Raw genomic sequence first — 115343 nt, 5'->3', positions numbered from 1 at the left:
GCCGATCACCAACAGGCGGCGCACCGTCTCTGGGGTCTCGTTGATCACGGAGAGCATGCCCCGGGAACCGGTGCCATAGAGGCGGCCGTCCAAGTAAGGGGTCGGGGCCTTCTCGCCGAGCTCATGGTTGATCCAGAGGCAGGTCTGGCGGGTGCGCATGGCGTCCGAGCAGAGGGTGGCATCCGGCTGGATCTGCGCCTCCACCATCCGCCGCCCCACGGTGCGCGCCTGCTCGGCGCCGTGCTCGGTCAACGTGCGGCCGTGGTCGTCCTCGGAGAAGGCGTGCCCCGCCTGCGCGTGACGGAGGACGAGCAGTTCGATGGTGTCGCTCATGATCTCCTCCCGAAGGCTCCTCCCGAAGCGCTGTGCGCCGATCAGAAGCCGATCAGATGCTGTACTCGGGGGCAGCCCAGACGGTGACCTCGGGGTGCTCGTAGAAGCGGTACCCCTGGCCACGCACGGTGCGCACCGTGTTGGCAAGCCGGCCCAGCTTCGAGCGCAGCCGCCGAATGTGGACGTCGATGGTGCGCTCGTTGGGCATCTGCTCCGCGTCGATGTTGCGCCACAGCGCCTGCAGCAGCTCTTCCCGGCCGACGGTGCGGGTGCCGTTCTCCACCAGGTAGTTCAGCAGCTCGAACTCCTTGTAGGTGAGGTTCAGGCCCTCCCCGTCGAGCTTGACCTCACGCCGGGAGAGGTCGATCAGCACTCCGGAGTTCGTCGGAGCCTGCGGCGCGGCGATGGGCGCCTCCATGGTCCGATGCGTGACGGTGGGGTCTCCGAGGGCCTGCCGGACGACGTCGAGATCGCTGCCTTCGGCCGCGGCCGAGGCCATCGCCATGGCGATATGGACCTGGGACTCCGGCGCGATGGACTCGACGTAGTCACGCAGCTCGGTGGCGATCTTGTGCAGAGAGGTCCCTGCCGCCGTGGCGGTGTCTTCGTCAAGTCCCACGTAGACGACGAAACCTCGGGCGACGACGTCGGGCTGCACGAGCTGAGGCCCTCCTCCATTCTGAGCCACCACGGGCACCGGAGCGGTGCGGGGCTGCTCGGAGGACCTGCCCCGGCCGGACTTGCCGCGCGTCGTCTGCTGGTCGCCGACGTCGCGCATTCGACGCGCAATCTCCGCACGGCGTGCCGCGTTGCGCACGGACACGTGGACATACCCGGGGGTGTGGGCCTGACTCGGATGTGCGGACATGTGCTGTTTCTCCCTGGCTGCCGGCCGGTGGATTCGCACTCCAGACTCCCCGTCACATAAGAAAAAAGCAAGTAACAAAGCCTGAGATATTCCACATGGTGAGACTCAGCGGCGTGTCTGTGAGCAGGCTCACACTTTTCGTGGGTGGCTGCCCGCTGTCCATGCCATGGACGCCGACCCTCAGGCGGCTCCGACGCCACCGGCGGAGACTCGCGTCTTCATCCGGCAGGATGCCCGCCGCCCGTGGTCCGGCACGCGCCCCCTCGCCCCAGCACAGGCACCACCTCAGGCGCCCTCAGGGGGCGAATCCTAGCGGTTGAGATCTGCCGGGAGCTGGACATGCCTCGTCAGACGGCCAGAGATCATTCAGCCAGGCCGTAGAGGCGATCGCCGGCATCGCCCAGCCCCGGGACGATGTAGGCGTTCTCGTCGAGCTTCTCGTCGATGGCCGCCAGGTACAGGTCCACGTCGAGATCACCGACCTCCTTCTCCAGCCGCTCTATACCCTCCGGGGCGGCGAGCAGACAGATGCAGGTGACCTCCTTAGCGTTGCGGCGCTTGAGGAATCCGATGGCTTCGGCCAGCGTGCCGCCGGTGGCCAACATCGGATCCAGCACGAAGACGTGACGGCCGGTGAGGTCATCAGGAAGCCGCTCGGCATAGGTGATGATGTCGAGGGTCTCCTCATTGCGGGCCATCCCCAGGAACCCGACTTCCGCCGTGGGAATCATCGACGTCATGCCGTCGAGCATGCCGAGGCCGGCGCGCAGGATCGGGACCACCAGAGGCGTCGGGCCGGCCAGCTGGGTGCCCTCGGTCTCGGTGACCGGGGTGGTGATGGTGATCGGCTCGGTGGCGATCGAATCACTCGCCTCGTAGGACAGCAGCATCACCAGCTCCTTGGTGAGCTGCCGGAAGTGGTTGGAGCTGGTCTCCGCCCGCCGGAGCTGGGTGAGCTTGTGGGCGATGAGCGGGTGTTCCACGACCTGTACACGCATGCGTCCAAACTACCAGCACCCTCGGACGCCAGTAGGCTGGTCTCATGCCGTCCGCCCCGCGCCGCGATGCTCCCAGTGATCTGCGCCGCCATGCCCGACGTGACGAGCCTCTCGACCCCCCGGACCCCCGAGACGCCGCCGTCCAGCACCGGTTGCTCGACCGGTGCCTGGAGCTGGCCGAGCAGGCCGCCGTCGCCGGGGACGTGCCGGTGGGCGCCGTCGTGGTGGACCCGGACGGCCAGATCATCGGGCAGGGCCACAACACCCGGGAGGCCGACGCTGATCCGGCCGGCCACGCGGAGCTGATCGCCCTGCGCGAGGCTGCACGACGCCGCGGCACCTGGCGTCTGGAGGACTGCACGCTGGCCGTCACCCTGGAGCCCTGCCCCATGTGCGCCGGGGCGATCGTCCTGGCCCGGATCCGCCGAGTGATCTTCGGAGCCTGGGACGAGAAGGCCGGCGGGGCCGGGTCGGTGTTCGACATCCTGCGGGAGCCGCGGCTCAACCACTGGGTGGAGGTGCACCCCGGTGTACGCGCCGAAGAGTGCTCCGCCCAGCTCAGCGAGTTCTTCGCCACGCGGCTGCGCGACGGCGGACCGGGTTCCGAGCCCGGGGACTGATGCCGGGATCGAGGCCGCCTCATGGGGTGGCTGCAGGCGCATGCTGCCGGAACAGGGCGGTTGCTAGAGTTGCGCGGTGCTCTCCGCAGACCTCTCCCCCGATCTCACGGCCGCCCTGACGCGTGCCGAGTCCCTGATCGCGCTGACTCCCGACTACCCCGAGCCGGGCGTGCTGTTCCGTGACATCTCATCGCTGCTGGTGGACGCCGCCGCGCTGGAGGCTGTGACGGAGGCGCTCATCCACCCGTTCCGTGGAGGCTTCGACGTCGTCGCCGGCATCGAAGCCCGTGGTTTCCTCCTGGCAGGAACCATCGCGAGCGTCACCAGGGTGGGGATGCTACCGATCCGCAAGGCGGGCAAGCTGCCGAACCCGGCCGCGAGCGTCGAGTATCACCTGGAGTACGGTTCCGCAGCGATCGAGGCCCCCGGAGTGCTGGAGCCCGGCGCCCGGGTGCTGCTGGTCGACGACGTGCTGGCCACCGGCGGCACACTGGCCGCCTCCCGGCAGATCATCGCCGCACTGGGCGGCGAGGTCGTCGGCGCCGCCGTCGTCCTGGAGCTGGAGGAGCTGGGCGGGCGCGCGACCGCCGGCGCGGTGCACGCCCTGTTCCGCGCCGGGGACTGAGCAGGTGCGTTTGGAACCCGGGGGCCTTCTTCGGTAGCATCGTCAGGTCTGAGGTGACGTGTCCGAGCGGCCGAAGGTGCGACACTCGAAATGTCGTGTACGGTAACCCCGTACCGTGGGTTCAAATCCCACCGTCACCGCCAGTTTCGAAGGCCCCGGATCCTTGATATTTCAGGGATTTGGGGCCTTCTTCATGCTCGAGACAGGCCCCGGGTAAGCGGCAGAAATGTGTGTACAGCGTGACCTGGGATCGTTGATGTGACGCCGATGTAGAGGGTTACACATGCTTTGAAAGCATGTGGAGTGACTCCTCCGACGAATCAGCCGCTCTGTGGTGTAGGATCCTGACCCCTGATCTGGGACACGCTGATTCCAGCACGCTGCTGGAGAAGCGAGAATCTAAGAGATGGCAAGGAAGATTATACGGACGAGTTCCGTCGCCGAGCGGTCGATCTGTACGAGTCGACGCCCGGCGCGACGCTCAAGGGCATGGCGCGAGACCTCGGGATCTCGCGGGGCGCGTTGAAAGAGTGGGTCGACAAACTCGGCTCCGGGAGCACGGCGGCGTCGCTTGCGACGCCTCCTTCGACGGGCCGGCCCGAGTCACCTTCGGCGAGGATCACGCGGCTCGAAAGCGAACTGGCCGCCTCACGAGCCGAGTCCCGCAAGCTCGCCGAGGAGCGCGACGTCCTCCGCCAGGCGGCCAAGTATTTCGCCGGGGAGACGAGCTGGTGAATCTCTTCCAGTTCGTCGAGGACCACAAGGACGCCTGGGGCGTGAAGCGGTTGTGTCAGGTGCTCGAGATCGCGAGGTCCTCGTTCTACGCCTGGCTTTCCGGGGCCCCGGGGCGCGCCGCGCGGGCGCAGGCCGACACGGCCCTGGCAGAACGAATCCGGGTGCTGCAGGACCCACGGCAGGGCGGCGACCGGGCGTTGGGCGCGCCGCGGATCACGGACGACCTCAACGAGGGCGTCGCCACGGAGGCGCGGATCAATCACAAGCGCGTCGCCCGGGTGATGCGCGAACACCAGCTTGCCGGGATCCGGTTGCGCAAGCGCGTGAAGACCACCATCCCCGCCCAGTCGGAGCGTCGATTCCAGGACCTGATCGGTCGTGACTTCGCCATCGGCGAGCCGGGCCGCCGCTACGTCGGCGACATCACCTGCTTGCCCGTCGCTGACGGCACGACCCTCTCCTTCGCGTCCTGCATCGATCTCGGCTCCCGCAAGCTCGCCGGTTGGGCGATGGCCGACCACATGCGCACAGAGCTCGTCGAGGACGCGCTGAAGGTCGCCTGGCGGGAGCGCGGCAGCCTGCGCGGCGCGATCTTCCACTCGGACCACGGGTCCGGTCTACACCTCGAAGTCGTACGCCGCTCTCTGCGAGGGTCTCGGCGTGGTCCAGTCGATGGGCGCGATCGGCTCGTCGGCCGACAACGCCCTCGCGGAAAGCGTGAACGCGACCCTCAAGCGCGAACTCCTCGAGGGTGCTCCGACGTTCCCTGACCAGGCGACGGCCTACCGGGCCGTGTTCCGGTGGGCGAACCGCTACAACACCGCCCGCCGGCACTCCGCGATCGGCAACATCCCGCCGAACCGCTACGAGGTCGCCGCGTCCGAGACGGACACCTGCGTTACGCTCGCGGAAGCGGCATAACTCAACCGACACCGTGTCCACGATCCGGGGTCAAGGCCCCTGGAGATCGGCACCCGCAGCGATCCCGAGCTCGAACGCCAGGCCCTGACGATTCTCCAACAGCTCACGTGCCCACAACCCGCTTGACAGCAATAGGAGCATCCACTCCACCGGACTTGACCTGCGGTGAAACCACCTACGCACAGCGCGTACCCGGCACGTAGCGTCCATACTTGGATAGGCCCCAAGGGAGGTGAGACACCCATGTCACACCGCATCCGGGCGGAGGCCCTACGTGGCGGCACAGCGCTTGTCATCTCGAAGGTGTCGTGCACACAGTGTGAGCACCAGTGACACCGCGACCGCACTGACCAGCATTGGTGTGTTCAGAAGACTCTGCCACCAACCGAGTAGATCACCCACCACGGAAACTGTGACGATCAGCGCCAACAGAGTCGAAACCCCGAACAGTACATGTGACAGGAGACGACTGCTCATGGTTCCTCCTTGATCAGCGGGGCCAGCAGACGACAGGGCCTATGTGAGGCTTCCGGATAGAAATACCGTTATCGTTCCAGTTGCAGAGGTTAGCGACACCTGCCCCAGCGGCAAAGGCGCCGGCAATGACTCCAGCGACAGCCCCACCGACACCCGTCCAAGACATAATAGCGGCGGTCAGTGCGGAGACGCCGGCTCCGGCCCCCAAAAGCTTGTTGAGGTTGGCAGTGGCCGAACCGTTCAGCCACATCTGAACACCCCACCATTCAATGCTATGGCCACCCCAAGACGTTGCTGACGTGGTGACCGCCCTCTGGTCAATGACGAGCTCATCAGCCGCAGCCCGTTCTGTAACTGACTGTTCCGCCGCAACCTGGTTGCTCTCCGCGATAGAGGCCTCAACAAGACGCACTTCTTCGGCGTCAGCGTCATAGCCTTCAGGAAGCTTGAGGACAAACTCTCCACTGTCGGTCACGTCGACGAATTCATCATATCTTTCAATGACATCCTCAGTGATTCCTTCATTGGCCCCGACCAATTCGGATGCACCGTCGACCGAAGAAGACTCAGCCACATTGGCTGAGCTTACGCTTCTATCGACCTCGCTGGCCCCGGCGGGCACCGCATGCCCGGCCACCAGGGCCCCGCAGGCGAACAGGCCGATAGTCGAGAAGGCCGATTTTTTGGCATGCCTATACATATTCTCCCCTCCTGCTGATATCGAGTGCATGTCAAGGTGCTCGCCATCGTGGACACATGGCGTGAACGCATGACAGCGCCGAAGATAGAGATCTGCGTCACGGATGTCAATGATGTAGACGAAAGTAGAGCCTGACCACTGTGCGCTATACGCGTCCTCTCCGATCGATGGTCTGAACGCTGGGCGGAGTGATCCACCAGTCGGGGCGACACCGCCCGTCGTGTCCTCACCGCCCGCCCGTGGGTCGCGCCTCTCGGTCCAGGCGCGGCAGGTCTCTGATAAGGGCCTTTATCACGGCATGGAAAGCCCCCCCGTTAGCTTCTAAGGGCACCGTTTCTCCGGCAGGATGAGTGGTGTTGTCCGGTCCGGCTCCTGGGCATGATCGTTTGCCCCCAGTCAGGTGATGATCCGGGGGAGGTGTTGTCACCCAGGAGCTGGTCTCGTGCGGATCGTGGATCGCTGATAGAGGCCCCCCCGTCGCGTGACCCGGAACTGCCGAGCAGGCCGCCGCGAGAACCCTCCGAAGAGCGGCGGCCCTGAAGCTGTGGTTGCTTCGCGCCAGGAAGTGCCTGCACTCTCCGACCCTGTCAGACCTCCCAGCTGGTGTCGGTAGTGGCAGATATCAACAGTCTTGGCGCAGGAGGAGCGGGGCGCTCCGCCACACCGGAGGCCTGCAGCCAAAGGGGACGGAGAGAGACCATGGCAAGCCCGAAGTTCGACGCGGCGAATGACCTCATCGCCGCCACCAGACGGTTCGAGGAGGCCGAGGCCAGCTACACCGGCAGACCCCTGAGGGCAACGATTCCCAGGCCACCCTCCAGGACCTCCTGGAGGTCCATCGCGACGTCGTCAGAGCCGCGGTGATTCTGAGGAACGCGCCGGCCGACCCAAAGGTTGGAGAGGCGGCAGGAGAGCTTCTGCTGCAGCGCATCGATTGGGCCGTTGATGTGAAGACTCCTCAGGCATGGGAGGCCTCGGCGGCCGCAGCCATCGAGATGCTGCGCAACCAGAGCCCCGCAGCGAACCAGGTCAAGGCCGAGTGGATGGAGGCAGCGAAGCCCCTCCTCGATCTCGGTCGAGAGCTGAAGTATCGCGCAGAGGAACGGAGCAGGAAGGCCTGGCTGGATGGAGCACGTATGGCCGGTCAGCAGGGTGCCGGTGCCGACATCCGCGTCGGCCAGGGCCGCTCATTCGGGGACGGCACCCGCACCGCAGGGTCCGCGGGCCTCAGCCCGGCCGGGGACCGCGGCGGCCGGTGACGACGGCGACGGGTCACTCCTCATCCCGCCAGGACAGTCCGTTCTCCGCGAGCGCCTCGGTGAGCAGGCGGATGACCTTGGGCCCGACACCGTGGATGGCCAGCAGCTCCTTCGGCGTGTGTGCGGCCGCCTGTGCCAGTGACCGGATGCCATGGTGGGAGAGCTCGCGTACGGCAGTCCTGCCGATGGAGTCCGGAAGATCACCGACGGGTCTGATGTCAGGTGAGCCCATGGAGCTCAGTCCTCTCTCCGGCGTGGTGTAGAACTCTGTGGTTCGCCGGGCGGCCGCCTCCGCCTGGTCCACCGGGGTCCCGGCGGCGTGGGACGCACGGCCCCAGGCTGCGCTGCTGCCGGCGATGAACTCTGCGGCCGCCGGGGTGGTCACCCAAAGGGTCTGTTCCCCCGGCACTGTGCTGCCGGTGCGCAGGTGATGCCCCAGCCCCAGCAGAGCCAGGTCCCAGCCCACTCCCCCGGCCCCCGGCCCGTAGGTGACCCAGAAGGCCTGCGGCACCATCCCCCGGTGTTCCACCCTCAGCTTCGTCGCATGCCCCACCGCATGGGGGAACTTAGGTTCCGCAGGTTCACTGTGGAGCAGCACCTGCGAGACGTCCTCGCCGAACTCCCAGCTGAGCTGCATCTCCCCCGATCCGCCTCCCTGGGGAGGCACACAGCGTTCCACTGCCCCTGAGGCGTTGTCCTGCACGGCGAACCGCCCACCCAGGTGCAGCTCCCCGGTGACCGAGCCGAACCATTGCGCCAGGCGGTCTGCCCGCGTGACGCACTCCCAGAGCTCTTCGGGGCCCACTGGGAACGTCTGAGAGAGCCGCGTGGTGACGGTGACGCCGTCGTCGCCAGGGTGGACCTCCAGCTCCCGGCGGACGGCGTCCAGCTGTCCCTCAGCCGTGATGATCCGCTCCCCGGAGCGGTCAGAGGGGCCGGAGGCGCTGCGGCGGGGCGGGTACATGAGGGACATTCACCCAGATCCGGTGCCTTGCCGACAACTCGTCCAGGCTGAGAGTTCCCCACCGTTCATCCCAGGGTCTGGTCCAGTTCTCCCTGACCTGTTTGGATGGACAACGAAAGACGCCGCACCCGCAAGGTGCCTGCGGCGCGCCGACACTCCGATCGCTGGTGGCCGCACCACACACAGTGCGGACCGCACGACACGATGAGGACACCACTGCCCCATGCGCACATCAGGCGAAGGAACGCTCCGCCCCGTCACGGCTCGTGCTCTGGCCGGCCTCGCCGCCGCCGGGCTCGCCGTCTCCCTGGTCGGACCCGCCCCGGCCCCCGCGGACTCCACCGGCACCGACGACGGGGCGCCGGTCGTCATCAGCGAGGTCTACACCACCGGGGCCGGTCAGGACGCCGCCTTCGACGAACGGTTCATCGAGCTCCACAACCCCGGCGACGAACCCGTCGAACTGGACGGCTGGTCGGTCTCCTACCGCCCCGCATCCCGCGGCGAGGACAACCTGACGCCCTCCGGTCACGTGACACTGACCGGGACCATCGAGGCCGGCGGCCACTATCTGATCGCCAACCCCGGGTTGAGCGCCGCCGACGGCGAGCCCCTCCCCGAGCCCGACACGCGGCTCAGCGGCGGCACCGCCATCCGCGACGGCGTCATCTGGCTGTCCTCCACCCCCGAACGTGTGGACGTCCCTCTCGGCGATGTGCAGGACCATGAGGACGTCGTCGACCTGATCGGCTACGGCGGAGCGAACACCTACGAGACGGCAGCCGCGCCGTCGCCGTCGGACGGGTCCGATGTGCGCTCCATCGCCCGGGTGGACGAGGCCGTGGACACCGATGACAACTCCGCCGACTTCGCCCTCTCCGAGGCCATCACCCCCACGAACAGCGCCGGGGAGCAGTCGGTCCATGTGCCGGAGGAGGCCGAGCGCCAGGACCCGACGGAACTGGAGATCAACGAGATCCCGCGCAGCCTGGACCCGGCGGAGAACGAGCTGCTGGAACAGCCGGTGACCGTGCGCGGCGTGGTCACGGCCGCCTACCCCACCGGCGGCTTCGACGGGTTCACCCTGCAGACCGAGGGCACCGGCGGAGATCTGGACCTGGACTCCCACGAGGCCTCAGACGGGATCTTCGTCTACTCTCCGTGGCGCGCGGAGGAGGTCGAGGTCGGTGACTTCGTGGAGATCACCGCCGACGTCACCACCTACTCCGGCCAGGTGCAGCTCTCCCTCTATCCGGGCTCCGCGCAGACGCCCGAGCATGAGCTCGCGCTGATCGCCGATGAGCCGCACGAGGAGGTCAAGCCGGCGGTCGTCGAGATCCCAGAGACCGACGCTGAGCGGGAAGCCCTGCTGGGCATGCTGATCGACCCGCAGGGCACCTACACCGTCACCGACCACTACACGCTGAACCAGTACGGTGAGATCGGCATCGTGCTCGACGACGAGCCGCTGATCAACCCGACCTCCGCGCACCGTCCGGGCCCTGAGGCCGACGCGCTGGCCGAGGAGAACGCCCAGCGGGTCATCTACCTCGACGACGCCGCGACCACGACGTACCACCGCTCCCCCGGCTGGGACCAGGAACTGCCGTACCTGAGCGCTGACGAGCCGGTCCGGATCGGCGCCGAGGTCGAGTGGCAGAACACCGTCGTGATGGATCGCCGCTTCGATCAGTGGCGGCTGCAGCCCACCGGGCACCTCACCCCGGAGACCGCCGACGCCGTCCAGCCGGCCAGCTTCGAGGACACCCGAGCAGGCCGGGAGACTCCGGTGGCGCGCGACGGCGACCTACGCATCGCCGGGTTCAACGTGCTGAACTACTTCGTGACCCTCGGTGAGGACGAGGAGGGCTGCGAGTACCACGCCGACCGGGACGGCGAGCCCACCACGGCCGACTGGTGCGAGGTGCGTGGCGCCTGGTCCGCCGAGTCCTTCGAACGCCAGCAGGCCAAGATCGTCGACGCGATCAACGCCATGGACGCCGACGTCGTTGCGCTGCAGGAGATGGAGAACTCCGCGCGCTTCACCGACGACGTCGACCGCGACCTCGCCCATGAGCGTCTGGTGGAGGCCCTCAACGAGGACCTCGGCACGCAGACCTGGGAGTTCGTGGCCAGCCCCGAGGCCACTCCAGCCCCGGAGGACGAGGATGTGATCCGCAACGGCTTCATCTACCGGGCTGACGCCGTGGAGCCGGTGGGCGAGTCGGTGATCCTCTTCGAGGAAGGGGTCGCCGAGATCATGACTCCTGAACTGCAGTCCTTCGACCTGGCCGAGGTCTACTCCAACGCCCGGGAGCCGCTGGCCCAGCAGTTCCAGCCGGTGGACGGTGACGCCGAGGACCGTTTCATCGCCATCGTCAACCACTTCAAGTCCAAGGGCTCAGCCCCCGACGGTGGGCCCAACGCGGACTCCGGCGACGGCCAGGGAGCCTGGAACGCCGACAGGGTAGAGCAGGCGCGCGCCCTGGTGGCCTTCGCCGACGCGCTGGAGGAGGACACCGGCACCGACCGCGTCTTCCTGATGGGTGACTTCAACTCCTATGAGCGGGAAGACCCGCTGCAGGAGATCCTTGAGGCCGGGTACACCAACGTGTCCGCCGAGACCGGTCAGCACAGCTACATGTTCGACGGCCGTGTCGGATCCCTGGACCACCTCTTCGCCTCGGAGGCCGCCGCCGAGTCCGTCTCCCAGGCCGAGATCTGGAACATCAACGCCGTGGAGCCGATCGCGCTGGAGTACAGCCAGTACAACGGCAACGCCTCCGATCTGTTCCGAGCCGACCTGTGGCGCGCCTCCGACCACGACCCGATCGTCGCTGACCTGCGTCTCAGTGCCGCCGAAGACCCCGGCGACGACGAGGACGAGGGCGGCGAGGACGGCTCCGGGGAAGACGGCGAGGCTTGGCCTCCACGCGGTCCGGGCAACAACAACGGCCGTGGCCCGGGTGCAGGAGACGCACCCGGTGAAGGCCGCGGCCCGGGCGAGGGCCGGGGGCACGAGCGGGAGGACCACCCCGGCAACGGCCCTGGGCAGAACAACGGGAACGGCCGCACGGACTGACACCGCCCGCATCCCACGTTGAGCTGGTGCGTTTCCGCCGGAACAAGGCCTCCAGCGGCCTCATTTCGGCCGAAACACACCAGCTCAACGCGGGCGGGGTCGTGCCTCAGCGGGACTGCTGACCCAGCGGGGAGACGATCGCGTCCACCCGTTGGAAGGACTTCAGATCCGAGTAGCCGGTGGCGGCCATCGCCCGGCGCAGACCGCCCATCAGATTCGAGGAGCCGTCGGTGTGGTGGGCGGGCCCCCAGAGGACCTCCTCCAGCGGCGCCACCGTGCCCACCCGAGTGCGGTGGCCCCGCGGGAAGTCGGGGTGCACAGCCTCCGGGCCCCAGTGCCAGCCGCGCCCCGGGGCCTCTTCGGCACGGGCCAGAGTGGTGCCCAGCATGACGGCGTCGGCCCCCATGGCCAGCGCCTTGACGATGTCCCCGGAGGATCCCAGCCCGCCGTCGGCGATGACATGGACGTAGCGTCCCCCGGACTCGTCCAGGTAGTCCCGTCGGGCGGCGGCGACGTCAGAGATCGCGGTGGCCATCGGCACACGGATGCCCATCGCCCGGCGGGTGGTGGTGGAGGAGCCGCCGCCGAAGCCGACCAGGACCCCGGCCGCACCGGTACGCATCAGATGCAGCGCCGGGGTGTAGCCGGCCGCCCCGCCCACGATCACCGGGACATCGAGCTCGTAGATGAACTCCTTGAGGTTCAGCGGATCGCCGTTCTGCGCGACATGCTCGGCCGAAACGGTGGTGCCGCGGATGACGAACATGTCAACCCCGGCCTCGACCACGGTCTGGTAGAACTCCTGGGTGCGCTGCGGGGTCAGCGAGCCGGACACCACGACGCCTGCCTCTCGGATCTCCGCCAGCCGCGCCTTGATCAGCTCGGCCTTGATCGGCTCCGCATAGAGCTGCTGCAACCGCCGGGTGTTCTCCGGCGAGATCTCATCGTCGGAGAGATGCTCGATCTCCTCCAGCACCGGGGCCGGGTCCTCGTACCGAGTCCACAGGCCCTCCAGGTTGAGCACCCCGAGCCCGCCCTGGCGCCCCAGAGCGATCGCCGTCTCCGGAGACATCACCGAGTCCATCGGCGCCCCGATGACCGGGGTCTGGAACGTGTACGCATCGATCTGCCAGTCCAGGCTCACATCCTGGGGACTGCGGGTCCGCCGGCTCGGGACGACGGCGACGTCGTCCAGCGCCCAGGCGCGGCGACCGCTCTTGGCCAGGCCGATGGGGATCTCGTTGCTCAACTGGTGCTCCTTGCTCTCGCAGGGGTTGTCTTCACGTGGTCAGCGGGACCTGGCCGGCCCCCGATCGTCTCCTCCGCACGGGCCGTTCAGCCGCCCGGAGCCGTCTCCCAGGACTCCCGGACATGCGCGGCAGCCCAGAAGCGGTGCTCGTAGGCGCAGCCTCGCTCGAAGGCGGCCAGCATGCGGGCGCGCAGGGCCGCGTCGGCGGCCTCGTAGAGCTGCTCGAAGATGTCGATCGCCTCCTCCACCGCCCGGTCGAACTCGGGGTCCGAATACACCTCGACCCAGCTGCGGTACGGGTGATCCGACATGGACTCGCCGATGCTCTCCACCAAGTGGCGGCCCACCTCGGCGTAGACCCAGAAGCAGGGAAGCACTGCGGCCACGGCCACCTCATGGTCGTCGACGGCCGCGCTGGCCACCAACCAGCTGGTATACCCCTGCGTCGTCGGCGAGGGGCGCGGGGAGCCGTCGTCGTCGGCCATCTCGACGGCCAGGGCGGAGAACTCCTCCGAGCTCATCAGCTCGGCCTGCATGGCCTGCTCCTCGGCGATCGTGTCCGAGGTGGCCCGCGCCCAGAACCGACGATGCGCGGACGACGGCGCCCGGGCCGCCAGCAGGGTCATCGCCTGCCCGTAGCCGGAGAGGTAGGCCGAGTCCTGCAGCAGGTAGTGCACGAAGATCTCCGCCGGCAGGGTCCCGTCCGCCAGCGCGGCGAGGAACTCCAGCTCAGAGATCCGCGCCAGCACCTGTCGGGAGTGCCGCCAGGCGGTGAGCCCGTGCTCCCCGGCACGAAGCGCCGGAGAGTCCACATACGGCGCCGAGGCTGCGTCCCGCGCAGTGGTGTCACGTCCGGTGGTGTCGCTTCCGGTGGTGTCGCTTCCGGTGGTGTTCATGCCGGCCCGCCGTCAGCGACGCCGGTAGTTGGGCGATTCGACGGTCATCATCACGTCATGCGGGTGGGACTCCTTCAGTCCTGCCGAGGTGATGCGGACGAACTTGCCCTTGATCTTCAGCTGGTCGATGGTGTGCGCCCCGACGTAGAACATCGTCTGACGCAGCCCGCCGGTGAGCTGGTGGACCACGGCCGAGAGCGGGCCGCGGTACGGCACCTGGCCCTCGATCCCCTCGGGGATGAGCTTCTCGTCGTCCGGGACGTCCGCCTGGAAGTAGCGGTCCTTCGAGTAGGAGGTGTTCTTCCCGCGGGTCTGCATCGCACCCAGCGAGCCCATGCCCCGGTAGGCCTTGAACTGCTTGCCGTTGTAGAACACGAGGTCACCGGGGGACTCGGCGGCCCCGGCCAGCAGCGACCCCAGCATCACCGAGTTCGCACCGGCCACCAGGGCCTTGCCGATGTCTCCGGAGTGCTGCAACCCGCCGTCGGCGATCAGCGGCACCCCGGCCGGGATGGCGGCCTTGGCCGCCTCGTGGATCGCTGTGACCTGCGGCACGCCTACCCCGGCGACCACCCGGGTGGTGCAGATGGACCCGGGGCCCACTCCGACCTTGATGGCGTCCGCACCGGCGTCGATGAGCGCCTGGGCACCCTCACGGGTGGCGGCCTGACCGCCGATGACATCGACTCCGGCGGCGTGCGGCTCGGCCTTGAGCTTGGCGATCATGTCCAGCACGCCGCGGGTGTGACCGTTCGCGGTGTCGACCACCAGGACGTCCACCCCGGCATCGATGAGCGTCATGGCGCGCTCGAATCCCTCACCGAAGAATCCGACGGCGGCACCGACACGCAGCCGGCCCTCGGAGTCCTTGGTGGCCTGCGGGTACTTGTCGGCCTTGTCGAAGTCTTTGATGGTGATCAGACCGGTGAGGCGGCCGTCGTCGTCGACCAGCGGCAGCTTCTCCACCCGGTGCTCCGAGAACAGTGCGATGACCTCCTCGCGGGAGATGCCCTCCTGCGCCGTGACGAGCGGCTGGGGCGTCATCTTCTCGTAGACCTTGGTGGTCAGGTAGTCCTCGGAGGCGACGAAGCGGATGTCCCGGTTGGTGATGATGCCCAGCAGCTTCTTCTCGCCGTCGACCACCGGCAGTCCGGAGACCCGGTAGTGGGCGCAGAGGGCGTCGAGGTCCTCCAGCGTGGCGTCCGGGGTGATGGTCACCGGGTCCGAGATCATGCCCGACTCGGAGCGCTTGACCTGGTCGACCTGCTGGGCCTGGTCCGCGATGGAGAGATTCCGATGCAGGATCCCGATGCCGCCGAGGCGGGCCAGGGCGATCGCCATCGGCGCTTCGGTGACGGTGTCCATGGCCGCGGAGGCCACCGGGGTGTTCAGCGTGATGTTCCGGCTGAACGTCGTGGAGGTGTCAGCGTCGGACGGAATCACGTCGGTGGCGCCGGGCAGGAGGAGGACGTCGTCGTAGGTCAGGCCCACGAAGCCGAAGGGGTCGTGTTCCTCTGCGGTGGTCTCAGTCACGGGGTGTCGCCTCTTCATTGGTCACAGGTGCTGGCGGGGTCGCGGCGGCGGACGCGCCGTCGTCGATGTCAGGGCCACAACAAGTCTACTGCCGCCGAGATTCCTGCGCCTCCGGCTGACGACGGGGTCGCCGCGAGGCTCCCGGCCGGGGCGGAGCCACCGGTGCGGCGGCCAATGTGACAGCATATGAACTTAACTGTTCATATTTCTGAAGATATCGCTCATAGTGGTGTGCAGACAGTTGCGCACCACTGCCGCATCACACACCTGCAGCGAAAGGCACCATCGCATCATGAGCACCGAAGAGGCATCCACGCCTGAAGAGAACACAAGTCCCGCACGGCGCTCCAGCGGCAAGCTGGCCGTGGCCTTCGTCGCCGTGGCGGCCCTGGCGGCCACCGCCGGCGTCGTCGTCTCCCAGAGCATCAGCGACGACGACGCCTCGCCCGCAGCCGCTCCCGGCAGCTCCGGCGAGCAGGCCGCCACCGTGGCGAATGTTCAGGTCACCGGCGAGCACCGCGGATACGACGAGGTCCACCAGGGCGGCGACGACGACCTGGAGAACGTGCTGGTCTCCACCGAGTGGCTGGCCGACCGGCTCGACGAGGGCGACCTCGCCGAGCAGGGCATCGTCCTGATCGACGTCTCCGAGGAGCTGCCCACCTCCGAGCTGACCTCCTACTCCGAGGCGCACATCCCCCAGGCCCAGTACGTGAACTGGTCCACCGAGTTCACCCAGCCCAACACCCGCGAGTTCATCTCCCAGGACGAGTTCACCGAGCTGGCCCAGTCGCTGGGCATCGACGACGGCGACACGGTCGTCCTCTACGGCGACTCCAACAACTGGTTCGCCGCCTACGCCGCCTGGGTCTTCAAGCTCTACGGCGCCGAAGACGTCCGCCTGCTCGACGGCGGCCTGCACAAATGGGAGGTCTACGACGAGCGCGAGCTGACCGAGGAGGTCCCCGACGTCGCCGAGGGCACCTGGGAGGCCCAGCCGCAGAACCTCGACATCCGCGCCCTGCAGCCGGAGGTCCTCGAGGTCGCCGAGGAGAACGTCGACGGCGCGTCGGACACCACTCTGGTGGACATCCGCTCCGCCGACGAGCACGACGGCGCCATCGGCGTGGACCCGGAGATCTTCGAAGGCGAGTCCACCTCCATCTGGGGCCACATCCCCGGTTCGGTGAACGTCTCCTGGGGTGAGATCGTCGACCCCGAGACCGGTCAGTTCCTGCCGGCCGACGAGATCCGCGCCATCTACGAGGACGCCGGCGTGGACCTCGACAGCCCGATCATCACCTACTGCCGCATCGGCGAGCGCGCCTCGCACACCTGGTTCGCCCTGAGCCAGATCCTCGGCGCCGACGCTCAGGTCTACGACGGCTCCTGGACCGAGTGGGGCAACTCGGTGGGCGTGCCGGTGGCCAACAACACCGACGAGCGGGCCGGCCTGTGGGGCAGCGGCAGCGGCTCGTGAGCACCGCCACGGAATCCTCGACGGAGCCCGCTCGCCGCACCGGCGGGGCGGGCTCCGTCTCGGTCTCGGCCGATCGGCCGCTGGGCTGGACCCCGGCGGACACGGTGCGCACGTCCGTCGCGCTGGGCGTGGCGGCACTGCTGCTGGGGCTGGCCGCCTGGCTGGCGGTCACCGGCGGGGAAGGCCTCGGCGGTTCGAACGCCGCCTTCGCGCTGCTGATCGGTGCCGGGCTGGGCATCCTGTTCGAGCGCGGCCGGTACTGCTTCTTCTGCGTGTTCCGTGACTTCTTCGAGAAGGGCAGCTCCCGCGGACTGTACGCCGTGCTGGTCTCGATCGCCGTGGGGATGATCGGCTATGCCGTGGTCTTCTCCCTGCGGGTGTCCAACCCCACCGGCGGCACCGTCCCCTCCGACGCCCACATCGCACCGGTCTCGCTGGCTCTGGTGATCGCCGGTCTCGCCTTCGGGCTGGGCATGGTGATCTCCGGGGGCTGCATCGCCGGCCACCTCTACCGGCTGCCTGAAGGTCATCTGCGCTCGATCCCGGCGCTGGTCGGCGTCGTCATCGGCTTCGGCGCAGGCTTCCTCTCCTGGGAGTTCATGTACTCCGGCTTCATCGCCGGCGCCCCGACGCCCTGGTTGCCGGCCGGAGGCGGGTACACCGTCGCCGTCGTGCTGCAGCTGGCCGTGCTGACCGGCCTGGGCATCTGGCTGCTGCGTTGGAACCCGCCGGTGCAGGGCCGCGGCGATCGCGTCGTCGACGCCACCGAGGTCCGTCGGCTGCTGTTCTTCAAGCGCTGGCCTGCACTGGCCACCGGTGCCGGCGTCGGCGTCCTGGCCGTTCTGGCCTACTACAAGGACCAGCCGCTGGGCGTGACCAGCCAGATCTCCTCGCTGACCCGCACCGGCATGGACTCCGCCGGGCTGCTGCCGAACTTCATGCCCGGGCTGGACGAGCGGCTGGCCGGCTGCGTGGCGGTGGTGGTGCACACCATCACCACCAACGGCTGGCTGATCCTCGGGATCGTGCTCGCCTCGTTGGCCGCCGCACTGCCCGGGCGGCGGATCCGTGTGGAACGGATGACCGGCTGGAACTCGCTGACCGCGACGATCGGCGGGGTGCTGCTGGGCTGGGGGGCGATGATCGGGCTGGGCTGCACCATCGGCGTGCTGCTCTCCGGGACCCAGGCCATGGCGCTCTCCGGCTGGGTCTTCGGGGTGGCGGTCTTCGTCGCCGCCGGCGTCGGATTCAAGCTCCAGCTGCACCGCCGGGCGAACCCCGGGGTCTATCGCTGAGCGGCCTTCCCAGAGAAGGCCACGGACCCGCTGTCTGAGATGTCACAGGGATGGCCTTAGCACTCTGCTTGACCGAGTGCTAAGGCCGTCCTAAAGTTTGTGTTGGCACTCGAGGTCATCGAGTGCTGAATCGGCGCCGGCGTCACCGGCGTCGGAGCCTGAAGGGGCGCCGTCCGGCACCGCGACGACGGATCGGTCACTCCCAAGGCGCACAACAACACTGCCTGAGGCATGACGTCGGCGTCACACGACTCGCTGCCCGGGCTGAGCACAGACCCGATTCGACTTCACGCAAAGGAGAGAGCTGACGTGTCAGTCTCCATCAAGCCCCTCGAGGATCGCATTGTTGTCCGCCCCCTGGAAGCTGAGCAGACCACCGCTTCCGGTCTGGTGATCCCGGACACCGCCAAGGAGAAGCCGCAGGAGGGCGAGGTCGTGGCCGTGGGCCCGGGCCGCGTCGACGACAAGGGCAACCGCGTCCCGGTCGACGTCGCCGAGGGCGACGTCGTCATCTACTCCAAGTTCGGCGGCACCGAGGTCAAGGTCGGCGGCGACGAGTTCCTCGTCCTGAACGCTCGCGACGTCCTGGCTGTCGTCGAGAAGTGATCGCGGATCTCCCGCACACTTCTCGAGACCCCCACCTGAGACGCAAAGGAAGCAACTCATATGGCAAAGCAGCTTGAGTTCGACGATGTCGCCCGGAAGGCACTCGAGGCCGGCATCGACAAACTCGCCGACACCGTCAAGGTGACGCTGGGCCCCAAGGGCCGCAACGTCGTCCTCGACAAGTCCTGGGGCGCACCGACCATCACCAATGACGGCGTGACCATCGCCCGCGAGATCGAGGTCGAGGACTCCTACGAGAACCTCGGCGCGCAGCTCGCCAAGGAAGTCGCCACCAAGACCAACGACGTCGCCGGTGACGGCACCACCACCGCCACTGTGCTCGCCCAGGCCCTGGTCAAGGAGGGCCTGCGCAACGTGGCCGCCGGCGCCGCGCCGAGCGAGATCAAGCGCGGCATCGAGACGGCCGTCACCGCGGTGACCGATCGCCTGAAGAAGAACGCGCGCGACGTCGAGGGCGCTCAGGTGGCCCACGTCGCCGCGATCTCCGCCCAGAACGACGAGGTCGGCGAGCTCATCGCCCGCGCCTTCGACGCGGTGGGCACCGAGGGCGTCATCACCATCGAGGAGTCCTCCACGACGTCGACCGAGCTCGACATCACCGAGGGCATGCAGTTCGACAAGGGCTACCTCTCCCCGCACTTCGTCACTGACGCAGACCGTCAGGAGGCCGTGCTGGAGGACGCCCAGATCCTCATCCACCAGGGCAAGATCTCCAACATGCAGGAGTTCCTGCCGCTGTTGGAGAAGGTCCTGCAGTCCAAGAAGCCGCTGTTCATCATCGCCGAGGACGTCGAGGGCGAGGCCCTCTCCACGCTGGTGGTGAACAAGATCCGCGGCACCCTGAACGCCGTCGCGGTGAAGGCTCCGGGCTTCGGCGACCGCCGCAAGGCCATGCTGGAGGACATCGCGATCCTCACCGGCGCCCAGGTGGTCTCCCCCGACCTCGGGCTGAAGCTCGACCAGGTGGGCACCGAGGTGCTCGGCTCCGCGCGCCGCGTGACCGTCACCAAGGACAGCACCACCATCGTCGACGGCGCCGGCTCGACGGAGGACGTCGAGGCCCGCGCCGCCACGATCAAGGCGCAGGCCGAGGCGACCGACTCCGAGTGGGACCGTGAGAAGCTGCAGGAGCGGCTGGCCAAGCTGGCCGGCGGCATCGGCGTCATCAAGGTCGGCGCGGCCACCGAGGTGGAGCTCAAGGAGCGCAAGCACCGCATCGAGGACGCAGTGTCCTCCACGCGTGCCGCGCTCGAGGAGGGCATCGTCGCCGGTGGCGGCACCGCGCTGATCAACGCACTGTCCGCTCTGGACGAGGACTCCACCGTCCAGGCGCTCGAGGGCGACGCCGCCGCCGCGGTGGGCATCGTCCGCCGTGCGCTGGTGCAGCCGCTGCGCTGGATCGCCCAGAACGCCGGCGAGGACGGCTTCGTCGTCGCCTCCAAGGTCGCGGACCTGGAGCCGAACCACGGCTTCAACGCCAAGACCGGCGTCTACGGCGACCTGATCGCTGACGGCGTCATCGACCCGGTGAAGGTGACCCGTTCTGCGCTGCAGAACGCGGCCTCCATCGCGGCGCTGGTGCTGACCACCGAGACGCTGATCGTGGAGAAGAAGGACGACGAGGACGAGCACTCCCACTGATCCTCTGATTCGTCTCAGAGGAGGGGCCCCGGCACGTCACCCGACGCGCTGGGGCCCTTTCTCTGTGACGGCACCTCCCCATGCGTTGAGATGGTGGGTTTCAGCCGGAATCCCGCCGTCGACGGCCTCTTTCCGGCAGAAACTCACCACGTCAATTGATCAGGAGGGCACCGATCCGGGCAACGACGTGGATGAACCCCTCCCTGAGATCGACCCGATTGGCTCGCGCCACATGCCAGCCGTCCCGCTGGAACGCTCCGTCACGCCACTCGTCCCCTGCCTGCTGCTCGGCGGAGAAGTGATGGGCCCCCTCGTACTGGATCGCCACCCGCCACCGGCGGTACGCCAGGTCCGTGACCGGGCTGAAAGGATCCTCCGGGTGAAGCCGCGCCTGCAGCTCAGGCTCCGGACATCCTGCCTCCACGAGTCGCAGCCGCAGCAGCGTCTCCGGCGGAGAGTCCGCTCCGACCCGCACGCGTCCAAGGGCCTCTCGAGCCGGCACGATCCCCCGCGTATGACCGTGTCGGGAGAGGCATGACCAGAGCTGATCACGGGTCGACCACGGGTGCGAACGGCTCTCGAACACCGCACGCGGCTGCCGCACGAGGGCATCTCCCAGGACGACCAGTTCGTCATGCTGGAGCAGAGGCATGAGATCGATCAGCACCCGTTCGGGAGAGGCGATCCGCAGCCCCTGATGCTCGACGACTTCCCCGGTCAGACACTTGACCGGGCCGTGCTGGCGCACAGGCCCGAGTTCTGCTGCCGTCCGACTGCGGAAGGCGCCACTGACATGGAGACAAGGGTCCGCAGCCAGCCGCGGAGGAAGGGGAAGCCCGTAGAGACGGGCCGCTGTGGTGTGACTCAGCCAGGCCTCAGGCGCCCGCTCGCACAGCGCGGTCAGCAGACCCACGTCCAGCGCGGCGGTCGACTCCGGCTCACCTGTTCCCCCAAGACTCTGCGGCCCCGGCACGTGGCGATAGATGCCACACGCGACTCGCTCGATGTCACGCGCCCGAAGTCGCTTCTCCGGCACGCCTGCGCACAAGGCCTGACGACGGGTGAAGATCTGACCGTGCAACGAGGGCGGCAGCGGGGCAGGATGACGCATGACCATCAGCCTGCCGGAACCGTCGCACGGGCACAGCCCTCAGGAGGCACCTGTGGAAAACGCCCCATAGACGAGTTGAGCTGGTGAGTATCCGTCCGAATCGACCACATCATGGCCGCTTTCCGGCAGATACTCACCAGCTCAACGGGGGGGCGGGTGGGCCTCAGCGCACCGGCACCGGGGCCGACTCGCCGCCGTCGCCGGGCTGCGGACCGGCATCCGGGTCGGTGCCGTTGGCGATGGCGTCGGCCCGCTCCTCCCAGAACTCGGCATTGCGCACGCCGACGGTCCGCGGGTCGAACTGCGGGTCCTTGCCGGCCTTCATCTGCGCCCGATAGTCCTTCAGCGCCTTGAACGCCGGCTGCTGGATGAGCAGGATGCCCACGATGTTCAGCCAGGCCATGATGCCGACCCCGATGTCACCGATCGACCAGGCACGGCCCTCGGCACCCATCGCCCCGTAGAACACGACGATGAGGATGATCACCTGCAGCGCCGACAGCAGCGCCCGCTGGACGCTGACGCTGCGCACCTTCCGCATCGCATAGGTCAGGTTCGTCTCCGCCATGTAGTAGTAGTACACGAGCGTGGAGAAGGCGAAGAACGTCAGCGCGACGGCCACGAAGATCGACCCCGCCCCGGCGAAGACCGTGTCCAGGGCCTGCTGGGTGTACGGAGCACCGGATTCGACGCCGTCCGGCAGGTTCGTGGCATGGTCGATGATGCCGTCGTCGGTCTCCACCTGGAACATCCCGGTGGAGAGGATCAGGAACGCCGTCGCCGAGCAGACGATCAGCGTGTCGATGTAGACGGCGAAGGCCTGGACCAGACCCTGCTTGGCCGGGTGGGAGACCTCGGTGGCGGCCGCCGCGTGCGGCCCGGTGCCCTGGCCGGCCTCGTTGGAGTAGATGCCGCGGCGCACACCTTGGTCGACGGCGTATCCCAGGATCCCGCCGAAGACGGCGTGGGCGCCGAAGGCCGAATCGACGATCAGGCGCAGCATGGCCGGGACCTCAGACGCGTTGGCCAGCAGCACGATCAGCGCGATGATGATGTAGCCGATCGCCATGATCGGCACCACCGTGGCGGTGAAGTGCGCGATGCGCTTGACCCCTCCGATGATGATGATGCCCAGCACGATCGCCAGGAAGACGCCGATCATCCACCGGTCCAGGGCCGGGAACGCGCTGGTCAGCGCGCCGGACATGGTGTCGGTCTGAATGCCGGGCAGGAAGACGCCCAGCGCCACCACGGAGACCACGGCGAAGATCCACGCGTAGATCTTCAGCGGGATCCGCGCCCAGGTATGCCGGTAGGAGCGTTCGAAGTAGAAGGCCGGCCCGCCCCGGTACTCCCCGGTGCGGGGGTCGCGTTCCTTGAAGATCTGTCCGAGGGTGGACTCCACGAAGGAGGTCGCCGCACCCAGCAGCGCCACGATCCACATCCACATCACCGCACCGGGTCCCCCGGAGGCGATCGCCACGGCCACACCGGCGATGTTGCCCGCGCCCACACGGCCGGACAGTGACATGGTCAGCGCCTGGAAGGAGGAGATTCCGTCCTTCGAGCTGCCGCCCTGAACCAGGTTCCGGATCATGTTGGGGATCTGGCTGAACTGCACCAGTTTGGCGCGGATGGTGAACAGCAGCCCGGCACCGAGACACAGCCACACCAGGCCGGCGCTCCAGACCCATCCGTCCACCCAGTCGATGAAAGCGTCCATGGGTTTCCTTCCCTCATCAGCACACTCGTCTCCACAGCGCACGGGGTGGTGTGGCGCGGAGCAGGCCGCCGGCGCGGACGAGGATCACGTTCGGCGCGGACGACCTTGGGAGTGTCAGAGCTCACGTCGAGCTCCGATCGCAAAGGGTAGCACCGTCGTGAGTCGGTGGTGTGACATGGGCGACGGCGCGGCGTGACACCCTCACGTCACGGTGCGGCAGAATCGCCGGATCGCCTCGAGCCCGCAACTATGCTGTGCTCCGTGACCAGCCCGCCGTCGTCGGTCCCGGACCGTCCCCGCTCAGTGCCCTCGCGCCGCTTCCTCGCCTGGGAGGTCGTCCTGGTGCTGGGGCTCTCTCTGGGGCGCTCCGCAGTGTATGCGGTGCTGCAGCTGGCGGAGCGGCTCTCCCTGGCGCCGTTGTCCGAGCAGTCGGCCACAGTGCACTCCAGCAGGTCACGCCATGAGCTCTTCGACCTGACCTACCAGGTGCTCGACAGCGTCTTCGCGCTGGTTCCGGTGGCCTTGGTGATCTACCTGTTCCTGCTCCACGGAGTGAACCCGTTCCGCCGGTTCGGCCTGGACCTGCGGCGTCCGCTCCGGGACCTCTCGATCGGTGTCGGACTGTTCGTGCTCATCGGGGCCGGGACCCTGGTGGTCTACCTGGCCGGACGCTCCGCCGGGCTCACCATGGAGATCATCCCGGCTGACGTCACCGAGCACTGGTGGACGACGCCGACCCTGCTGCTGGCCGCCGTCCGCCACGCCCTGGTGGAGGAGATCATCATGGTCGCCTACCTCGTCGACCGGGCCCGACGCCTGTGGCCCTCCCTGGCGCCCGCGTCCTCCCACACATCGCCGTCCTCCCACACATCGCCGTCCTCCCGGGTGTCCGGCATGTGGTGGGTGATCATCGGCACCGCCCTGCTGCGCGGCGCCTACCATCTCTACCAGGGCTTCGGGCCGGGGATCGGCAACGCCCTGATGGGAGTGGTCTTCGGCGCGGTCTACGTCCGATACGGCCGGGTGATGCCGCTGGTGATCGCCCACTTCCTGCTGGACGCCGTGGCGTTTCTGGCGTTCCCGGTGGTGCTGCGGCTCATCGGGGCCTGAAGGGATCATCGGCGGATGACGGAGGTCAGCGCCTGGATCGGCTCGTTGATCTGCCGGAACGATTCCTCATAGACGGCCCGGGGCAGCATGTAAGGGTCGACGACGTCGTCATCGGGCCCCGGAGGTCCGTCCTGGCGGCGCGCCTGGTCCAGCACGTCGACGACGGCGGCGAGCCGGTCCCGCAGAGTGTCGGCCTCCGCCGGGCTCTCTCGCAGCCGCTGCTTCAGCGCGCCCTGCTGGTGGGCGAGCAGTCGGCCGATCTCCCGGACGGTGAAAGTCCGGGCGCGGGCGTCGGGGACCTCGGCGACGACGTCGTCGACGTGCTCCCGCGTGGCGGTGAGGATCAGATCCGATTCCTCGATCATGGCGGCGGTGACCTGACGGGCGGTGAAGCCGCCGGTCTCGGCGCCGTGGTCCTCGAGGCGGCGTCTCATGGGCGGCTGCATGTCTTCGCCGTCGTGGGCGTAGGTGCCCGCAGAGTGCACGCGTAGGCCCTCGACGTCGGCGAGCTCCTGGGCGAGGAGCCGTTCCATCGCCGGTGAGCGGCAGATGTTGCCGGTGCACACAGCGAGCACGGTGTAGTCCTCGGTATAGTCCTCAGTGCGGTCCTCAGTCATGGAGTCTTCTCCTGCGAATCCGTCGCGTCCGTTCGTCCGTTCGTCCTGGCAGGATCCTCTCACAGGCCTCCAGAGTGGGCCGGGCATAGCCCTGGCCGAAGAGGACCCAGTGGCCCAGCAGCGGGAACAGCTGGTGGACCGGGACGCGGTCCCGCCAGCCGGGGGCCAGTGGGGCTTCAGCGTCGTAGGCCCGCAGGATCGTCTCCAGGTGGGGCATGCCGAACAGCTGCAGCATCGCCAGGTCAGTCTCCCGGTGCCCCGCATGCGCGAAGGGGTCGATCAGCACCGCCTCCACGGCGGCGGCAGGGTCTGCCGGTGCGGCGCGCCAAAGCAGATTCCCCGCCCAGAGGTCGCCGTGCAGCCGTGACGGCGGCTCCGCCCCGCGTGCCGGCTCGCCTCGATCCGCGCCGGGAGAGGCGCCGTCGAAGTCTCCTGCGGCGATGCGGTCGCGGGCGGCGCGGAGCTGTGCCGGCACCTCGCCGAGACGCTCCAGGAGCGGGTCGAGCCGTTCCTGGGCGTAGAAGGCGCCCCAGCTGGCATGTGCGCCGGCTCCCAGGGGCAGCAGCTGCTCGGCGGGGCCGAACAGCGGCGGCGCCCCGGCAGGATGTGCCGGCGGCAGCTCCCCGAAGCTGACACCGGCCGGCAGGCTCCGGTGCGTCCGTGCCAGAGAAGTGCCGAATGCGGCGGCCGCCGCAGGGTCCGGCCGCGCCTCCGCCACTGTCTCGAGCTGCAGCACGCCGTCGACGACGCCATGCACCTCCACCACGTCCACACCGCCGCAGAGCCGGGCTTCCGCGAGCCAGCGCAGGCCGGCCGCCTCGATCTCGGCGGCCTGCGGATGGGCGGTGGGACTGGGCTTGCGAAAGATCATCACATCCAGGGTAACGAGCGACGATCTGCGGAGGACGGGGAAGGCGTCCGGGCACGAGGAAGCCCGGGCGGTCTGCACATCCCCTCGACGTCCGGCCCGCCCGGGCTCCTCAGCTCAGCGCGTCACCGCCTCAGTCGCGGTGCTTCTCGAATGATGTGCCGTACGGCTTGTCCTGCAGGAACTCCAGGATGGCCATCTCTCGAGTGTCGGAGGGCAGCTCGTTGGGATCCTCGAAGAGGCGTCCGGCGGCCCGGTCGGCGAGGTACTGCTTCATCTCCTCCTTGACCTTCGGAGCCAGGATCACACAGCCCACGACGTTGATGAAGATGCACAGGAACAGCGCGGAGTCGGCGAAGTCGATGATGTTGCCGAAGGACACCATGCAGCCGATCACGATCATCACACAGATGATGCTCCGGAAGATGAGGTCCTTGGTCTTCGACATGCCCACCAGATAGCGCCAGGCCTGGATGCCGTAGTAGCTCCAGGTGATCAGGGTGGAGAACGCGAAGAGCGCCACACAGATCGCGAGGATCACGGAGAATCCGGGCAGGAAGGTCTCGAAGGAGGCGGCCGTGAGACCCACCGGGTTCTCGTGGCCGACGCCGATGGACTCCTCATAGTCGGCGGGCCAGGCGAAGATGATCACCAGCGCGGTCATGGTGCAGACCACCACAGTGTCGATGAACGGCTCCAGGATGGCGTTGAAACCCTCCGAGACCGGGCGACGGGTCTTCACCGCGGAGTGGGCGATCGGAGCCGAGCCGATGCCGGCCTCGTTGGAGAACGCCGCACGCTGGACACCAATGATGATCACACCGATGACACCACCGGTGATGCCCTCGGCGGTGAAGGCCCCGGAGAGGATCGCACCGAACGCCTCACCGATGTTGGTGATGTTCACTGCGATGACGATGAGGCAGGCCAGCACGTAGATCCCGGCCATCGTGGGCACGATCTTCGCCGTGGCGGAGCCGATCCGACGGATGCCGCCGATGATGACCAGAGCCACCAGTGCCGCGAAGATCAGGCCGAAGATGAACGCCGAGGTGTCCGTGCCCAGGAAGGCGAAGGTCGAAGTGCCGGTCATCTCGTCCAGCGTGCTGCCGGCGGACTCGATGGCGCCGTAGGTCTGGTTGGCCTGGAACATGCCGCCGCCGATGATGCCGAACAGCATGATCGAGATCGCGAAGATGCCGGTGATGATGAGCACCGGCAGCCTGCCCAGCTTCCGGAACGCCACCGGCAGATACTTGAACGGTCCGCCGTGGACGATGCCGTCATCATCGATGTGGCGGTACTTGACCCCCAGAGTGCACTCCACGAATTTGGTGCACATGCCGAACAGTCCGGCGAGGATCATCCAGAACGTGGCACCAGGGCCACCGAGCGAAACAGCGGCCGCCACACCGGCGATGTTGCCCAGCCCGACCGTGCCGGAGACCGCGGCGGTCAGCGCTTGGAAGTGCGTGACCTCCCCGGGGTCGTCCTCCGTGGTCCATTTGCCCCGCACGATCTCGAAGGTCACCGGCGCGGTGCGGAACTGCACGAAGCCGAAGTAGATGGTGAACCCGATGGCCGCGACGATGGCCCAGAGGACCACCAGCGGGCCGTCCCAGAGGGTGGTGCCCTCCGGGAACGGGGCACCGAGCGGAATCTCCACATTGGTGCCGAAGATCAGGTTGACGAAGAATCCGGTGATCTCACCGAACGTCTCATCGATGGTGTCAGCGATGCCCTGCAGACCGTTGGCCGGTTCCTCGGCCTCGGCCGCCACAAGGACGGGGCTTCCTATAGTCATGAGTCATCCCCTCATGGGTGGTGGAGTGATGCAGATCACAAGGATCACGTGTGACTGAGAGTACTACCCAGTACCCGCAACAATCTATAAGCAGGAGATGACACGCCTAGTGCGGAGCGCAACGCTGATGTGTCGACGATGTTTCACCGTCGGAGATTCTTGCCGATCCCGGCCTGTTCCGGGGATGTTCCCGGGATGCCCCAGGGCCGTTCCGGACCGGGACACGACGACGGCCCCGCGCCGCACCTCAGCGGGTGCGACACGGGGCCGTCGAAGCATGTCGCGGCGGGGAGCCTCAGGATGTGCCGGTGAGCTGCACCGGCGCCGGGGCGGAGTTCTCCGATCCGTACTCCCCCACGTACTCAGTGCGGACTTCCCGGATCAGGAAGAACAGGAAGACGAAGACCACGATGCAGACCACCAGGATCACCGGATGGAGTCCCCGACGGGACTCATCCGGCTGGTCCTGTGCCTCCCGATCCGGATCGTTCATCCCTCGACGCCCAGCTTCGCCAGCACGATCTCCCGGACCTTGCCGGCGTCGGCCTGCCCGCGGGTCTCCTTCATCACCGGGCCGATCAGCGCCCCGATCGCCTTCAGCTTGCCGGCGGAGATCTTCTCCACCACGTCGGGGTTCTCCTCCATGGCCTTCTCGACGGCGGCGGTCAGCGCGCCGTCGTCGGAGACCACCTCCAGGCCGCGGTCGGCGACGATCTGCTGCGGCGACCCTTCACCGTCGACATGGTGCTCCAGCACCTGGCGGGCGATCTTGTCGTTGATCCGCCCCTGGTCGATGAGCCCGGCCAGCTCGATGATCGTGGCCGGCTCCACGCCCAGGGCACTGGGGTCGACGTCGCGGGCGTTGGCCAGGCGAGAGATCTCGCCCATCCACCACTTCCGCGCCACCGCGGGGCTGGCCCCGGAGTCCACGGTCTCCTCGATCTCGTCCAGCAGACCGGCGGCGACGACGTCGCGGAACTCCGCGTCCGCATAGCCCCAGGCCTCGCGCAGACGGCGGCGGCGCTCCGCCGGAGGCTCCGGCAGCTCGGCGCGCAGCTTCTCGATCCACGCCCCCGTGGTGACGATCGGCAGCAGGTCCGGCTCGGGGAAGTACCGGTAGTCATCGGCGTCGGACTTCGGACGCCCGGAGCTGGTGGTGCGGGTGTCCTCCTTCCAGTGACGCGTCTCCTGGACGATGCTCCCGCCGGCACTGAGCACGCCGGCGTGGCGCCGGATCTCATAGGTCACCGCATGTTCCACCGCGCGCAGGGAGTTGACGTTCTTCGTCTCCGAGCGGGTGCCGAACTCGGTGGCGCCCTTGGGCATCAGCGAGACGTTGGCGTCGCAGCGGACGTTGCCCCGCTCCATGCGGGCGTCCGAGATGTCCAGGGCCTTGACGATGTCCCGGATCGCCGAGACATAGGCCCGCGCGATCTCCGGGGCGCGCTCCCCGGCCCCGACGATCGGCTTGGTGACGATCTCGATCAGCGGAACCCCGGAACGGTTGTAGTCCACCAGGGAGTAGTCCGCGCCCTGGATGCGGCCGGAGCCCCCGGCATGGGTGAGCTTGCCGGCGTCCTCCTCCATGTGGGCGCGCTCGATCTCCACACGGAAGATCTCGCCGTCGTCGAGCTCCACATCCAGGTGGCCGTCGAAGGCGATGGGCTCATCGTACTGGGAGGTCTGCCAGTTCTTCGGGGTGTCCGGGTAGAAGTACTGCTTCCGGGCGAAGCGGCAGGTCTCGGCGATCTGACAGTTCAGCGCGAGTCCGAGCTTGATCGCGTCCTCCACCGCCTGCCGGTTGACCACGGGCAGGGTCCCGGGCAGGCCCAGGCAGACGGGGTTGACGTTGGTGTTCGGCTCATCGCCGAAGGCGTTCGGCGCCGAGGAGAACATCTTGGTCTTCGTGTTGAGCTCGACGTGGACCTCGAAGCCGAGAACCGGGTCGAAACGGTCCATCGCCTCCTGGTAGGGCAGCGGCGTTGCTTCTGTCAGCGTCTCAGTCATGGCAGTCCTTCACTCTCCTGCAGTCTGGGCCGCGGCGGTCTCGAGGGCGGGCACCCGGGCCCACAGGGGCTCGGCGTCAGCGGTGAGCAGCCGCTCCAAAGCGGCCCCGGCGTGGTAGACCCGGGCGTCCTGCCGGGCAGGAGCCAGGAACTGGATGCCCACCGGCAGCTGCCCGCCGGCGCCGTCGTCGGCCAGCCCGCCGGGCACCGAGATGCCCGGGATCCCCGCCAGGTTCGCCGGGATGGTGGCGACGTCATTGAGGTACATGGCCATGGGGTCGTCGAGCTTCTCCCCCAGCGGGAACGCCACAGTCGGCGAGGTCGGAGAGATGAGCACGTCGGCCTGCTCGAAGGCGGCGTCGAAGTCCCGCTGGATGAGCGTGCGGACCTTCTGCGCGGAGCCGTAGTAGGCGTCGTAGTAGCCCGCCGACAGCGCGTAGGTGCCCAGCACGATGCGCCGCTTGACCTCCTCGCCGAAGCCCGCGGCACGGGTGGCGCCCATGACCCGCTCGATGGTCAGCGGCCCGTCCTCGGGCAGTACGCGCCGCCCGTAGCGGACGCCGTCATAGCGGGCCAGGTTGGAGGAGGCCTCCGAGGGCATGATCAGGTAGTAGGCGCCCAGGGCGTAGTCGAAGCTGGGGCAGTCGACCTCGACGATCTCGGCGCCGGCCGCGCGCAGCTTCTCCAGGGACTCCTGGAAGCGGGCGAGCACGCCCTCTTGGTAGCCCTCGCCCTGCAGCTGCCGGATCACGCCGACCTTCAGGCCCGTCACGTCGTCACGGCCGGCGGCCTGCACGAAGGCCGGGACCTCGTCGACCAGGGACGTGGAGTCCTTGGGGTCGTGGCCGGCGATGAGCTCGTGCAGCAGGGCGGCATCCTCGGTGGTGCGGGCCACCGGGCCGATCTGGTCCAGGGACGAGGCCATCGCGATGGCGCCGTAGCGCGAGACCGAGCCGTAGGTGGGCTTGGTGCCCACCGTGCCGGTGACCGCACCGGGCTGGCGGATGGAGCCGCCGGTGTCGGTGCCCAGCGCCAACGGTGCCTCGAAGGCGGCGACGGCGGCCGCGGAGCCTCCTCCGGAGCCGCCGGGGATACGGTCGAGATCCCAGGGGTTGCGGGTCACACCGTAGGCGGAGTGCTCTGTGGAGGACCCCATGGCGAACTCGTCGAGATTGGTCTTGCCCAGGATCGGCAGCTTCGCCGCACGGATCTTCTCGACCACAGTCGCGTCATAGGGGCTCATCCACCCCTCGAGCATCTTCGAGCCCGCCGTGGTGGGCTGACCGATGGTGACGATCAGGTCCTTGATCGCGATGGGCACTCCGGCCAACGGGTGGAGCGCCTCGGCGTCGGTTCCTCCGGCGGCTCGGATCGAGTCCACCTCCGCCGCGGTGGCCAGCGCCTCCTCCGCAGAGACGTGGAGGTAGGCGTGGATGCCGCGGTCCCCGCCGTCGACGGCGGCGATGCGGTCCAGGTGGGCCTGCACCAGCTCGGTGGAGGTGATCTCCCCGGCGCGCAGCTTCGCCGCCATCTGGGCGGCGGTCAGTCGGATCATCTCAGTCATGCGGGCCTCACTCCTCGTCCAGGATCGCCGGAACCTTGAATCGCCCGTCCTGGGCGTCAGGGGCGTTGAGCAGCGACTGCTCCTCGGTGAAGACCTCGCCGACGACGTCCTCACGGAAGACGTTGTGCAGCGGCAGCGGGTGGCTGGTGGCCGGCACGTCGGCGGAGACCGCCTCGGACACCGTCTTCACGGAGTCGACGATGACGTCCAGCTCCCCGGCCATCGTCGTCAGCTCCTCCTCGGTCATGCTGATATGCGCAAGTTTCGCCAGATGCTCGACGTCGGCACGCGAGATCTCAGACATGCAGCTCCTACGGGATAGTGGCGTGGTCACAGGGACATCGAAGTCCGACCCAGTCTAGTCGAGCCGGCCCGGGCGCCGGTGCGCCGGCCGGACGTCGGCCGTGGCCCGACCGGGCGCCGACTCAGCCTCGCACAGGCCGCACGAAGGTCGGAAAACGAGCGTCCTTGCCGTGCTCCTCACGGGTGATCACCAAGTCTCGGGAGGGGACCGGGACGAACCCCTCGGAGCGATAGAGGGCATGGGCGGCGGTCATCGAGTCCAGACTGCACAGCACCAGGGCAGTGGCGCCGTCCTCCTCAGCGCGGCCGATCAGATGGCGCAGCATCGTCCGGGCGATCCCCCGGCCCTGGAACTCCGGGGCGACGGCGAGCATACGGAACTCCACCTCCCCAGGCCTGGCCAGCTCCGCGAGCTGATCACCGGCGCGGACGATGACCGTCGAGGCGGCGACGACACCGTCGACCTCGGCGACGATGAGCTCCCCGTACGCCGCGCGGAAGGCGACATCGGTCAGCTGGGCCACGTAGAGGTCATCGGCCGCGAGGTGACCGCCGGTGAGATAGGCCTCGACGGTGACCTCGGCGATGCGCCCATGATCCTCCTGGCGGGCCGAGCGGATCATCACGCCGGCCCCGCCTCCTGCTCCTCCGCGAGGGCCAGCGGCATCGGGCGCAGCTGACCGTGCGGCATGCCGATCTCCCCCACCACGCACCAGTCGCCGGTCACCGAGCTGTCGGCCACCGTCGGGCGCCGCACCGGCACCCCGGCCTCCTCCGCGATCAGCGCCCCCGCGGACCAGTCATGCTCCTGGATGCCGAACTCCGCATAGGCGTCCACCGTCCCGTCAGCGACCATGCAGATGTCCAGGGCGGCAGCCCCCAGCCGGCGGAGGTTCCCGAAGCTGCCGAGCATCGCCGAGACGGCGGCTGTCTGCTGGGCCCTGCGCTCCGGGTCGTAACCGAAACCTGTGGAGAGCAGGCCCGCCGCGAGGCTGCCCTGCGGGCCGCGCAGGCGCACCGGCTCACCCGTGGGCTGCCCGGCGCCGTCTCCGACGAGCCGGGCAGTGTGGGCGCCGGCGTCGCGGGCGGCCCACCAGACCCGCCGCAGGGCCGGCGCGTGGACCACACCGGCCAGCCACCGGCCCTGGGAGTCCTGCACGGCCACCGAGGTGCCGTAGTAGACGATCCCCCGCACGAAGTTCGTCGTGCCGTCCAGGGGGTCGATGGACCAGCGGTATCCGGTGGCGCGCTCCGGCGCCACGGTCCCGTACTCCTCACCGGTGACGACGTCGTCAGGACGGTGACGATGCAACACGGCCCGCACCGCCTGCTCGGCCCTCCGGTCGAAGTCGGTCACGAGATCGGAGGCGGAGCTCTTGGTCTCCACCGCTCCGGCGCCCAGCGCCAGCCCGGCCGGTGCGACGTCGTCGCGTCCGGCCAGGACCCCCGCACCGGCCGTCGCGGCCTCGCGGGCGATGTGCAGCAGCTCGTCCACTATGCTCATTCGTCAGTCTCCAGACCTTCGTCGCGCGGCAGGCCGTCAGGCCCCTTCTCCAACAGCACCTCGAACTGCTCCTCGTCGAGCACCGGAACTCCCCACGACTCGGCCTTGTCCCGTTTGGACCCGGCGTTGGCCCCGGCGACCAGGTATGAGGTCCTCTTCGACACCGACCCGGCGGCCCGGCCCCCACGGGCGATGATCGCCTCCTTGGACTCGTCCCGGGACCAGTTCTCCAGACTGCCGGTGACCACCACCGTCAGGCCCTCGAGCGTGCGCGGCGTCTCCTCGTCGACGTCGTCGACCATGCGCACCCCGGCCTGAGCCCAGCGCTCCACGATCCGCCGGTGCCAGTCCAGGGAGAACCACTCATGCACCGCCGCAGCGATGGTGGGGCCGACCCCGTCGATGCCGGCGAGCTCCTCCTCGTCAGCGGCCCGGATCTTCTCCAAAGACCCGTAGGCCGCAGCCAGCGCCCGGGAGGCGGTGGGGCCCACGTGCCGGATGGACAGCGCCACCAGCACCCGCCACAACGGCTGCTCCTTGGCCTTCTCCAGCTCGGCGAAGAGCCTGCGGCACCGGTCGTTGGGCTCCCCGTCCTGTTTGGCGAAGTACCGTTCCACGGTCCACAGACCCGTGCGGGTCCATGACCGGGACTCTGCGTCGTAGTGGCGCTCCTCCCGCCAGACGTAGACGTCCTGGAGGTCCTCGGGGACGAGATGGAACAGGTCCGCTTCGTTCCGCAGCACCGGGGTCTGCGGCTGCGGCATCCCGTCGTCGCCGAAGGAGACCTCCACACCGGACGCGGCGACCGCTTCCCTGCTGACCAGCTCCGGCAGGTCGGGTCGACGGAAGTCGGGGTCGGTGAGGGCCCGGCCGCCCTCCTCCCCCAGGCCCTCGATGTCCAGGGCACCGCGGGAGCCGACATGGATGACCCGTTCGGCCAGCTGCGCGGGACACGACTCCGCGTTCGGGCAGCGATAGTCGACGTCGCCCTCCTTCGCGGGGCGCAGCTCCGTCCCGCAGGCCGGGCACCTCGCCGGGAAGACGAACTCGTGGAGCTCACCCTCCCGCCCCTCACGGGAGGGGAGCACCGGGCCGAGCACCTCGGGGATGACGTCGCCGGCCTTGCGCACGATCACGTCGTCTCCGATCAGCACGCCCTTGGCCCGGACCACGTCCTGATTGTGCAGAGTGGCCCGGGAGACCACCGAGCCGGCGACCTTCTGGGGCTCCAGCACGGCGAAGGGCGTGACCCGGCCGGTGCGACCCACCTGCACCTGAATGTCCAGCAGGCGCGTGTGAATCTCCTCCGGCGGGTACTTGTAGGCGGCGGCCCAGCGCGGGACCCGCGAGGTGTGGCCCAGCGCGCGCTGCTGGTCGAAGTCGTCCACCTTGATCACGACGCCGTCGATCTCATGGACCAGCTCGTGGCGCCTGGACTGGTGCTCGTCCAGGTAGGCTTCGATCTCCTCATAGCTGCGCAGCAGCTTAGTGTACGGGCTGACCGGCAGGCCCCAGGAGGCCAGCAGGTCATAGGCCTCATGCTGCGAGCCCAGGTCGAGCCCCTCTCGGGCGCCGAGGCCGTGGACGAACATGCTCAGCGGCCGCTCAGCGGTCTTGGCGGGGTCCTTCTGGCGCAGCGAGCCCGCCGCGGCGTTGCGGGGATTCGCCAGCGGCGGCTTCCCCTCGGCGGTGAGCCGCGCGTTGAAGCCGTGGAACTGCTCGGTGGGCATGAAGATCTCCCCGCGAACCTCCAGCTCCGCGGGATGGCCCTCCCCGGAGAGCCGCTGCGGGATGTCCTCGATGGTCAGCACGTTGTGGGTGACGTCCTCACCGGTGGTGCCGTCGCCGCGGGTGGCTGCGCGGACCAGACGGCCTTCCCGGTAGAGCAGGTTGATGGCCAGCCCATCGATCTTGACCTCGGTGAGCCAGGTGGGCGTCGCTCCGGGACGCACCTCGGCCAGAGAGGCGACGGTGCGGTCGTACCAGGCACGCAGCTCGGAGCGGGAGAAGACATCCTCCAGGGAGTACAGGCGCTGCAGATGGGTCACCGGGGAGAACGCCTCGGAGACCTCGCCGCCGACCTCCAGGGTGGGCGAATCTGCGGAGACGATCTCCGGATGCTCCCGCTCGATGCGCTGCAGGCGGCTGAACAGCTCGTCGAACTCCGCATCCGAGATCAGCGGGGAGTCGTCCTGGTAATAGGCGATGCGATGCCGCCGCACCTCGTCCACGAGCCGCTGGTACTCCTCGCGCAGCTCGAAGGCAGGCGCGGGGCTGTCGCCGGGGGTGTCGCCGGCTGCATCGGCGGTGTGCTCCACGGGGGTGTCGTCGTGCTCCACTGTCTCGATCACGCAGACAAGTCTAGGACCTCCTGGTGACACCGGCGGGGCCCCGGCTCGCCGAGTCGACGCCACCACGGCCAGCGGCCAGGCTCAGCCGTGCAGATTCAGTCCTGGTTCAGTCCTGGTTCAGTCCTGGTTCAGTCCTGGCAGACGTCGACGACGATCACGGTCACGTTGTCCCGCCCGCCCTCACGCAGCGCCTGATGGATCAGCCAGTCCACGGTGTCCTGCGGGGAGCGTCCGGCGGCGAGGATCTCCGCGATCCGCGCGTCGGTCAGCTCCCCGGTCAGACCGTCCGAACAGACCAGCAGACGCTGACCCGCCGCCACAGGTGCCGTGGTGAAGTCCCCGCCGAGCAGGTCACCGGCCCCCAGGGCACGGGTGATCACATTGCGATTGGGGTGGCCACGGAGCTCGTCAGCGGTGATGATGCCGGATTCGAGCATGTCCTGGACCTGCGAGTGGTCCCGGGTCAGCTGCTGCAGGGCCCCGTCATGGTGCAGATAGGTGCGCGAGTCGCCGACGTTGAACACCAGCCACTGCAGCCGCGCCTCGGTCTCCACCAGCACCGCACCGGTCAGTGTGGTCCCGGCCTTGGCGTCGGTGGCCCGGCGGATCCGCTCATCGGCATCGTCGAGGAAGGCCTGCAGGTCCACCCGGGTGATCGGCCCCGGAGCGGCGTCCCACCCCTCAGCCAGCGCCTGGACCGCGAGGGCGGACGCGACCTCCCCCGCCTCATGGCCGCCCATGCCGTCGGCGACCGCGAACAGGGAATCCGTGACCACCGAGGAGTCCTCGTTGAGCTCGCGGCGCAGCCCGACATGGGAGCCGTACCCGTAGTCCAGGTAGAGCCCGTGGTCCGGGCGTGGCTGCTGCGCGTCGCTCATCGTGGTGTTCTGCCCTTCGCTGAGTGGGTCCTCGGAGATGCTGGTGTGCGCCAGGACACCAGTCCATCATGTCACGGTCAGGTCACGTCCGGCAGTCGTCGAGGTCACTCCTCGCCGATGGAGCAGGTCAGGAGTCGTCCAGGACGATGCCGGTGCCGCCGGCGCGCAGCAGCATATGCGGCTGCACCTCCCCGAAGCCACGCACAATGCGAGGCGGCTGCGGCACGAGGAGGTAGTCGTCGTCAGGTTCCAGCGACCGGGCGGTGACGGAGTCCACCAGGATGGTCCCAGGGTCCGCCAGCGCCGTGAGCCGCGCCGCCAGGTTCACCGTGGGGCCGTAGATGTCGCCCATCCGGGACAGCACCCGGCCCCAGACCACCGAGACGCGGGCCTGCGGCAGGACGTCGTCGGCGGCGATGCTCTCCGCCAGGGCCAGGGCGATCTCCGCACCCGCCTCCGGGGTCTCCGCGTTAAACAGCACCTCGTCTCCGACCGTCTTGACCAGCCGTCCGCCGCCGATGGAGATGATCTCCGCACAGGTGGACTCGAAGCGCTGCACGGTCTGGGCCAATGTGCGCTCGTTCATCGTGCGCGACAGCGAGGTGTAGGAGACCAGATCCGCGAACCCGACCGCACGGGCCAGCGGCAGCGGGGAGTCGTCCTCGGAGCCGTCCCGGCCCCGCGCCGTGGCGGCCAGCCCCGACTCCACCCGCACGGTGAGCCGCTGCAGGGCGGCCGTGAGCTGGCGACGCCAGGCGTAGCCCATCAGCTTCTGGATCGGAGCGATGAGCTCAGGGAGGGTCTCCACCACCTGGCTTCGGGCCTGGGCGTCGGAGAGCTGCTGGTTGGCGATCTTGTCCTCCACCAGCGCCTCGATCTGCCAGACCACCATGCGGTCGGTCATCTGCCCGACCGACCTGGTCAGCGAGATCGCGGTCTCCTCGTTGAGATGCCCGTCGCGGACCAGGCCGATCATGGTGGCGAGCGCCTCGACGTCGTTATGCGTGAAGGCCTTGACGTCGTCATCCAGGTTGGGGAAGCCCATGGCGCGCCACAGCTTGCGGGCCGCATGGGTGGAGACCCCGAGCTCTCGGGCCATCTCCCGGTAGGTGAGCGTCCGCTCGGCCCCGAGGAGACGGTGCTCCAGCTCACGGATGGTGCGGTGCCAGTCCTGCTGCGCCACGGTGGGGATCGGTATGGCCGCAGTCTCCGGGGCGCGGTCCCACGGCGGGGCTCCGGCGGCGCCGTCGTCGTCCTGGCCACCACCGGCGGCGCGGCCCGCAGGCCGCCCGGTCGCCTCGTCCCCCGGATCATGGGGAGTCCGGGCCACGGGAGCCCCAGTGAGCCCGTCCACGGCCGCATCGCCCTGATCCCCTGCACCGTGATCCCCTGCACCGTGATCCCCTGCACCGTGATCGCCCTCGTGCTCATCGGTCCCTCGATCCGTGCCCGGGCCCTGCGGGGACGCCACGTCGGTGGGGACCGCCACCGAGGGCCGGGGCAGGGTGATCTCGCCCGTATGGAGCCGAGGAGTCGTCGTCGGCCGCGGCGAGGGGAAGTCGGACCAGTCGGACCGCGCGGCGGCGAGCTCCTCGGCGGTGTAGCCCGCGGCGCCCTCGCCGGTGCCTCCGCTCGAATCCGGTGCGGTCCTGCCGCGCTGTTCCTCCACCATGCCTCTATACCGTCCGTCCTGCCGAATGACCGAAGTGCTCCGTCCCGTGCGGGGGCTGCGTCCCAGGCTGCGTCCCAGGCTGCTGGGCATGCTGTCGGGCCACTGCGTGCCGGTAGGCCGCCAGTTCTTCGGCCATGACCGCGTGGAGATGCTCGACGTCGGGCATGTCCTCGAGCACTGTGCGCTGCTGCTGCCCATAGGCCCCGTGGAGGAGCACCAGATTCCCGGCCCCGTGCATCGTTTGCAGGCGCGACTGCTTGAGCTGGACCTCCGACATCAGCCCCAGCGGGACCACGACCGGATCGGGCGCGCCGAACAGGTTCTTCTGCACCACGCGGAGGGTCGTCAGGTAAGTGCGCCGCACCGCCCATCGCAGCAGCGGACGGACCGTGCCGAGCACCAGCCACAGACCGCCGAAGACCCAGATGAGAAAGACGCCGACATGGCTGTAGTAACGCACGAACTCCGGCTGGGAACCACGGGAGACATACCCCAGCAGGAAGCTCATCACCGCCACGGCCAGCATGAAGTTCAGCAGGGCAGGCAGCAGGGCCCGGTGGTGGGCACGCGTCCGCACGACGACCTGTTCGCCGTCCACGAGCTTCAGCTTCATCGTGAGCCCTCGCCCTCCGCTCTGGTCAGGTCAGACGCCGGCCATCCGGGTTCGGCCGGGCCCTGGGCCAGTCTACCTGCGGGGTTCAGCCCTCGGTTCTGCGCAGGTGGACCACGTCTCCGGCGGAGAAGCCACGCCGGCGTTCCGCCGCGGGGCCCGGCACCGGAGTCCACCGCTCCTGGGCCCCCGTTCGGCGATCGGTGACCTCCACCAGCAGGGAGCCGTCCTCCTCGAGTCCGACGGCCGTGCCACGTTCCGCACCCCCGGCGGGGAGCTCCACGCGGACCTGCTGGCCGAGGGTGTCCATGGACTCCCGGACGCGGCGCGCCAGCCCGCTGCCCAGGATGGGGCGCCCCGAGGCGGCCACCTGCTCCAGCTCGGCGAGGTTCTCCGCGAGCCGGCGCAGCAGGGAGATCAGGACCTCCGTGCGCAGGTCAGCACTCACCCGGGCGCGCAGGTCAGCGCCGCCGTCGGCCCCACGGAGCCGATCCAGCTCGAGCATCACCGAGGTCGACGCCGGGGTGGGCAGGTCCTCGCGGGTCAGCAGCACGTTGACCCCCACACCGAGCACCACGGTCACTCCCCCGCCGGCCTCGGCAGGAATCGGCGCCAGCACGGAGAGGATTCCGGAGATCTTCCGACCCTCGACGTGGACATCGTTGGGCCATTTCAGGCGGGCGGGGATCCTGAGCTCTGTGCGCAGCGTCTCCACCAGGCTGAACCCGGCCACCAGGGAGATCCAGGGCAGTTGGCGGGTGGGGTCGGCACCGTCGCGACCGGGGCGCAGCACCACTGAGGTGGACAGCGAGGTCCGCGGCGGGGAGCTCCACCCGCGTCCCAGCCGTCCGGTGGCGCCGGTCTGCTCCTCAGCGGTGAGCACCGAGAGATGGGGCCAGGCCTCGGTGAATCCGGGTTCGCCGGCCGCGCGGGTGAGCTGCAGATTGGTGGAGTCCACCGACTCGACCACCCGCAGCTCCGCATACGGACCGGCGGTGACGAGCTCCTCACGCAGCCGCGCGGCGTCCAGGGGGCCCGCCGTCGTCGGGCTCTCTGCGGCCCCCCGAGCAGGGTCCTGTCTGGCGTCGTCTTCCATCCCGCTCCTCCCGATGATCCTTCCGATGATCCTTCCGGCGCGCCTGGCGGCGACGATCCTCGGACGACTCTCCCCGCGGGCAGCTCCCTACAGGAAGATGTCCGGGATCAGCTCGTGCCCGTGCTCCACAGCGTAGCCGGAGAGGTCCTCCACCCCGGCGGCGGCGAGGGTCTGCTCATCGGTGAGGAACTCGCCGGTGCGGCGCCCGGCCGCCCCGGACAGCAGCGCCAGGGCGGCATGGGCGACGACGGCGGGGATGCGCGCTCCGCGGACCATCTCCTCTCCGCCGGGCATGGCCCGGATGGCGGCGGTGTCGATGAGGGTGGCCGGCCACAGCGAGTTCACGTCCACCCCATCCTCGGCGAGCTCCTGGGAGATCCCCAGCGTCGTCATCGACATCCCGTACTTGGCCATCGTGTAGCCCAGGTGTCGGCCGAACCACTGCGGGTCCAGACGTCCGTCGGCGTCGGTCAGCGGCGGCGACAGCGTCAGGATCTGCGCGTGGCGGCCCTCCGCGGCGGCCTGACGGAGATGCGGCATGGCGGTCTTGGTGAGGTGGAAGGTGCCGCGGACGTTGATGTCATGCATCAGGTCATAGCGCTTCATGTCCAGCGCCTCAGTGGTGGAGAGGTCGATGGCCGAGGCGTTGTTGATGATGATGTCGAGGCCGCCGAACTCGGCCACGGTGGTCTCCACGGCGCGGACGACGTCGGCGTCCTGACGGAGGTCTCCGACGATCGCCAGCCCTCGGCCGCCGGCGGCCTCGACGTCGGCCACGGCGGTGTGCACGGTGCCGGCCAGTCTGGGGTGCGGGGTGTCGGTCTTGGCGAGCATGGCGATCTGGGCGCCGCGGCCAGCCAGAGCCACCGCGATGGCGTGGCCGATGCCTCGGCTGCCGCCGGAGATCAGCACGCGGGCGCCGTCGAGGTCTCGGCCCCCCAGAATCTCGGCGGGGAGCTCGGCGGAGGCAGGTGCGGTCGGTGATGCTGCTGACTCATTCATGCCTAGATTCTACCCATGAGTAACACCTTCATGTCATCTGCGTCACATCCACATCCGCCCCCGGGGACACCCTTGTAGGGTTCCTACAGCCGTCCGCCGTGCTCAGCGGGCTAGACTGACCGCTGGATTGTAGAGTTCCTGAAGGATCCGGCGGCGACCCCGACGGCACATCACCCTGTGCTCCCCGTGGCGCCGCCGACCGCCCGACCGCCGGAGAAAAGGGTTCCCCACCGACGATGAGCACCTCGCCCCGCACAGACACCACTGCCGGCAAGCTGGCCGAGTTCCGACGCCGTCGGGACCTCACCCACGCCCCCGCCGGCGAGGCGGCCGTGGAGAAGCAGCACGCCCGCGGCAAGCACACCGCCCGCGAGCGCATCGAGATGCTGCTCGACCCCGACTCCTTCGTGGAGCTCGACGCCCTGGCGGTGCACCGCTCCACGTCCTTCGGCATGGAGAAGAAGAAGCTGCTCGGCGACGGCGTGGTCTCCGGCTACGGCACCATCGACGGACGTCTGGTGGCCATCTTCGCTCAGGACTTCACCGTGTTCGGCGGATCGCTCTCCGCGGTCAACGGGGAGAAGATCGTCAAGGTCCAGGAGTTCGCCGCCCGCAACGGCTGCCCGGTGATCGGGATCAACGACGGCGGCGGCGCCCGCATCCAGGAGGGTGTGGCCTCCCTGGCCATGTTCGCCGACATCTTCCGGAACAACGTCCACTCCTCCGGCGTGGTCCCGCAGATCACGCTCATCATGGGACCCTCCGCCGGCGGGGCCGCCTACTCCCCGGCGCTGACCGACTTCGTGATCATGGTGGACAAGTCCTCGCACATGTTCATCACCGGTCCCGACGTCATCAAGTCCGTCACCGGCGAGGACGTCGACATGGAGACCCTCGGCGGGGCCCGCCAGCACAACACCACCACCGGCACCGCCTCGTATCTGGCCTCCGACGAGGAGGACGCCCTCGAGTTCGTCAAGGAGCTGCTGGAGTTCCTGCCGCTGAACAACCTCGCCGAGGCCCCCGTGGAGCCGGCCGAGGAGCGGGCCAAGATCGAGGCCGAGGACGAAGCGCTGAACACGCTGATCCCGGACTCGGCCAACCAGCCCTATGACATGCGCGCCGTGATCGAGCAGATCCTCGATGACGGCCACTTCCTGGAGCTGCAGGCGCTCTACGCCCCCAACATCACCATCGGCCTGGGCCGGGTGGAGGGCCGCAGCGTCGGGGTGGTCGCCAACCAGCCCACACAGTTCGCCGGAACCCTGGACATCGCAGCCAGCGAGAAGGCCGCCCGATTCGTGAGATTCTGCGACGCCTTCAACATCCCGATCCTCACCCTGGTGGACGTGCCCGGCTTCCTGCCCGGCACCGATCAGGAGTTCAACGGGATCATCCGGCGCGGCGCGAAGCTGCTCTACGCCTATGCCGAGGCCACGGTGCCCAAGATCACCGTCATCACGCGCAAGGCCTTCGGCGGCGCCTACATCGTGATGGGCTCCAAGAAGCTGGGGGCCGACGTCAACCTGGCCTGGCCCACGGCACAGATCGGGGTGATGGGCGCCCAGGGTGCGGTGAACATCCTGCACCGCCGGGAGCTGGCCGCCGTGGAGAAGGAGGGCGGCGACATCGAGGCTCGCCGGAGCGAGCTCGTCGACGACTACGAGTCTGAGCTGCTCAACCCCTACCAGTCCGCGGAGCTGGGCTACATCGACGCCGTCATCGAGCCGGCCGAGACCCGCTGGCAGGTCACCAAGGCCCTGCGCGCGACCTTCCACAAGCGGGAGGCGCTGCCCGCCAAGAAGCATGGGAACATCCCGCTGTGAGCCGGCACGGATCACAGGGATCCCCGCAGAGGGCACCACTGGCGTCGACGTCAAGGACGGAGGACTGAGGATGGTCAGCACCGCAGAGGAGTCCGCCGAGGAGCGGCCCGTCCTGCAGGTCTCCGGCACGCCGTTGAGCTCCGAGGAGCTCGCCGCCGTCGCGGCGGTCATCGGACGCCTGGCCACTGCTGAGCCGGTGGCCGACGACGGCGTCGGCGGCACCGGCCCGCGCGACCGCACCCTGCAGCGCCGCCGCCACCTGGGCCTGTGGGGCCGTCCCGGCCGGGACTCCTGGCAGCACGCGGCAGGACTGCGGTGAGGCCCTGATGAGCTCACACCGCACCGCCGCACCGCGACTGATCCTCGCCTCCGCCTCCGCCAGCCGCCGGCAGATCCTCGCCGAAGCGGGCATCGACTTCGAGGTGGTGGTCTCCGACGTCGACGAGCCCGCCGTCGTCGCCTCGGCCGTGGCGGCGCTCGGCCCGCTCTCCCCCGCCGAGGAGGCCCTGCTGCTCGCCCGGGCGAAGGCCGAGGACGTGGCCTCCCGACGACAGGGCCGAGGCGCCCTGGTGCTGGGATGCGATTCGGTCTTCGAACTGGACGGGGTCTCCTACGGCAAGCCCTATGAGGTCGACGTCGCCGTGGCGCGCTGGCGGCAGATGCGTGGCCGCACCGGCGCGCTCCACACCGGTCACTGGCTGGTGGATGCGAGCACCGCCACCCGGACCACGACCTCCAGCTGGCTCGGCCAGCGACCCGGCGAGGAGGGGGAGCTGCAGGCCACCGGGGAGACGGTCTCCACCGCAATCCGCTTCGGGCACCCCACCGATGAGCAGATCCGTGCCTATGCCGAGTCCGGGGAGCCGCTGACCTGTGCCGGGGCCTTCACCCTGGAGGGCAGGGCCGCAGAGTTCATCGAGCAGGTCGACGGCGACCGAGAGTCCGTCATCGGCGTCTCCCCGGCCGCGCTGGAGCGCCTGCAGGACAGACTGCGGCGCCGCGACGCCCCGGACCCCAGATCCACCGGACGAGGATGACGGCATCCCACCCTCGACCACGGCATGGCACCCGACAGATGCCAGCAGCAGCCAGCACCGGCCAGCAGAAGACGTTGTCGCAGCGTCCCGACCGAGAACCAGGAGCGCAGAAGAGACCATGACCGAGTTCAGCAAGGTGCTGATCGCCAACCGCGGTGAGATCGCGGTGCGCGTGATCCGTGCGGCCCGTGACGAGGGGCTGTCGACCGTCGCCGTCTACGCCGACCCGGACCGCGACGCCGTCCACGTCACCATGGCCGATGAGGCCTACTCCCTCGGCGGAGCCACCGCCGCGGACAGCTACCTGGTGGTGGAGAAGATCCTCGAGGCCGCCCGCGCCACCGGCGCCGACGCCGTCCACCCCGGCTATGGGTTCCTCTCCGAGAACGCCGACTTCGCCCGCGCCGTCCGGCTCGCCGGACTGACCTGGATCGGCCCCTCTCCGGAGGCGATCGAGACCCTCGGCGACAAGGTCTCCGCCCGGCAGCTGGCCGAGAAGGTCGGCGCCCCGCTGGCCCCCGGCACCAAGCAGCCGGTCAAGGACGCCAAAGAGGTCATCAGGTTCGCCGACAAGCAGGGCCTGCCGATCGCGATCAAGGCCGCCCACGGTGGCGGCGGACGCGGGATCAAGGTGGTCCGCGAGCACGACGAGATCACCGAGCTCTACGAGTCCGCGGTCCGCGAGGCGACCGCCGCCTTCGGTCGGGGCGAGTGCTTCATCGAGCGCTACCTGGACGCCCCGCGACACGTGGAGACCCAGTGCCTCGCCGATGGGCACGGCACCGTGGTCGTGGTCTCGACCCGCGACTGCTCCCTGCAGCGCCGCAACCAGAAACTCGTCGAGGAGGCTCCTGCGCCGTTCCTGAGCCGCCAGCAGAACCGGCAGCTCTACCGGGCGTCCAAGGCGATCCTCCGCGAGGCCGGCTACACCGGCGCCGGGACCTGCGAGTTCCTGGTGGGCCGCGACGGCACCATCAGCTTCCTGGAGGTCAACACCCGCCTGCAGGTGGAGCACCCGGTCTCCGAAGAGGTCACCGGCATCGACCTGGTCCGGGAGCAGTTCCGGATCGCCCGCGGCGAGCGGCTGGGCTATGACGACCCGGAGGTCCGCGGCCACAGCATCGAGTTCCGCATCAACGGCGAGGACGCCGGACGCAACTTCATGCCCGCACCCGGCAAGCTCGAACGTTTCGACCTCCCCACCGGGCCGGGCGTTCGGGTGGACTCCGGCGTCCGCGCCGGAGAGTCGATCTCGGGGGCCTTCGACTCCATGATCGCCAAGCTGATCGTCACCGGCGCCACTCGTGCTCAGGCCGTGCAGCGGGCACGCCGGGCGCTGGCCGAGATGACCGTCGAGGGCATGCCCACGGTGATCCCCTTCCATCGGCAGGTCCTGGAGGACCCGGCCTTCGTCCCGGAGCTCGTCACGCCCCCGGAGGGCGGACACGGACCCCGCAAGGCGCCGACGGCGTTCTCTGTGCACACCCGCTGGATCGAGACCGAGTTCGACAACACCATCGCGCCGTTCAACCCGCTCTCCGCCCATCCGGATCCGGACCATGCCGAAGAGCGCGCTTCGGTGGTCATGGAGGTCAACGGCAAACGGGTGACCGTGGGACTGCCGGCGTCGCTGGCCGCCGGGAAGCTCGCCGCCCAGGCCGGGAAGAAGCGGCGCCGCAAGTCGCGCAGCACCGCAGCCACCGGCGCCTCCGGGGACCAGCTGGCCTCTCCCATGCAGGGCACCATCGTGAAGGTCCATGCCAAGAACGGGGACAAGGTCGCCGAGGGCGACCTGATCCTGGTGCTCGAGGCGATGAAGATGGAGCAGCCGCTGACCGCCCACAAGGCCGGCAAGGTCAAGGGCTTGAAGGCCGAGGCGGGCGTCGCAGTGAGTGCCGGAGAGGTCCTCGCGAGCATCGAAGGGTAGAAACCTTCCTGCCTCCTTCACCGGTGGCCCCGGAGGGACCCTCGCCATACGTCGCGTCAGCATACGTATTCTGGCGATCCTTCCGAGGCCACCGTCGTGTCTGGAGCGAGGTCTCCGCATGGAGAAGGGAGACACCCCGTACCGGCACGCGGGCGCCGCGTTACCGCGAGACTCACTGTCACACGCCCCGCGACATCGAGGAGTCCCGTCTCCCCTCCGCAGAAGACCCTGCCCAGACCTAGAACCGGCCCGGCAGACATGTCGTCGGCACCCGCCGTTCTTTCGCAACACGCCCTCAGCAGTCCGCACCAGCTCTGCACCCCGGCAGCAGATCATCTGAGCGGCACTCACCGGTCAGGCGATCGAGCCCCGGGGATCTCCCTCTGCGTCTCCCGGCGACCCTCATCTCCCCGTTGCAGATCTTGGTCGACCATGACACGAGCTCCACCCTGTTCACGTCGATCGCCATCCCCAGTTCCCCTATGTGGCGGGACCTCTTGGACCCATCGGTTTCGGCGATCTCGCCATCGGCATGGACTTCAACATGACGCCTTGGATCCCAAGTACCGCGCCGCAGACTCCCCACGTCAATGGACTGCACCACCAGAATCACCGACTGTCCTCTTCCTGCGGCTCATCGCGATCCTGTCCATCGCGGCCCCCGCCCCCGTGACCGACTTCCTCGCCGACCGGTTCGACCACCCCCATGCTGATCGGGGCTCTGCCGTCATCAAGACCTTCGGTCCGGTGTCCGCAGCGCTCTCGGAACTGTTTCTCACCACCACCCGCCGCACCGGCACCGGCACCGGCACCGGCGCCGGCACCGAATGAGCTGAGCAGGGCGGGCTCGCGGGACGGCAGATGCCTCCACAGTTCGGACCCTCATCACGCGAAATCGCGTGTCATCGGGGCCCGAACCACGGAGGCATCGTCGTGAATCGTCATTCGTGCTCGGACGACGACGGCGGCTCACGTCACGTGCCGAGCTGCGCCGCCTCAGCAGCCCTGCGTGTGATCTCCGTCCAGTCTTCTGCGGCGACCGCAGCCTGCGGCGTCAGCCAGCTGCCCCCCACGCAGGCGACGTTCGGAAGGCGGAGATAGTCCTCCGCGTTGCCCAGGCCGATACCGCCGGTGGGGCAGAACGTCACATCGGGGATGGGCCCGGCGACCGCCTGGAGGAAAGGGACGCCCCCGGCGGCCTCTGCCGGAAAGAACTTGAGCTCGGTCAGTCCCCTGTCCAGGGCATCCATCACCTGGCCGAGAGTGGAGACTCCAGGAAGACAGGGAACGCCGGAGCCCGGGATCCAGTCCAGGAGACTCCGAGAGAGCCCCGGGGTGACGAGGAACTCCGCCCCGGCCGCCAGCGCATCGTCGGCCTGCTGCGGGTTCAGGACCGTGCCGGCCCCGACCAGCATGGACGGCACCTCCGCCGCGATGCGGCGCAGCGCCTCGAGCCCCTGAGCCGTGCGCAGGGTGACCTCGATGATCGGCACGCCGCCGTCCACCAGCGCCTGCGCCACCGGAACTGCCGCATCGGCGTCGTCGATCGTCACCACGGGGATCACCGGCGACGCCGCCAAAACCTCTCGAGTGTTCTCACCCATCAGCGTTGTTCCTCTCTTCTGTTCTGCGCATGATCTCGGATCTGAGCGCCTCGTCACCTTCGGCCAGGACTTCCAGCCATGCGACGACGGCACACAGCAGGTGGTCCCGCTGCGGCAGGTCTTGGAGAAGGCCCGCGGTGCGGAGGACCGCTGACACCGCGGTGGCAGCGCTCTCGGCCGCCAGCCCCCGACGCCGCATCTGTTCAGCGAGGGGGTCTGTGACGTCCCCAGCGCTTCCGTGGAGCACATGCTGGATCCAGGCGGCCACCGCCAATGACGACCACTGCGGCGTCAGGCCGCCGTCCAGGCATCGAGTGATGGTCTCCCCCAGACGCGGCCCGATCTTCAGAGACCCGTCGGAGCCGACTTTGGCCGTGGTGTGGCCCAGCGCCTCGTTCGCGAATCGATGCAGCACCTCGTCGCCGTAGGCCTCTCCGTCCACGCCCGTCGGGAGCTCCAGGGTGGGCAGGACCTCCTCCCGGTGCAGCTGACGGCAGGCCTCGGCGAACGGCTCATCCCGCACGGCATCGTTGATCGTGGTGAGGCCGGCGCTCAGTCCCACATAGGCCAGCAGAGTATGGCCGGCGTTGAGCATCCGCAGCTTGGTGTCCTCCCACTGCCTCACCTCATCGCTGAAGGTCGCGCCGGCGAGCTCCCATGCGGGTCTTCCTCCGGGGAAGTCGTCCTCCAAGACCCACTGGGTGAAGGGCTCGGCGGGCACGGCTCCCTCATCTGTGAAGCCGAGGGCCCGCGCCGCCTGTTCCTGTGTCTCCGCCGTCGGCCGCGGCACCATGCGATCCACCATCGTGTTCGGAAAGCTCACCGACCCCTGGACCCAGGCCAGGAGCTCCTCGGCCCCGTTCTCCGGCAGGGCCCGGGTGTAGGACTCCACGGCCTCGCGGGTCAGCTCGCCGTTCCCGGGAAGGTTGTCACAGGACACCACAGCCAGCGGACCGGCATCGCGTCGGTGGCGCAGCTGCAGGCCCCGGGCGATCTGCCCGACGGCAGTCCGAGGTGCGCGCCCCGCCAAGTCTGCCTGGATCTCGGGGTCGGCACGATCGATGCCCTGTCCCCCGGCATCCAGGCGGTAGCCCTTCTCCGTGATCGTCAGGCTCACGATCCGCGTGGACGGATCGGCGATCAGGGCGACCACCGCATCGGGCTCCTCCGGTCCAGAGAGCACCTCGTCGACGCAGGTGATCAGCTGAACGCCGCCAGCACCGGGGCCGACATCGACCACGCTGTAGAGCCCGTCCTGCGGGTTCAGCTGCTCAGCGACGGCGTTGGACCGCTGGGTGACTCCGACGATCCGCCAGTGCTGACTGGGGTCGTCCTGCGCGCGCAGGCCGGCCAGCTCGGTGTACACCGCCGTGTGCGCACGGGCGAAGGCTCCGAATCCGAGATGGACGATCCTCAGCGCCTGGGACTCCCGGGCCCTGACGGAGTCGGATTCGAGGGGCCGGAGACCTGCCTTCCGGGCGGCGGAACGTGTGAGCCGCGGCCTCATGAGGTTCCTTCCTCAGTGATCGACGCCGTGCGGAGGTGCTCCCGCGTCTGAGCGGCCGTGGGCACGAATCCTGTCCCGCCTCGGCCTCCGACCACCAGAGAAGCGGCCGCCGCACCCCAGCGGACGGCGTCGGGGAGGGGATCCCCCAGGACGGCACGCGCGGTGGTGGCCCCCAGGAACGCATCGCCGGCGCCCGTCTGGTCGATGACGTGGGGAGCGGGGACCGACGGGACCCACCGTGTCTCTCCGTCATGCTGCAGATGAATTCCGTCAGCACCACAGGTGACTGCGACGTTGCTCGCTCCCATCGCGGTCAGAGCGGTCGCCGCCTCGTCGGGAGACCCGGCGTCGAGCAGACGTGAGGTCTCTTCCGGAGAGGAGGGGGTGACCAGCCAGCTGAGCGGGGCAAGCCTCAGGAGCCTACGGCGAGCGTCCTCCAGACTGCTCAGCCGAGGCCGGTGGTTCGGATCATAGACGAAACGACGAGCGGACTCGGCCGCGACGACGACCGCCTGGGCCGCGGACTCGGAGAGGGCCCCTGTGATGCCGCTGGCGATCACCGCCCCGGCATCCCGCAGGACGTCCGGATCGAGGTCCTCGGGAGCCAGCGTCGAACCGACGCTGTGTGAGCGGGCGTAGGAGAACTCTCTGTTCCCCTCAGGGTCGCTGTGGACGAAGTAGACCCCCTGCGGCCCGGGTCTCTGGAGCAGCAGCTCTGTCGATATGCCGAGACCATCGATCCTGCGCCGCGCGGCGTGCCCGAGCTCATCCTCACCGAGGGCCGAGATGAGCCCGACTCGGGCGCCGGCTGCCGCCGCGGCGGCAGCCACATTCAGCGCGTCGCCGGAGATCCCGAGGCGTGCTTCCACGCCGTCATCGAACGCCGCCTCCGTGGCCACCTCCACCAGCACCTCGCCGAGGACGACGACGTCGAAGTGTTCCCGGCCTCTGGTCGAAGCTTCTGTCATGTCGTTCACCAGTCGTGCACCGTCCCATCCAGACGACGATTGATCGGCAGATACTTGGGGGCATAGGGGTACCGAGCCGCGGCCTCCTCGTCGAAGGAGACGCCGATGCCCGGTGTGTCACCGGGGTGAGCGAATCCGTCGGATATCGAGTACGAGACGGAGAAGACCTCATCGGCCGGGGACCGGTGCCCCATGTACTCCTGAACCCCGAAGTTGGGGATGCTCATGTCGACGTGCAATGCGGCCGCGAAGGAAGCCGGTGAGAGATCCCCTGCGCCGTGCGAGCCGGACCTGACCCCGTAGAGATCGGCCAGGGAGAAGATCCTGCGCAGATGGGTGATGCCCCCGGCGTGGGAGACGGAGGCGCGGATGTAGTCGATGAGTCGCTCAGTGATCAGCTGCTGGCAGTCCCAGATGGAGTTGAAGACCTCCCCCACGGCCAACGGCGTCGTCGTGTGCTGCCGGATGGTGCGGAAGGCACTCTGGTCCTCCGCCGGAGTGGGATCCTCGATCCAGAACATCCTGTAGGGCTCCAGGGCCTGGCCGAGGCGTGCGGCCTCGATGGGGCTCAGCCGGTGATGGACGTCATGGAGCAGGTGGGTGCCGTATCCGAATTCCTTGCGGACGGAGGCCACCATCTGCGGCGCGAAGTCCAGGTAGGGGGCGGTGTCCCAGCGGTCCTCCTGAGGGCGGCTTCCGCTCGCCGGTTCGTAGACCTGTCCGTCCGGTCCGGGGATGCCGTAGGTCTTCTCGAGCCCGGGGATCGCCGACTGGACACGAATCGCTTTGAACCCCTGGTCCAGGTGTGCCTGGAAGTCCTCGTGCAGGCCGTCAAGGGTCTCGCCGCTGGCGTGGGTGTAGACCATGACCCCGTCTCGTGCAGCCCCGCCGAGGAGCTGATAGACCGGCATGTCGGCGGCTTTGCCCTTGATGTCCCACAGGGCCACGTCGACGGCCGCGATCGCCGTCATCGTCACCGGACCTCGACGCCAATAGGCGCCGCGGTACAGGTACTGCCAGACGTCCTCGATGCGGCGGGCGTCGCGACCGATCAGCAGTGGGCATACGTGGTCCTCCAAATAGGAGGCGACCGCGAGCTCCCGGCCGTTGAGCGTGGCATCACCGATGCCCACCAGACCGCCCTCCGTCTCAATGATCAATGTCACGTAGTTCCGCCCAGGTGAACTGACCACCACCCTGGCATCGTCGATTCTCATCTTGGGTCTCCTCCCCGGGTGCGCATCTGTCGAACTGCGCCCATCACTTGCATGTCAGCACTTGTATACCAGCTTCGTCAAGAGCTCACCCCCCCCTCGTGCAGCGAGGGCATCAGCCGTCCGCAGACTCCCACACGTAGGTCGGGCGTCGAACCGGGCGAGAAGCGGCATCTCCGACGAAAAGCTCCGGCGATCGATTCCGGATCTTCTCAATGTCGTCGAATACGACCCGCAGGTGCGCCGAGAGGAGGTTCTCCGCGTCGGCGACTCGCCCAGAGACCACGGCCTCGAAGATCGACCGATGATCCTCGACGAAGGCACTCACCCTCGGAACCTCCTGGATTCCGAGCATGCGGGCGCGATCCAGATGGCCCTTCGCACTCACGACCGTCGACCAGGAGCTCTCATGCCCAGCCAACCCCATGAGCCCCCGGTGGAACTCCTCATCCAGCTCGAAGAACCGACGGACGTCCTCGCCTGCGGCGACCTGCTGTTCGAGGTTCTCTTCCAATCCCCGAACCAGCCCTGCGTCCAAGGGAGCGGACAGCGTGCGGAGAGAGGCGAGTTCGACCGCCTCGCGGAGGAACTGAGCCTCCGCCACTCGCTTCGGATCCACACGAGAGACGAACGTACCGATCTTCGGGAAGACCTCGACGAGACTCTCCTCGAGCAGCAGCAGCAGCGCCTCGCGGATGGGCGTACGGGACACGCCGAGTGAACGAGCGAGCTCATTTTCGGAGATCGCTCCCCCGGGCTGCAGATCCAGACTGATGATCCGTTCGCGAATGCCGCGATACACCTTGTGTCGCTCCGAGCGACCGGATCCCTGCTTAGGCATTGCCACAGTGTATGACCCTCCGACTCCTCGCCATCTCTCAAGACGCCCTTGACATATTGGTAGTGTACGTCACATCATTCTTGCATACTAGCTCTGGAATACAAGTAGCCGGGTCCTGTGCGCAGGAGATCTCGACCCAGCTCAGCACCCCCCTTTTCTTCGCAACTCAGATGCCCCTGGCGAGAGGAGCCACGTGAAAGCAGCAGCCGTCCACGGAGCCCACGACCTTCGACTCGAAGAGCGACCCCGACCCCGACCCGCTGCCAACGACGTCCTGGTCGCCGTCGAATGGGGAGGCATCTGCGGGTCCGATATCTCCTACGTCGCGCACGGCGCATCAGGCACCGCGACTCTGAAGCAACCGTTGATCCTGGGCCATGAGGTCGCAGGGCGCGTCATCGAAGTCGGTGCCGATGCTCCCGAGTCCCTGCTGGGCCAGAACGTTGCTGTGTACCCCGCTTCTCTCCCGGAAGGTGCGAGCATCGACGCCTCAGAGTCCGACCGTATGAACCGTCACCCGGAAGTCCGGTACCTCGGCTCCGCCGCCCAGATTCCGCACAATGACGGCGGCTTCTGCCAGCTTCTGCGAGTCCGGAGCGATCAGGCGATCCCGCTCCCGCCGTCCGTCGACACCCAACGCGGAGCCCTGGCCGAACCGCTCGCCGTGGCGCTCCATGCCATTCATCGTGCCCGCAGCGTCGCCGCCTCGTCCGTCGACGACGCCGACGTCATCGTCAACGGCTGCGGGCCCATCGGCCTGCTCATCATCGGCGCGCTCTCTCGAAGAGCTGCGGGGAAGGTCATCGCAGCAGACATCGCACCGTCTAGTCTCGCCATCGCATCCCAGATGGGCGCAGACGAGATCATCGATGTCAGTCGCGAGCGCATCGCCCATCACGCACCGATCGTCTTCGAGTCCTCCGGGTCGCCCAGGGCCCTCGAGGGTGCACTCGCGGCGACGACTCCAGGCGGCACGCTGGTCCAGGTCGGCAATCTTCCGAAGACACCTGCACCTTCAGTGCTCGGGGACCTGATCACGCGTGAGATCACATGGATCGGGTCGTTCCGCTTCCACGATGAGATGCATGAGGCTATCAGCCTCCTGAAGGACGGTCTGGACGTCGATCCCCTGATCACCCACCAGTTCGACCTCTCCGACGTCCATCACGCATTCGACGTGGCCATGGACCCCACCGTCCCCTCCAGCAAAGTCATGCTGCGCCTCCGATGACAAGCCCAGCCTCGACCTCAGGAACTCCTATGAAGAAGACAGCGTCCGCCACGACTGCACTGGCACTCATCCTGCCCCTCGCCTCCTGCGCCGGAGCAGGCGACGACGGGACCACGACTCTCACGCTCGCCAACGTGTGGGACGTCGATCATCCGATGTCACAAGCCATCGAAGACGTGTTCGTGGAGGAGGTGGAACGCAGGACGGATGGGCTCATACAGGTGGACACCTTCCACGGCGGCACTCTCGGCAGCGAGGACGAGCTGTGGGACAGCGTGCGCAACGGATCCATCGACTCTGCCGTGATCGGATCGGGCATGAACCAGGAATACCCCACCATGCTGATCTCCGACTGGCCGTTTCTCTATCGAGACCTGGAGCACGCTCAGACCGTCTGGACGGACTCCCCGGTGGCTCTCCAGCTGGCAGAGGACTTCCATGACCACTTCTCATCGACATACGTCCTGGCCTGGGGGCCGAACAGCGCCCGAACGTTCTCGTCCAACCGACCCCTCCAGTCGGTCGAGGACTTCGCCGGCCAACGATTCCGCATGCCAGGGAATCCGATTCACCTGGGTATCGCTGAGTCCCTCGGGGCGAATCCGCAGATCATTCCGCTGGGCGATCTCTTCACTGCCCTCGAGACCGGCGTCGTGGACGGCCAGGACAACGGCATGGTCACGCTGATCGGAGAGGCACTCTACGAGGTACAGGACTACGTCTACGAGACGAACCACATCACCGCCGTGCTGCCGTTCGTCACCAACGCCCGCTTCCTGGACGATCTGCCCGCCGAGCATCGGGAGATCGTCCAGGAGGCCGCCATCGAGACCGCAGATGTCGCCTGGCAGAACTATCTCGACGGAATCGAGGATGAACGTGACTTTCTCGAGGATCACGGGGTGACGGTCACCGAGCTATCAGATGCCGACCGCGACCAGATGATCGACATGCTCGACGCCCTCTACGAGAACCTCTACGCCGAACACGAGTGGGCTGAGGATCTCGTGGACTCTATCGAAGAGGTGCAGTGAATTCATGAACTCCACACATGCGATCGAACGCTTCATGCAGAAGCTCTTCCGTGCGATCGAACTGCTCATGGTGGTCTTCCTCGTCGCCATGGTCGTATTCGTCTTCCTGAATATGGCGCTGCGATACCTCTTCGACTCGGGCTTGGTCTGGTCGGAAGAGATCGCGCGGCTCTGCTTCATCTACCTCGTGTACCTCGGCGCCGTCGGGGCATTCCGCGAGAACCGGCACCTCGGGATGCATGTCCTGCTGGAGCGGGTTCCGCGGCCTGCCCAGAAGGTCCTCTACACGATCGTTCAGCTCATCATCGTCTGGGTCATGGCCCTCCTGGTGATCGGCAGCTGGGATCTCGTGGTCCAGAGCATGGGGGATCGCTGGGTGGCCACGCAGTATCCCCGACCGCTCATCTACGCCATCGGCCTGGTGACAGGTCTGGCGATCGCGCTGATGGCGCTCATGAACATCCTCCGGCTGTTCGTCTTCAAGATGAGCGTCGAGGAGCTTCTGGCCATCCCCGATGACGACACGGACCTGCTTCGGCAGGCAGCGAACTAGAAGAAGGAGTCTTCATGCCTGCTCTGGCCCAGATGTTCGGGTATCTCTTCGGTGCGATCGCCATCGGCGTCCCCATCGCGTTCGCTCTGCTGTTCTGCGCGATGGTCACCGGAATGCACATGGGGAGCGCCGCCGACTCACAGGTCATGGCCGCCCAACTGATGCGCGGCACAGATTCGATCGCCATGATGGCGTTGCCGTTCTTCATCCTGACCGGCGAACTCATGAATCGCGGCGGGCTCACCCACCGCATCATTGACCTGTGCAAGGCGACCGTCGGCCGCTTCCGCGGTGGACTCGGTTTCGTCACCATCATTGCCTGCCTGCTCTTCGGCAGCCTCGTAGGGTCCGCCGTCGCGAGCACCGCTGCGCTGGGAGCGATCCTCATCCCGATGATGGCGAAGGCGGGCTATGACCGTGCGCGAGCGACGGCGCTCACAGCCAGTGCCAACCTCGTCACTCCGGTCATGCCCCCGTCAGTTCCGCTCATCGTCTACGGAGCGACTGCCGGGGTGTCCATCCAATCGCTGTTCCTGGGAGGGCTCGCACCTGCCCTGTACCTCACGCTGACGATGTGTGCGGTCTGGTTCGTCGTCTCCCGGACGAAGGAGAATGTGCAGGAAGCTCCGACCGAGCGTGGGTCGTTCGCAGAGCTCTCCAAGCTGGCACTGGGCGCGTTCTGGGCCCTCCTGCTCCCCGTCATCATCCTGGTCGGTCTCCGCGGCGGGGTGTTCACCGCGACTGAAGCAGGAGTCGTAGCCGTCGTCTACGCCCTGTTCGTCGGCGGCTTCATCTACCGTCAGCTGTCTGTTCGCACCCTCTTCGAGGCCCTGCGCTCCACGGCCAAGATGTCAGCCGTCGTCATGTTCCTCGCAGCGGCCGCCCAGGTGCTGGCCTACTACATGACGATCTCAGGACTCCCGGACATCATCACGGACACCTTCGGCGATCTCGCCGACAGCCCGACCCTGCTGGTCATCTGCTTGCTGCTCTTCATCATCCTCATCGGCACAGTGCTCGACGTGATTCCGACGATCCTCATCGTCACGCCGATCGTGGTGCCGCTGTTGGAGGCCGCTGACGTGGATCTGGTCTACTTCGGCATCATCTTCACACTCGCCAACGTCATCGGACTCATCACGCCGCCGGTCGGCCCCGCGCTGAACGTGGCGTGCGCGGTCGGAAAGGTCAAGATCGATCAGGTGATCAAGCCTGCGCTACCGTACCTGCTGGCACAGACGGCCCTTGTCCTCGTGATGGCGATATTCCCTCAGCTCATCCTGACACCCTTGGACTGGCTGAGTCCCTGACACACCCGATAGATCCACGGTGTGGGCCCTTGTGGCGCGAGATCTCGCATCACAAGGCCCCACACTGCGGTGCCTCGTCGGCTGTGGCAGAGACCCCGCACCCTCAGTAGTACACGGCCAGCGGACCGTTCGGCCCCGCGATGACCTGCACCTCGGTGTTGAACACTCGGGTCAGGACGTCGTCGCGCATGATCTCGGCCGGAGTGCCGTGCTCCACCACCTGGCCGTTCTTCATGGCGAGGATCCGGTCGGAGTAGTGGGCGGCGAAGTTGATGTCGTGCAGCACGATCACGACAGTGCGACCCAGCTCGTCAGCGGCGCGACGCAGCTGCTTCATCATCGCCACCGCATGCTGCATGTCCAGGTTGTTCAGCGGCTCGTCCAGCAGCACGTAGTCCGTGTTCTGTGCCAGCACCATCGCCACGTAGGCGCGTTGCCGCTGCCCGCCGGAGAGCTGATCGAGGTATCGGTTCTCCAGGTCGGTGAGGTCCAGGAAGTCGATGGCCTCGGAGATGTACTTCTCGTCTCCGAGAGTGAGTCGACCCTGGGAGTGGGGGAAGCGCCCGAAGCTGACCAGCTGACGCACGGTGAGTCGGGTGACGAAGTGGTTCTCCTGGCGCAGGATCGAGATGATCTTTGCGATCGCCTTCGAAGCGGTGTTGACGACGTCGTGACCGGCCACCTCGATGCGCCCGGAGTCCAGGCTCAGCAGCCGGCCGATCATGGTCAGGATGGTGGACTTACCCGCTCCGTTGGGGCCCACCAGCGCCGTCACGCCACCGGAGGCGATCTCGACGCTGACAGGCCCGATCGACACTGTGGAGGAGTAGTCCTTGCTGACGTCGGTCAGGGAGATCACAGGCGTCCCTTTCGCAGGAGGAAGAATAGGAAGACGAGTCCGCCGACCAGCTCCACGATGACGGTCACCGCTCCCCCGGCGTCCCAGACGTGACGCAGCACGAAGTAGCTGGCCGCGAGGATCGCGTAGCCGAAGAGGAATCCCATCGGGAACAGCATCCGGTGCGAGTAGGTGTCGCCGAACTGGTACGCCAGCGCCGCAGTGAGGAAGCCCAGGAACACCATCGGCCCGACCAGGGCCGTGGCCAGGGACACCATCACCGAGACCAGCAGCAGGATCGCGATGACCTGCCGCTTGTGGTTCAGCCCCAGGTTGGTGGCGTGCTCCCGGCCCAGGGCGATGACGTTGAGCTTCGGTGCCCAGATCCACAGCACCACGGCGACGGCGAGCGCGATGGGAATCGCATAGGGCAGGTACTCGGCCCGGGCGTTGGAGATGTTGCCGAAGAGCCGGGCGGTGAGCACGTCGAACTCGGAGGGCGTGAGCATCCGCTGCATGAAGGTGGACAGCGAACCGAGAGTACCGCCGAGCACCACACCGACCAGCAACATGATGTGGATGTTGGAGAACTTCCCGGAGAGCAGCCAGGTGTACAGCGCAGTGGCCAGCAGCATCATCACCACCATCTGCAGGAAGAACTGTGGGACGCCGACCAGCATGGTCACCCCGGCGATCCCGAAGAGATAGACGACTCCGGTCTGGATCGCAGTGTAGAGCGACCCGAACCCCATGATGCCGGGGGTGATGATCCGGTTGTTGACCGCAGTCTGGAAGGCGATCGTGGACATCGCGTGGCACAGCGCGACGACGGCGATGGTCAGCACCGAGTCCCGCCGCATGCCGACGATGAGCCACCAACCGTCACTGCCGAGAGGCACCGGATTGCCATAGAGGAGGATCCCAGCGGTTGCGCCCAGGGAGACCACGACCAGCAGAATCATCACCAGCACATAGGTGCGCCGGTGCCGACGGTCGGTGATCGCCCCGGAGTGCCGTGGCGGGGTCGGTCGGGTGGTGGAGGTGGTGGTCGACTCGTGAGCGGACTTGAACATCAGGTGACCAGCCCTCCCTTACGACGCTGCCGCAGCAGCAGCCCGATGAAGACGACGCCGCCGACGAGGCCGAGCACCATCGACACCGGGATCTCGAACGGTGCGATGATCAGCCGACCGATCAGGTCGCACGCGGTGACGGTGGAGATCCCCACCAGGCAGACCCACGGCAGGTTGCTGCGCAGGTCGTCCCCGCGGAACAGCGCCACGATGTTGGGCACCACCAGGCCCAGGAACGGCAGGGTCCCCACCACTGTGGCGGTGACCCCGGTCGCGACGGCGACCATCGCGGTGCCCATGAACAGCACCAGGGTGTAGTTCAGCCCGACGTTGGTGGCCATGTCCTTGCCGAGACCGGCGGCGGTGAATTGGTCAGCGACCAGAAAGACGAACACGGTCACCCCCAGCACGATCCACATCAGTTCGTAGCGTCCCTGGATGACTCCGGTGAAGGATCCCTGGAACCAGATGCCCAGCGCCTGCAGAGTGTCGGTCATCAGCGCCAGGTAGGTGGTGAAGGAGCTGACCACCGCACCGAGCATGATCCCGATGATGGGCACGATGAGGCTGGACTTCAATGAGACTCGGCGCAGGAACAGGAAGAAGACCATGGTACCGAGGAAGGCCATGGCCACTGCGGCGCTCATCCGTGCGACCAGGGAGGCGGTCGGCGCCAGCCACATGACCAGGATGAGCCCGAGTCCGGCCCATTCAGTGGTGCCGGTGGTGGTGGGCTCGACGAAGCGGTTCTGGGTCAGCAGCTGCATGATGACTCCGCACATGGCCATCGAGGCCCCGGCGAGCACGAGCGCGATGGTCCGCGGGATGCGGGTGATGCCGAACATCCAGAAGTTGCCCTCGGAGAAGACGTCGAACTGTCCCACCAGCAAGGAGGCGATGAGCAGCCCGAGGGTGACGACGACAGCGAGCAGGAACGCCGGGGTCACCAGCGGGCGACGGCGGGCGCGTTCCTCATCGACGAGGATGTCGCGGCTGGTGTGAGCGATGTCCTGCCGCAGCGTGGTGGTCATGGTCGAGTCCAGATCGATCGGGTGCTGGGGTCGGGGGGGGCTGGCCGCCGCGGGTCAGGTGGGCCCCGCCGGCCGGCGGACCGGCGGGGCCCACCCGGTTCAGCGGCCGGTGCCCTCCGCGGGACAGGTCACTCGGCGTTCTCCAGGGCGTCGGCGAAGTCCTCGAGGAACTCGGTGTAGGCCTGGATGTCCTCGGTGAGGTACATGTTCTGCGGCATGTAGACGATCTGTTCGTCCTGGACGGCGGTGACCTCCTGCAGCGCCGGAGAGTCGGCGATCAGCTCGCCGGCGGGGGTGTACTCGGGGTCATCAGGGGCCATGCCGTCGCGATCAAGGACGATGATCCAGTCGGGGTTCGATTGGGCGATGGCCTCCACGGAGATGTCGTCACCCTCGTGGTCGCTGGACTGGTCATCGACCTCAAGAGCGGGGACGAGGTCGAACTCCTGGAAGATCGGAGCGACTCCGCGGCCCTGGTGCGGACCGGCGTAGTTGATGTCTCCGCCGGAGGTCAGCAGGCCCATCACAGTGGAGTCGCCGTCGTAGGCGGCCGCCACCCGGTCCATGGCGTCCTGCAGGGCGTCGATGAGCGCGTCGGCCTCGTCCTCGGACTGGAAGACCTGGCCGAGTGCCGAAGTCTTCTCGATGAGTCCGGCGAAGAAGGTCTCCGGGTCCTCTGTGGACTGGTCGAACTCGAGGATCACACTGTCCTCGGGCAGCAGGGCGGCGATGTCGTCGTAGTACTGCTGGTAGCGCTGGCCGTTGATGACCAGGTCCGGCTCCGCGGCGACGATGAGCTCCAGGTCGGGCTCGCGGTGGATGCCGGTGTCGAGGATGTCCTCGTCGTCGGCGTAGGAAGTGATCCCGTCGCCCATCAGGGAGCGGGCCGCGACGCTCAGCTCGACGTCGAAGTCATCCAGGGTGCGGAAGCTGCGGTTGTCGAAGGCGCCGACGGAATCGACGGCGTCCAGGTCGATCTCGTGGGTGCCGTGGTCATCTTCGATGGTGATGACGGTCGCCTCAGAGCCGACCTGGGTCTCAGCGTCGCCGGAGGAGTCGGCGTCGGCCTCGGAGCAGGCAGTCAGGGCCAGGGCGCCCACAGCGAACACGGAGAGGCAGAAGGAAGCCCGACGGCCACCGGTGGCAGCACGGGTGGCGGGACGGGCGGTGTCAGCAGCGGTCATGGGGGCCTTCCTCAAGGTCACGGGCCGGCGCCAGGTGCGGGGGCGGTCGGCGGAGATGGAGTGTGCGATGAGCTCGGATGCGACGCGGCCGAGCGGACCAGGTCCTGCGAAAGGGGTCACACCCACCTTCACTGAAGAACTTAGCCCACCCTAAGCAAATAAGAACTTATCTGCTTGGCTAATGCGCTGCAAGTCGGTGACCCCCGCATGACGGAGCTCCGCCGCCCTGCCCGTCGAACCAACCGGATCCGCGCCCGGGGTCGGGTCCGGATAGGCTGACAGGGATGTCTGAGACCTCTGCGCTCGCCCCGCTGCTGACGCCTGAGGGCTGGGAGCTGCTGAACTCGCTGCCGCCCTATGATCCCGACGACGCCGCCCGGCTCAATACTGAGCTGCGCCGCACCGGCCATTCCTCGGAGGTGGTGGCCGCCGCCCTGACGCAGTCGCGGCTGCGCCGGGACGCCGCCGCGAAGTTCGGTGACTTCGCCGCACGGATGCTGCTCACCCAGAACGGGCTGCAGCAGGCCACCCGGCTTCCCGTGGCCGCAGGCCACGCCCGACGCTTCCGCGAGGCGGGCCTCACCCATGTGGCGGACCTGGGTTGCGGGCTGGGCGGCGACGCGCTGGCCCTGGCCTCCCTGGGCCTGCAGGTCGTCGCCGTCGACGCCGATGAGGACACCGCCGCGGCGGCGACGATGAACCTCACCCCGTTCCCGGAGGCCGAGGTCCGGCACACCACCGCGGAGACCTTCGTCGCCGAGTTGGGCCTGATGAGCAGCCTGCCCGACGACCAGGACGGGGCGGACGGGGCGGACCGGGTGACCACACCGGGGAGCACCCCTGCCGGCTGGGGCCTGTGGCTGGATCCGGCGCGCCGGGATGCGACCCGCGGGCACAGCGCCGACGGCGCCTCCCGCCGCGTATGGGACCCGGAGGCCTTCTCCCCTCCGCTGAGCTTCGTGACCGCACTGGCCGCCACGGGCATCCCGCTGGGTGTGAAGCTGGGACCGGGCATCCCGCATGAGCTCATCCCCGCCGACTGCGAGGCGGAGTGGGTGAGCGTGGACGGACAGGTGGTGGAGGTGGTCCTGTGGTTCAACGCGCTGGCCCGCCCGGACGTCCGACGCGCGGCGACGGTCCGCAGCACCGAGACTGTGGAGGAACTGACCTCTGCCGCGGAGTTCGGCGAGCACCCCGACCTCGAGACCCTGGGCCCGGAGGGGCTCTCCGGGCTGCTGTGCGAACCTGACGGCGCCGTGATCCGCGCGGGACTGGTCGCCGACCTGGCCGAACGACTCGGCGGCGCCATGCTGGACGAGCACATCGCCTATTTCGTGCTCCCCGAGGATGCTGCGCCGCCGTCGACCGCCGCGGTCCGGTGCCACCGCGTGGTGGAGGTCCTCCCGTTCCAGGTCAAGCGGCTGCGCGCCTGGGCGCGGGAGCACGGTGTGACCAGCCTGGAGATCAAGAAGCGCGGCGTGGACGTGGTGCCGGAGACGCTGCGCCGGCAGATCCTCCCCGGAAAGGCCGGACGCGGGCGGAGTGGCGCGACGACAGGCCGGCCACCCGGGAGGCCCCTCCACCGCACCCTGGTGATCACCAGGCTCGGCGATCAGCGCCTGGCTGCCGTCGTCGAGCCGCTCTGAGACCCACCCCGGACGAGCATGCGACGGCCGCTCTGTTGCCACACCCACTACCCCCTGTCATGGTCATTGCAATAGCAAATACATGGCCCTGAGGGCGCCAGGAGGGGATTTCCCTGAGGGACACGACGACAGGTCCGCTCGTCCGCACGTCAGCACTGGGCGCCGCCCTGGTGCTGCTGCTGACGTCCTGCGGCACAGACAGTCCCACCGTCGAGGACGCCGAGGGCACAGAGGAACCCAACTCCGCCCAGCACCAGGAGGAGACCACACAGGGCGTGGCCGAGCAGGATGACCCCGAGCAGGATGACCCCGAGGCCGGAGAGCTCGCCGAGCCCCTGGCCGTCCAGGAGCATCACTTCCCGGACAGCGACCTGACAGTCGCTGTGGGCGTGCACTCCCCGGAGGTCTCTGGCGAGACCATGACCGTGCGGGTGTCCCTGACTCCGCTGGAGGCTTCCGACGGCGCGGAGACCGTCTCTCTGGTGGACCTGACCACAGTCCACCGCATGCTGCCCACCGTGGTCGGCCGCGAGAACCTGAAAGAGTGCCGGGTGATCCGTGACGGCGCCACCTGGTGGTCGGCCAGCGCGGGCCGGCTGCGCACCGCCCCCGGAGAGCCGATGGTCTGGTGGGACGTCTACGCGGCCCCGGAGGATACGGTCGACGCCGTGGACATCCGCGTGTTCGACAACCTCCCCGAGTTCACCGACGTTCCGGTCGAGTGGTGATCCTCATGCACCTGCCAGCCTCCACGCTCACCGCGCTGCTGGGACTGCTGCCGCAGGCCGCCGCCGGCGAGGACGCCATCGCCGAGCTTCCGGAACCCTCCGAGGCGCAGATCGAAGCCAGCATCCAGCGCTGGGACCCCAGCGGCTCGGTCCGTTCGCTCGAGCAGGTCGAGCAGACGCCCGACGGCCTGATCATCGAACTCGCCACGGACATCCTCTTCACCGTCAACTCCTGGGAGCTGCCGGACAGCGCCGGCGGGCGGATCGCTGAGCTCGTCGAGGATCTTCCCCACGGCGCGGAGATCCAGGTGATCGGCCACACGGATTCGGTCCCCACCGGAGAGGACTTCGACAACCTGGAGCTCTCCCAGCAGCGGGCCGACGCCGTGGCGGGCGCGGTCCGCCAGGCGCGCCCCGACCTGGAGATCCAGACGGAGGGTCGCGGGGACGCAGAGCCCGCCGTCACAGAGCGCCAGGATGCTCCGGAGACGCTCGCGGCGAACCGCCGGGTGGAGATCATCCACCACGACTGACCCGGCAGACCCGGGCCGGACCTCAGCGGACCGCTCCGCAGGCAGAGTGGCCGAGCGGATGCTCACCCACCGACGTGGGCAGGGCACCGGGCGCCGGAGCGCCGGAGAGGGCCTCCACCAGAGCCGTGAAGCTCTCCTCCCCGCGTCCGTAGAGGGCCACCTGGGTCTCGGCCGGATACAGACGCAGCGGCTCGGGACGGTCCAGGGCCACCATGACATCGGCGGCCTGCGGCGGAGGCGCCCCCGGTGCCACCAGGGCGATCACCATGCCTCCGGCACCCACCTGGTGCCCGGCCTCCTGCAACGCCGACTCCAGCCGGGACCGGTCGCGCCCCTCACCGCCGACCACCGTCACCGGATCCTGGAGGACATCGGCCTCGCACTGCCCGGTCACCAGGGTGACGGAGTGACGGGCGACGGCGGCAGCGACCTCCGAGCTGTCGACGGCACGTGGATCGGCCCCGTCTCCAGCGTCGCCCGCCGTGCTGGGCGGCAGGTCGGTGTACTCGTCGTCCCGCTCCACGTCCTGCAGGACCTCGGGCAGAGTGACACCCGGGCCGGCGTCGAGCTCCCCGGCGGCCAGATCCTGCTGCCAGAACATCAGCGCCACCACCCGCTCGGCGGCCTCCGCCAGCCGGTCGGCCTCGAGCTCTCCCGACTCCACCGCGTCGACGATCGCCGCGTGGGCGGTGCGCACATCCGAGGGCATGAGCAGCAGATCTGCCCCCGCCTCCATGGCGCGCACCGGGGCCTCGGCTGATCCCACGTGCTGCACCACGGCGGCCATGTTCAGCGCATCCGTGACGATCACGCCATCATGCCCCATCTCGCGCAGCCGCTCATAGGCCGCCGGGGACAACGACGACGGCACCCCGGCCTCCAGCGCGGCGACGTCGAGGTGACCCATCATGATCATGGGTGCGCCGGCGTCGATCACATGCTGGAAGGGCGCCCAGTCGTGGCCCTCCAACTCGCTCAGCTCGGCGGGCTGGACCGGCAACGTGTGGTGGGAGTCCTCGGTGACGCCTCCGTGACCGGGGAAGTGCTTGGCCGAGCCGGCCACTCCACCCTCGGCGAGCCCGCGCAGCCCCGCCAGGGCGAGATCGGCGACCAGCTCCGGATCCGCGCCGAAGGACCGGGAGCCGATGGCCGCATCGTCGACGCCGAGGGTGACGTCCGCGTTCGGGGCGAAGTCCACGGTGAAGCCCAACTCCGCCAGGTCCTCCCCCATGGCCCGATGCCCCAGCACCGCCAAGGCGTCGTGACCGGCACCTGCGGACTCGCCTGCGGGTTCGTCCGGATCCTGCCCGCCCAATGCCCCGAGGCGCGCCGCCCCGTAGGCCATCGGTGCGGGCCACTCCGTCAGCGGGTGCCCCACCCGCGTCACCAGGCCGCCCTCCTGGTCCACGGCGACCACCGCGGGCCAGTCCCGCTCTGCGGCCGCCTGCTGCAGAACGTCGAGCTGCTCGCCGAGCGCCTCCAGATCGACCTCAGAGCCGCTGCCGGGCACATTGCTCCCCATGACGATCGCCCCGGCCAGGTGGAGCTCCTCGATCACGGTCGCCATCGATGAGGCGTCAGGGCTGCCGTACTCGCCGACCAGCACCTGTCCGGCCCGCTGGTCAGTGCTGAGCTCGGCCACCGCCGCGGCCGCCGCGGCCCGATGCTGCTCGCCGGGACCGGCCAGGGCACCCTCGCGGGCGGCGTCGGCCTCCTGGCGTTCCTCCGTCAGGCGCTGCCGCTCCTGCTGCTCCCGCTGCTCAGCGGTCTGCTCATCCGCTGCACCGTCTCCAGTGCCGTCCTCAGTGCCGCCTCCAGCACCACCTCCAGCACCACCTCCAGCACCGCCGTCATCGCCCGGCCCGCAGGCGCTCAGCAACAGCGCCGGAACCAGCAGCAGCGTCGCGGACCAGCGCAGCAGCGGCACCGTCCGGTCAGCGGTTCGGGGAGATTCAGGGAACGAGGAGGTCATGGCTCCAGGGTATCGAGCACGCCCCGGGCGGACGGTCTCCGGCGACGTCACGGCCCCCGTTTCAGGGGACACCCAGGAGACTGACGCGCTTAATTCCCGCGCGGCGTCCCTGAAGGCAGGGACGGCGGGTCTGGCCTGTGGCCCTCCCAGCCAGTGAAGCCTCCTCCCCGGGGCGACAGACACCCTCTCCCCGGTATCCTGAAGCTCCGCATCCCTCGCCCCGACATCAGAGGAGCCCCGTATGGATCTGCCCTTCGCCCCGTCGGCGCGTTCGACGCTCGGCCTCGAATGGGAGCTCGCCCTGGTCGACCGCCAGACGGGGGACCTGCGATCGGTCGCCGACCGGCTGCTCACCGCCTGCCAGGAGGACGCGGCCGCGGACCCCCAGGTCGGCCTCGAGTCCGACGGGCAGCACCCCTTCGTGAAGCAGGAGCTGCTGACCAACACGGTGGAGCTCATCACCGAGGTCTGCGACGACGTCGCCCAGGGGATCGGCTCCCTGCGGGAGACCGCCCAGCACGTGATGCGTTACTGCGACCCCCTCGACGTCGACCTCTACTCCCAGGGCTCCCACCCTTTCGCCCCGCCCACCGAGCAGCCCGTCACGGACAAGGAACGCTATGCCGAGCTCATCCGCCGCACCCAGTGGTGGGGTCGGCAGATGGTGATCTATGGGGTCCACGTCCACGTCGGCCTGGACGACCGTCGACAGGCGATGCCGGTGGTGGACGGCCTGCTGAACTTCTACCCGCACTTCCAGGCGCTCTCGGCGTCGTCGCCCTACTGGTCCGGCGAGGACACCGGCTATGCGTCCCAGCGGGCGCTGATGTTCCAGCAGCTGCCCACTGCGGGGCTGCCCTTCCAGTTCGAGGAATGGTCCGGGTTCGAGCATTGCGTCGCGGACCTCACCCACACCGGAGTGATCGATGACGTCAGCGAAGTCCGATGGGACGTGCGTGCCGTGCCGCGGCTCGGGACCGTGGAGATGCGCATCTGCGACGGCCTGGCCACCCTGGAGGAGATCGCAGGGATCGCCGCCCTGACCCAGTGTCTGGTGCACTCACTGGTGGAACGTCTCGAGGAAGGGGAGGAGATCCCCACCATGCCGCCCTGGTACACCCAGGAGAACAAGTGGCGGGCGGCCCGCTACGGGCTCGACGCGATCATCATCCTCAACGCCGAGGGCGACGAAGAGCTGGTGACCGATCATCTGGGCCGTGAGCTCGAGCGCCTGGCGCCGGTGGCGAAGCGGCTGGGCTGCGCCGACGAACTGACCCTGGTGGAGGACATGATGCGCGGCGGCGCCGGCTACATGCGGCAGCGCCAGATCGCCGCGTCCCACAGCGGAGACCTGCGGCAGATCGTGCTGGACTCCGCAGCGCGGACTCGGATCTCGATCGACGGGGGCGGCTCAGTCTGACCTGCCGGACAGGATCGAGCCGACGCGACCGCCCGCTGGGTCTCCGGCCCGGCGCATCACCCGAGAGCTTCGCCCAGATCCAAGCCGGCGACGACGGCAAGGTCCTGCCATGACATCCCCGTTCCTTTGAAGACGTTGGGGCGATCGATCCGCCGGCTCACCGTGCCACGCACCACGGACGCCAGGTCGATGATGTTCTCCGCCTGCGGGGAGAGCAGCCCTTCACGCTGAGCCATCACGACGTCTCCCGCCTCTCGGAAGGCGGTCCGCCGGTCCTCGACCGTGACCAGGGAACGATGGAGAAGCGCGCCAGGAAGTTCGCGTCGCTGCGGCTCGTGCGACCCGACCGCGGCGACGAACGTCCCGTCGCAGATCCACGAGTCCTCCAGCACGGGTTCTGCGGCGGACGTCGCGCACACCACGATGTCCGCGTCGGCCACGTCCTCCGGGCGCCCCGGGGCCACAGGATGTCCGCGCTGTCGCACATCCTGCAGAGCCGACCGCAGGCGGCTCTGCTGGCGACCGACCATCCGCACCTCCTGAAGGGGGCGGATCCGCGAGATCGCCTCGATATGCTCCACTGCCTGCGGGCCACTGCCGAAGACCACCAGACGGGACGCATCGGCGGCCGCCAACCGGTCACAGGCCACAGCCGTGGTGGCCGGCGTGCGCAGGGACGTCAGGACTGCGCCGTCGACCAGAGCCTGCGGGGTGAGAGTCGTCGCATCCATGAGCACGTAGACCGCCTGAATACGAGGCCGCCCGCGGCCAGGATTGTCCGGAGACACCGAGGCCACTTTGACGCCGACCCACTGACCCACAGCAGAGGGCATCAGCAGCAGATGCCCCGCTCCGGCGGTCACCTGCCGACGTGCCGGGTCCTCGGACGGATCATGGCCGTCCAGCAGGACTGACTCGATGAGGGTCCGCGCACGCTCCGGGGTGATCTGGCGCCGGACCTCCTCGGCGGAGAGGACGGGGATGCTGCTGAATCCCTGGCTCATGGTGGAGACCTCTTGGTCGGCGGAGAGGGAGACCAGGTCATCGCAGCACGAATCCCGGGCCGAGGGGGTCGGCCGGATCCAGCTCAAAAGTGTGACTGCCCGTACGGTAGGCCATGCCGCTCACCTGGGGGATCACGGCGTCGTACCCGTCGGTGACCGCTGTCTCCTGCCACTGCGCATAGAAGCGGGTGGTGATGATGGAGTCGTGCACCAGGGTCTGTCCCGGTCCGAGCGTGCCGTCAGCGGCCAGGACGGCGACCCGGCTGGAGGTCCCGGAGCCGCACGGTGATCGGTCCGCCTCTCCATCGGCGAAGACCGTGATGTTCCGCTGATGGGGGAAGCCGCTGGCCGGGTCGCTCCCCAAATCGTCATGCAGGATGGTCCCATAGATGCCGCTGAGCCTCTCGTCCGAGGGATGCCGGCCCCACTGGGTGGCGTTGAGCGTCCGCCTGATCTCGCGGCCGATGGCGATCAACGAGGGGTAGTCCTCCGTGGTGACCGACAGCCCGACTGACGAGGCCGGCACGTGGGCATAGAGGGCTCCCCCATACGCCACATCGACCAGCACGTCCCCTCGCGAGGTCGTGACACGCACGTCGCGGTGGAGAAGGTAGCTGGGGACGTTGACGAAGTCGACGGCCTGCGGCCGGCCGTCCGGAGACGTCCTCACCCGGGCGGTGACCCGCCCGGAGGGCACATCGATGACGACCTCGGTCGTGCCGGAGGGGTCGGGGGCCACCGCTCCTGAGTCGAGGGCCCACACTCCCAGCGCGATCGTGCCGTGCCCGCATGCGGTGGAGAAACCGTCCTTGTGCCAGAACAGCACGCCGAGATCGGCACCTTCGTCATCTGGCGGGACGATGAACCCGCCGTACATGTCCGCATGGCCACGGGGCTCGTGGCAGAGGAACTCCCGCAGCTCCCCCGCGGCGGGGTCGTGGCGAGCTTTCTCACGCCGGTCGGCCACCGTGCGTCCAGGCAGCTCCACCGGGGGGTGCTGGACGATGCGGAACGGTTCGCCCGCCGTGTGGTAATCCACCGTGCGCACCGGTCTCATCTCACCGCTCCGTCACGCCGTTCACCCGTCGAGCGCGGACCTCCAGAGGGTTGGCGTCCTGCACTTCGCCAGGCTGCAGCTCGCCGGGCAGGTTCTGGTAGGCCACTGGTCGCAGCCATCGTTCGATGGCCGCAGCGCCGACCGAGGTTGACCGTCCATCAGACGTCGCCGGGAACGGGCCTCCGTGCACCATGGCATCGCCGACGTCGACGCCGGTGGGCCAGCCCCCGACGAGGATGCGTCCGGCCACAAGCTCCAGACGTTCCACGAGGTCGGCCGCAAGGGCGGCGTCCTGGCCCTCATGCTCGGCGACGTGCAGAGTGGCAGTCAGCTGCCCCTCCAGCTCGTCGACCACCTGACGCAGCTGATCCGCGCTGTCCCATCGGACCGCCAGGCACACGGAGCCGAAGATCTCCTCCGAGAGCTGGGGAGTGGACAGGTACGTCTCGGCATCCGTTGCGTAGACCGCTGGGGCGGGCGAATTCTTCGTGGGGCCGTCGTGACCGTGGGCCACCGGCTCGACGCCTGGCAGACCGGCCAATGCCTGCTCACCCTGAACCCGCGCAGTGCAGATTCCGGGGGTCAGCATCGTGGTCCCGGCGACGTCGGCCAGGAGCGCCGCCACCTGCTGCAGGAAAGCGTCCCCCACCTCTCCCGAGGGCACGATCAGCAGTCCGGGCGCGGTGCACAGCTGTCCGGCCGAACCGGTCAGCGACGTGACGAATCCCTGCGCCAGACCTGCGGTGTCCGCGGCGAGTGCCGAGTCCAGCAGGATGATCGGGTTCACCGAGCTCATCTCAGCGAAGACCGGGACAGGCTGCGGGCGGGCGGCTGCGGTGGCCATCAGGGCGGTGCCGCCTCTGCGTGACCCGGTGAAGCCCGCCGCTTTGATGCCCGGCTGTTTGATCAGCGCCTGGCCGATGTCCGCTCCACGTCCGTAGACCAGGGAGAACACTCCTGCCGGCAGCTGGTGGGCCGCCACGGTCTCCATGATGACCTGGCCCACCAGGTGACTGGTCATCGGGTGGGCGTTGTGGGCCTTGAACACCACCGGTGAGCCGGCGGCCAGGGCGGAGGCTGTGTCCCCGCCGGCCACGGAGAAGGCGAGGGGGAAGTTCGACGCACCGAAGACCAGGACCGGCCCCACAGGGATGCGACGCTGGCGGATGTCCGGCCGGGGAATCGGCGCACGCTCCGGCTGCGCGTGCTCGATCCGCACTCCATGATGCGCACCCTCGGTGATGACGTCGGCGAAGAGTCGGAGCTGGTTCGTGGTCCGGGCCAGCTCCCCGGTGAGCCGGGCCTGCGGCAGGCCGGTCTCGGTCATCGCCGCGTCGATGATCGTCTCGGCGCGATCCTCCAACCTGTCAGAGATTCCGCGCAGGAAGGCGGCCCGATCCGCAGGGAGCAACTTCCTGTAGGGGCCGAAGGCCCGCTGGGCCGCCTCCACAACGACCGGGCCCTGATCCGGGGTCAGCGCGGTGAACTGCGGTCCGGTCGGCTGACCGACGGCGGGATCCGTGGCTCGGATCGAGCCGGCGGCCCCGGGCAGGGTGGTGCCTGCGACGAGCGAGTGCAGGGTGGTGTCAGGGGATGTCATGAGCTGGGGCCTCCGGGAGGGCGTTGACGAGTGGTCCGTACGATTCACATTGACAGAATTGTGCCATTGTACATGTCACACGACAAAGGGACAGGGTGAGCGACCAGCAGTCATATCTGTGCAATGTCACAGTTGACATTTTTCCTCCGAGTGCCGAGGATGAGGTGAGACGACCCCGGTCGCCTGTCACCCATGACCCACCGAAGGAGCACCCATGACTGAGCGCAAACCCTGGCACGGCGTCATCGTCGCCACCGCACTGCCTTTCCACGAGGACTACACCGTTGACTTCGACGGCTTCGCCGACCATGTGCGCTGGCTCGCCGAGAACGGCTGTGACGGAGTGGCGCCCAACGGCTCCTTGGGTGAGTACCAGACCCTGTCCGACGAGGAGCGGGCCCGCGTGATCACCACAGCTCGCGAAGCCGCTCCCGACGGCTTCACCGTGATGGCAGGCGTCGGCGCCTACGGCTCCTTGCAGTCCGAGAAATGGGCTCACCAGGCAGCAGAGGCCGGGGCTGACTGTGTGATGCTTCTTCCGCCGAACAGCTTCCGCGCCAACGACGAGGAGGTCGTCGAACACTATCGCCGCGTGGGACGCGCAGGCCTGCCGATCGTCGGCTACAACAACCCCATCGACACCAAGGTGGACCTGACCCCGCAGCTCATCGCCCGCATCCACGACGAGGGCAACATGGTCGGGGTCAAGGAGTTCACCGGAGATGTGCGCCGCGCCTACGAGATCAAGGAGCTCGCCCCCGAGATGGACCTGATCATCGGCACAGATGACACCGTTCTGGAGATGGGCCTCGCCGGTGCGGTCGGCTGGGTCTCGGGATACCCCAACGCCATTCCGCAGGCCTGCGTGGAGCTCTACCGCCTGTCCACCGGCAGAGACCCCCAGGACCTCGTCCAGGCCAAGACGATCTACACCGAGCTGCATTCACTGATGCGCTGGGACTCCAAGACGGAGTTCGTCCAGGCCATCAAGCTGTCCATGGACATCGCCGGGCGCCACGGCGGCCTCTGCCGACCCCCACGAGGACCACTCTCCGAGGCCGCCGCCGCAGCCATCACGACCGACACCGAAGCGGCACTGGCCAAGGGATATCGCTGATCGATGATGGCTCCGCCCACGGGGCGGTTGACTACAATGTCACAGATCACCACGACGGAACGAGCCGATGGTGACCCAGGAGAGGCAGGGCGGATCAGGTGAGGACCTCACACGTCTACCACGCAGTGGATTCCCATACCGAGGGCATGCCCACCCGGGTGATCACCGGCGGAGTCCCACCCATCCCCGGTGAGACGATGGCCCAGCGCCGCACCTGGTTCCAGCAGAATCGTGACGGACTGAGACGCCTGCTGATGCGGGAGCCTCGGGGTCATGCCTCCATGAGTGGGGCCATCCTGCAGCCACCCACACGGCACGACGCCGATTGGGGCGTCCTCTTCATCGAGGTCTCCGGACTGCTGCCCATGTGCGGGCACGGCACCATCGGGGTCTGCACAGTGCTGGTCGAAACCGGCATGGTCGACGTGGTCGAGCCGATCACCACCGTCCGGCTGGACACCCCGGCCGGACTCGTCCACGCAGACGTGGCGGTCTCCGACGGACGGGCCGAGTCGGTGACCATCACCAACGTGCCCTCCTTCCTGATGAGGCGCGACGCCGCCGTCGCCGTTCCCGGCCTCGGAGACGTCACCTATGATCTGGCGTTCGGAGGAAACTTCTACGCCATCGTGGAGCTTGCGGCCCTCGGGCTGGAGTTCGATGCGGCGCAGAAGCACCGTCTGCTGGCCGCCGGGCTGGACATCATGGCGGCCATCAACGCAACCGATGAGCCGACACACCCCACCCGGGAGGACATCAGGGGCTGCCACCACGTCTATCTTCAGGCTCCGGGGTCCACGGCCCAGCACTCACGTCACGCGATGGCCATCCATCCCGGATGGTTCGACCGCTCCCCCTGCGGCACCGGCACCAGCGCCCGGATGGCTCAACTCCACGCACGCGGCGAGCTGGCGCTGCACTCCGACATCATCAACGAGTCCTTCATCGGGTCGCGGTTCATCGGGCGGCTGACCGGGATCAGCCAGGTCGGTGAGTACGAGGCGGTCGTGCCCACCGTCACCGGACGGGCCTGGATCACCGGCACGGCACAATACTTCCTGGACCCCACTGATCCGTACCCGGAAGGCTTCGAGCTATGACCGCCCAGCAGATCCCGCTGACCACCATCACCCAGCTGCAGAGCCTGCGCAGCACCGTCACCGAAGCACTGCGCACCGCGATCATCGTCGGTGACCTGGAGGAGGGGCGGCTGTATTCCGCTCCCGCCCTGGCAGAGCCGTTGGGCGTCTCCGCCACCCCGGTGCGCGAGGCCATGATGGATCTGACCAATGAGGGCCTGGTCACTCCCGTGAAGAACAAGGGCTTCCGCGTCACCCCCATGACCCCGGAAGACCTGCGCGAGATCACCACCGTGCGCCAACTGCTGGAGGCTCCGGCCACCCGCGCGGTGGTCGGGCGCATCCCCGACGAGAAGTTCCCCGACCTGTACCGTCGGGCTGAACGGATCACGGACGCCGCGGAGGAAGGCGACCTGCGCACCTACCTGGCCGAGGACCGAGCCTTCCACGCCGCGATCCTGCAGCACACCGGCAATGAGCGACTCACCCAGCTGTGCACCCGTCTGCGCGGCCAGACCCGCCTGAAGGCGCTGCGCTCCCTGGTGGAGGAGGGCACGCTGACCGACTCCGCCCGCGAGCACGTGGAACTGTTGGACTGCATGAAGGCCGGCGACGCCGAGCGTGCCTATTCCGTGATCCTGCGCCACATCGGCCACGCCTCTGCGCTGTGGTCCGAAGGCACCGAGACCGAGAACGGCGTCGAGATCGCCCCCGCGCTGTCCCCCACCTCGCACGCGACCGCCCGCGAGGCCCCATGAATCGCAGCACCGGCAGCGACGTGATCGTCATCGGCGCAGGCGCCGTGGGCGCGGCCATCGCCTACTACTGCACCGTGGCCGGACTGCAGGTGCGCGTGGTCGACAGGGACCGGCCAGGGGGCGGGACCTCCTCCCGGTGCGAAGGAAACCTGCTGGTCTCCGACAAGGAGCATGGCCCGGAGCTGGACCTGGCCAACTACTCGCTGGGCCTGTGGCGGGGCGAGCTGGCGGAGTTCGCCCACCTCTGGGAGTTCGAGAACAAGGGCGGCGTCATCGTGGCCTCCCGCGAGTCCTCCATGGCCTCGCTGCAACGGGCTCTGCTCACGCAGCGGGAGCATGGCATCGCAGTCGAGGAGATCGACGTCGCCCAACTGCGTGAGCACGAACCGCATATCGCCCCGCAGGCCGTCGGAGCAGCCTTCTACCCCGACGACTGCCAGGTCATGCCCATGCTCCTGGTCGCCCACCTGCTGCGCATGGCCCGCGAGCGCGGGGCCGCCGTACACTCCGAGACGCCGGTCACCGGCTTCCTGTCCCAGGGCGAGACCATCACCGGGGTGCGCACCCCGGTGGGGGACTTCGCGGCCGACGTCGTCATCAATGCCGCAGGGCCCTGGGCCGCCGAGCTGGCCGCCGCGGCGGGCGTCCATGTGCCCGTCCAGCCGCGCCGTGGCCATGTGCTGGTCACCGAGCCGCTGCCGCCGAGGGTCTTCCACAAGGTCTATGCCGCCGAGTACATCGACGACGTCGGTTCCTCCGAGGACGGCCTACAATCCTCCCCCGTGGTGGAGAGCACACCGGCCGGCAGCATCCTGCTGGGCTCATCGCGCGAGCGCGTCGGCTTCGACTCCACACCCAGCGTCGAGGCTCTGCGCAGGATCGCCACCAACGCCGCCGCCCTGTTCCCCTTCCTCTCGGAGGTGACCATCCTGCGCCACTATGCCGGGTTCCGTCCCTACAGCCCCGACCATGTGCCCGTGATCGGGCCTGACCCGCGCGCCCCCGGACTCTGGCACGCCTGCGGCCACGAAGGAGCGGGCATCGGGCTCAGCGTAGGCACCGGTCGGCTCCTCGCCCAGGCGATCACCGCAACGTCCACCGATCTCGACCTCGGTGCCTTCGCCCCCGAACGGTTCGGCGCCCTGCCCACGGAGGTGACCACATGACCGGCCCCGAGACCCGCCCCGAGACCGGCCCCGGCTCCCCGACCGTCACCGTCACCGTAGACGGCGCCCCTCGGCGGGTGCCCGCCGGCCGCAGCGTGGCCGCGGCGCTGATGCTGACCTCCGAGCAGCCCAGCTGGCGGGTCACACGCCATGACGGCTCCCCGCGCGGGCTGTTCTGCGGCATCGGCTCCTGCTTCGACTGCCTGGTCACCGTCGACGGAACCCCCAACCAACGGGCCTGTCTGGTACCGGTGGCCGAGGGCATGTCCCTGACCACCCGACCGGGAGCCTCTGATGAGTGAGCAGCAGAACACCCAGCAGATCGTCGTCATCGGGGCGGGCCCCGCCGGCCTGTCCGCGGCGGTCACCGCCGCCGCACACGGCGGCCACGTGCTACTGGTGGACGCCGGGCCGCGCAGCGGCGGCCAGTACTGGCGCCATGCCGACCCCCAGCACGACGAGGACCCCGGACGCTGGCATCACGGATGGTCCAGCTACCAGCGTCTGGCCTCAGCCGCACAGGAGCAGATCCTGGCGGGGCGGCTGGAGCACCTGGCCGGGCACCAGGTCCTCTCTCTGCAGCCGGGAGACCAACAGTCCCGCGAGCCATTCGCCCTGACGCTCCAGCCGGTGCCCGAGCTGCAGGCCATCGGCGCGCCGACGAGCCTGCGCCGCCTGAGGGCGGAGCAGGTGATCCTCGCCCCGGGGACCTACGACCGGCAGCTGCCGGTGCCGGGCTGGACCCTGCCCGGAGTGATGGCGGCCGGAGGCATCCAGGCCTTCATCAAGACGCAGGGAGTGGCCCCCGGCCAGCGCGCCGTGATCGCCGGCACCGGCCCCTTCCTGCTGGCCGCTGCGGCCAGCCTGCTGCATGCCGGTGCCGAAGTGGCCGCCGTCGTGGAATCCTCTGATCTCACCGGCTGGCGTCCCGATCCGCGCGCTCGCTCGGCAGGTGCCGCCGCTGCCGCGCTCGTTCCGTCCAAGGCGGCCGAAGGCGTCGAATACCTCGCCCTGCTGGCCCGGCATCGGGTGCCCTACCTGCGCGGCACGGCCGTCACTGCCGTGCACGGCGGCACACGTGCCGAGGCCGTCACGGTGTCCCGCCTTCGTGACGGACGCCCGATGCCCGGCCGCGAGCGGCGGCTGGAGGACATCGACCTGGTGGGCCTCAGCTGGGGATTCGTGCCCCAGGCGGAGCTGCTGGTCCAGTCCGAGGCGGCCACGCGACTCGGCGTCGATGGCTCCCTGGTGGGCCTCGTGGACGCCGAACAGCGTTCCAGCGTGCCGGGGCTGTCCCTCGCCGGGGAGATCACCGGCGTGGCCGGTTCAGCCGCCGCCGTGCTGGAGGGTCGGATCGCCGGCATCCATGCTGTCGAGAGCCTGGGCGTCGCTCGCTCCTCGTCGTCTCTCGCCTCCCCGGGCCTCCCCCACCGGGTCGCCCTGCGGCGCGACAGGATACGCCTGGCCAACCATCGGCGCTTCGCCGCCGCCATGCACCGGGCCCACCCGCTGCCCCGCGGTTGGACGGACTGGCTGGAGGATCAGACGCTGATCTGCCGCTGTGAGGACGTGCCCTACGCAGAAGTCGAGGCCGCGATCGACGAGCTGCAGGCGGATGAGCCGCGTGGGCTCAAGGGTGTGACGCGGATCGGCATGGGCTGGTGCCAGGGGCGGATGTGTGGGTTCGCCGCCCAGTGCCTGGCAGCCCGCACCGCCGATGACGGAGGCTCAGAGGCCGATGCCGCTGCCGCTGCTCAGCGAGCCGCTCGCAGCACCGCCAAGCGGCCGTTGGCCGCACCGGTCCGCCTGCGTGACCTCGCGTCTCAGCCGTCTCTTCCTGATGACGGTCCGCCGCCGGCGTCCCCCTGAACTCAGTGATCTGCGTTCGACGGACTCCCTGGACTGCCCGGCGGGTCGATGGTCACACGGCTCAGCCCCGGAGACTGCGACCGGGTGTTCTCGACGGCGAACGTCGCATGACTGGGCAGGTAGAGGTTCTCGGCGAAATCGACCGTCCTCCCGTGACCATCGAAGGACTGTCTCCGGACCCTCAGCAGAGGACTGCCCGGGTCGACACGCAGCCATTCGCCCTGCTGCGTGCTCGCCGCCACCGCATCGATCACGTTCCGTGCCCGCACAGGATAGATGCCCTGCTCCCGGAGGATCCGGTAGATGCTATGCACGTCGAGGTCGGCAGTGAGCAGGTGACGACCCACCTCGTAGGGGTAACAGCCTCGTTCCACCATCATGGGCTCGCCGTCGAGGCTTCGCACACGCAGCACCTCGATCACGGAGCTTCCTTCCGGGATCTCCAGATTCTCTGCGGTGACGGCGTCGGCCCGCCTGCGCGCGACCTCGATCGTCACCTGGCTCAGCTCACGGCCGAGGCTCTCCGCCCACTCGGTGAACGAGATATACGTGTCGAAGGGCTGCGAGGGGATGACTCTCTGCACCCGCGGCGGGGCACCCCTGCCCCCGATCAGCAGACCTTCCGTCCGGAGCCGGGCCAGTGCCTGCCGCACCGGACCCCGTGAGGTGCCAAACTCTTCCACCAGCGACTGCTCACTGGGAACCTGTTCGCCTTCCTGCCAATGCCCGGACCTGATCCTGTCGACCATCGCGGCATAGACCTGCTGGTGGAGCGGCTCAGTCCTGGTCATGCCCCTCACACTACAACCTGTATAGACAGATTCGCCCGCCCGCAGATCATCAGAGGATCCAGGGGCGGGCGAATCGGCCTGCTCATCCGAACAGCCGCAGGACCTGACGATGCAGCTCAGGCGTGGCGGCGGCGAGGCACGCCACCGGATCCGTCGTCGTGATCGGGTCCCCCCGACCGTCAGTGATCACCCCTCCCGCACCTTCGATGATGGGCACCAGGGCGCAGACGTCGTAGGTCCCGAACCCTCCGCTGTAGATGCTGACGTCGATGGATCCCGCAGCCAGACGGCCGAAGCCGTAGGATGCCGCGCCATAGACGCGCCAGGCCACCTGCTCGTCGAGTGCCGCCACAGCCTTCCGGTGCTCGTCGAGGACCTGGTCCGGCTGGCTCCAGGAGAGAGTCGCACCCTCGAGCTCCTGGCGCCCGCTGGTCCGAATCGTCTGGCCGTTGAGAGTGGTGGATCGACCTTGGACGCCGAGCCACCGGTCCTGCGACACCGGAGCATCGACGACACCGATCACCGGTGATCCTCGATGACACAGCGCGATGAGCGTGGTGAACACCGGAATGCCGGCGACGAACGGCTTGGTGCCGTCGATCGGGTCCATGACCCAGACATACTCAGCGTCCGGGCGCTGAGGAGGGAACTCCTCGCCGATGATGCCGTGGGACGGATAGCGGCGGGAGATCATCCCGCGCAGCGTCTCTTCGACTCCCCGGTCGAACTCGGTGACCGGACTCTTGTCCTCTTTGGTCTCGAAACGCGTCCCTTCGTGCCGCTCCGACAGGAAGGCCCGGGCGGCGTCGGCCAGCTCCGTGATGAAGGAGACGAACTCCTCAGCCCGAGGATGGTGTGCGATCGGCTCGGTCGCCTGATTCAGCGACATGGCAGGTGATCCTTCCGCATCATGGGGGCGAGCAGGCATGGGACGGGCGCAGCAGCAGGAGTCCGGCTGCTCACAGGCTCCCCCAGAGGTCCAGGAACTCGTCGCGCCCCGCGTCATCCTCGGCGCCGTGGATGTCCACCACGAGGAGATCGTCCAGACGCTCGAACTCCACGAACGCACTCGGGTCGATGTCCTCACGGACCGGGCGCCGGAAGGACTGGGTCAGGTTCTCCTCCTGGGCCTCCTGCGACAGGATCACGTCGACGAGCCGCTCGGCCGCCTCCGGGTTGGGGCCGTCCTTGACGATCATCACCGAGTCATGTTCGACGAACGTGCCGTCCTCCGGGTAGACCATCTCCACGCCGTCCTGTCCGCCGGCGATGTACGGGTAGATGTTGGACTCATACCCGATCGACACGGCGTATTCGCCCTGCGCCACTGCGGGGTAGACGTTGCCGGAGCTCTCCGTGACCTCGAGGTTCTCCGCCAGGTCGACGAACGTGTCGTCACCGAGGACTTTGTACGCACCGTAGAGTGCCGTCAGCGCGGTGGTCGACTGGGCGGGGTCCGCCACGACGATCTGCCCCTCCCAGTCCGGACCGGCGAGTTCCTCCCATGTCCGGGGAGCCTCTCCATCGTCGATCTGATGGGTGTTCACCATGAAGGCGACGACATGCGTGTTGGTGGCCACCCAGCGATCATCGGGATCCGCCAGTTCGTCTGGGATCGAGTCCGCCTCCGGTGACCGATAGGGCTCGATGTGCTCCTCGTACCTCTCCAACATCACGGACGGGGCGCTGTAGAAGACATCGGCGGCGCTGTCCGGCGCCTCGGCCTGGATCCGTTCGAGCAACGGGCCAGAGCTGCCCGTGACCACGTCGACGGCGAGCGGATCGTCCAGAGCCGAGGCGGCGTCGACGACCACGCCGATCGTGGTCTCGTTGTTGGAGCTGTACATGACAGCAGTCTCGGCGTTCTCTCCGTCGGCGCAGCCAGTGATGGCCAAGGCGGCCACTGAGAGACCACCGACGAGGGGGATCAGAGGGTGTGGCTTCATGGGTGATGACCTTTCAACAGTGCAGCCCGTGCGGGTCTGCAGGATGGGATTGAGTCGGGCAGATTCAGGTCCGGACCAGGGGTGATCCCCCCCCCCTCCTTTCACATCGTCTGGGTCAGGAGAACAGTCGAATCTTGAAGACCTTGGTGGCGACGATGGGCGGGATGACGGCGAGCAGGACAAGGATCAGTCCATAGGCCGCAGCCTGCCCGTTGAGCCCGGTGCCCATGAGCTGGAAGACCTTGATCGTGATGGTCTCCTTGCCGGCGGAGTACACCACCAGCGACGCGGAGAGCTCCGCGATGATCGTGGTCCACGTGAGCACCGTGGCCGCGGCGATGCCAGGGACCATCAGGGGCAGTACCACATTGATGAAGGAGCGGAACGGCTTGACGCCGAGGCTGATCGAGGCGTCCTCGAGGGAGTCGGGAATCGCGTGCAGGGTCGCTGAGGCGCTGCGGATGCCGTGAGGGAGCCGTCGGATGACGAACACCAGGACGATGATCGCAGCGGTTCCCCCCAGCGACAGCGGTCCGCTGCCGGTCCCGAAGGCCGTCATCATGCCGATGCCGAGGACGGTCCCGGACATCGCCATAGGCAGCATGACGATGTAGTCGAGATAGGGCGTCAGGAAGTTCTTCTTCTTGACGATGATCACCGAGACGATGGCGCTGACGATGACTCCGATGAGGCAGGCCAGTCCGCCGAACATCAGCGTATTGAGGATCGGCTGAGGCTCCCGGGCGAGCACAGTGGTGATGCTGTCCAGGGAGAACTCGCCCCAGTGGAGGACCGGACCGCTGGAGGCGGTGAAAGCGATGACGACGACCATGATCAGGGGCAGCGTGGAGGCCAGCAGGATGGCCCCGGCGATCACCGCCTGCGCTGCGCCCCTGATCCCCCGCGGCGTGATCGGGGTCCAGGACCTGCCTTGCACCATGTCGTACTTCTTCCGACCGACTGTCACCCGCTGGATGAACAGCACCGTCGCCACGATCGCGATGGCCACAGTGGCCAGTGTCGACTGCATCATGGGATCGCCGCCGGTCTCGGCGAGGAAGACACGATATGTCAGCGGCGCCAACAGCTCCACGGGCCCGCCGATGATCGTCGACGTCGCGAAGTTCCCCAGCGTCAGAGTGAACACGAGCAGCGACGTCGCGGCGACTGCAGGGAAGATGACTGGGATCGTCACTTGCAGTCTCGCCTTCAGCGGCGACGACCCCAGGCTCATGGCCGCTTCTTCGAGCTGGGCGTCGAACCCCTGGAACGCCGCCAGCGTCCCCAGGTACACGTAGGTGTAGTAGAGCAGCGGCAAGATCAGGATCAGCCCGGGCCACCCGTACAACGACGGCGGCTCCATCCCCAGAGAATCCCGCAGGAACCGTGTGAGGAAGCCGTTGTTGCCCAGGAACATGAGCCATGCCTGAGTGACGATGACCTCCGGGACCAGAATCGCGGTCAGCGGGAGAACCGCCAGCACTGACTTGAGCCAGAAGGAATGCCGTGCCGTGAAGTAGGCCAGGAAGACACCCAGACACGTCGCGATCAGGGTCACGATCGCCGCGAGCAGCAGGGTGTTGCCGACAGCACGCAGATACTGCGGTTCGGTGAAGAACTCCACCCACCCGTCCAGCGGCCCCGCCTCGCTGCCGAGGAATGAACTCAGGAATATGTTGACGATGGGCCATCCGAGGAAGAGCGCCAGCAGCGCCATCGCGACGATCGTGAGCATCAGCCAGGGAGAGAACTGGCGCCGTCTCTTCTCCGCAGTGATGCGGAAGGCTCGGGTCTCGGGTGCGGACGTGTGCAGCGTCGGCGTCGCACTCATGACGCCATCACCAGCGTCTCCGCTGCAGGGAAGAGCACCTGCACTTCGTCACCTGTGGCGAAACCCGGCCCCATCGCCGACTCGAAGGTCTCGACCTGCCCTCCCGTGGCGAGCTTGACGCTGTGTTTCTGCACCCTCCCCAGAAACTGTCGTCGGATGACTTCTCCCCTCACGGGCGTGCTCTGGTGGTCCTGCGGAGCGCCCATGGCGGAAAGCCGCACATGTTCGGGGCGCACGATCGCATAGGCGTCTCCGGCGGTGAGCTCGGTCTGCCGCCGTCCACGCAGGGGATGCTCTCCGAGCATGACGGTGACCTGCCTCCCGGACTCGGCGAGGGAATCGTCGGTGACGGTGACCGGAAGGACGTTGGCGGCACCGATGAAGTCCGCCGCATAGGCGGAGAGCGGCTCCCGGTACATCTCGTCAGGACTTCCCAGCTGCTCGATCTGACCGGAGCGGAACAGGGCGATGCGATCTGACATCGCCAACGCCTCTTCCTGATCGTGGGTGACGAAGACCGTGGTGATCCCCAGCTCCCTCTGCAGATCAGAGATGGATTCGCGGATCTGCACCCGCAGCTTGGCGTCGAGGTTCGACAGCGGCTCGTCCATCAGCAGCACGCTGGGCCGGATGACCAGGGCCCGGGCGAGGCTCACCCGCTGCCGCTGTCCCCCGGAGAGCGCCCCGGGGAGACGATCCTCGAAGCCAGCCATTCCGACCTGATCCAGCGCGTCGGACACCAGGCCGGGGATTCGAGCGCGGTCGATTCCTCGAGCCTTGAGACCGTACGCCACGTTGGTGGCGACCGTCTTGTCCGGGAACAGCGCATAGTCCTGAAAGACCATCCCGATGTTGCGCTGGTAGGTCGGCACGTTGGTGACGTTTCGGTCTCCGAAGGCGATCATGCCGCCGGCCGGCGAGATGAATCCCGCGATGGTCCGCAGCAGAGTCGTCTTTCCACAACCCGATGGCCCCAGCAGGGTGAAGAACTCTCCGTCGCGGATGGTGAGATCCATATTCTCGATGACCTTGGTCTCCCCATAGGCCACCGTGAGCTGATCCAGATGTATCGCGGTCATGCGAGGCCCCTCTCGGCACAGGTGCGGTGATTCCTGGTGTGTGATCAACATAACACCAGGAGGCCTACCTGTAAATACAAGTTGACCCAATGAGGGGTGCAGTGCTCGTCGTTCCATCCCCACGACGCCGCGGACGACATGAAGGATCCCGTCAAAACTTTGGCTCGTAAGGGTATTGACCTGGGACTATTCGAAATCTTTGGCGGATCCTCAGCACGTCGAGGCACCCAAGCCACTCACTCATAGGTGAGAAAAGTAATCATCACTACATCAGATCAGGAGTACATCTTCGTCGCCAGAACGCACCGCTGCACGCGAGGCCCACTCGGGGCGCATCCGCCTCACGGCACCCAGCGGTAACGGTGCTCGGGCCGTCCCGCCTGCCCGTAGCGCAGGGTCAGCTCTGCCCGCCCTTCGGAGCACAGGTGCTCCAGATAACGCCGGGCGGTGACCCGGGCGATGCCGGTGGCCTCGGAGAGCTCCGTGGCGGAGACGTCCTCCTCGGTCGCTCGCAGCGCCTCGGCGACACGCTCCGCGGTGACAGCGGTCAGTCCCTTGGGCATCGACCGGGAGGCCCGCGGATGCATAGTGCCGAACAGCGCGTCGATGTCGGACTGGGTGACGGTGGACATCGCGTCCATCCGCTTCCGGGCCGCGGCATAGCGTTCGAGCTGGTCGCGGAGCTGACGCAGCGGAAACGGCTTGATGAGGAAATGCAGGGCGCCCAGCGCCATGGCGGTGCGGACATGGTCCACGTCGCGCAGGGCAGTGATGATGACGGCGTCGACGACGCCGACCTCCCGCCGCCAGGCCAGGCTCCGCAGCTCCTCCAGGACGGTGAGGCCGGTCCTGTCCGGCAGGAACAGGTCCAACAGCAGCAGGTCCGGGCGATGGTGCCGCACCGCCTCCAGCGCCTCGCCCCCGGTGTGGACCACTCCGACCACGCTGAAACCGGGAAGCGATTCCACCAGCTGACGGTGGTTGTGCGCCACACGGACGTCGTCGTCGACGATCAGCACCGCATACGTCACAGGGTCTCCCTCCTGGGCGGGGCCGGAGTCGGCCGCACCGGCAGATAGGCGCAGAACGTGGTCTCCTCGTCATCCTCCACGGTGATCGAGCCGCCGCGGCGCAGGCAGGCCTGGTGCACCAGGGCGAGACCCATCCCGCGCCGGCCGCCGTCACCCTTGGTGCTGCGCCCCACCCGAAAGATCTCCTCGGCGATGCCGGGATCCAGACCGGGGCCGGAGTCGATGACGCGGACCTCCACGACGCCGGCCTCGGGCTGCGCGTGATCGGCCGCATCGCCGGCGACCTCCCCGTGGCGGCGAACCAACAGCTCCACCCAGCCGGCGGGACCGGCCGCATCCATGGCGTTGTCCACCAGGTTGCCCAGCACCAGCAGCAGATCGTCACGCAGGTCCTCGGGCTGATCCTCGGGCAGGTGGGAGAGCTCGGACAGGCTGAACTGCACGCCCCGCTCGGCGGCCTGGACGGATTTGGCCAGCACCAGGGCCGCCACAGCCATGTCCCCGAGCCGGGCCGCGATCTCGGCGTCGGCGCCCGAGGTGGCGGTGGACAGCTCGGAGAGATAGTCCCGGGCCTGGTCCACCGCGCCGAGCTCCAGCATTCCGGAGACGGTGTGGATCCGGTTGGCGAACTCATGGCGCTGGGCGCGCAGACCTTCAGTGACGGTGCGGGCGCCGTCGAGCTGATCGGTGAGCCGGGTGAGCTCCGTGCGGTCGCGCAGGGTGACGACGACGCCGCCGTCGGCCTCTCGCACCCGCACCGGCCGGCGATTGCACACCAGAATCCGCCCGTGCACGCCCAGCAGCAGGTCCTCTCCGGCCTCCGGGCCGCTGAGCACAGCCTCGGCCTCGGCGCTGAGCCCCAGCTGGGCCGGAGTGCGGCCCAGGTGGTCCTCGGGCAGCCGGAGCAGCTGTCGCGCCGGAGTGTTGGCCAGCACCACGCGATGCTCCACGTCCAGGGCGATGACCCCCTCGCCGATCGCATGCAGCAGCGCCTCACGCCCGTCGAGCAGAGCAGTGATCTCTCGCGGCTCCAGACCATGGGTGTCCGCCCGCAGCCGCCGCGCCAGCAGACGGGCGCCCACACCACCGGCTCCGACGGCGAACAGTGCCACGGCGAGGATCAGCGGAAGGGTCTGCACCGAGGCCAGCCGCACCTCGGAGGCGAGGATGCCCACCGAGACATAGCCGATCACGTCCTCACCCTCGTCGAAGACCGGGACCCGGGCCCGCATCGTGAGCCCGGCATGGCCATGCTCGACCCCTGTCCAGGTCTCACCGGCGAGCACCGGCGCAGGATCCAGGCTGGGGCGATGACCGATCGCCGACGGATCCGGATGGGACTGCCTGATCCCGTCACGGTCGGCGATCATAATGTATTCGAAGCCGCCCGCCTCCCGGAGCCGCTCGGCCCACGGGGCCAGGATCTCGGAGGGATCCTCGGTCTGCAGCGCCTCCTGGACAGTGGGCATCACCGCCACGGACTCCGCCATGGTGAGCACCCGCTGCTCATACTGCTGACGGGCCTCCACATACTGGACCACGCCCCAGAGCAGGATCACCGTCAGCACGGCTCCGATGAGCAGCGCCATGTTCCAGCGGAACAGCCGGGCGACCAGGGAGATCTCGCCGCGCGGCAGGACACCTCGCCTCCTCGCACCCATCGGGGCCCTCCTCCGCCGCCTGCCGAGACACCTGCCATGACCACTATGACCACTATGGCGCAGGGATGCACAAAACAGTGGCGCGGGTCACATAGGGACCATGCTGTCACAGAGATCACAGGCGCGACGCTCGTCACGCCGCACCCCGTCCCCAGGAGAATCCCATGCTCAGCCTCATCGGTCTGGCAGTGATCGTCACCATGACGACGCTGCTGATCCTCGGGCGCATCGCCCCCATCGTCGGTCTCACGGTCATCCCGGTCACCGGCGCGCTGGTCGCCGGCTTCACCTTCACCGAGATCGGCGACTTCTTCAGCGAAGGCCTCAGCTCGGTGCTCAACGTCGCCGTGATGCTGGTCTTCGCGATCCTCTTCTTCGCGATCATGAACCAGGCCGGCCTCTTCGACCCACTGGTGCGGCTGACGGTGAAGCTCACCCGCGGCAACGTGGTGGCGATCTGCGTGGGCACCGTGCTGCTCGCCGCGATCTGCCACCTCGACGGTGCCGGAGCCTCCACCTTCCTGATCGTCATCCCCGCACTGCTGCCGCTCTACCGTCACCTGGGCATGAGCCCCTACCTGCTCCTGCTGCTCGCCGGGATGAGCATGGGCGTGCTCAACATGCTGCCCTGGGGCGGACCGGTCGGCCGCTCCTCCGCCGTCGTCGGCATCGATCCGGTGGAGCTGTGGCGCGGACTGATCCCCGTGCAGATCCTCTGCCTGGTGCTGCTGGTCGTCGCCGCCGTACTGCTGGGCCTGCGCGAGCAGCGCCGCATCGCCGCCCGCGGCGGCGCCCCTGTGCAGGACCACGTCGCCGACGACGCCGAGGCCCGCACCGAGGACGCTGAATCGACCACCTCGCAGGACGAGCGCGAGCTGGTCGCCGTCGGCGCGAAGTCCGGCCGGACCCAGGCCACCGACACCATCGCCGGCACCGCCGCCCTGGCCGGGGAGACCCGCAGCATCCCCACCACCCCGACGACGTCCACCGGCCAGCACAACGGCGCCTCGGCGTCGGGTGACGATGCCTCCGCGTCGGGTGACGATGCCTCCGCGTCGGGTGACGATGCCGCCGACGAGAAGTACGCCGGTGAGAACGACGACGTCTGGGGCGAGCACGCCCCCGTCCGCACCCCGCGGTGGCGGATGATCGTCAACACCGTCCTGGTGCTGGGCATGCTGGCCCTGCTGGTCTCCGACATCCTGCCGGCGCCCCTGGCCTTCATGCTGGGCCTCAGCGCCGCCCTGATGGTCAACCACCCGCGGGTCAAGGATCAGATGGAGACCATCAAGGCCCATGGCGGCAGCGCCGTGGCCACCGGCGCCATCGTGCTGGCCGCCGGCTGCTTCCTCGGCATCCTCGGCGAGTCCGGGATGCTGGACTCTCTGGCCACCGACGCCGTCGCCATCCTGCCGACAGCCCTGGTCCCCTACCTGCACCTGATCGTCGGGTTCTTCGGCCTGCCGCTGGAGCTGCTGCTGAGCACCGACGCCCACTACTTCGCCCTGCTGCCCGTGGTGGAGGGCATCGCCGCCGAGGCCGGCGTCGGCACCCTCTCGGTGGTCTACACGGTGCTGGTGGGCAACATCATCGGCACATTCATCAGCCCGTTCTCCGCAGCCCTCTGGTTGGCCCTGGGCCTGGCCGGCTGCGACATCGGCAAGCACATCCGCTACTCGTTCCTCCCCATGTGGGTCTTCTCCGTGGTGGTCCTGGTGCTCGCCCTGGCGCTGGGCTTCATCCCCTGGAGCTGAGGCCCGTCCGGCCGACGCCACGCTGAGGCGGTCCGCAGCCGCTGAGTTGGTCTGGAGTGTGAGGTGCTCGATTCGCTCGAGTCGAGGACCCCACGCTCCAGGCCGACTCGTGTCTCAGGTCGAGGCTGCGGTGGCGGCGTCATGGATCATCAGCGCCGCATGCAGGGAGCTGCGTGACTCGCCGTCGTCCAAGGAGACTCCCAAGACCTCCTGGATCCTCTCCAGGTGGCTGTAGAGCGCCGGGCGACTCATGTGCAGCGCCTGCGCCACAGCAGACTTGTTCCCGGCCAGCCGCAGGTAGCTGCGCAGCACGTCCATCGATCTCCCCTCTCGACGGATGTCGTCCAGCAGCAGCGGACCGAGCTCAGCCTCGGCGAACCGCTGGGCGCGCGGATCATCACGCAGCAACGTGGCCAGCCCCCGGAAGCGCAGATCCGCGAAGCTGTGGCAGGCCTCCGCCGAGACGGGCAGCGTCAGCGCGGCCAGAGAGGCCTGCGCCGCATGCGGCGTGGCGAGGATCGCCTCGAACAGGTCGTCTGCCGGGTCGCCGAGTCCGATCACCAGCCCCGGGGCGGCGCAGGTCTGCTCGACGTGACGGCGCATCTCCCGCCCCAGCAGCCGCATCTGCTGGGCCACGCTCGTCCGGGCGCGGGTCCGCAGCGCGAGCACCATATGCACCGCACCATCGTCGGCGGTGGAGAGCAGCCCAGTGTGCCCCTGAGAGCGGATGGTGGCCGAGAGCGTGTCGTGCAGCCGCCGTGCCCGCGGCGGGCGGCCCTCGCCGGCCGGTCCGCGACCCGGCGTCTCCGCCGGGAGCCGGGCGACCGCCGCCAGATAGGCCGGAACCCGGCCCAGCCCCATCGCCGCGGCACGGGTCTGGGCCTGCAGCGGCCCCACCCGTCCGTCCAGCACGTCCTGGAACAGGTCACGATGGGCCTGCTGATGCAGGTCCTCCCCGCTGCGATCCTGCATGCGCTGCAGATGCAGCGCCTGGCCGGCGCGCTCCAGGACCATCTCCACCCGGGCACGCCGCATCTGGGGCTCGACGACGATCAGCCTCCCCCAGGGATTCTGCCGACCGCCGACGTCGACGGGGTGCCACATCCTCGCCGTATCCTGACTGAGGCTCCGCGACTCCGCCGCCCACCGGCCGAGCAGACCGCTGATCTCCCGCCCGGCATCGGCGACCCCCACCACCCGATGGGTGAGGTCCTCCAGCACCACCGGAGCGTCCAGCAGCTCGGCAGTGGTCCGGACGATCCCCGGCACCGAGGCCCGATGCATGGCCAGCTCGGTGAAGGTCTCATAGATCCGACGGGCGAACGCCACCTCGTCGTACTGCTCGGCCACCAGCCGCCGATGGACCTGTTCGGTGATCTCGACGAAACGGACCTCCCGCCGCAGCACCACCAGCATCAGACCCAGTGAGCGAGCCAGCTGGGCCAGACCTGCAGGGAGGAGCTGCTCCACGTCAGCCTCGGGCTCATCGAGGAGCTCCACCATCAGGCCGACAGCGCCCGCATCGGCCAGGCCGCGCAGGTAGCGCTGAGGTTCGCCGGCCAGCGTGCGGCCCGTGGTGAGGACCAGCTCCCCGCCGGGAAGCAGATGCGACAGGTCCGCGTCGCCGCTGCTGTGCACCCAGCGCACGGTCCGGTCCAGGCCCCCGTCGCTGAGCACCTCCGGCGCACCGGCGCGCACCACGTCCAACTCCAGGATCTCTGCCAGCGTCACAGCCATTGACACAGTGTAAACAGCACCCGGTGAAGTGCATACAGCATGCCCGACGACGCCTTCGGCGCACCCTGCCAGGCTGGTCCTGTCACCGTCAGTCCGACCGCCGGGACGACAGGCCCCGGAACTGCGGCGTCCCGGCGTTCCGGCGTCCCGGATCTCAGCAAGGAGCCCCTCATGACCACCACGATCACCCACTGGCGCCACGGCGAGCCCTTCAGCGGAACCTCGGATCGCCGGGCCCCGGTCACCGACCCGGCCACCGGAGAGGTCGTCTCGGAGGTCGCCCTGGCCTCCGCCGATGACGCCCACACCGTGATCGAGGCGGCGCGTTCGGCCTTCCCCGGATGGCGCGACACCTCCCTGGCCCGTCGCACCGCAGTGCTCTTCGCCTTCCGCGAGCTGCTCAACGCACGGAAGCCTGAGCTCGCCGAGATCATCTCGCGGGAGCACGGCAAGACGATCTCCGACGCCCTCGGCGAGGTCGGGCGCGGTCAGGAGGTCGTGGAGTTCGCCTGCGGCATCGCCCACCTGCTCAAGGGCGGCCACACGGAGAACGCCTCCACCGAAGTGGACGCCTACTCGATCCACCAGCCGCTGGGCCCGGTGGGCATCATCAGCCCATTCAACTTCCCCGCCATGGTGCCCATGTGGTTCTTCCCCCTGGCCATCGCCTCCGGCAACACCGTGGTGCTCAAGCCCTCGGAGAAGGACCCCTCCTCGTCGCTGTGGATCGCGCGGCTGTGGAAGGAGGCCGGCCTGCCCGACGGCGTGTTCAACGTCCTGCAGGGCGACAAGACCGCCGTCGACGAGCTGCTGACCCACCCGACCATCAAGGCGATCAGCTTCGTGGGCTCCACGCCGATCGCCGAGTACGTCTACCGCACCGGCACAGCCGCCGGCAAGAGGGTCCAGGCGCTCGGCGGGGCGAAGAACCACGCCATCGTGCTGCCCGACGCCGATCTCGACCTGGCCGCCGACGCCATGGTCTCCGCCGGATTCGGCTCCGCCGGCGAGCGCTGCATGGCGATCTCCGCCTGCGTGGCCGTGGGACCGATCGCCGACGAGTTGGTCGCCAAGATCGCTGAGCGCACACGCGGCCTGACCATCGGTCGCGGCAGCGAGGAACCGGACATGGGGCCGCTGGTCACCGGCGAGCATCGGGACAAGGTCTCCCGGGCCATCGACGTCGGCGAGGCCGCCGGGGCGGAGCTCGTCGTCGACGGCCGCGGCCAGCAGGCCCCCGGGCTCGACGGCGGGTTCTGGCTGGGCCCGACGCTGTTCGACCACGTCAGCGAAGAGATGCCCCTCTACACCGAGGAGATCTTCGGCCCGGTGCTCTCCGTGGTGCGCGTCGAGTCCTATGACGAGGCGCTGGCCCTGGTCAACAGGAACCCCTATGGCAACGGCACGGCGATCTTCACCCACGACGGCGGCGCGGCCCGGCGGTTCCAGAACGAGGTGGAGGTCGGTATGGTCGGGATCAACGTCCCGATCCCGGTGCCGATGGCGTACTACAGCTTCGGCGGGTGGAAGGCCTCGCTGTTCGGGGACTCCCATGCCCATGGGGTCCACGGAGTGCACTTCTTCACCCGAACGAAGGCCGTGACCAGCCGCTGGCAGGACCCCAGCCACGGCGGCCTGCAGCTCGGCTTCCCCCAGAACGCCTGATGCCGCACCGCAGGTCACCGCTGAGCCGACCAGGAAGGACCACCCACCATGCCCCCTCGGACCCCCGCCCAGGAGACCCATCCGGCTGACGCTCCGCAGCGCACGGTCGACGCCGCCACCCGTGATCAGGCGCGGAGGACCTACGAGCTGGACCGCCGGCATGTCTTCCACTCCTGGTCCGCTCAGGCGGAGCTGGACCCGATGACCATCGTCGGGGCTCAGGGGAGCTACGTCTGGGACGACACCGGGCGTCGTCTGCTGGACTTCTCCTCCCAGCTGGTCTTCACCAACATCGGCCATCAGCATCCGGCCGTCGTCGAAGCCATCCAGCGACAGGCCGCCGACCTGTGCACCGTCGCCCCGCAGCATGCCAACGCCGCCCGGTCCCGTGCCGCCGAGCTGATCGCCGAACGCACTCCGGGGGACCTGGACCAGATCTTCTTCACCAACGGCGGGGCCGATGCGGTGGAACATGCGGTGCGCATGGCGCGGCTGCACACCGGCCGGTACAAGGTCCTCACCCGGTACCGTTCGTACCACGGGGGCACGGACACCGCGATTAACCTGACCGGGGATCCGCGCCGCTGGCCCAACGACTACGGCGCCTCGGGAGCGGTGCACTTCTTCGGGCCGTTCCTCTACCGCTCGTCCTTCCACTCCGCCACGCAGGAGGAGGAGGCCGCACGCGCCCTGGAGCATCTGGAGCAGACCATCCGCCTCGAAGGCCCGGAGACGATCGCGGCCCTCGTGCTGGAGTCCGTCCCCGGCACGGCCGGGATCATGGTCCCCCCGGTGAGCTACATGCAGGGGGTGCGTGAGCTGTGCGACCGGTACGGCATCGTCTTCATCGCCGATGAGGTCATGGCCGGCTTCGGGCGTACCGGCCGCTGGTTCGCCATCGAGCACTTCGACGTGGTCCCGGACCTGCTGACCTTCGCCAAGGGAGTGACCTCCGGATATGTGCCGCTGGGCGGGGTGGCGATCTCCCGACGGATCGGTGAGACCTTCGACCACCGTCCCTACCCGGGCGGCCTGACCTACTCGGGTCACCCGCTGGCCGCCGCCGCGGCGGTGGCCACGATCAAGACCATGGAGGCCGAAGGCATCGTGGAGAACGCCCGGCGGATCGGTGAGGAGGTCATCGGCCCGCGGCTGCGAGAGATCGAGCAGCGTCATCCCTCGGTCGGCGAGGTCCGGGGCGCCGGGATGTTCTGGGCCGTAGAACTGGTGAAGGACCCGGTCACGCGTGAGCCGCTGGCCCCCTACGGGGGCGGCAGCCCGGAGATGGCCGCCGTGCTGGCTGAGTGCAAGGCCCTCGGCCTGCTGCCGTTCGCGAACTTCAACCGCATCCACGTGGTGCCGCCCTGCACGATCACCGAGGCCGAGGCGATCGCCGGGCTGGAGATCCTGGACCGTGCCCTGGAGACCGCCGACGGCGCCGTCGTCAGCTGATCCCGGGCTGGGCCCGTCCGGCCGGACTCCGGCCGGACGGAGCAGCTCCAGCCGGGTGTTCAGACGCTGATGCGGTCCACCGGTTGGGAGGAGTCGGCGGGGATGTCCAGCGACGACGGCGCCACACCGGCGGCGACCAGTTGGGCCCCCAGCGCGGCGACCATCGCTCCGTTGTCCGTGCAGAGGGAGACCGGCGGGATGCGCAGCTCGATGCCGGCGTCGGCGCAGCGCTGCGCCAGCAGCTCGCGGAGCCGCCGGTTGGCGGCCACTCCCCCGCCCAGCAGCAGCGTGGTGATACCGTGCTCCTCAGCTGCGCGCACCGCTTTGGCGGTGAGCACGTCCACCACCGCCTCCTGGAAGCTGGCGGCGATGTCCGCCGTCGGCACGGGCCGTCCGGCGGCCTCGAACTGCTCCACCGCTCGGGCTACCGCGGTCTTCAGCCCGGAGAAGGACCAATCGTGCCGGTGCTTACCGGGCTGCTCAGCGGTGCCGACGAACTTCGGCAGGGTCAGCCCGCGGGGGAAGCGGAAGGCCTCCGGGTCGCCGTCGGCGGCGAGCCGATCGATCTTCGGTCCACCGGGGTACCCCAGCCCCAGCAGCCGGGCGACCTTGTCATAGGCCTCTCCGGCGGCGTCGTCGATGGTGGAGCCCAGCAGCTCCACCTCCCGGGTGAGTGAACGGACCCGCAGGATCTCGGTGTGCCCGCCGGAGACCAGCAGCGCCCCGGTGCCGACCGGCAGCTCGGTGACGCCGGCGCGCCGGTCCGGGTTCGAGTCCCCCACCAGCGGCCCGCCCTCCAGCAGTCCCACTCCCACATGGGACACCAGGTGGTTGACGCCGTAGAGCGGCTTGTCCGCAGCCAGGGCGAGCCCCTTGGCGGCGGAGAGCCCCACCATCAGGGCCCCGGCGAGGCCCGGCCCGGAGGTCACGGAGATCGCGTCGAGGTCGTCGAGGCTGACCTGGGCGGTCTCCAGAGCCTGGCGCAGCGTGGGCACGAAGGCCTCCAGGTGGGCGCGGGCGGCGATCTCCGGGATCACCCCGCCGAAGCGGACATGCTCTTCGATGGAACTGGACACCGTGTTGGCCAGCAGCTCGGTGCCGCAGACGATGCCGACACCGGTCTCGTCGCAGGAGGTCTCGATGCCCAGCACCAGCGGGGCGGCAGATGCAGGGCTGGCGGATGCGGTGTGCTCAGTCATCGTGTCCTTCTCCTCCAGGTTGAGAGGGTGTGTTTCGGCCTGAATGAGTCGTTCTCAGGCCTCTTTCCGGCCGAAACGCACCCTCTCAACGGGGTGTGGGTCGGGGGTCTCAGCGCAGCCGGGAGGCCGAGGTCGGGGCGTCCAGGTCGGTCAGCGGCTTCTGCATGATCAGCGCGTCGACGCCGTCCGAGTAATAGCGGGGCCGCGTGTGAATGGGGACGAAACCTTCTCTGGCGTAGAGACACTGGGCGCCGTCGTTGTCCGCGCGGACCTCCAGCAGCACCTGCTCCGCGCCCCAGGCGGCGGCGGTGTCCACCACCAGGCGCAGCAGCCGGGTGCCGAGTCCGCGGCCCTGGGCCTCGGGCGCCACGGCGATGGTCTGCACGTCCGCCAGCGGCAGCACGCACATCATCCCCACGTAGCCGATGATCCGCTCATCGGTGATCGGGTCATCCTCCACCGGCTCGGTGAGCACCCAGTAGCGGCGGGTCGCCCGCTCCCCCTGGGTGTGGGCGAGCTCCTGAAGGAAGAACTGCTCGGGCCAGGCGTCATGCGGGAAGAGTCGCCGCTCCAGGGCGAGGACCTCGGGGACGTCCTCGACGGTCATCGTCCGCAGCTCGACGGCGGGCGCGGCGGTCATGCGCGCAGCCCCTTCATGCGGTGGCCTTCTTCATGCGGTGGCCTTCTTCCGGGCGGCAGGGACCTTGGCGTCGGACTCCCGCAGGTACAGCGGCAGCGGCTCACGGCGGGCCGGGGGGTGAGCCTCGGCGATCAGCGCGAGCTCGGCGGCGTCGGCGGTCCACTGGGCGGCCTCGGCCGGCATCCCGGCAGGCAGGCTGAGCCACTCGGGATAGAGCGCGACGCCGACCCCGACGGCGCCGACTGCGGGCAGCGCGGAGGCGGGGCCGACGTGTGGACCGTCCACCCGCTCGGCGATCATCCCGCCCGCCCCATCCGCGAGCGCCACGACGCGGTACCGGCCCCAGTAGACCTCGCGTCGGCGGGCATCGGCGGCGACGAGGAACTCAGCCCCGGCCTCCTGACCGTGGGGGATCGCGCGGCGGGCCGGTGAGTCCAGACTGCACAGGCCGTGCAGCGGCTTCTGCCAGACCTCGGCCAGGGTGTGGGCGAGTACCAGTCCCACCCGCAGTCCGGTGAAGGGGCCGGGCCCGACCCCGACGCCGACGGCATCCAGCCGGGGGCCGGTGACCTCGGCGCGGTCCAGCACCTCACGCACTGCGGTGGCCAGCACTTCGGCGTGGGTGGTGGTGGCATCGGTGTGCCAGGAGGCCAGCACCTCGCCGTGGTGCACGACGGCGGCGGAGGCACCTGCGGAGGAGTCGATCGCGAGAAGCACCCCTCCATGGTAGAGGGTCCGCGCCGATGACGAGGCCCTGCTCGTACCGAGAGACCCTGCCGACGTCGTGGCCTCAGAGCACCATCGCGGCGGTCACTCCGCCGATGAACAGTGGGATGTTGAAGTGCAGGAAGGTCGGCACACAGGTGTCCCAGATGTGGTTGTGCTGACCATCGGCGTTGAGCCCGGAGGTGGGGCCCAGCGTGCTGTCCGAGGCGGGCGATCCGGCGTCGCCGATGCCGGCGGCGGCCCCGATGAGCGCGGCGGTCGCCAGCGGGCTGAAGCCCAGGCTGGCGGCGAGCGGCACGAAGATCGCAGCCAGCACCGGCACCGTGCCGAAGGAGGTGCCGATGCCCATAGTCACCAGCACGCCGACCAGCATCATCAGCACCGCGGCCAGCAGCTGGCTGTCACCGATCCATCCGCCGGCGGTCTCCACCAGGGAGTCCACGGCGCCGGTGGAGGTCAGCACTGCTGCGTAGCCGGAGGCCACCAGCATGATGAAGGCGATGGTGCCCATCATGGCCACACCGCGGTCGATGATCCGGTCGCTGGAGGTCCAGCGCTCCCCGCGGACCAGGAAGATCACCAGAATTCCGGCCAGAGCGGCGATCACCAGGGAGCTGTAGATCAGCTGCAGCGCCAGGGTGACCGCGAGCCCGAGGAGGACCGCGACGTCGCTGCGCCCCCAGGGCGACGGGGCGTCCTGTGCCGAGCCCAGGCTGCGCGCACTCGGGGACCCGGGCGACGGTCCGTCGACACCGACCTCGGCGGGGAGATAGACACGGGGCCTGCGGTAGGTGACCAGCACGGCGACAGCCAGCCCGACGACCATCCCGGCCACCGGGATCGCCATCGCCAGCGGCACCTGTCCCAGCGAGATCTCCAGGCCGTGGCGGCCCATCTCGTCGGCGACGATGCTGTGGAAGATCAGTCCGAAGCCCAGCGGAACCAGCAGATAGGGGGCCTTGAGCCCGAAGGTCAGCGCCGTGGCGATGGCCCGCCGATCGAACTCGAAGCGGTCGAAGACGCTCAGCAGCGGCGGGATGAGGATCGGGATGAAGGCGATGTGGACCGGCACGAGGTTCTGCGAGAGGCACGCCAGGCCGGCGATGGCGAAGAGCACCACCGCCCGTGGTCCGCGCAGCAGGGGCATCACCCGTCGGATGAGTTTCTCCGTGAGGCCTGAGCGGGAGACCATCACCGCCAGTGTGCCGAGCAGGATGTAGCTCAGGGCGGTCTCGCCCTGGTCGCCGAGCCCACCGATCACCGTCGAGAAGGTCTCATCCAGGGACAGGCCGCCGGTCAGCCCCGCCGCCAGGGCGGCGAGCAGGAGCGTGATGATCACATTGACCCGTGCCAGGCTCAGCACGGCCAGCAGCAGCACGGAGAGCACCACCGGATTCAGGAGTTCGGACACCCTCGGTTCACCTCATTCTCGACAGCGGGAGAACGCGCTGCTCGACCGGCGGAGGGCCCGGACATCACGGCACCCCACCCTCGGCTCATTTCATGTAACGGCAAGCACGTCCCACCTATTGAAACTGTGATCCAGGACATATGCAAGTCCGGGGACCGCCGGAGTCCAGGGCTGCGGGCGCAGGGGACGGTGAGGAGTGGAGCGCAGACCTGTGCGGAGAGAAAGGGGCGCGCAGACCTGCGCGGAGAGAGTGGAGCGCAGGCCGTTCAACGGCCGAGGGCGGGCGGATCCTGCCAACGCGGCCCGTAGCCACGCAGCACCGCCTGGCGGAGGGCGCCGAGCACGTCCTCCGCAGACTCCGAGAAGTCCGTGATGATCTCCGGGCCGGCCCCCGGCCGCCCTGAGTCCGGCCGGTCGCTCGCGACCTGCGGGGCGACCAGTTCGAGGTCCAGCCAGGAGCCGTTCTGGCCCACCAGTGCGGACTCGGCCAGCCGACGACCCCACTCGACCACTGTCACCGCCCCGTCCATGGTCGCGGCGAGGTCGAGGTCTTCGAAGCCGCCGACGTCGGTCCGGTAGGCGTCCACGTGGACGAGGTCGATCCCGCCCGAGTCGCCGCCGCGGTGGATCCGGCTCAGGACGAAGGTCGGCGAGCTGACCTGTCCTGTGACGCCGAGTCCCTCGGCCAACGACTGGGTGAAGGTCGTCTTGCCGGCGCCGAGACCCCCGGTGAGGATCAGCAGATCGCCAGCCCGCAGCTCCGCCGCCAGGGCACGCCCCAGTGCGGCGGTGTCCTCCAGGTCCTCCAGCTCGAGACGCCGTACCCACGCCTGGCCGGGCCACGGCTCGGGGACCAGGTCCGCACCGCCGGCGGTGGCCGGGCCGCTCACGCCCTGTCCTGCCCCGGGCCTGCCGTGGACCCCGCGGAGGTCGGCCGGTCGGATCTGGCCGGCAGGGCCGCCTCCCCGGGCGTCGTCGACGTCGGGGGCGCCAGCACCAGCCGGGGGACCCGTCCCCCGATACGGGTGATGATCTCGTAGTTGATCGTCTGCGCAGACCGGCCCCAGTCGGCCGCGGAGATCCCGGAGTCCCCGCCGAAGAGCGTCACCTGGTCCCCGACGGCGACCTCGGTGTCGGTGTCCTCCAGGTCCACCACGAACTGGTCCATCGCCACCCGCCCGACGGACTGGTACACCCGGCCGGCGATCTGCACCGGGGCATGCACCGCGATCCGCGGGACGCCGTCTCCGTAGCCCAGCGGGATCAGCGCCAAGGAGGTCGGCCTGTCCACCCGGTGGGTGAGGCCGTAGCTGATGCCCTGCCCGGCCGGCACCTGCTTGACGTTGGCTACGGTGGTGCGCAGCTCCATCGCCGGACGCAGACCCAGCTCCTCGGCCGTACGGTCGGCGAACGGACTCTGCCCGTAGACGCCGACCCCGACCCGGACCATGTCGAAGTGCGCATCCGGGCGGGAGAGCGCCGCCGGGGTGTTGGCCACGTGCCGCAGTGAGACGCTCAGCCCGGCCTCCTCCGCGGACCGGACCGCCTCCCGGTACAGCTCCAGCTGTTCATCGGTCTCCCGGCGGTCCGGCTCATCGGCCACCGCCAGGTGGGTGAAGATCCCCACCACCGAGAGCAGTCCGCTGTCCTGGTGATCGACGGCGCGGGCCACCAGCTGCGGCCACTGGGCCAGAGTGCAGCCGTTGCGGCCGAGACCGGTGTCGATCTTCAGGTGCACATGGGCCGGGGTCTGCAGCGCCGAGGCGGCGGCGGCGACCTCCTCGAGCTCCCAGCCGGAGATGCCGATGTCGATGTTCCGGCTGATCGCCTCGGCGAAGTCCGTCTGCGACGTGTGCAGCCACGCCAGCACCGGAGCGTCGATCCCGGCGTCACGCAGCGCCAGGGCCTCGGTCACATGGGCGACGCCGATCCAGTCCGCCCCGGCCTCGACGGCGGCCTGCGCCGCGGTCACCGCCCCGTGGCCGTAGCCGTCGGCCTTGACGGCGACCATGAGCTTGGCGGGACGGACATAGGAGGCGATGGTCTCCACGTTGTGACGGATCGCGGCGGGATCGATGATCGCCGCACGTTCGTACCCGTCGGGAAGACCCCGCAGCGGTGCGGGCACGCGGGCATGCGTGCCGGGGGTGGACATCATGACGTCCACTCTACGCGGCGACAGCTCGCGTCTCCGAGCCGCAGGCCCGGTGTCGCGCCACCGGCGCCGCGTCCGGCGGCGTCAGCGGCCCCGGCGACGGCGACCCCGTCAGCGCCGGCGGAGCGAGCGGTTCAGCGCATCCGGTCGGCCAACCAGCTGCCCCAGGCGACGCCGGCGCCCAGCAGCAGGATCCACAACACCTGCAGCACCGGGTCCAGCGGCGCCCAGAGCAGCCCGAAGGTGACCAAGGCGCCGACGCCGACGGCGGTGGCGCCCGCGGTCACGGCCGTGCCGACCGGGCTGGTGGCCGACAGCCACCGGGAGAACATCCCCAGGGCGGCGCCCAGCAGCCCTCCCACCAGGCTCACCGGCGCCAGACCCTGCACCAGCACGGCCAGTGCATAGAGCGCCTGGTCTGAGGAGATCCGACCGAGCATCACCTCCACCGGCACAGCGACGATGACGATGAGCGCGACGGCGGTGAGCGACCCCAGGGCGCAGAAGACCAGACGGGCCATCGGGCGCACGGGGGGAACGGCGCTGCTCATCGAGTGGGCCCGACGGCGGAGAGCAGCTCACCGGCCCCGAACGCACCGCACCCATAGGGGTCCAGCCGCTTGGCGGCCTCCGCGTGCAGCCGTACCCCGAGGGCGGCGGTACGCCACATGGGAGCCTGCGGATCCACTGCGGCCAGCGATCCGATGATGCCGGTGAGTACGTCACCGGAGCCGGCGGTGGCCAGCCCCGGAGCGTGGACCCGGTGCACCACGGTCGGCCCGTCCGGGGCGGCGATGACCGTGGAGGGCCCTTTGAGCAGCACTGTCACGTTGAGCCGGGAGGCGAGCTGCTCCACAGCGCGCGCAGGGTCTCGGTCCAGGACGTCCAACAGATCCTCGTGCTGGGTGTGGCGCATGACGCGGCGCAGCTCCCCGGCGTGCGGAGTCAGCAGCACATTGGGCCCGAGGTCCTCATCGGCGAAGTACTCAGCATCCAGGTTGGCCAGGGCGGAGGCGTCGATCACGCAGGGGTGCTCCTTGCCGGCCCATTCCACCGCACGTCCCATCGCCGCGATCTGGAAGACGTCCCGAGAGATGCCGGGACCGATCGCGGCGGCCGTGGCCCGCTCCAGCACGGCGCTGGACTTGCCCGAGGTGGTGACCACCTCCGGCATCATGATGCTCAGCCGCTCGCGGACCTCCTCGGGGGCCTGCAGCGTGACCATGCCTACCCCGGAGGTCACCGCCGCCGTCGCGGTCAGCTGGGCGGCCCCGGGATACTGCACGGAGCCGGCGATCACGTGGAGCACACCGCGGGAGTATTTGTGGTCCCGGGCAGAGACGCGAGGCCTGCTGAGCGGCTCCGGAGTGCGGTCGGCGTCCGGAGTGGTGGACCGCAGGCGTTCGTCGCCCACGAGCCAGCGCGCCGGGGTGGGCAGGTTCTCCCCCAGCCCGATGTCGACGGCGCGGATCTCCCCGGCCGCATGGGAGCCTTCGCCCAGCGCCAGTCCTGATTTGATGCCTCCGAAGGTCACCGTGACGTCGGCGGCGATCACGTCTCCGGCCACCGCCCCGGTCTCGACGTCCACCCCGGAGGGGATGTCGCAGGCGATCACCTGGGTGGACTCCGCGGCGAGGACCTCCCCCAGCCCGGGGATGTGCGGCATCTCGAAGCCCACCCGGGAGCCGGTGCCGATGATCGCGTCGACCAGCGCGTCGGTGTCGGTGTCGACGACGTCGACGAACCTCCCTCCGGCGGCCAGGAAAGTCTCCACACCGGCCTGATGGGCACGGTCGCGCATCAGCACGGCATGCGTCTCGATTCCTCGGCGGCGCAGCATCGCCAGGGCGTAGAGGCCGTCTCCTCCGTTGTTCCCGGAGCCGATGAGTCCGGTGACCTTGGCCCCGTAGACGGAGCCCCGGATGGCGCGGAGCCGCTCGAGGACGGCTTGGGCGAGGCCGTAGGCGGCACGGCGCATCAGCGTCTCGCGGTGCCCGGCCTCCAGCAGGGGAGCCTCCGCGTCGCGGATCTGGCGGCCGGAGTACAACGGGATCAGCGGGATCCGTGCGGGTGCGCCCATCGGTCAGCCCTTCCCTTCGGCCACGACCATGGCCGTGGCGACGTCGCCGTCATGGGACAGCGAGAGATGCCAGTGCGTCACCCCGCGGGCCCGGGCCACGTCGGAGACCGTGCCGGTCACCTCCACCTGGGGAGCACCGCGGGAGTCGAGCACGACCTGGCAGTCCTGCCAGTTCATGCCCGCCGGAGCGCCGAGCGCCTTGGCCACCGCCTCCTTCGCGGCGAACCGAGCCGCCAGCGAACGGACAGTCAGTCCACGCTCCGCCGGGACGAAGAGCCGCTCGCGCAGGGCGGGCGCCTTCGTCAGCTGCTGGGCGAAGCGGGTGACGAGCACGACGTCGACACCGATCCCGACGATCACAGCGGACCCTCCTTCGGCTGTATCTGCTGGGGTGTTCTGCGGGGGTGTTCTGCGGGGGTGTTCTGCGGGGAAGCCCTCCATGGGACTCACTCCACAGTGACCGACTTGGCGAGGTTGCGCGGCTGGTCCACGTCGTACCCCTTCTCACTGGCCAGGGCACAGGCGAAGATCTGCAGGGGCACCGTGGTCAGCAGCGGCATCAGCAGCGGCTGAGTCTCCGGGACGCGGAACACCGCCTCGGAGAACTCCCGGACCGCCTCGTCACCGGACTCCGCCACGGTGATGGTCTTCGCCCCGCGGGCTCGGACCTCCTGGATGTTGGAGACGACCTTCGCATGCAGGGAATCCCGGCCGCGCGGGGACGGGACCACCACGAAGACCGGCTGGCCCTCGTCGATCAGGGCGATCGGGCCGTGCTTGAGCTCACCGGCGGCGAAGCCCTCGGCATGGATGTAGGCCAGCTCCTTGAGCTTCAGCGCACCCTCCATGGCCACCGGATAGCCGACATGCCGCCCCAGGAACAGCACCGAGGGGGTGTCCTTCATCTCGCGGGCGAGCTGTTTGATCTGATCCGAGGTGTCCAGGATCTCCTGGATCTTGCCCGGGATCTTGTGCAGGTCCGCGAGGATGTCGGTGATCTGGCCCTGGAAGAGCTGACCGCGCAGCTGCGCCAGGAACAGACCCAGCAGGTAGGCGGCGGCGATCATCGCCAGGAACGCCTTGGTGGAGGCGACCGCGATCTCCGGCCCGGCATGCAGGTAGAGCACCGCATCGGACTCCCGCGGGATGGTCGCCCCGTTGGTGTTGCAGATGGACAGGGTGCGCGCCCCCTGCTCCTTGGCATAGCGGACCGCCATCAGCGTGTCCATGGTCTCCCCGGACTGGGAGATGGACACCACCAGGGTGGTCTCGTCGATGATCGGGTCGCGGTAGCGGAACTCGTGGGCCAGCTCCACCTCCACCGGGATGCGGCACCAGTGTTCGATCGCGTACTTCGCCACCGTGCCGGCGTAGGCGGCGGTGCCGCAGGCCAGCACGATGATCTTCTGGACGTCCTTGAGCTCCTGGGCGTCGATCCGCATCTCGTCCAGGGTGAGGCGGCCCTCCGCGTCGGTGCGACCCAGCAGGGTGTCCTCCACCGCCTTGGGCTGCTCGTTGATCTCCTTCTCCATGAAGGTCTCGTAGCCGCCCTTCTCCGCGGCCGCGGCGTCCCAGTCCACACGGAACCGTTTGCCCTGGGCTTCAGCGCCGTCGAAGCCGATGATGGCGACGTCCTCGGCGGTGATGGTGACGATCTGGTCCTGCTCCAGCTCCACGGCCTCGCGGGTGAAGTCGATGAACCCGGAGACGTCGGAGCCCAGGAAGTTCTCGCCCTCGCCCAGTCCGACGACCAGCGGGGAGTTGCGGCGGGCCGCGACCACACGATCCGGCTGATCCACATGCACCGCCAGCAGGGTGAAGGCGCCCGCCAGCTCCTGACAGGCCAGGCGCATCGCCTCGGTGAGATCACCGGCGGCGTCGCCGGCGAAGTGTCGGCCGATCAGCTGGGCGGCCACCTCGGTGTCGGTCTGCGAGTCGAAGCTGCAGCCGTCGGCGCGCAGGCGCTCCTTGAGCTCGGCGAAGTTCTCGATGATCCCGTTGTGGATCACTGCCAGCCGACCCTGGTCCCCCAGGTGGGGATGCGCATTCTGGTCGGTCGGGCCGCCGTGGGTCGCCCAGCGGGTGTGTCCGATGCCGACCGCGGCTTCGGAGACGGGCGACGCATCGATCTCGGTGAGGAGGTTGGCCAGCTTGCCGGCCTTCTTCCGCGTCTCGACGTCTCCTCCGGCGACGGTCGCCACACCGGCCGAGTCATACCCTCGGTACTCCAGTCGGCGCAGCCCTTCGAGCAGCACGTCGAGTGCGTTGTGTTCTGCAGTCTTCTCAGGCAGGCCGATGTAGCCGACGATTCCACACATGCCACATAGCGTATCGTGTTCACGTGTCACCGCACCCTGATGAACACCCCCGCCCGGCGGCCCCCGTCCCCACCGAGCCGCACCCGACCGGTCCCCTGCCGGCGGAGGTCGCGGGAACCGCCCCGTGGGCGGGATCACCTCCGGTGCCCGCCGACGCCTCGGACCATTACTCGCCCTTCGTGGAGCTGGACCGCCGGGCCTGGTCCCGGCTGGCCGACACCATCGAGCAGCCGCTGAACCAGGACGACGTCGACCGGCTGCGCGGCATCGGAGAGCACCTCTCCCTGGACGAGGTCTCACAGATCTACCTGCCCCTGTCACGGCTGCTCTCCATCTATGTGGAGTCGGCCGCGCACCTGCGCGCGGCCACCAACGACTTCCTGGGCGGCAATGCTCGCCGCACCCCGTTCGTCATCGGAGTGGCCGGCTCGGTGGCCGTCGGGAAGTCGACCACCGCCCGTGTGCTGCAGGAGATGCTGCGCCGCTGGCCCTCCACCCCACGGGTGGAGCTGGTCACCACCGACGGGTTCCTGTACCCCAATGCGGAGCTGCGCCGCCGCGGACTCATGGAGCGCAAGGGCTTCCCGGAGGCCTACGACCGACGCAAGCTGCTGCGCATGGTCTCCGAGGTGAAGTCCGGCAAACCCGAAGTGCGCGCCCCCTGGTATTCCCATCTGTACTACGACATCGTCCCGGACAAGGAAGTCGTGATCAGACGCCCGGACGTGCTGATCGTCGAAGGGCTGAACGTGCTGCAGCCGGCCCGCGTCCGCGCCGACGGCACGACCGGCCTGGCGCTGAGCGACTTCTTCGACTTCTCCATCTATGTGGACGCGAAGCAGCGCCATATCGAACAATGGTATGTGGACCGCTTCATGCGGTGGCGCACCGGGGCCTTCGCGAATCCGGAGAGCTACTTCCACCAGTACTCGTTCCTCTCCGACCAGGAGGCGGTGCAGCGTGCCACGGACATCTGGCACCGGATCAACGGTCCCAACCTGCGGGAGAACATCCAGCCCACCCGGTCCCGGGCGCGGCTGGTGATGAGCAAGGACCGTGATCATTCGGTCTCCCGCGTCCTGCTGAGAAAGGTGTGACTCCGTTCCCGTGAGCCCCAGCTCCTCGACACCTCGCCCCACCGCTGGCGTGAACCGCCGCCCGCGTCCCTCCCGGGCAGTGATCCGCCGCCGCAGGATCGCCGCCGTGGTGCTGCTGGTGCTGCTGATGGCCGGGCTCGGCTGGCTGGGAGCGCGGCTGGTGGACACGCTCAGCTCGACGGACCAGCAGGAGTCCTCCGCACCGCAGGACGCGGAGGGCGGCTGGCAGGACGAGCAGAACACCGACGAGGACACCGGTGCGGATGGCGGCGCGGGCGCCGGTGCGGGCACCGATCTGGCCGCCGAGCAGGAGCAGGCCCGGCCCGAGCCGGAGCCGCGGCAGACCCAGACGCTGGACCCGGAGGACCTCTATCCCCGCGTCAGCGACGCCTCCTTCGACCCGGACTCCATCCACGTGCTGGTCAACCGTCTCAATCCGTTGGACCCGCTGGACTACAGCCCCGATGATCTGGTGACCCCGCCGGTGCGCTCGGTGCGCGAGGGCATGCTGCTGCGCGAGGAACCCGCCGAGGCGCTGGCGGAACTGTTCGACGCCTCGGACGCCGAGGACCTTCAGCTCACGCTGACCAGCGCCTACCGGTCCTTCGAGTACCAGCGCACGCTCTACGACGCGCGCGCCGCAGAGATGGGTGTGGAGGGTGCTGACGAGTACACCGCCCGACCCGGTCATTCCGAGCATCAGACCGGGCTGGCCGCCGATGTCATCGCCCATGACAACCCGACCTGTGGGCTGGGCTCCTGCTTCGGCGACACTGAGGAGGGCATCTGGCTGGCGGAGAACGCCCGCCGGTTCGGCTTCATCATCCGCTACCAGGAAGGCGCCGAGGACATCACCGGCTACGCCTATGAGCCCTGGCATCTGCGCTATGTCGGAGAGGAGACCGCCGAGGCCGTCTATGCGGAGGACCTCACCCTCGAGGAGTTCTGGGAGGAGCCGGCGGCTCCGGAGTACCCCGAGGACGGCGACGCACCGGACTGATTCTCTCCCCCCCTCGCCCGGGGCCGGCGCGGGGCCACGATGAGACATGTCTCTCTCACGCCCCGACCAGGGGACGCGGCTGACTCGTCCTGTCTAGAATCGGGGCATGCTCAAAGGATTCAAAGACTTCATCATGCAGGGCAACGTCGTGGACCTCGCCGTCGCCGTCGTCATCGGCACCGCCTTCACCGCGGTGATCAACGCCCTGGTGGAGAACGTGCTCATGCCGCTGATCTCCGCCCTGGTCGGGGCCCCCGACTTCGACAGCTTCGCCGTCGTCTCGCTCAACGGCAACGACATCCTCTTCGGTGTGCTGCTGACCCAGGTGGTCAACTTCCTGCTCATCGCCGCGGCCATCTACGTCGTCGTCGTGGTGCCGATGAACAAGATCATCGAGGCCCGGAAGCGTCGCCTGGGCCTGGACCTCGAGGATGCCGAGGACGTCGAACCGGACGTGCAGCTGCTGACCGAGATCCGGGACCTGCTCCAGCAGCAGTCCGCGCGCTGAGCTCCACGGTCCCCGAGGGACCGCCCGGCCGGACAGCCCGGCAGGACAGCTGAGGGCCTCAGAGCGCCAGCTCAGAGCGGACGATCGCAGCCAGCGACTCGGATTCCTGACGAGCCAGCTCCGCCGTCTCCGCCTCGACCATGACCCGGACCACCGGTTCGGTGCCAGAGGGTCGCAGAAGCACCCGGCCTGCCTCGCCCAGCCGGCCCTCCGCCTCGGCGACAGCGGTCTGCACGACCTCGTGGGTCTTCACCCGCGCCTTGTCCACCCCGGAGACGTTGACCAGCACCTGGGGCAGCCGCTCCATGGCCTCGGCCGCCAGCTGCCGCAGGGACCGTCCGGTGGCGGCCACCCGGGCGGCGAGCTGCAGACCGGTGAGCACACCGTCGCCGGTGGTGGCGTACTGGGAGAAGATCAGGTGCCCGGACTGCTCACCGCCCAGGGAGTATCCGCCGGCGCGCATGCCCTCGAGCACGTACCGGTCCCCCACGGAGGTCTCGACCACGGTGATGCCGGCCTTCTGCATGGCCAGCTTCAGCCCCAGGTTGCTCATCACGGTGATCACCAGCGTGTCGTCCTTCAGCTGCCCGTCGGCATGGAGCGCCAGGGCCAGGATGCCCATGATCTGGTCCCCGTCGACGACGGCGCCGGTGTGGTCCACGGCCAGGCAGCGGTCGGCGTCACCGTCATGGGCGATCCCGAGATCCGCACCCTGAGCGACCACGGCCTCCTGCAGCTGACCCAGGTGGGTGGACCCGCAGCCCTCATTGATGTTGTGGCCGTCAGGTTCGGCCCCGATGACGACGACCTCGGCCCCAGCATCGGCGAACGCCTCGGGCGAGCAGCCGGAGGCGGCACCGTGGGCACAGTCCAGCACGATCTTCAGGCCGGTGAGGGAGACGCCTCCCAGAGAACGCAGCAGGTGGAGCACATAGCGGTCCTCGGCGTCGGCGAAGCGCCGGACGCGGCCGACCTCGCTCCCGGTGGGGCGAGGCGGCTCATGGGCCAGCTGGTCCTCGATCTCGTCCTCGAGGGCGTCGTCGAGCTTGTGGCCGCCGCGACCGAGGAATTTGATCCCGTTGTCCGGGGCCGGGTTGTGGGAGGCGGAGATCATCACTCCGAAGTCCGCGTCCACATCGGCCACGAGAAAGGCGGCTGCCGGGGTCGGCAGGACCCCGGCGTCGTGGACGTCGACCCCGGCGCTGGCCAGCCCGGCCTGGACGGCGGCGGAGATGAACTCCCCGCTGACACGAGGGTCGCGGGCCACCACCGCCACGGGGCGGCGCCCTGCGGGGGTGCGGCGGTGGCCGAGCACCTCAGCGGCGGCCTGAGAGAGCGAGAGGGCGAGTTCCGCGGTCAGCAGCCCGTTGGCCACCCCGCGCACTCCGTCGGTTCCGAAAAGTCGTGCCATGATGCGGACAAGTCTATCCATAGCGAGGCGGTGTGCCTGCACCGGCACGCGCCCTAACCCAGCCGTCCGATGTGCCGTGACGGCGCCCGGACACACGAGGACCCCCGTCGGCGGATGCCGAGCGGGGGTCCTCGTGCGGCTCCGGACCGCTGGATCAGCGGCGGGGAGCAGACGGCGCTGAGATCAGCGCTTCGAGTACTGCGGAGCCTTGCGGGCCTTCTTGAGGCCGGCCTTCTTACGCTCGACGGCGCGGGCATCGCGGGTCAGGAACCCGGCCTTCTTCAGTGCCGGCCGGTTGTGGTCCCGGTCGATCTCGTTCAGCGCGCGGGAGATTCCCAGGCGCAGCGCCCCGGACTGGCCGGAGGGGCCGCCGCCGTCGATGCGGGCGACGACGTCGTAGGCGCCGGAGAGGCCCAGCAGGGTGAAGGGGTCGTTGACCTCCTGCTGGTGCAGCTTGTTCGGGAAGTAGTCCTCCAGGCTGCGGCCGTTGATGGTCCACTGGCCGGAGCCGGGGACGATGCGCACGCGGGCCCGGGCACGCTTGCGACGGCCGATGGCGGCACCGCCGACGGTCAGCGGGGCGCGCTCGGTCTCGCCGGTCTCCTGGGCGGGGGCGGACTCCGAGGTGAAGCTGGTCAGCTCCTCGGAAGTGTTCAGCTCTTCAGTGTTCTGAGCCACGGTTCTCCTTGAAAATGTTCTCGTGTCGGGTGGCCAGGACTACTGAGCGACCTGGGAGATCTCGTACGGCTTCGGCTGCTGAGCCACGTGAGGGTGCTCCGGGCCGGCGTAGACGCGCAGCTTCTTCAGCTGAGCGGCACCGAGCTTGTTGTGCGGCAGCATGCCCTTCACGGCGCCGTAGACCGCACGGGTCGGGTGACGCTCGATCATCTCGTCGAAGGTCAGGGAGGAGATGCCGCCGGGGAAGCCCGAGTGGCGCCAGTAGCGCTTCTTCTGGCCCTTGTCGCCGGTGACGGCGACCTTCTCAGCGTTGATGATGATCACGAAGTCGCCCATGTCCTGGTGGGGAGCGAAGGTCGGTTTGTGCTTGCCGCGCAGCAGGGCGGCGGTCTGGCTGGCGAGACGACCCAGCACGACGTCAGTGGCGTCGATGATGTGCCACTGAGCGTCGGCGTCGCCAGGCTTCGGAGTGTACGTACGCACGGTGATGATGCCTTCGGTCGGTGTTCTACGGATCAGCGCACTGGACGCATGGTGGTGTGAGAAGCACCGTGCATCAGTGGCTGTTTCTTCGCGAGTGCGCCGTCCGGCTTCCCAGGTGAGGGCTGGGAAGATGCCGGGCCCGTGAGTTCCCCTGCTGCTCGTGGAGGCATACGGCCATGCAACTGAACCGCCTCGACACGAGCCCACGCAGGAGTGGACACGCACAACAGCTGTTTACTATACCGGCTGGCCTCCACTGCGGCAACGTGACCCTCCCCGGCCTCCTCAGCGCGAGGCCGGGAGTGGCCGGTTCAGCCGCGACGGCGTGCCACCAGCTCCTCCACCGGCCCGGCCAGCGGGTGGTCGGCCTCCAGCCCGGTCACCTGCTCCACGAAATCCCTCGGCGGCAGATCCGCCAGCAGCCCCTCCAGCTGGTTGGCCTGCTCGTCGTCGGCGTCCCGGAAGTCCAGGGCGGCGTCGACGACGGCGAGCAGCCCCTCCGCTTCCAGCCCCTGCTCCACGGCCTGGGAGGCCGGGCCGATCAGCCGTTCGTGGCGGGAGAGCTTGCGCAGCGGTTGGCGACCCACGCGCTGCACGGTGTCCGGCAGCGCCGGGTTCCGGAACCGCCCCAGGATCGTCTCCCGGTAGGAGGCCATGTCCTCGGCCGCGAAGCCGTGCTTGGCCACCAGCAGCGCGGAGGTCTCCTCCAGCGCGGCGGCCACCCCGGCGCCCACGGCGTCGTCGGCGAGCGCCTCGGCGATGGTCCCGGCACCGGCCCGAGACCCCAGATAGGCGGCCGCGGCGTGCCCGGTGTTCACGGTGAACAGCTTCCGCTCGATGTACGGGCCGAGATCGTCCACGAAGTGGGCACCGGGGATGTGCGGCGGGTTCTCCCCGAACGGCCCACGCTCGATCGCCCACTCGAAGAAGGGCTCCACGGTGACGTCCAGCCCCGCACCCTCGGGCTGTCCGGGGACGATGCGGTCCACCGCCGTGTTGGCGAACACCGCCCGGGCGGAGAGCTCCTCCCAGTCCGCCCCGGCGTGCTCCCGCATATGTCCGGCCAGGGTGTCCGTGGCGCCGATCGCGTTCTCGCAGGCCATGACCTGCAGCGGCGGCGCATCCGCGGCGCGCCGCCGCAGCCCGGCCACCACATGCGGGGCGATGTGCTTCAGGATCATCGGCCCGACGGCGGTGGTCACCACCTCCGCAGTGGCCACCTCCTCGGCCACGGCCTCCGGGGACTGCGCGGAGTCCACCGCACGGAACCCGTCGACCACCCGGTCCGTGCCGCCGTCGCCGACTTCATGGACCGTATAGCTCTCCGCGGCGTCCAAGGCCTGCACCAGGGGTGCGACGACGTCGGAGAAGACGACCTCATAGCCTCCCTGGCGCAGCAGCAGGCCGACGAAGCCCCGACCGATGTTTCCTGCACCGAAATGCACGGCCTTCATGACTGGTCCTCCTGTGCTCTCCATCATCAGTCCTCGTCCACCGCGGAGAGCAGCTCGAGCAGTTCCTCCTCACTGGTGGCCTCCTTGAGCCGCTGGACGGTCGCTGTGTCTCCGAACAGTCGGGCGATGCGGGAGAGGATCTGCAGGTGCTCCTCCCCCACTCCGGCGATGCCGATGACGAAGGTGGCGCGCTGTCCGCCCCAGTCCACGCCGTCGTCGTACCGGGCCACCGAGAGCGCGGAGGCCTTGATGGCGTCCTTGGCCTCGTTGCTGCCGTGCGGGATGGCGAGCTCGTTGCCCATGAAGGTGGAGACGGTCTCCTCCCGCTCATGCATGGCGGCCAGGTAGTCCCCGGTGACCGCGCCGGCGGCTTCCAGGGCCGCCGCCGCCTCGGCCATGGCCTCGTCCCGGGTGGCGGAGCCGGAGTGGATGCGGACCCGATCCAGGGTCAGGATCCCACCGTCCTGCCGGGCGGCGTGCACTGTGGACGCCGCACCAGAGGCTGTCGACTCGGCATCCTCCGGTGGCGAGGCGGGCTCGACGGACTCGGCGCTGCGGCGGACCAGCTCGACGACCTCATCATACTCCGGGGCGTTCATGAAGCTGTCCACGGAGACGTGGATCGCCTCCGGCTCCTGACCGCGAGCCCGATCCGTGAGCTGCTGCTGGGTGATCACCAGGTCGGTGTCGCCCGGCAGGGCCGCCACGGCCTTGTTGGTCACCGTGACGCCCTCGACGCCGGCATCCTTGATCTTCTTCCGCAGCACCGAGGCCCCCATCGCGGAGGAGCCCATACCGGCGTCGCAGGCGAAGATGATCGAGTTGATGCGGCCGGCGGCCTCACCGGAGGCGGCCGGGGAGGCCAGGCCGGAGAGCGCCGCTGAGGACTTGCCCTTGGCCGCGGCGGTCTTGGCCACGGCATCGGCGAAGCCGTCCTGAGACTGCAGGTCACGCTTGCGGCTGGAGAGCAGAATGACGGCCGCCACCACGAAGGTCACCGCGCACGAGAGCACGACGGAGAGCACGACGCCGAGGTAGCTTCCGGCCGCGGTCTGGCCGAGCACCGCGAAGATCGAACCGGGGGCAGCCGGTGCCCGGAGCCCGGAGTCGAAGACCATGTTGGTGCCGACGCCGGTGGCACCACCGACGATCACGGCCAGCAGCAGTGTCGGCTTCATCAGGACATAGGGGAAGTAGACCTCGTGGATGCCGCCGGCGAACTGGATCACGGCCGCCCCCGGGGCGGAAGCACGGGCGGCACCCACACCGAAGAAGCTGAAGGCCAGCAGGATGCCCAGACCGGGACCCGGGTTGGCTTCGAGCAGGAAGAGGATCGAGCTGCCTTGCTGTGAGGACTCGGCGATTCCCAGCGGAGTGAGCACCCCGTGATTGACGGCGTTGTTCAGGAAGAAGACCTTCGCCGGCTCGATGAGGATGCTGGTCAGCGGCAGCAGCCCGGTCTGCACCAGCCACTCCACCCCGGCGCCGAGGGTCTGCATGATCCAGTTGATGATCGGGGCCACGATGTAGAAGCCGAAGATCCCGACGACGAAGGCGACGATGCCGCCGGTGAACATGGAGACCAGCATCTCGAAGCCGGCCTTCACCCGTCCTTCCCAGAGCCTGTCGACCTGCTTCATCACCCAGGCGGCCAGGGGACCCATCAGCATGGCGCCGATGAACATGTGGACCTCGGGCAGCTCGTCGGCCTCCGCCACCCCGGCGTTGTGCAGAGCGATGAAGTAGTCGGAGCCGGCGATGACGGCGAAGGTCACGACGCCGGCGATGACCCCTCCCCGGAGGTCATAGATCATCCGACCGCCCTGGATGGCGATCAGCACCGGCAACAGGTAGTGGATCATCGGGCCGACCACCGTGGCGAGGGCCTCATTGGGGGTCCAGCCGACCTCGATGAAGAACGCGGTGAACAGCCCCCAGGCGATGAGTGCCGGGATATTGGGCATGATCATGCCCGAGAGGAAGGATCCGAACTTCTGGACCCCGACGCGCAGACCGCCCGGAGACCTCTGCTCCGGGGACTGCGCGACGGGCGACGGCGACGTCGTCGTCATGGTGTGCCTTTCGTCAGGTGCCCCAGCGGGGCGAGTGATCTGTGGGGTCGAAGGACTGTGCTGATGTCAGTCAGGCAGCGCCTCGAGGATCAGGGACAGGGTCCGGGACCCGTCGAGGTCGCTGAAGATGTCCGGGGGAAGGAGCGCGACCGCAGAACCGGGGGCCCGGGCGCGGAGATCCTCCACGGAGTCCCCCAGATGGGGACCCACCAGGAGGAGGTCGACGTCGCCGAGGCCTGCGTCCAGGGCGGATTCGGAGCCGGCGCGCACGGCATGCCCGAGCCCCGCCCGCTGCAGTGCGCTGCGGAGACGTTGGACCACGAACGTGCTGGACGCCCCTGCGCCGCACACCACCAGGATCTGCATCGACCATCAGCCCCTTCCTCGTCTGCTGACCATTCTCCGCGGCAGGAGATCCAGGTCACCACCACTGATGTTTCCGCCCCTGCGGAAACCCTCCGCCGCCCCGTGCCCTCCCCCGCGTCCTCCCCCGCGTCCTCTCCGCGTCCTCGCCGCGTCCTCGCCGCGTCCTCTCCGTCCGCCCCGCGTCCTCCCCGCCGGCTGGCGGCATCCGCGCGGGTATCGTGGGCGGGGAGCCCGCCGTCGGCCTGCGGCAGGTTCCGATGATCGATCCAGTGCGCAGGAGGGAGCGTGCGATGACCCGACAGCGCCAGGACCAGCTGGTCTCGCTGCTGCTGCGTGATCGCGGGTGGACCACCGCGGCCGCGCTCGCCGACCTCCTCGGCGTGACGCCGCGTAGCGTGCGCTCTTACATCGCCGCGATCAACGCCCGCACTCCCGACGGCGACGCCGTCGAGTCCGGCCCTTCCGGATACCGCGCCAACCGTCCCGTGCTGGCGGGTCTGCGCGCCGGCGGCGAACGGGAGACTCCCCGGGATCGACTGCACCGGCTGGTGCGGGCGCTGCTCACCGCCGAGGAGGGGCTCGACGTCTTCGAGACCGCCGAGACGCTCTACGTCAGCGACGCCACCGTCGAGTCGGATCTCGCCCGCGTCCGCGGCCTGTTGGAGGGGACCGATCTGCAGCTTCAGCGCAGTGGACCCCGCGTGCGGCTGGTGGGCGACGAGCTGGCCCAGCGCCGCCTGGTCTCGCGGCTGGCCCATGAGGAGATGGAGGAGGGCACCTTCGACGTGGAGGCCCTGCGACGCGCCGCAGGGCTCGGCACCGTGGACAGCGCGGCCTTTGGTGCCTTCACCCGGGAGCTGGCCGCCGAACTGGCCTCGCTGGGCTGGTACGTCAACGAGTTCGCCGCCGCCGACGTCGCCCTGCACGCCGCGATCGCCGCCGACCGGGTGGTGCGCGGCCGCGCTCTGCACAGCACCCATGGGGAGCCCAGCGACGACCAGCGTCGCCTGGGCGCGACCATCGACGCGTTGAGCCGCCGCCATTTCGCCGTCGCCCTGGGCCCCGGAGACCTGCAGCATCTCAGCTCCCTGGTGCTGACTCGGGTGGTCGCCCCCGGCGGGGCCGCCGAGGAGCAGGTCCGACTCGACCCGGAGGTCGAGGCCACTGTGCGGCAGGCGGTCACCCACGCCGCCCACGGGTACCTGGTGGACATCGTCGACGAGGGGTTCATCCGGCGTCTCGGGCTGCACGTGCAGAACCTGGTGCTGCGTTCCCGGGAGCACGCGACGGCCCGCAACCCGCTGACCCGCTCGCTGAAGTCCGCCTATCCGATGATCTTCCAGGTGGCGGTGTCCATCGCCAACGACGTCGGCCAGCGGCTGGACGTGGAGATCCACGACGACGAGATCGCCTACATCGCCATGCATGTGGGCGGACGCCTGGAGCGCCGCCGGATGGCGGAGACCGTGCTGACCGCGACCATCGTCTGCCCCGGGTACTACGAGCTGCACGAGCTGCTGCGTTCGCGGATCGCCCGGTCCCTGGGGCCCAGCATCGAGGTCACAGGGGTGGAGACCGGTGCGGACCCCGACTGGGCGGCGATCAGCTCCGACCTGGTGCTGACCACGATCGAGCCGCCCCACCGGGACGAGCGGACAGTGATGCTGCCCCCGTTCCTCACCGACGCGGACCTGGAGCGCATCACCACGGCGGCGTCCCGGCTGCGCCGGGGCCGCCGCCTGGCCCGGCTGCGCGAGGAGCTGGAGCGCTACTTCAGCCCCGAGGCGTTCATCCGGCCCCTGACCACCTCTGACGAGGAGGAGGCCATCCGGACCCTCGGCGCACCGCTGGCGGCCCGCGGGGTGATCGACCAGGACTACATCGACCGCACGGTGGAACGCGAACGGCTCTCCTCGACCGCGTTCACCGAGGCGCTGGCCGTGCCACACGCGCTGCAGATGACCGCCAGCAGGACCGCCATCGCGCTGGGCATCGCCGAGGGCTCCGTCCCGTGGGGAGACACCCGCGTCCAGGTGGTGGCGCTGGTGGCCTTCAGCGAGGAGGAGCGCGAAGCCTTCCAGACGGTCTTCGAGCAGCTGGTGGAGGTCTTCAGCGAACGCGAATCAGTGCAGCGGCTGCTGCGCCGCGGGCAGGACTTCTCCAGCTTCCTCGACGAGCTGGTCGCCGTCATCGACGGCTGAGCGGGCTCACCAGCCCCCTGACACCGAGGGCCGGGGTCAGCGGAACAGGATCAGCGATGCGCCGAATGGGCGCCCTCCGCCATGTCCTCGAGCTCCCGCCCCTTGGTCTCCGGCACCCACTTGAGCACGAAGACCAGGGACAGCAGCGCCGAGACCGCATAGAAGCCGTAGGCGAAGACCAGCGAAAGCTCCGCCATAGAGGGGAAGATCGTCGAGATCGCGAAGTTCGCCGCCCAGTTGGCCGAGGCCGTCACACCCAGGGCGATGGCGCGGATGCGGTTGGGGAACATCTCGCCCAGCAGCACCCACATGAACGGGCCCCAGGTGGCGCCGAAGAACAGCACGAACACGTTCGCCGAGATCAGCGCGACCACACCCCACGCGCCCGGCAGCTGGACGTCATCGCCCACGGTGACGGCCTGCGAGAAGGCCACGGCCATCATCCCCAGCCCCAGGGCCATGCCGGCCGATCCGACGGCCAGCGGGATGCGGCGACCCACCTTGTCCACGATGATGATGCCGATCACAGTGGCGAAGATGTTCACCAACGTGGTGATGACCTGAATCAGGAACGACCGGTCCTCGGGAATGCCCACCGACTGCCACAGCGTGTTCGAGTAGTAGAAGATCACGTTGATGCCCACGAACTGCTGGAAGACCGCAAGTCCCAGGCCGACCCACACGATGGGCATGGCCTTGCCGGAGACGAGGAGGTCGAGGAGACGCTGACGGGACTCCCGGTTGATGGTGCGGGTGATCTCGGCGATCTTCTCGCGGATCTCGGCCTCCCCGGTGAGGCCGACGACGTCGCGGAGCACCTGGGCGGCACGGGTGTCGTCACCGCGGGAGACCAGGTAGCGCGGCGATTCCGGGATGGAGGTGGCCAGCAGGCCGTAGATCAACGCGGGGATCGCCTCGATGAGGAACATCCAGCGCCAGGCGTCCACGCCGAACCACAGCTCCCCGGACGCCCCGCCGGCCAGATTGGAGATGAAGGCGTTGGAGACGGCGGCGGCGAAGATCCCGATGACGATGGCCATCTGCCACAGCGAGCCGAGACGTCCGCGCAACGTGGTGGGCGCGACCTCAGCGATGTAGGCGGGGGCGATGACCGAGGCCATGCCGACGCCGATGCCGCCGAGCACGCGCCAGATGATCAGGTCCACCGTGTCCACCGCCAGGCCGGAGCCCAGCGCGGAGACGAAGAACGCGCCGGCCGCGAGGATCATGGCGCGGACACGGCCGAGACGGTCGGAGAGCGCGCCGCCGATCCAGGCGCCGACCATGCAGCCCAGCAGCGCAGAGGAGACGGTGAAGCCGATCAGCACCTCTGAGAGGCCGAAGGTGTCCTGGATGGCTCCGACGGCGCCGTTGATGACGGCGGTGTCGAATCCGAAGAGGAAGCCGCCGAAAGCGGCGACCAGCACGACCCATGTCACCGCGGTGACCGTGGGGTCCTGGGAACGGATGGTGGTGCTCATCAGATGGTGGTCCTTCGCGTCGGCACAGTATTCGACCAGTCGGCCGCACCCGCCGCCCCAGGGCGCGAGCACCGCGGACTGTGGCACACTACCGCACCGGTCGGGAAGCGCTTTCACGCCCCTGAGCAGCAACGATGTCCGGCCGTTCCGCATGCCGACGCGGGAGCGGGAGCACACGCCGTCCCGTGATCCCGCCCACTGCGTGTGAAAGATCACATCACTGGTGGTCCGGCTCTCGCCAGCCGCTGCCTCCGCCCCGCACCGGTCAGGTTGAGGAGGTCGGGCGGGTCGCTCGTGTCTGCTCCGCGCGCGCGGCCATCTGCCCCTCCGGCGGGTAGTCCACAGACTCCAGCACCAGTCCGTGCGGCGGAGCCAGGCGCACCGCAGCGTCCCAGGCAGGTGCGCCCAGCCGGTGCATCAGCCAGCCGGGTGCACGCCGGCCCTCCCCCACGTCCAGCGTGGCGCCGATCAGGGCACGCACCATGTGGTGGCAGAACGCATCAGCGGTCAGCCGAGCCGTGATCACCCCGTCCTCGCCCCGGGCGACGGTGAACTCGTGCAGCTCCCGCACTGTGGTGCCGGTCTCCCGCGGGCGGCAGAAGCTGCCGAAGTCGTGCAGCCCGAGCACCCCCGAGGTCTCGGCAGACATCAGGACGTCATCGAGCGGCGCCCGATGCCAGGCCGTGTCCCCGCGGCGCAGGGGGTCCCGCAGTCCGGGACGATCGGCGATCCGGTAGCTGTAGGTGCGGCTCAGCGCCGAGAACCGGGCGTCGAATGCCTGCGGGACCACGGCGGCCGCGTGCACCACCACGGCCCCGCCCTCCCGGGACAGCACCCCCGCCAGCCTGCGCAGGATCGCCTCGTCAGGAGCGATGTCCCGCCCCCGCGAGAGTCCCTCCCACTCGGGGCGCGTCATATCCAGATGCACCACCTGCCCGCGCGCGTGCACTCCCGCATCGGTGCGCCCGGCGACGACGACCCGCACCGGTCGGCGGACCAGAGTGGCCAGCGCCTCGGTGAGCACGCCTTCCACAGTGCGCAGCCCCGGTTGGGCGGCCCAGCCGCGGTAGGCGCCGCCGTCGTAGGCCAAGTCGAGTCGGATCCTCACGTCTGCCATGATCTCCAGCGTATCCGGCAGACGGGGACGGGCCGCGACAGACAGGAGCCCCCGAGTCCCTGCACGGGACTCGGGGGCTCCTGGACGCGCCGGAGGCCGGCGCAGATGACTCACGGGGCGCTCACACCCCGGGGACTCACTTGTCCTCGGTCTCCTCGGCGGGAGTCTCCTCAGCGGGAGTCTCCTCGGCGGTGGCATCCTCGACCGGCTCCTCCGGCGTCGCTGCGGCGGCCTGCTCGGCCTCCTTCACCACAGCCTGCTTCGGGGAGACGGGCTCCATCACCAGCTCGATGACGGCCATCGGGGCGTTGTCGCCCTTCCGGTTTCCGATCTTGGTGATGCGGGTGTAG

The 115343-nt window shown here is 68.8% G+C and carries 100 protein-coding genes, 1 tRNA gene and 1 pseudogene (2 of these 102 cut by a window edge); 37 read left to right on the top strand and 65 right to left on the bottom strand.

Features of this window, described 5'->3' with window-relative positions:
- The 3 genes from ACYVKI_RS09940 to upp all read right to left on the bottom strand — a co-directional run.
- On the bottom strand, positions 1 to 333 hold the 5' portion of the coding sequence (locus ACYVKI_RS09940; RefSeq protein WP_460690186.1) for a SixA phosphatase family protein. The gene continues 177 nt to the left of window position 1, outside the view; only the first 333 of its 510 coding nucleotides appear in the window; its start codon is at positions 331 to 333; its stop codon lies off the left edge, out of view.
- Between the two features lie 52 nt (positions 334 to 385).
- Complete coding sequence (locus tag ACYVKI_RS09935) at positions 386 to 1201, bottom strand: winged helix-turn-helix domain-containing protein (protein ID WP_460690185.1); 816 nt, start codon at positions 1199 to 1201, stop codon at positions 386 to 388.
- A 362-nt stretch (positions 1202 to 1563) separates the two neighbouring features.
- On the bottom strand, positions 1564 to 2199 hold the full coding sequence (gene upp / locus ACYVKI_RS09930; RefSeq protein ID WP_460690184.1) for a uracil phosphoribosyltransferase: 636 nt from the start codon (positions 2197 to 2199) through the stop codon (positions 1564 to 1566).
- Positions 2200 to 2243: 44 nt separating this feature from the next.
- On the opposite strand from upp, the gene tadA reads away from it, so the two are divergent.
- From tadA to ACYVKI_RS09910, 4 genes and pseudogenes are all read left to right on the top strand, one after another.
- Positions 2244 to 2819 carry a tRNA adenosine(34) deaminase TadA gene (gene tadA, locus ACYVKI_RS09925; protein WP_460690183.1) on the top strand — a complete coding sequence of 192 codons (576 nt, stop codon included), beginning with the start codon at positions 2244 to 2246 and terminating at the stop codon, positions 2817 to 2819.
- A gap of 76 nt (positions 2820 to 2895) precedes the next feature.
- A complete protein-coding gene (locus ACYVKI_RS09920; RefSeq protein WP_460690182.1) occupies positions 2896 to 3444 on the top strand; it encodes an adenine phosphoribosyltransferase in 549 nt (182 codons plus the stop codon).
- Between the two features lie 52 nt (positions 3445 to 3496).
- Positions 3497 to 3587 (top strand) — tRNA-Ser (locus tag ACYVKI_RS09915).
- 226 nt (positions 3588 to 3813) lie between these two features.
- Positions 3814 to 5100 (top strand): annotated as a pseudogene (locus tag ACYVKI_RS09910) (IS3 family transposase).
- Between the two features lie 490 nt (positions 5101 to 5590).
- Here the strand turns inward: ACYVKI_RS09910 and ACYVKI_RS09905 are convergent.
- Positions 5591 to 6277 (bottom strand): hypothetical protein, encoded by a 687-nt coding sequence (locus ACYVKI_RS09905; RefSeq protein ID WP_460690181.1) that lies wholly within the window; start codon positions 6275 to 6277, stop codon positions 5591 to 5593.
- Positions 6278 to 7224: 947 nt separating this feature from the next.
- Here ACYVKI_RS09905 and ACYVKI_RS09900 point away from each other — a divergent pair.
- The gene (locus ACYVKI_RS09900) at positions 7225 to 7536 is read left to right on the top strand and encodes a hypothetical protein (RefSeq protein ID WP_460690180.1); all 312 of its coding nucleotides are present in this window, start codon (positions 7225 to 7227) and stop codon (positions 7534 to 7536) included.
- A 13-nt stretch (positions 7537 to 7549) separates the two neighbouring features.
- Here ACYVKI_RS09900 and ACYVKI_RS09895 read toward each other — a convergent pair whose 3' ends face one another.
- Positions 7550 to 8500, bottom strand: coding sequence for a hypothetical protein (locus ACYVKI_RS09895; protein WP_460690179.1), 951 nt, complete (start codon positions 8498 to 8500; stop codon positions 7550 to 7552).
- Between the two features lie 223 nt (positions 8501 to 8723).
- Here ACYVKI_RS09895 and ACYVKI_RS09890 point away from each other — a divergent pair, with 223 nt between their 5' ends.
- Positions 8724 to 11582 (top strand): ExeM/NucH family extracellular endonuclease, encoded by a 2859-nt coding sequence (locus ACYVKI_RS09890; RefSeq protein WP_460690178.1) that lies wholly within the window; start codon positions 8724 to 8726, stop codon positions 11580 to 11582.
- Positions 11583 to 11688: 106 nt separating this feature from the next.
- On the opposite strand, the gene ACYVKI_RS09885 is transcribed toward ACYVKI_RS09890, so the two are convergent.
- From ACYVKI_RS09885 to guaB, 3 genes are all read right to left on the bottom strand, one after another.
- Positions 11689 to 12831 (bottom strand): GuaB3 family IMP dehydrogenase-related protein, encoded by a 1143-nt coding sequence (locus ACYVKI_RS09885; RefSeq protein ID WP_460690177.1) that lies wholly within the window; start codon positions 12829 to 12831, stop codon positions 11689 to 11691.
- Between the two features lie 86 nt (positions 12832 to 12917).
- The gene (locus ACYVKI_RS09880) at positions 12918 to 13727 is read right to left on the bottom strand and encodes a TenA family protein (protein WP_460690176.1); all 810 of its coding nucleotides are present in this window, start codon (positions 13725 to 13727) and stop codon (positions 12918 to 12920) included.
- A 12-nt stretch (positions 13728 to 13739) separates the two neighbouring features.
- A complete protein-coding gene (gene guaB / locus ACYVKI_RS09875) occupies positions 13740 to 15278 on the bottom strand; it encodes an IMP dehydrogenase (protein ID WP_460690175.1) in 1539 nt (512 codons plus the stop codon).
- A gap of 274 nt (positions 15279 to 15552) precedes the next feature.
- Between guaB and ACYVKI_RS09870 the strand changes: the two genes are divergently transcribed.
- The 4 genes from ACYVKI_RS09870 to groL all read left to right on the top strand — a co-directional run bounded on the left by ACYVKI_RS09870 (position 15553) and on the right by groL (position 20303).
- Positions 15553 to 16740, top strand: a complete 1188-nt coding sequence (locus ACYVKI_RS09870; protein ID WP_460690174.1) for a sulfurtransferase — start codon at positions 15553 to 15555, stop codon at positions 16738 to 16740.
- Positions 16737 to 18035, top strand: coding sequence for a YeeE/YedE family protein (locus ACYVKI_RS09865; RefSeq protein ID WP_460690173.1), 1299 nt, complete (start codon positions 16737 to 16739; stop codon positions 18033 to 18035). Before ACYVKI_RS09870 ends, ACYVKI_RS09865 begins: the two co-directional genes overlap by 4 nt.
- A gap of 309 nt (positions 18036 to 18344) precedes the next feature.
- Positions 18345 to 18641, top strand: a complete 297-nt coding sequence (gene groES / locus ACYVKI_RS09860) for a co-chaperone GroES (protein WP_070160649.1) — start codon at positions 18345 to 18347, stop codon at positions 18639 to 18641.
- A gap of 60 nt (positions 18642 to 18701) precedes the next feature.
- Positions 18702 to 20303 (top strand): chaperonin GroEL, encoded by a 1602-nt coding sequence (groL, locus tag ACYVKI_RS09855; RefSeq protein ID WP_460690172.1) that lies wholly within the window; start codon positions 18702 to 18704, stop codon positions 20301 to 20303.
- Between the two features lie 151 nt (positions 20304 to 20454).
- Here the strand turns inward: groL and ACYVKI_RS09850 are convergent, their stop codons facing one another.
- Positions 20455 to 21414, bottom strand: a complete 960-nt coding sequence (locus ACYVKI_RS09850) for a hypothetical protein (RefSeq protein WP_460690171.1) — start codon at positions 21412 to 21414, stop codon at positions 20455 to 20457.
- A gap of 163 nt (positions 21415 to 21577) precedes the next feature.
- A complete protein-coding gene (locus ACYVKI_RS09845) occupies positions 21578 to 23137 on the bottom strand; it encodes an alanine/glycine:cation symporter family protein (RefSeq protein ID WP_460690170.1) in 1560 nt (519 codons plus the stop codon).
- 261 nt (positions 23138 to 23398) lie between these two features.
- Here ACYVKI_RS09845 and ACYVKI_RS09840 point away from each other — a divergent pair, with 261 nt between their 5' ends.
- Complete coding sequence (locus ACYVKI_RS09840; protein ID WP_460690169.1) at positions 23399 to 24247, top strand: CPBP family intramembrane glutamic endopeptidase; 849 nt, start codon at positions 23399 to 23401, stop codon at positions 24245 to 24247.
- A 5-nt stretch (positions 24248 to 24252) separates the two neighbouring features.
- Here the strand turns inward: ACYVKI_RS09840 and ACYVKI_RS09835 are convergent, their stop codons facing one another.
- The 15 genes from ACYVKI_RS09835 to ACYVKI_RS09765 all read right to left on the bottom strand — a co-directional run bounded on the left by ACYVKI_RS09835 (position 24253) and on the right by ACYVKI_RS09765 (position 40522).
- A complete protein-coding gene (locus ACYVKI_RS09835) occupies positions 24253 to 24864 on the bottom strand; it encodes an arsenate reductase/protein-tyrosine-phosphatase family protein (protein ID WP_460690168.1) in 612 nt (203 codons plus the stop codon).
- The gene (locus tag ACYVKI_RS09830; protein ID WP_460690167.1) at positions 24857 to 25735 is read right to left on the bottom strand and encodes a fructosamine kinase family protein; all 879 of its coding nucleotides are present in this window, start codon (positions 25733 to 25735) and stop codon (positions 24857 to 24859) included. The genes ACYVKI_RS09835 and ACYVKI_RS09830 overlap by 8 nt, the downstream gene beginning before the upstream one ends.
- Positions 25736 to 25865: 130 nt before the next feature.
- Positions 25866 to 27536, bottom strand: coding sequence for an alanine/glycine:cation symporter family protein (locus ACYVKI_RS09825; RefSeq protein WP_460690166.1), 1671 nt, complete (start codon positions 27534 to 27536; stop codon positions 25866 to 25868).
- A gap of 295 nt (positions 27537 to 27831) precedes the next feature.
- On the bottom strand, positions 27832 to 28029 hold the full coding sequence (locus ACYVKI_RS09820) for a hypothetical protein (protein WP_460690165.1): 198 nt from the start codon (positions 28027 to 28029) through the stop codon (positions 27832 to 27834).
- A complete protein-coding gene (gene gatB, locus ACYVKI_RS09815) occupies positions 28026 to 29543 on the bottom strand; it encodes an Asp-tRNA(Asn)/Glu-tRNA(Gln) amidotransferase subunit GatB (RefSeq protein ID WP_460690164.1) in 1518 nt (505 codons plus the stop codon). The genes ACYVKI_RS09820 and gatB overlap by 4 nt, the downstream gene beginning before the upstream one ends.
- Positions 29544 to 29552: 9 nt before the next feature.
- A complete protein-coding gene (gatA, locus tag ACYVKI_RS09810; protein WP_460690163.1) occupies positions 29553 to 31106 on the bottom strand; it encodes an Asp-tRNA(Asn)/Glu-tRNA(Gln) amidotransferase subunit GatA in 1554 nt (517 codons plus the stop codon).
- A 7-nt stretch (positions 31107 to 31113) separates the two neighbouring features.
- Positions 31114 to 31410, bottom strand: a complete 297-nt coding sequence (gene gatC, locus ACYVKI_RS09805) for an Asp-tRNA(Asn)/Glu-tRNA(Gln) amidotransferase subunit GatC (RefSeq protein ID WP_460690162.1) — start codon at positions 31408 to 31410, stop codon at positions 31114 to 31116.
- A gap of 121 nt (positions 31411 to 31531) precedes the next feature.
- Positions 31532 to 32032, bottom strand: a complete 501-nt coding sequence (locus ACYVKI_RS09800; protein ID WP_460690525.1) for a GNAT family N-acetyltransferase — start codon at positions 32030 to 32032, stop codon at positions 31532 to 31534.
- Positions 32032 to 32913: an inositol monophosphatase family protein gene (locus ACYVKI_RS09795; RefSeq protein ID WP_460690161.1), complete on the bottom strand. Its 882-nt coding sequence runs from the start codon at positions 32911 to 32913 to the stop codon at positions 32032 to 32034. The genes ACYVKI_RS09800 and ACYVKI_RS09795 overlap by 1 nt, the downstream gene beginning before the upstream one ends.
- Complete coding sequence (gene ligA / locus ACYVKI_RS09790; protein WP_460690160.1) at positions 32910 to 35264, bottom strand: NAD-dependent DNA ligase LigA; 2355 nt, start codon at positions 35262 to 35264, stop codon at positions 32910 to 32912. The genes ACYVKI_RS09795 and ligA overlap by 4 nt, the downstream gene beginning before the upstream one ends.
- Positions 35265 to 35392: 128 nt before the next feature.
- On the bottom strand, positions 35393 to 36142 hold the full coding sequence (locus tag ACYVKI_RS09785; protein ID WP_460690159.1) for a PP2C family protein-serine/threonine phosphatase: 750 nt from the start codon (positions 36140 to 36142) through the stop codon (positions 35393 to 35395).
- Between the two features lie 127 nt (positions 36143 to 36269).
- The gene (locus ACYVKI_RS09780) at positions 36270 to 37814 is read right to left on the bottom strand and encodes an adenylate/guanylate cyclase domain-containing protein (RefSeq protein WP_460690158.1); all 1545 of its coding nucleotides are present in this window, start codon (positions 37812 to 37814) and stop codon (positions 36270 to 36272) included.
- 4 nt (positions 37815 to 37818) lie between these two features.
- The gene (locus tag ACYVKI_RS09775) at positions 37819 to 38427 is read right to left on the bottom strand and encodes a hypothetical protein (protein ID WP_460690157.1); all 609 of its coding nucleotides are present in this window, start codon (positions 38425 to 38427) and stop codon (positions 37819 to 37821) included.
- Positions 38428 to 38512: 85 nt separating this feature from the next.
- Complete coding sequence (locus ACYVKI_RS09770) at positions 38513 to 39520, bottom strand: biotin--[acetyl-CoA-carboxylase] ligase (protein ID WP_460690156.1); 1008 nt, start codon at positions 39518 to 39520, stop codon at positions 38513 to 38515.
- 87 nt (positions 39521 to 39607) lie between these two features.
- Complete coding sequence (locus ACYVKI_RS09765; RefSeq protein WP_460690155.1) at positions 39608 to 40522, bottom strand: SDR family oxidoreductase; 915 nt, start codon at positions 40520 to 40522, stop codon at positions 39608 to 39610.
- Between the two features lie 236 nt (positions 40523 to 40758).
- On the opposite strand from ACYVKI_RS09765, the gene ACYVKI_RS09760 reads away from it, so the two are divergent.
- The 5 genes from ACYVKI_RS09760 (at position 40759) to ACYVKI_RS09740 (ending at position 46143) form a co-directional block, all read left to right on the top strand.
- Positions 40759 to 42348, top strand: a complete 1590-nt coding sequence (locus tag ACYVKI_RS09760) for an acyl-CoA carboxylase subunit beta (protein ID WP_460690154.1) — start codon at positions 40759 to 40761, stop codon at positions 42346 to 42348.
- A 70-nt stretch (positions 42349 to 42418) separates the two neighbouring features.
- Entirely contained in the window at positions 42419 to 42667 is a 249-nt protein-coding gene (locus ACYVKI_RS09755) for a hypothetical protein (RefSeq protein ID WP_460690153.1), read from the top strand.
- A 7-nt stretch (positions 42668 to 42674) separates the two neighbouring features.
- Positions 42675 to 43385, top strand: coding sequence for a Maf family protein (locus ACYVKI_RS09750; RefSeq protein WP_460690152.1), 711 nt, complete (start codon positions 42675 to 42677; stop codon positions 43383 to 43385).
- A gap of 118 nt (positions 43386 to 43503) precedes the next feature.
- On the top strand, positions 43504 to 45312 hold the full coding sequence (locus ACYVKI_RS09745) for an acetyl/propionyl/methylcrotonyl-CoA carboxylase subunit alpha (RefSeq protein ID WP_460690151.1): 1809 nt from the start codon (positions 43504 to 43506) through the stop codon (positions 45310 to 45312).
- 552 nt (positions 45313 to 45864) lie between these two features.
- Positions 45865 to 46143, top strand: a complete 279-nt coding sequence (locus ACYVKI_RS09740) for a hypothetical protein (RefSeq protein WP_460690150.1) — start codon at positions 45865 to 45867, stop codon at positions 46141 to 46143.
- Between the two features lie 143 nt (positions 46144 to 46286).
- Here the strand turns inward: ACYVKI_RS09740 and eda are convergent, their stop codons facing one another.
- The 5 genes from eda to ACYVKI_RS09715 form a co-directional block, all read right to left on the bottom strand.
- The gene (gene eda / locus ACYVKI_RS09735) at positions 46287 to 46916 is read right to left on the bottom strand and encodes a bifunctional 4-hydroxy-2-oxoglutarate aldolase/2-dehydro-3-deoxy-phosphogluconate aldolase (protein ID WP_460690149.1); all 630 of its coding nucleotides are present in this window, start codon (positions 46914 to 46916) and stop codon (positions 46287 to 46289) included.
- Positions 46909 to 48423 carry a mannitol dehydrogenase family protein gene (locus ACYVKI_RS09730; RefSeq protein WP_460690148.1) on the bottom strand — a complete coding sequence of 505 codons (1515 nt, stop codon included), beginning with the start codon at positions 48421 to 48423 and terminating at the stop codon, positions 46909 to 46911. Before ACYVKI_RS09730 ends, eda begins: the two co-directional genes overlap by 8 nt.
- Complete coding sequence (locus tag ACYVKI_RS09725) at positions 48420 to 49391, bottom strand: PfkB family carbohydrate kinase (protein ID WP_460690147.1); 972 nt, start codon at positions 49389 to 49391, stop codon at positions 48420 to 48422. The genes ACYVKI_RS09730 and ACYVKI_RS09725 overlap by 4 nt, the downstream gene beginning before the upstream one ends.
- A 5-nt stretch (positions 49392 to 49396) precedes the next feature.
- Positions 49397 to 50608, bottom strand: a complete 1212-nt coding sequence (manD, locus tag ACYVKI_RS09720; protein WP_460690146.1) for a D-mannonate dehydratase ManD — start codon at positions 50606 to 50608, stop codon at positions 49397 to 49399.
- A gap of 112 nt (positions 50609 to 50720) precedes the next feature.
- On the bottom strand, positions 50721 to 51446 hold the full coding sequence (locus ACYVKI_RS09715; protein WP_460690145.1) for a GntR family transcriptional regulator: 726 nt from the start codon (positions 51444 to 51446) through the stop codon (positions 50721 to 50723).
- A 193-nt stretch (positions 51447 to 51639) separates the two neighbouring features.
- On the opposite strand from ACYVKI_RS09715, the gene ACYVKI_RS09710 reads away from it, so the two are divergent.
- From ACYVKI_RS09710 to ACYVKI_RS09695, 4 genes are read left to right on the top strand one after another with little or no spacing between them, the layout of a single operon-like run.
- A complete protein-coding gene (locus tag ACYVKI_RS09710; protein ID WP_460690144.1) occupies positions 51640 to 52677 on the top strand; it encodes an L-idonate 5-dehydrogenase in 1038 nt (345 codons plus the stop codon).
- A 29-nt stretch (positions 52678 to 52706) separates the two neighbouring features.
- Positions 52707 to 53711, top strand: coding sequence for a TRAP transporter substrate-binding protein (locus ACYVKI_RS09705; protein ID WP_460690143.1), 1005 nt, complete (start codon positions 52707 to 52709; stop codon positions 53709 to 53711).
- Between the two features lie 4 nt (positions 53712 to 53715).
- Entirely contained in the window at positions 53716 to 54264 is a 549-nt protein-coding gene (locus tag ACYVKI_RS09700; protein WP_460690142.1) for a TRAP transporter small permease, read from the top strand.
- A 14-nt stretch (positions 54265 to 54278) separates the two neighbouring features.
- Complete coding sequence (locus tag ACYVKI_RS09695) at positions 54279 to 55574, top strand: TRAP transporter large permease (protein WP_460690141.1); 1296 nt, start codon at positions 54279 to 54281, stop codon at positions 55572 to 55574.
- A 103-nt stretch (positions 55575 to 55677) separates the two neighbouring features.
- Here ACYVKI_RS09695 and ACYVKI_RS09690 read toward each other — a convergent pair whose 3' ends face one another.
- The 4 genes from ACYVKI_RS09690 to ACYVKI_RS09675 form a co-directional block, all read right to left on the bottom strand.
- Complete coding sequence (locus tag ACYVKI_RS09690; RefSeq protein WP_460690140.1) at positions 55678 to 56433, bottom strand: iron ABC transporter ATP-binding protein; 756 nt, start codon at positions 56431 to 56433, stop codon at positions 55678 to 55680.
- A complete protein-coding gene (locus ACYVKI_RS09685; RefSeq protein WP_460690139.1) occupies positions 56430 to 57485 on the bottom strand; it encodes an iron chelate uptake ABC transporter family permease subunit in 1056 nt (351 codons plus the stop codon). Before ACYVKI_RS09685 ends, ACYVKI_RS09690 begins: the two co-directional genes overlap by 4 nt.
- Positions 57485 to 58516 (bottom strand): ABC transporter permease, encoded by a 1032-nt coding sequence (locus ACYVKI_RS09680; protein ID WP_460690138.1) that lies wholly within the window; start codon positions 58514 to 58516, stop codon positions 57485 to 57487. Before ACYVKI_RS09680 ends, ACYVKI_RS09685 begins: the two co-directional genes overlap by 1 nt.
- 128 nt (positions 58517 to 58644) lie before the next feature.
- On the bottom strand, positions 58645 to 59700 hold the full coding sequence (locus ACYVKI_RS09675; protein WP_460690137.1) for a siderophore ABC transporter substrate-binding protein: 1056 nt from the start codon (positions 59698 to 59700) through the stop codon (positions 58645 to 58647).
- A gap of 284 nt (positions 59701 to 59984) precedes the next feature.
- On the opposite strand from ACYVKI_RS09675, the gene ACYVKI_RS09670 reads away from it, so the two are divergent.
- From ACYVKI_RS09670 to ACYVKI_RS09660, 3 genes are all read left to right on the top strand, one after another.
- Positions 59985 to 61346, top strand: a complete 1362-nt coding sequence (locus tag ACYVKI_RS09670; protein ID WP_460690136.1) for a THUMP-like domain-containing protein — start codon at positions 59985 to 59987, stop codon at positions 61344 to 61346.
- A gap of 170 nt (positions 61347 to 61516) precedes the next feature.
- Positions 61517 to 62074: a hypothetical protein gene (locus ACYVKI_RS09665; protein ID WP_460690135.1), complete on the top strand. Its 558-nt coding sequence runs from the start codon at positions 61517 to 61519 to the stop codon at positions 62072 to 62074.
- Between the two features lie 5 nt (positions 62075 to 62079).
- Entirely contained in the window at positions 62080 to 62607 is a 528-nt protein-coding gene (locus tag ACYVKI_RS09660) for an OmpA/MotB family protein (protein ID WP_460690134.1), read from the top strand.
- Positions 62608 to 62629: 22 nt separating this feature from the next.
- On the opposite strand, the gene ACYVKI_RS09655 is transcribed toward ACYVKI_RS09660, so the two are convergent.
- The gene (locus ACYVKI_RS09655; protein ID WP_460690133.1) at positions 62630 to 64579 is read right to left on the bottom strand and encodes a glycoside hydrolase family 3 protein; all 1950 of its coding nucleotides are present in this window, start codon (positions 64577 to 64579) and stop codon (positions 62630 to 62632) included.
- Positions 64580 to 64820: 241 nt separating this feature from the next.
- On the opposite strand from ACYVKI_RS09655, the gene ACYVKI_RS09650 reads away from it, so the two are divergent.
- Entirely contained in the window at positions 64821 to 65999 is a 1179-nt protein-coding gene (locus tag ACYVKI_RS09650) for a glutamate--cysteine ligase (RefSeq protein ID WP_460690132.1), read from the top strand.
- A gap of 56 nt (positions 66000 to 66055) precedes the next feature.
- On the opposite strand, the gene ACYVKI_RS09645 is transcribed toward ACYVKI_RS09650, so the two are convergent.
- Genes ACYVKI_RS09645 through ACYVKI_RS09635 form a run of 3 tightly spaced genes read right to left on the bottom strand, consistent with a single transcriptional unit; the run spans position 66056 to position 69660 of the window.
- Positions 66056 to 67003 (bottom strand): ornithine cyclodeaminase family protein, encoded by a 948-nt coding sequence (locus tag ACYVKI_RS09645; RefSeq protein WP_460690131.1) that lies wholly within the window; start codon positions 67001 to 67003, stop codon positions 66056 to 66058.
- A 37-nt stretch (positions 67004 to 67040) separates the two neighbouring features.
- Positions 67041 to 68060 (bottom strand): proline racemase family protein, encoded by a 1020-nt coding sequence (locus ACYVKI_RS09640; RefSeq protein WP_460690130.1) that lies wholly within the window; start codon positions 68058 to 68060, stop codon positions 67041 to 67043.
- 1 nt (position 68061) lies between these two features.
- Entirely contained in the window at positions 68062 to 69660 is a 1599-nt protein-coding gene (locus ACYVKI_RS09635; RefSeq protein ID WP_460690129.1) for an aldehyde dehydrogenase (NADP(+)), read from the bottom strand.
- Between the two features lie 214 nt (positions 69661 to 69874).
- Here ACYVKI_RS09635 and ACYVKI_RS09630 point away from each other — a divergent pair, with 214 nt between their 5' ends.
- From ACYVKI_RS09630 to ACYVKI_RS09605, 6 genes are all read left to right on the top strand, one after another.
- On the top strand, positions 69875 to 70777 hold the full coding sequence (locus ACYVKI_RS09630; protein WP_460690128.1) for a dihydrodipicolinate synthase family protein: 903 nt from the start codon (positions 69875 to 69877) through the stop codon (positions 70775 to 70777).
- Positions 70778 to 70875: 98 nt separating this feature from the next.
- Complete coding sequence (locus ACYVKI_RS09625) at positions 70876 to 71877, top strand: proline racemase family protein (RefSeq protein WP_460690127.1); 1002 nt, start codon at positions 70876 to 70878, stop codon at positions 71875 to 71877.
- Positions 71874 to 72614 carry a GntR family transcriptional regulator gene (locus ACYVKI_RS09620; RefSeq protein ID WP_460690126.1) on the top strand — a complete coding sequence of 247 codons (741 nt, stop codon included), beginning with the start codon at positions 71874 to 71876 and terminating at the stop codon, positions 72612 to 72614. The genes ACYVKI_RS09625 and ACYVKI_RS09620 overlap by 4 nt, the downstream gene beginning before the upstream one ends.
- Positions 72611 to 73780 (top strand): NAD(P)/FAD-dependent oxidoreductase, encoded by a 1170-nt coding sequence (locus ACYVKI_RS09615; RefSeq protein ID WP_460690125.1) that lies wholly within the window; start codon positions 72611 to 72613, stop codon positions 73778 to 73780. Before ACYVKI_RS09620 ends, ACYVKI_RS09615 begins: the two co-directional genes overlap by 4 nt.
- On the top strand, positions 73777 to 74082 hold the full coding sequence (locus ACYVKI_RS09610; RefSeq protein ID WP_460690124.1) for a (2Fe-2S)-binding protein: 306 nt from the start codon (positions 73777 to 73779) through the stop codon (positions 74080 to 74082). The genes ACYVKI_RS09615 and ACYVKI_RS09610 overlap by 4 nt, the downstream gene beginning before the upstream one ends.
- On the top strand, positions 74075 to 75649 hold the full coding sequence (locus ACYVKI_RS09605; RefSeq protein WP_460690123.1) for an FAD-dependent oxidoreductase: 1575 nt from the start codon (positions 74075 to 74077) through the stop codon (positions 75647 to 75649). The genes ACYVKI_RS09610 and ACYVKI_RS09605 overlap by 8 nt, the downstream gene beginning before the upstream one ends.
- A 2-nt stretch (positions 75650 to 75651) precedes the next feature.
- On the opposite strand, the gene ACYVKI_RS09600 is transcribed toward ACYVKI_RS09605, so the two are convergent.
- From ACYVKI_RS09600 to ACYVKI_RS09570, 7 genes are all read right to left on the bottom strand, one after another.
- On the bottom strand, positions 75652 to 76440 hold the full coding sequence (locus ACYVKI_RS09600) for a GntR family transcriptional regulator (RefSeq protein ID WP_460690122.1): 789 nt from the start codon (positions 76438 to 76440) through the stop codon (positions 75652 to 75654).
- Positions 76441 to 76522: 82 nt separating this feature from the next.
- The gene (locus ACYVKI_RS09595; protein WP_460690121.1) at positions 76523 to 77329 is read right to left on the bottom strand and encodes an inositol monophosphatase family protein; all 807 of its coding nucleotides are present in this window, start codon (positions 77327 to 77329) and stop codon (positions 76523 to 76525) included.
- A 70-nt stretch (positions 77330 to 77399) separates the two neighbouring features.
- Entirely contained in the window at positions 77400 to 78386 is a 987-nt protein-coding gene (locus tag ACYVKI_RS09590) for an extracellular solute-binding protein (protein WP_460690120.1), read from the bottom strand.
- 115 nt (positions 78387 to 78501) lie between these two features.
- Positions 78502 to 80217, bottom strand: coding sequence for an ABC transporter permease (locus ACYVKI_RS09585; protein ID WP_460690119.1), 1716 nt, complete (start codon positions 80215 to 80217; stop codon positions 78502 to 78504).
- Positions 80214 to 81296, bottom strand: a complete 1083-nt coding sequence (locus ACYVKI_RS09580; RefSeq protein WP_460690118.1) for an ABC transporter ATP-binding protein — start codon at positions 81294 to 81296, stop codon at positions 80214 to 80216. The genes ACYVKI_RS09585 and ACYVKI_RS09580 overlap by 4 nt, the downstream gene beginning before the upstream one ends.
- A gap of 341 nt (positions 81297 to 81637) precedes the next feature.
- A complete protein-coding gene (locus ACYVKI_RS09575; RefSeq protein ID WP_460690117.1) occupies positions 81638 to 82327 on the bottom strand; it encodes a response regulator in 690 nt (229 codons plus the stop codon).
- On the bottom strand, positions 82324 to 83988 hold the full coding sequence (locus tag ACYVKI_RS09570) for an ATP-binding protein (RefSeq protein WP_460690116.1): 1665 nt from the start codon (positions 83986 to 83988) through the stop codon (positions 82324 to 82326). Before ACYVKI_RS09570 ends, ACYVKI_RS09575 begins: the two co-directional genes overlap by 4 nt.
- 164 nt (positions 83989 to 84152) lie before the next feature.
- Between ACYVKI_RS09570 and ACYVKI_RS09565 the strand changes: the two genes are divergently transcribed.
- Positions 84153 to 85742, top strand: a complete 1590-nt coding sequence (locus ACYVKI_RS09565; RefSeq protein WP_460690115.1) for a CitMHS family transporter — start codon at positions 84153 to 84155, stop codon at positions 85740 to 85742.
- 114 nt (positions 85743 to 85856) lie between these two features.
- Here the strand turns inward: ACYVKI_RS09565 and ACYVKI_RS09560 are convergent, their stop codons facing one another.
- Positions 85857 to 87479: a PucR family transcriptional regulator gene (locus ACYVKI_RS09560; protein ID WP_460690114.1), complete on the bottom strand. Its 1623-nt coding sequence runs from the start codon at positions 87477 to 87479 to the stop codon at positions 85857 to 85859.
- A 171-nt stretch (positions 87480 to 87650) separates the two neighbouring features.
- Between ACYVKI_RS09560 and ACYVKI_RS09555 the strand changes: the two genes are divergently transcribed.
- A complete protein-coding gene (locus ACYVKI_RS09555; protein ID WP_460690113.1) occupies positions 87651 to 89144 on the top strand; it encodes a CoA-acylating methylmalonate-semialdehyde dehydrogenase in 1494 nt (497 codons plus the stop codon).
- A 48-nt stretch (positions 89145 to 89192) separates the two neighbouring features.
- The gene (locus tag ACYVKI_RS09550; protein ID WP_460690112.1) at positions 89193 to 90596 is read left to right on the top strand and encodes an aminotransferase class III-fold pyridoxal phosphate-dependent enzyme; all 1404 of its coding nucleotides are present in this window, start codon (positions 89193 to 89195) and stop codon (positions 90594 to 90596) included.
- 59 nt (positions 90597 to 90655) lie between these two features.
- On the opposite strand, the gene tsaD is transcribed toward ACYVKI_RS09550, so the two are convergent.
- From tsaD to glmS, 10 genes are all read right to left on the bottom strand, one after another.
- Positions 90656 to 91795 carry a tRNA (adenosine(37)-N6)-threonylcarbamoyltransferase complex transferase subunit TsaD gene (tsaD, locus tag ACYVKI_RS09545; protein ID WP_460690111.1) on the bottom strand — a complete coding sequence of 380 codons (1140 nt, stop codon included), beginning with the start codon at positions 91793 to 91795 and terminating at the stop codon, positions 90656 to 90658.
- 109 nt (positions 91796 to 91904) lie between these two features.
- Positions 91905 to 92435 carry a ribosomal protein S18-alanine N-acetyltransferase gene (gene rimI / locus ACYVKI_RS09540; RefSeq protein WP_460690110.1) on the bottom strand — a complete coding sequence of 177 codons (531 nt, stop codon included), beginning with the start codon at positions 92433 to 92435 and terminating at the stop codon, positions 91905 to 91907.
- A gap of 30 nt (positions 92436 to 92465) precedes the next feature.
- Positions 92466 to 93152 (bottom strand): tRNA (adenosine(37)-N6)-threonylcarbamoyltransferase complex dimerization subunit type 1 TsaB, encoded by a 687-nt coding sequence (gene tsaB, locus ACYVKI_RS09535; protein WP_460690109.1) that lies wholly within the window; start codon positions 93150 to 93152, stop codon positions 92466 to 92468.
- A gap of 73 nt (positions 93153 to 93225) precedes the next feature.
- The gene (locus ACYVKI_RS09530; protein WP_460690108.1) at positions 93226 to 94572 is read right to left on the bottom strand and encodes an SLC13 family permease; all 1347 of its coding nucleotides are present in this window, start codon (positions 94570 to 94572) and stop codon (positions 93226 to 93228) included.
- A 266-nt stretch (positions 94573 to 94838) separates the two neighbouring features.
- The gene (gene tsaE / locus ACYVKI_RS09525) at positions 94839 to 95462 is read right to left on the bottom strand and encodes a tRNA (adenosine(37)-N6)-threonylcarbamoyltransferase complex ATPase subunit type 1 TsaE (protein ID WP_460690107.1); all 624 of its coding nucleotides are present in this window, start codon (positions 95460 to 95462) and stop codon (positions 94839 to 94841) included.
- Complete coding sequence (alr, locus tag ACYVKI_RS09520; RefSeq protein ID WP_460690524.1) at positions 95459 to 96727, bottom strand: alanine racemase; 1269 nt, start codon at positions 96725 to 96727, stop codon at positions 95459 to 95461. Before alr ends, tsaE begins: the two co-directional genes overlap by 4 nt.
- 134 nt (positions 96728 to 96861) lie before the next feature.
- Complete coding sequence (locus tag ACYVKI_RS09515) at positions 96862 to 97278, bottom strand: hypothetical protein (RefSeq protein ID WP_460690106.1); 417 nt, start codon at positions 97276 to 97278, stop codon at positions 96862 to 96864.
- Entirely contained in the window at positions 97275 to 98807 is a 1533-nt protein-coding gene (locus ACYVKI_RS09510) for an NAD(P)H-hydrate dehydratase (protein WP_460690105.1), read from the bottom strand. The genes ACYVKI_RS09515 and ACYVKI_RS09510 overlap by 4 nt, the downstream gene beginning before the upstream one ends.
- A gap of 3 nt (positions 98808 to 98810) precedes the next feature.
- Positions 98811 to 99167, bottom strand: coding sequence for a holo-ACP synthase (locus tag ACYVKI_RS09505; RefSeq protein WP_460690104.1), 357 nt, complete (start codon positions 99165 to 99167; stop codon positions 98811 to 98813).
- An 86-nt stretch (positions 99168 to 99253) separates the two neighbouring features.
- A complete protein-coding gene (glmS, locus tag ACYVKI_RS09500) occupies positions 99254 to 101125 on the bottom strand; it encodes a glutamine--fructose-6-phosphate transaminase (isomerizing) (RefSeq protein WP_460690103.1) in 1872 nt (623 codons plus the stop codon).
- A 143-nt stretch (positions 101126 to 101268) separates the two neighbouring features.
- On the opposite strand from glmS, the gene coaA reads away from it, so the two are divergent.
- The 3 genes from coaA (at position 101269) to mscL (ending at position 103730) form a co-directional block, all read left to right on the top strand.
- Positions 101269 to 102222, top strand: a complete 954-nt coding sequence (gene coaA, locus ACYVKI_RS09495) for a type I pantothenate kinase (RefSeq protein WP_460690523.1) — start codon at positions 101269 to 101271, stop codon at positions 102220 to 102222.
- Between the two features lie 10 nt (positions 102223 to 102232).
- Positions 102233 to 103222 (top strand): M15 family metallopeptidase, encoded by a 990-nt coding sequence (locus tag ACYVKI_RS09490; protein ID WP_460690102.1) that lies wholly within the window; start codon positions 102233 to 102235, stop codon positions 103220 to 103222.
- A gap of 106 nt (positions 103223 to 103328) precedes the next feature.
- Positions 103329 to 103730, top strand: a complete 402-nt coding sequence (gene mscL / locus ACYVKI_RS09485; RefSeq protein ID WP_460690101.1) for a large conductance mechanosensitive channel protein MscL — start codon at positions 103329 to 103331, stop codon at positions 103728 to 103730.
- Between the two features lie 58 nt (positions 103731 to 103788).
- On the opposite strand, the gene glmM is transcribed toward mscL, so the two are convergent.
- The 6 genes from glmM to ACYVKI_RS09455 all read right to left on the bottom strand — a co-directional run bounded on the left by glmM (position 103789) and on the right by ACYVKI_RS09455 (position 110194).
- A complete protein-coding gene (gene glmM / locus ACYVKI_RS09480; RefSeq protein ID WP_460690100.1) occupies positions 103789 to 105141 on the bottom strand; it encodes a phosphoglucosamine mutase in 1353 nt (450 codons plus the stop codon).
- A 183-nt stretch (positions 105142 to 105324) separates the two neighbouring features.
- The gene (rpsI, locus tag ACYVKI_RS09475; RefSeq protein ID WP_460690099.1) at positions 105325 to 105819 is read right to left on the bottom strand and encodes a 30S ribosomal protein S9; all 495 of its coding nucleotides are present in this window, start codon (positions 105817 to 105819) and stop codon (positions 105325 to 105327) included.
- Positions 105820 to 105858: 39 nt separating this feature from the next.
- Entirely contained in the window at positions 105859 to 106302 is a 444-nt protein-coding gene (gene rplM / locus ACYVKI_RS09470; protein ID WP_460690098.1) for a 50S ribosomal protein L13, read from the bottom strand.
- Positions 106303 to 106613: 311 nt separating this feature from the next.
- Positions 106614 to 107756 carry a mannitol-1-phosphate 5-dehydrogenase gene (locus tag ACYVKI_RS09465; protein ID WP_460690097.1) on the bottom strand — a complete coding sequence of 381 codons (1143 nt, stop codon included), beginning with the start codon at positions 107754 to 107756 and terminating at the stop codon, positions 106614 to 106616.
- A 26-nt stretch (positions 107757 to 107782) separates the two neighbouring features.
- On the bottom strand, positions 107783 to 109828 hold the full coding sequence (locus tag ACYVKI_RS09460; protein ID WP_460690096.1) for a PTS mannitol transporter subunit IICBA: 2046 nt from the start codon (positions 109826 to 109828) through the stop codon (positions 107783 to 107785).
- Between the two features lie 66 nt (positions 109829 to 109894).
- On the bottom strand, positions 109895 to 110194 hold the full coding sequence (locus ACYVKI_RS09455; RefSeq protein ID WP_460690095.1) for a PTS sugar transporter subunit IIB: 300 nt from the start codon (positions 110192 to 110194) through the stop codon (positions 109895 to 109897).
- A 290-nt stretch (positions 110195 to 110484) separates the two neighbouring features.
- Here ACYVKI_RS09455 and ACYVKI_RS09450 point away from each other — a divergent pair, with 290 nt between their 5' ends.
- Positions 110485 to 112395: a BglG family transcription antiterminator gene (locus ACYVKI_RS09450; RefSeq protein WP_460690094.1), complete on the top strand. Its 1911-nt coding sequence runs from the start codon at positions 110485 to 110487 to the stop codon at positions 112393 to 112395.
- 50 nt (positions 112396 to 112445) lie between these two features.
- Here ACYVKI_RS09450 and ACYVKI_RS09445 read toward each other — a convergent pair whose 3' ends face one another.
- From ACYVKI_RS09445 to rplQ, 3 genes are all read right to left on the bottom strand, one after another.
- The gene (locus ACYVKI_RS09445) at positions 112446 to 113915 is read right to left on the bottom strand and encodes a sugar porter family MFS transporter (RefSeq protein ID WP_460690522.1); all 1470 of its coding nucleotides are present in this window, start codon (positions 113913 to 113915) and stop codon (positions 112446 to 112448) included.
- Between the two features lie 226 nt (positions 113916 to 114141).
- Positions 114142 to 114993, bottom strand: a complete 852-nt coding sequence (gene truA, locus ACYVKI_RS09440) for a tRNA pseudouridine(38-40) synthase TruA (protein ID WP_460690093.1) — start codon at positions 114991 to 114993, stop codon at positions 114142 to 114144.
- A 136-nt stretch (positions 114994 to 115129) separates the two neighbouring features.
- A protein-coding gene (rplQ, locus tag ACYVKI_RS09435; RefSeq protein WP_460690092.1) for a 50S ribosomal protein L17 crosses the window boundary here: on the bottom strand, positions 115130 to 115343 show its 3' portion. Its footprint extends 293 nt past the window's final position; only the last 214 of its 507 coding nucleotides appear in the window; its start codon lies beyond the right edge, outside the window — the gene reads right to left on this strand; its stop codon occupies positions 115130 to 115132.

The organism is Nesterenkonia suensis, from assembly GCF_054782935.1.
Note: the sequence above shows the minus strand (reverse complement) of the source record. Positions and strands in the feature narration are given on the sequence as shown.

Coding starts and splice junctions, on each gene's coding strand:
- ACYVKI_RS09935 (WP_460690185.1), bottom strand. CDS start 1,201: ATGTCCGCACATCCGAGTCAGGCCCACACCCCCGGGTATGTCCACGTG.
- upp (WP_460690184.1), bottom strand. CDS start 2,199: ATGCGTGTACAGGTCGTGGAACACCCGCTCATCGCCCACAAGCTCACC.
- tadA (WP_460690183.1), top strand. CDS start 2,244: ATGCCGTCCGCCCCGCGCCGCGATGCTCCCAGTGATCTGCGCCGCCAT.
- ACYVKI_RS09905 (WP_460690181.1), bottom strand. CDS start 6,277: ATGTATAGGCATGCCAAAAAATCGGCCTTCTCGACTATCGGCCTGTTC.
- ACYVKI_RS09895 (WP_460690179.1), bottom strand. CDS start 8,500: ATGTACCCGCCCCGCCGCAGCGCCTCCGGCCCCTCTGACCGCTCCGGG.
- ACYVKI_RS09890 (WP_460690178.1), top strand. CDS start 8,724: ATGCGCACATCAGGCGAAGGAACGCTCCGCCCCGTCACGGCTCGTGCT.
- ACYVKI_RS09880 (WP_460690176.1), bottom strand. CDS start 13,727: ATGAACACCACCGGAAGCGACACCACCGGAAGCGACACCACCGGACGT.
- guaB (WP_460690175.1), bottom strand. CDS start 15,278: ATGAAGAGGCGACACCCCGTGACTGAGACCACCGCAGAGGAACACGAC.
- ACYVKI_RS09870 (WP_460690174.1), top strand. CDS start 15,553: ATGAGCACCGAAGAGGCATCCACGCCTGAAGAGAACACAAGTCCCGCA.
- groL (WP_460690172.1), top strand. CDS start 18,702: ATGGCAAAGCAGCTTGAGTTCGACGATGTCGCCCGGAAGGCACTCGAG.
- ACYVKI_RS09850 (WP_460690171.1), bottom strand. CDS start 21,414: ATGCGTCATCCTGCCCCGCTGCCGCCCTCGTTGCACGGTCAGATCTTC.
- ACYVKI_RS09845 (WP_460690170.1), bottom strand. CDS start 23,137: ATGGACGCTTTCATCGACTGGGTGGACGGATGGGTCTGGAGCGCCGGC.
- ACYVKI_RS09835 (WP_460690168.1), bottom strand. CDS start 24,864: ATGACTGAGGACCGCACTGAGGACTATACCGAGGACTACACCGTGCTC.
- ACYVKI_RS09830 (WP_460690167.1), bottom strand. CDS start 25,735: ATGATCTTTCGCAAGCCCAGTCCCACCGCCCATCCGCAGGCCGCCGAG.
- ACYVKI_RS09825 (WP_460690166.1), bottom strand. CDS start 27,536: ATGACTATAGGAAGCCCCGTCCTTGTGGCGGCCGAGGCCGAGGAACCG.
- ACYVKI_RS09820 (WP_460690165.1), bottom strand. CDS start 28,029: ATGAACGATCCGGATCGGGAGGCACAGGACCAGCCGGATGAGTCCCGT.
- gatB (WP_460690164.1), bottom strand. CDS start 29,543: ATGACTGAGACGCTGACAGAAGCAACGCCGCTGCCCTACCAGGAGGCG.
- gatA (WP_460690163.1), bottom strand. CDS start 31,106: ATGACTGAGATGATCCGACTGACCGCCGCCCAGATGGCGGCGAAGCTG.
- gatC (WP_460690162.1), bottom strand. CDS start 31,410: ATGTCTGAGATCTCGCGTGCCGACGTCGAGCATCTGGCGAAACTTGCG.
- ACYVKI_RS09800 (WP_460690525.1), bottom strand. CDS start 32,032: ATGATCCGCTCGGCCCGCCAGGAGGATCATGGGCGCATCGCCGAGGTC.
- ACYVKI_RS09795 (WP_460690161.1), bottom strand. CDS start 32,913: ATGAGCATAGTGGACGAGCTGCTGCACATCGCCCGCGAGGCCGCGACG.
- ACYVKI_RS09785 (WP_460690159.1), bottom strand. CDS start 36,142: ATGAGCGACGCGCAGCAGCCACGCCCGGACCACGGGCTCTACCTGGAC.
- ACYVKI_RS09780 (WP_460690158.1), bottom strand. CDS start 37,814: ATGGTGGAGGAACAGCGCGGCAGGACCGCACCGGATTCGAGCGGAGGC.
- ACYVKI_RS09775 (WP_460690157.1), bottom strand. CDS start 38,427: ATGAAGCTGAAGCTCGTGGACGGCGAACAGGTCGTCGTGCGGACGCGT.
- ACYVKI_RS09770 (WP_460690156.1), bottom strand. CDS start 39,520: ATGGAAGACGACGCCAGACAGGACCCTGCTCGGGGGGCCGCAGAGAGC.
- ACYVKI_RS09765 (WP_460690155.1), bottom strand. CDS start 40,522: ATGAATGAGTCAGCAGCATCACCGACCGCACCTGCCTCCGCCGAGCTC.
- ACYVKI_RS09760 (WP_460690154.1), top strand. CDS start 40,759: ATGAGCACCTCGCCCCGCACAGACACCACTGCCGGCAAGCTGGCCGAG.
- ACYVKI_RS09755 (WP_460690153.1), top strand. CDS start 42,419: ATGGTCAGCACCGCAGAGGAGTCCGCCGAGGAGCGGCCCGTCCTGCAG.
- ACYVKI_RS09750 (WP_460690152.1), top strand. CDS start 42,675: ATGAGCTCACACCGCACCGCCGCACCGCGACTGATCCTCGCCTCCGCC.
- ACYVKI_RS09745 (WP_460690151.1), top strand. CDS start 43,504: ATGACCGAGTTCAGCAAGGTGCTGATCGCCAACCGCGGTGAGATCGCG.
- eda (WP_460690149.1), bottom strand. CDS start 46,916: ATGGGTGAGAACACTCGAGAGGTTTTGGCGGCGTCGCCGGTGATCCCC.
- ACYVKI_RS09730 (WP_460690148.1), bottom strand. CDS start 48,423: ATGAGGCCGCGGCTCACACGTTCCGCCGCCCGGAAGGCAGGTCTCCGG.
- ACYVKI_RS09725 (WP_460690147.1), bottom strand. CDS start 49,391: ATGACAGAAGCTTCGACCAGAGGCCGGGAACACTTCGACGTCGTCGTC.
- manD (WP_460690146.1), bottom strand. CDS start 50,608: ATGAGAATCGACGATGCCAGGGTGGTGGTCAGTTCACCTGGGCGGAAC.
- ACYVKI_RS09715 (WP_460690145.1), bottom strand. CDS start 51,446: ATGCCTAAGCAGGGATCCGGTCGCTCGGAGCGACACAAGGTGTATCGC.
- ACYVKI_RS09705 (WP_460690143.1), top strand. CDS start 52,707: ATGAAGAAGACAGCGTCCGCCACGACTGCACTGGCACTCATCCTGCCC.
- ACYVKI_RS09700 (WP_460690142.1), top strand. CDS start 53,716: ATGAACTCCACACATGCGATCGAACGCTTCATGCAGAAGCTCTTCCGT.
- ACYVKI_RS09695 (WP_460690141.1), top strand. CDS start 54,279: ATGCCTGCTCTGGCCCAGATGTTCGGGTATCTCTTCGGTGCGATCGCC.
- ACYVKI_RS09685 (WP_460690139.1), bottom strand. CDS start 57,485: ATGTTCAAGTCCGCTCACGAGTCGACCACCACCTCCACCACCCGACCG.
- ACYVKI_RS09680 (WP_460690138.1), bottom strand. CDS start 58,516: ATGACCACCACGCTGCGGCAGGACATCGCTCACACCAGCCGCGACATC.
- ACYVKI_RS09675 (WP_460690137.1), bottom strand. CDS start 59,700: ATGACCGCTGCTGACACCGCCCGTCCCGCCACCCGTGCTGCCACCGGT.
- ACYVKI_RS09670 (WP_460690136.1), top strand. CDS start 59,985: ATGTCTGAGACCTCTGCGCTCGCCCCGCTGCTGACGCCTGAGGGCTGG.
- ACYVKI_RS09660 (WP_460690134.1), top strand. CDS start 62,080: ATGCACCTGCCAGCCTCCACGCTCACCGCGCTGCTGGGACTGCTGCCG.
- ACYVKI_RS09655 (WP_460690133.1), bottom strand. CDS start 64,579: ATGACCTCCTCGTTCCCTGAATCTCCCCGAACCGCTGACCGGACGGTG.
- ACYVKI_RS09650 (WP_460690132.1), top strand. CDS start 64,821: ATGGATCTGCCCTTCGCCCCGTCGGCGCGTTCGACGCTCGGCCTCGAA.
- ACYVKI_RS09645 (WP_460690131.1), bottom strand. CDS start 67,003: ATGAGCCAGGGATTCAGCAGCATCCCCGTCCTCTCCGCCGAGGAGGTC.
- ACYVKI_RS09640 (WP_460690130.1), bottom strand. CDS start 68,060: ATGAGACCGGTGCGCACGGTGGATTACCACACGGCGGGCGAACCGTTC.
- ACYVKI_RS09635 (WP_460690129.1), bottom strand. CDS start 69,660: ATGACATCCCCTGACACCACCCTGCACTCGCTCGTCGCAGGCACCACC.
- ACYVKI_RS09630 (WP_460690128.1), top strand. CDS start 69,875: ATGACTGAGCGCAAACCCTGGCACGGCGTCATCGTCGCCACCGCACTG.
- ACYVKI_RS09620 (WP_460690126.1), top strand. CDS start 71,874: ATGACCGCCCAGCAGATCCCGCTGACCACCATCACCCAGCTGCAGAGC.
- ACYVKI_RS09615 (WP_460690125.1), top strand. CDS start 72,611: ATGAATCGCAGCACCGGCAGCGACGTGATCGTCATCGGCGCAGGCGCC.
- ACYVKI_RS09610 (WP_460690124.1), top strand. CDS start 73,777: ATGACCGGCCCCGAGACCCGCCCCGAGACCGGCCCCGGCTCCCCGACC.
- ACYVKI_RS09605 (WP_460690123.1), top strand. CDS start 74,075: ATGAGTGAGCAGCAGAACACCCAGCAGATCGTCGTCATCGGGGCGGGC.
- ACYVKI_RS09600 (WP_460690122.1), bottom strand. CDS start 76,440: ATGACCAGGACTGAGCCGCTCCACCAGCAGGTCTATGCCGCGATGGTC.
- ACYVKI_RS09595 (WP_460690121.1), bottom strand. CDS start 77,329: ATGTCGCTGAATCAGGCGACCGAGCCGATCGCACACCATCCTCGGGCT.
- ACYVKI_RS09590 (WP_460690120.1), bottom strand. CDS start 78,386: ATGAAGCCACACCCTCTGATCCCCCTCGTCGGTGGTCTCTCAGTGGCC.
- ACYVKI_RS09585 (WP_460690119.1), bottom strand. CDS start 80,217: ATGAGTGCGACGCCGACGCTGCACACGTCCGCACCCGAGACCCGAGCC.
- ACYVKI_RS09580 (WP_460690118.1), bottom strand. CDS start 81,296: ATGACCGCGATACATCTGGATCAGCTCACGGTGGCCTATGGGGAGACC.
- ACYVKI_RS09570 (WP_460690116.1), bottom strand. CDS start 83,988: ATGGGTGCGAGGAGGCGAGGTGTCCTGCCGCGCGGCGAGATCTCCCTG.
- ACYVKI_RS09565 (WP_460690115.1), top strand. CDS start 84,153: ATGCTCAGCCTCATCGGTCTGGCAGTGATCGTCACCATGACGACGCTG.
- ACYVKI_RS09560 (WP_460690114.1), bottom strand. CDS start 87,479: ATGGCTGTGACGCTGGCAGAGATCCTGGAGTTGGACGTGGTGCGCGCC.
- ACYVKI_RS09555 (WP_460690113.1), top strand. CDS start 87,651: ATGACCACCACGATCACCCACTGGCGCCACGGCGAGCCCTTCAGCGGA.
- ACYVKI_RS09550 (WP_460690112.1), top strand. CDS start 89,193: ATGCCCCCTCGGACCCCCGCCCAGGAGACCCATCCGGCTGACGCTCCG.
- tsaD (WP_460690111.1), bottom strand. CDS start 91,795: ATGACTGAGCACACCGCATCCGCCAGCCCTGCATCTGCCGCCCCGCTG.
- rimI (WP_460690110.1), bottom strand. CDS start 92,435: ATGACCGCCGCGCCCGCCGTCGAGCTGCGGACGATGACCGTCGAGGAC.
- alr (WP_460690524.1), bottom strand. CDS start 96,727: ATGTCCACCCCCGGCACGCATGCCCGCGTGCCCGCACCGCTGCGGGGT.
- ACYVKI_RS09515 (WP_460690106.1), bottom strand. CDS start 97,278: ATGAGCAGCGCCGTTCCCCCCGTGCGCCCGATGGCCCGTCTGGTCTTC.
- ACYVKI_RS09510 (WP_460690105.1), bottom strand. CDS start 98,807: ATGGGCGCACCCGCACGGATCCCGCTGATCCCGTTGTACTCCGGCCGC.
- glmS (WP_460690103.1), bottom strand. CDS start 101,125: ATGTGTGGAATCGTCGGCTACATCGGCCTGCCTGAGAAGACTGCAGAA.
- mscL (WP_460690101.1), top strand. CDS start 103,329: ATGCTCAAAGGATTCAAAGACTTCATCATGCAGGGCAACGTCGTGGAC.
- glmM (WP_460690100.1), bottom strand. CDS start 105,141: ATGGCACGACTTTTCGGAACCGACGGAGTGCGCGGGGTGGCCAACGGG.
- ACYVKI_RS09465 (WP_460690097.1), bottom strand. CDS start 107,756: ATGAAGGCCGTGCATTTCGGTGCAGGAAACATCGGTCGGGGCTTCGTC.
- ACYVKI_RS09460 (WP_460690096.1), bottom strand. CDS start 109,828: ATGACGACGACGTCGCCGTCGCCCGTCGCGCAGTCCCCGGAGCAGAGG.
- ACYVKI_RS09455 (WP_460690095.1), bottom strand. CDS start 110,194: ATGCAGATCCTGGTGGTGTGCGGCGCAGGGGCGTCCAGCACGTTCGTG.
- ACYVKI_RS09450 (WP_460690094.1), top strand. CDS start 110,485: ATGACCCGACAGCGCCAGGACCAGCTGGTCTCGCTGCTGCTGCGTGAT.
- truA (WP_460690093.1), bottom strand. CDS start 114,993: ATGGCAGACGTGAGGATCCGACTCGACTTGGCCTACGACGGCGGCGCC.